Origin of the sequence: Uliginosibacterium sediminicola (assembly GCF_039631295.1) — a bacterium.
In the GTDB taxonomy this organism is placed as follows: Bacteria; Pseudomonadota; Gammaproteobacteria; order Burkholderiales; family Rhodocyclaceae; genus Viridibacterium; species Viridibacterium sediminicola.
Genome location: NZ_JBDIVE010000001.1, coordinates 223006 through 335838 on the forward strand (window position 1 = coordinate 223006; position 112833 = coordinate 335838).

At 63.9% G+C, this 112833-nt stretch carries 108 protein-coding genes and 1 riboswitch (2 of these 109 cut by a window edge); of the genes, 51 read left to right on the forward strand and 57 right to left on the reverse strand.

Annotated elements, in window-relative coordinates; all coding sequences use genetic code 11:
• The 3 genes in view from ABDB84_RS01085 to ABDB84_RS01095 are tightly spaced (at most 6 nt apart) and all read left to right on the forward strand, a layout consistent with a single transcriptional unit that may run on beyond the window.
• Positions 1 to 260: the 3' portion of an ABC transporter substrate-binding protein gene (locus ABDB84_RS01085; protein ID WP_345917816.1), read on the forward strand. It extends 790 nt beyond the left edge of the window; the window shows 260 of its 1050 coding nt (coding positions 791-1050); the start codon falls outside the window, past its left edge; its stop codon occupies positions 258 to 260.
• A gap of 2 nt (positions 261 to 262) precedes the next feature.
• Complete coding sequence (locus tag ABDB84_RS01090) at positions 263 to 2155, forward strand: CocE/NonD family hydrolase (protein ID WP_345917817.1); 1893 nt, start codon at positions 263 to 265, stop codon at positions 2153 to 2155.
• Positions 2156 to 2161: 6 nt separating this feature from the next.
• A complete protein-coding gene (locus ABDB84_RS01095) occupies positions 2162 to 3328 on the forward strand; it encodes a CapA family protein (RefSeq protein WP_345917818.1) in 1167 nt (388 codons plus the stop codon).
• Positions 3329 to 3445: 117 nt separating this feature from the next.
• On the opposite strand, the gene ABDB84_RS01100 is transcribed toward ABDB84_RS01095, so the two are convergent.
• From ABDB84_RS01100 to ABDB84_RS01115, 4 genes are all read right to left on the reverse strand, one after another.
• On the reverse strand, positions 3446 to 4084 hold the full coding sequence (locus ABDB84_RS01100; protein WP_345917819.1) for an NAD(P)H-dependent oxidoreductase: 639 nt from the start codon (positions 4082 to 4084) through the stop codon (positions 3446 to 3448).
• A gap of 128 nt (positions 4085 to 4212) precedes the next feature.
• Positions 4213 to 5523, reverse strand: coding sequence for an NAD(P)/FAD-dependent oxidoreductase (locus ABDB84_RS01105; protein WP_345917820.1), 1311 nt, complete (start codon positions 5521 to 5523; stop codon positions 4213 to 4215).
• Positions 5523 to 6110: a TetR/AcrR family transcriptional regulator gene (locus tag ABDB84_RS01110; RefSeq protein ID WP_345917821.1), complete on the reverse strand. Its 588-nt coding sequence runs from the start codon at positions 6108 to 6110 to the stop codon at positions 5523 to 5525. Before ABDB84_RS01110 ends, ABDB84_RS01105 begins: the two co-directional genes overlap by 1 nt.
• Positions 6111 to 6446: 336 nt before the next feature.
• Positions 6447 to 7301, reverse strand: a complete 855-nt coding sequence (locus ABDB84_RS01115; protein WP_345917822.1) for an SDR family oxidoreductase — start codon at positions 7299 to 7301, stop codon at positions 6447 to 6449.
• 120 nt (positions 7302 to 7421) lie between these two features.
• Here ABDB84_RS01115 and ABDB84_RS01120 point away from each other — a divergent pair, with 120 nt between their 5' ends.
• A complete protein-coding gene (locus ABDB84_RS01120) occupies positions 7422 to 7832 on the forward strand; it encodes a winged helix-turn-helix transcriptional regulator (protein ID WP_345917823.1) in 411 nt (136 codons plus the stop codon).
• Positions 7833 to 7838: 6 nt separating this feature from the next.
• Here ABDB84_RS01120 and ABDB84_RS01125 read toward each other — a convergent pair whose 3' ends face one another.
• From ABDB84_RS01125 to ABDB84_RS01135, 3 genes are all read right to left on the reverse strand, one after another.
• Positions 7839 to 8294 carry a GNAT family N-acetyltransferase gene (locus ABDB84_RS01125; protein ID WP_345917824.1) on the reverse strand — a complete coding sequence of 152 codons (456 nt, stop codon included), beginning with the start codon at positions 8292 to 8294 and terminating at the stop codon, positions 7839 to 7841.
• Positions 8295 to 8390: 96 nt separating this feature from the next.
• Positions 8391 to 8951 (reverse strand): lipid-binding SYLF domain-containing protein, encoded by a 561-nt coding sequence (locus tag ABDB84_RS01130; protein WP_345917825.1) that lies wholly within the window; start codon positions 8949 to 8951, stop codon positions 8391 to 8393.
• Positions 8952 to 9067: 116 nt separating this feature from the next.
• On the reverse strand, positions 9068 to 9709 hold the full coding sequence (locus ABDB84_RS01135) for a TetR/AcrR family transcriptional regulator (RefSeq protein ID WP_345917826.1): 642 nt from the start codon (positions 9707 to 9709) through the stop codon (positions 9068 to 9070).
• A 90-nt stretch (positions 9710 to 9799) separates the two neighbouring features.
• Between ABDB84_RS01135 and ABDB84_RS01140 the strand changes: the two genes are divergently transcribed.
• On the forward strand, positions 9800 to 10138 hold the full coding sequence (locus ABDB84_RS01140) for an Mpo1-like protein (protein WP_345917827.1): 339 nt from the start codon (positions 9800 to 9802) through the stop codon (positions 10136 to 10138).
• Positions 10139 to 10143: 5 nt separating this feature from the next.
• Here the strand turns inward: ABDB84_RS01140 and ABDB84_RS01145 are convergent, their stop codons facing one another.
• Both ABDB84_RS01145 and ABDB84_RS01150 read right to left on the reverse strand, forming a co-directional pair.
• Entirely contained in the window at positions 10144 to 10890 is a 747-nt protein-coding gene (locus ABDB84_RS01145; protein ID WP_345917828.1) for a sulfite exporter TauE/SafE family protein, read from the reverse strand.
• A gap of 14 nt (positions 10891 to 10904) precedes the next feature.
• On the reverse strand, positions 10905 to 11291 hold the full coding sequence (locus tag ABDB84_RS01150; RefSeq protein ID WP_345917829.1) for a VOC family protein: 387 nt from the start codon (positions 11289 to 11291) through the stop codon (positions 10905 to 10907).
• A gap of 31 nt (positions 11292 to 11322) precedes the next feature.
• Between ABDB84_RS01150 and ABDB84_RS01155 the strand changes: the two genes are divergently transcribed.
• Positions 11323 to 12345: a LysR family transcriptional regulator gene (locus ABDB84_RS01155; protein WP_345917830.1), complete on the forward strand. Its 1023-nt coding sequence runs from the start codon at positions 11323 to 11325 to the stop codon at positions 12343 to 12345.
• A 13-nt stretch (positions 12346 to 12358) separates the two neighbouring features.
• Here the strand turns inward: ABDB84_RS01155 and ABDB84_RS01160 are convergent, their stop codons facing one another.
• Positions 12359 to 13312 (reverse strand): diguanylate cyclase, encoded by a 954-nt coding sequence (locus tag ABDB84_RS01160; protein WP_345917831.1) that lies wholly within the window; start codon positions 13310 to 13312, stop codon positions 12359 to 12361.
• 467 nt (positions 13313 to 13779) lie between these two features.
• On the opposite strand from ABDB84_RS01160, the gene ABDB84_RS01165 reads away from it, so the two are divergent.
• A complete protein-coding gene (locus ABDB84_RS01165) occupies positions 13780 to 14310 on the forward strand; it encodes a hypothetical protein (protein WP_345917832.1) in 531 nt (176 codons plus the stop codon).
• Positions 14311 to 14462: 152 nt separating this feature from the next.
• Here ABDB84_RS01165 and ABDB84_RS01170 read toward each other — a convergent pair whose 3' ends face one another.
• The 6 genes from ABDB84_RS01170 to ABDB84_RS01195 all read right to left on the reverse strand — a co-directional run bounded on the left by ABDB84_RS01170 (position 14463) and on the right by ABDB84_RS01195 (position 20918).
• The gene (locus ABDB84_RS01170; protein ID WP_345917833.1) at positions 14463 to 15899 is read right to left on the reverse strand and encodes an MFS transporter; all 1437 of its coding nucleotides are present in this window, start codon (positions 15897 to 15899) and stop codon (positions 14463 to 14465) included.
• Positions 15900 to 16027: 128 nt separating this feature from the next.
• Positions 16028 to 16234 (reverse strand): hypothetical protein, encoded by a 207-nt coding sequence (locus ABDB84_RS01175; protein WP_345917834.1) that lies wholly within the window; start codon positions 16232 to 16234, stop codon positions 16028 to 16030.
• A 44-nt stretch (positions 16235 to 16278) separates the two neighbouring features.
• Complete coding sequence (locus ABDB84_RS01180) at positions 16279 to 16668, reverse strand: NirD/YgiW/YdeI family stress tolerance protein (RefSeq protein WP_345917835.1); 390 nt, start codon at positions 16666 to 16668, stop codon at positions 16279 to 16281.
• A 664-nt stretch (positions 16669 to 17332) separates the two neighbouring features.
• Positions 17333 to 19660: a Tex family protein gene (locus tag ABDB84_RS01185; RefSeq protein ID WP_345917836.1), complete on the reverse strand. Its 2328-nt coding sequence runs from the start codon at positions 19658 to 19660 to the stop codon at positions 17333 to 17335.
• A gap of 285 nt (positions 19661 to 19945) precedes the next feature.
• Positions 19946 to 20512 (reverse strand): DUF4865 family protein, encoded by a 567-nt coding sequence (locus tag ABDB84_RS01190; protein ID WP_345917837.1) that lies wholly within the window; start codon positions 20510 to 20512, stop codon positions 19946 to 19948.
• An 85-nt stretch (positions 20513 to 20597) separates the two neighbouring features.
• Positions 20598 to 20918, reverse strand: a complete 321-nt coding sequence (locus ABDB84_RS01195) for a carboxymuconolactone decarboxylase family protein (protein WP_345917838.1) — start codon at positions 20916 to 20918, stop codon at positions 20598 to 20600.
• Positions 20919 to 21024: 106 nt separating this feature from the next.
• Here ABDB84_RS01195 and ABDB84_RS01200 point away from each other — a divergent pair, with 106 nt between their 5' ends.
• Positions 21025 to 21900, forward strand: a complete 876-nt coding sequence (locus ABDB84_RS01200) for a LysR substrate-binding domain-containing protein (protein WP_345917839.1) — start codon at positions 21025 to 21027, stop codon at positions 21898 to 21900.
• Between the two features lie 8 nt (positions 21901 to 21908).
• Here the strand turns inward: ABDB84_RS01200 and cowN are convergent, their stop codons facing one another.
• Together cowN and ABDB84_RS01210 are read right to left on the reverse strand one after the other, a co-directional pair.
• Positions 21909 to 22205: a N(2)-fixation sustaining protein CowN gene (gene cowN, locus ABDB84_RS01205; protein WP_345917840.1), complete on the reverse strand. Its 297-nt coding sequence runs from the start codon at positions 22203 to 22205 to the stop codon at positions 21909 to 21911.
• Positions 22206 to 22256: 51 nt separating this feature from the next.
• A complete protein-coding gene (locus ABDB84_RS01210; RefSeq protein ID WP_345917841.1) occupies positions 22257 to 22973 on the reverse strand; it encodes a Crp/Fnr family transcriptional regulator in 717 nt (238 codons plus the stop codon).
• Between the two features lie 101 nt (positions 22974 to 23074).
• On the opposite strand from ABDB84_RS01210, the gene ABDB84_RS01215 reads away from it, so the two are divergent.
• The 3 genes from ABDB84_RS01215 to ABDB84_RS01225 all read left to right on the forward strand — a co-directional run bounded on the left by ABDB84_RS01215 (position 23075) and on the right by ABDB84_RS01225 (position 25048).
• Positions 23075 to 23575 (forward strand): hypothetical protein, encoded by a 501-nt coding sequence (locus ABDB84_RS01215; protein ID WP_345917842.1) that lies wholly within the window; start codon positions 23075 to 23077, stop codon positions 23573 to 23575.
• Between the two features lie 6 nt (positions 23576 to 23581).
• Positions 23582 to 24049: a PACE efflux transporter gene (locus ABDB84_RS01220; RefSeq protein ID WP_345917843.1), complete on the forward strand. Its 468-nt coding sequence runs from the start codon at positions 23582 to 23584 to the stop codon at positions 24047 to 24049.
• Positions 24050 to 24112: 63 nt separating this feature from the next.
• Complete coding sequence (locus tag ABDB84_RS01225) at positions 24113 to 25048, forward strand: DedA family protein/thiosulfate sulfurtransferase GlpE (protein ID WP_345917844.1); 936 nt, start codon at positions 24113 to 24115, stop codon at positions 25046 to 25048.
• Here ABDB84_RS01225 and ABDB84_RS01230 read toward each other — a convergent pair.
• On the reverse strand, positions 25029 to 25961 hold the full coding sequence (locus tag ABDB84_RS01230) for a LysR family transcriptional regulator (RefSeq protein WP_345917845.1): 933 nt from the start codon (positions 25959 to 25961) through the stop codon (positions 25029 to 25031). The two genes, ABDB84_RS01225 and ABDB84_RS01230, sit on opposite strands and share 20 nt — an antisense overlap.
• A 110-nt stretch (positions 25962 to 26071) precedes the next feature.
• On the opposite strand from ABDB84_RS01230, the gene ABDB84_RS01235 reads away from it, so the two are divergent.
• Positions 26072 to 27199, forward strand: coding sequence for an aldo/keto reductase (locus tag ABDB84_RS01235; protein ID WP_345917846.1), 1128 nt, complete (start codon positions 26072 to 26074; stop codon positions 27197 to 27199).
• 98 nt (positions 27200 to 27297) lie between these two features.
• Complete coding sequence (fumC, locus tag ABDB84_RS01240; RefSeq protein WP_345917847.1) at positions 27298 to 28692, forward strand: class II fumarate hydratase; 1395 nt, start codon at positions 27298 to 27300, stop codon at positions 28690 to 28692.
• Between the two features lie 9 nt (positions 28693 to 28701).
• Here fumC and ABDB84_RS01245 read toward each other — a convergent pair whose 3' ends face one another.
• The gene (locus ABDB84_RS01245; RefSeq protein ID WP_345917848.1) at positions 28702 to 29610 is read right to left on the reverse strand and encodes a LysR family transcriptional regulator; all 909 of its coding nucleotides are present in this window, start codon (positions 29608 to 29610) and stop codon (positions 28702 to 28704) included.
• A gap of 172 nt (positions 29611 to 29782) precedes the next feature.
• Between ABDB84_RS01245 and ABDB84_RS01250 the strand changes: the two genes are divergently transcribed.
• From ABDB84_RS01250 to ABDB84_RS01285, 8 genes are all read left to right on the forward strand, one after another.
• A complete protein-coding gene (locus ABDB84_RS01250) occupies positions 29783 to 30496 on the forward strand; it encodes a hydrolase (RefSeq protein WP_345917849.1) in 714 nt (237 codons plus the stop codon).
• 62 nt (positions 30497 to 30558) lie between these two features.
• Positions 30559 to 30915 carry a c-type cytochrome gene (locus ABDB84_RS01255; RefSeq protein WP_345917850.1) on the forward strand — a complete coding sequence of 119 codons (357 nt, stop codon included), beginning with the start codon at positions 30559 to 30561 and terminating at the stop codon, positions 30913 to 30915.
• A 328-nt stretch (positions 30916 to 31243) separates the two neighbouring features.
• Complete coding sequence (locus ABDB84_RS01260; protein WP_345917851.1) at positions 31244 to 32077, forward strand: helix-turn-helix transcriptional regulator; 834 nt, start codon at positions 31244 to 31246, stop codon at positions 32075 to 32077.
• Between the two features lie 100 nt (positions 32078 to 32177).
• The gene (locus tag ABDB84_RS01265) at positions 32178 to 33173 is read left to right on the forward strand and encodes an MBL fold metallo-hydrolase (protein ID WP_345917852.1); all 996 of its coding nucleotides are present in this window, start codon (positions 32178 to 32180) and stop codon (positions 33171 to 33173) included.
• A 264-nt stretch (positions 33174 to 33437) separates the two neighbouring features.
• Positions 33438 to 34598 carry a pectate lyase family protein gene (locus tag ABDB84_RS01270; protein ID WP_345917853.1) on the forward strand — a complete coding sequence of 387 codons (1161 nt, stop codon included), beginning with the start codon at positions 33438 to 33440 and terminating at the stop codon, positions 34596 to 34598.
• Positions 34599 to 34802: 204 nt separating this feature from the next.
• Positions 34803 to 35366 (forward strand): alkyl hydroperoxide reductase subunit C, encoded by a 564-nt coding sequence (gene ahpC, locus ABDB84_RS01275; RefSeq protein ID WP_345917854.1) that lies wholly within the window; start codon positions 34803 to 34805, stop codon positions 35364 to 35366.
• A gap of 234 nt (positions 35367 to 35600) precedes the next feature.
• Positions 35601 to 37190, forward strand: coding sequence for an alkyl hydroperoxide reductase subunit F (ahpF, locus tag ABDB84_RS01280; RefSeq protein ID WP_345917855.1), 1590 nt, complete (start codon positions 35601 to 35603; stop codon positions 37188 to 37190).
• Positions 37191 to 37375: 185 nt separating this feature from the next.
• Entirely contained in the window at positions 37376 to 38659 is a 1284-nt protein-coding gene (locus ABDB84_RS01285; RefSeq protein WP_345917856.1) for a haloacid dehalogenase-like hydrolase, read from the forward strand.
• A gap of 75 nt (positions 38660 to 38734) precedes the next feature.
• Here the strand turns inward: ABDB84_RS01285 and cyoE are convergent, their stop codons facing one another.
• The 7 genes from cyoE to ABDB84_RS01320 form a co-directional block, all read right to left on the reverse strand.
• Positions 38735 to 39613, reverse strand: a complete 879-nt coding sequence (cyoE, locus tag ABDB84_RS01290; protein WP_345917857.1) for a heme o synthase — start codon at positions 39611 to 39613, stop codon at positions 38735 to 38737.
• Between the two features lie 11 nt (positions 39614 to 39624).
• The gene (gene cyoD, locus ABDB84_RS01295; RefSeq protein ID WP_345917858.1) at positions 39625 to 39948 is read right to left on the reverse strand and encodes a cytochrome o ubiquinol oxidase subunit IV; all 324 of its coding nucleotides are present in this window, start codon (positions 39946 to 39948) and stop codon (positions 39625 to 39627) included.
• Positions 39948 to 40559: a cytochrome o ubiquinol oxidase subunit III gene (gene cyoC / locus ABDB84_RS01300; protein ID WP_345917859.1), complete on the reverse strand. Its 612-nt coding sequence runs from the start codon at positions 40557 to 40559 to the stop codon at positions 39948 to 39950. Before cyoC ends, cyoD begins: the two co-directional genes overlap by 1 nt.
• Before the next feature lie 14 nt (positions 40560 to 40573).
• On the reverse strand, positions 40574 to 42559 hold the full coding sequence (gene cyoB / locus ABDB84_RS01305) for a cytochrome o ubiquinol oxidase subunit I (protein WP_345917860.1): 1986 nt from the start codon (positions 42557 to 42559) through the stop codon (positions 40574 to 40576).
• A gap of 3 nt (positions 42560 to 42562) precedes the next feature.
• Positions 42563 to 43507: a ubiquinol oxidase subunit II gene (gene cyoA / locus ABDB84_RS01310; RefSeq protein ID WP_345917861.1), complete on the reverse strand. Its 945-nt coding sequence runs from the start codon at positions 43505 to 43507 to the stop codon at positions 42563 to 42565.
• A gap of 66 nt (positions 43508 to 43573) precedes the next feature.
• The gene (locus ABDB84_RS01315; protein ID WP_345917862.1) at positions 43574 to 43882 is read right to left on the reverse strand and encodes a hypothetical protein; all 309 of its coding nucleotides are present in this window, start codon (positions 43880 to 43882) and stop codon (positions 43574 to 43576) included.
• A 188-nt stretch (positions 43883 to 44070) separates the two neighbouring features.
• Positions 44071 to 44325: a hypothetical protein gene (locus tag ABDB84_RS01320; RefSeq protein WP_345917863.1), complete on the reverse strand. Its 255-nt coding sequence runs from the start codon at positions 44323 to 44325 to the stop codon at positions 44071 to 44073.
• Here ABDB84_RS01320 and ABDB84_RS01325 point away from each other — a divergent pair.
• A complete protein-coding gene (locus ABDB84_RS01325) occupies positions 44309 to 47572 on the forward strand; it encodes a pectinesterase family protein (RefSeq protein WP_345917864.1) in 3264 nt (1087 codons plus the stop codon). The genes ABDB84_RS01320 and ABDB84_RS01325 overlap by 17 nt on opposite strands.
• A 54-nt stretch (positions 47573 to 47626) precedes the next feature.
• On the opposite strand, the gene ABDB84_RS01330 is transcribed toward ABDB84_RS01325, so the two are convergent.
• Positions 47627 to 47755, reverse strand: coding sequence for a hypothetical protein (locus tag ABDB84_RS01330; protein ID WP_345917865.1), 129 nt, complete (start codon positions 47753 to 47755; stop codon positions 47627 to 47629).
• 28 nt (positions 47756 to 47783) lie between these two features.
• Between ABDB84_RS01330 and ABDB84_RS01335 the strand changes: the two genes are divergently transcribed.
• The gene (locus ABDB84_RS01335) at positions 47784 to 48017 is read left to right on the forward strand and encodes a citrate/2-methylcitrate synthase (RefSeq protein ID WP_345917866.1); all 234 of its coding nucleotides are present in this window, start codon (positions 47784 to 47786) and stop codon (positions 48015 to 48017) included.
• Here ABDB84_RS01335 and leuE read toward each other — a convergent pair whose 3' ends face one another.
• Positions 48018 to 48665 carry a leucine efflux protein LeuE gene (gene leuE, locus ABDB84_RS01340; protein WP_345917867.1) on the reverse strand — a complete coding sequence of 216 codons (648 nt, stop codon included), beginning with the start codon at positions 48663 to 48665 and terminating at the stop codon, positions 48018 to 48020.
• 55 nt (positions 48666 to 48720) lie between these two features.
• A complete protein-coding gene (locus tag ABDB84_RS01345) occupies positions 48721 to 49698 on the reverse strand; it encodes a DMT family transporter (RefSeq protein ID WP_345917868.1) in 978 nt (325 codons plus the stop codon).
• 100 nt (positions 49699 to 49798) lie between these two features.
• On the opposite strand from ABDB84_RS01345, the gene ABDB84_RS01350 reads away from it, so the two are divergent.
• Positions 49799 to 50686 carry a LysR family transcriptional regulator gene (locus ABDB84_RS01350; RefSeq protein ID WP_345917869.1) on the forward strand — a complete coding sequence of 296 codons (888 nt, stop codon included), beginning with the start codon at positions 49799 to 49801 and terminating at the stop codon, positions 50684 to 50686.
• On the opposite strand, the gene ABDB84_RS01355 is transcribed toward ABDB84_RS01350, so the two are convergent.
• Positions 50652 to 51533, reverse strand: coding sequence for a DMT family transporter (locus tag ABDB84_RS01355; RefSeq protein WP_345917870.1), 882 nt, complete (start codon positions 51531 to 51533; stop codon positions 50652 to 50654). The two genes, ABDB84_RS01350 and ABDB84_RS01355, sit on opposite strands and share 35 nt — an antisense overlap.
• Positions 51534 to 51546: 13 nt before the next feature.
• Positions 51547 to 53508: a site-specific recombinase gene (locus ABDB84_RS01360; RefSeq protein ID WP_345917871.1), complete on the reverse strand. Its 1962-nt coding sequence runs from the start codon at positions 53506 to 53508 to the stop codon at positions 51547 to 51549.
• A gap of 175 nt (positions 53509 to 53683) precedes the next feature.
• On the opposite strand from ABDB84_RS01360, the gene ABDB84_RS01365 reads away from it, so the two are divergent.
• Genes ABDB84_RS01365 through ABDB84_RS01375 form a run of 3 tightly spaced genes read left to right on the forward strand, consistent with a single transcriptional unit; the run spans position 53684 to position 56966 of the window.
• The gene (locus ABDB84_RS01365; protein ID WP_345917872.1) at positions 53684 to 54478 is read left to right on the forward strand and encodes a TIGR00266 family protein; all 795 of its coding nucleotides are present in this window, start codon (positions 53684 to 53686) and stop codon (positions 54476 to 54478) included.
• Positions 54479 to 54495: 17 nt separating this feature from the next.
• Positions 54496 to 55575, forward strand: a complete 1080-nt coding sequence (locus tag ABDB84_RS01370; protein ID WP_345917873.1) for a M48 family metallopeptidase — start codon at positions 54496 to 54498, stop codon at positions 55573 to 55575.
• A complete protein-coding gene (locus ABDB84_RS01375; protein WP_345917874.1) occupies positions 55572 to 56966 on the forward strand; it encodes a DUF4832 domain-containing protein in 1395 nt (464 codons plus the stop codon). Before ABDB84_RS01370 ends, ABDB84_RS01375 begins: the two co-directional genes overlap by 4 nt.
• Positions 56967 to 56976: 10 nt before the next feature.
• Here ABDB84_RS01375 and ABDB84_RS01380 read toward each other — a convergent pair whose 3' ends face one another.
• A complete protein-coding gene (locus ABDB84_RS01380) occupies positions 56977 to 58476 on the reverse strand; it encodes a sensor histidine kinase (protein ID WP_345917875.1) in 1500 nt (499 codons plus the stop codon).
• 195 nt (positions 58477 to 58671) lie between these two features.
• On the opposite strand from ABDB84_RS01380, the gene ABDB84_RS01385 reads away from it, so the two are divergent.
• Together ABDB84_RS01385 and ABDB84_RS01390 are read left to right on the forward strand one after the other, a co-directional pair.
• Positions 58672 to 60639 (forward strand): peptidase U32 family protein, encoded by a 1968-nt coding sequence (locus ABDB84_RS01385; protein ID WP_345917876.1) that lies wholly within the window; start codon positions 58672 to 58674, stop codon positions 60637 to 60639.
• The gene (locus ABDB84_RS01390) at positions 60632 to 62050 is read left to right on the forward strand and encodes an MFS transporter (RefSeq protein ID WP_345917877.1); all 1419 of its coding nucleotides are present in this window, start codon (positions 60632 to 60634) and stop codon (positions 62048 to 62050) included. Before ABDB84_RS01385 ends, ABDB84_RS01390 begins: the two co-directional genes overlap by 8 nt.
• Positions 62051 to 62057: 7 nt before the next feature.
• Here the strand turns inward: ABDB84_RS01390 and ABDB84_RS01395 are convergent, their stop codons facing one another.
• On the reverse strand, positions 62058 to 63176 hold the full coding sequence (locus tag ABDB84_RS01395; RefSeq protein WP_345917878.1) for a hypothetical protein: 1119 nt from the start codon (positions 63174 to 63176) through the stop codon (positions 62058 to 62060).
• Positions 63177 to 63349: 173 nt separating this feature from the next.
• On the reverse strand, positions 63350 to 64225 hold the full coding sequence (locus ABDB84_RS01400) for a DMT family transporter (protein ID WP_345917879.1): 876 nt from the start codon (positions 64223 to 64225) through the stop codon (positions 63350 to 63352).
• A 168-nt stretch (positions 64226 to 64393) separates the two neighbouring features.
• Between ABDB84_RS01400 and ABDB84_RS01405 the strand changes: the two genes are divergently transcribed.
• Positions 64394 to 66520, forward strand: coding sequence for a TonB-dependent siderophore receptor (locus ABDB84_RS01405; RefSeq protein ID WP_345917880.1), 2127 nt, complete (start codon positions 64394 to 64396; stop codon positions 66518 to 66520).
• Between the two features lies 1 nt (position 66521).
• Complete coding sequence (locus tag ABDB84_RS01410; protein ID WP_345917881.1) at positions 66522 to 67754, forward strand: PepSY-associated TM helix domain-containing protein; 1233 nt, start codon at positions 66522 to 66524, stop codon at positions 67752 to 67754.
• On the opposite strand, the gene ABDB84_RS01415 is transcribed toward ABDB84_RS01410, so the two are convergent.
• The 6 genes from ABDB84_RS01415 to ABDB84_RS01440 form a co-directional block, all read right to left on the reverse strand.
• A complete protein-coding gene (locus ABDB84_RS01415; RefSeq protein WP_345917882.1) occupies positions 67748 to 68449 on the reverse strand; it encodes a hypothetical protein in 702 nt (233 codons plus the stop codon). The two genes, ABDB84_RS01410 and ABDB84_RS01415, sit on opposite strands and share 7 nt — an antisense overlap.
• A gap of 207 nt (positions 68450 to 68656) precedes the next feature.
• Positions 68657 to 69391, reverse strand: a complete 735-nt coding sequence (locus ABDB84_RS01420) for a hypothetical protein (RefSeq protein ID WP_345917883.1) — start codon at positions 69389 to 69391, stop codon at positions 68657 to 68659.
• Positions 69391 to 70905, reverse strand: a complete 1515-nt coding sequence (locus tag ABDB84_RS01425; protein WP_345917884.1) for a helicase HerA-like domain-containing protein — start codon at positions 70903 to 70905, stop codon at positions 69391 to 69393. Before ABDB84_RS01425 ends, ABDB84_RS01420 begins: the two co-directional genes overlap by 1 nt.
• An 82-nt stretch (positions 70906 to 70987) precedes the next feature.
• A complete protein-coding gene (locus tag ABDB84_RS01430; protein ID WP_345917885.1) occupies positions 70988 to 73609 on the reverse strand; it encodes a chemotaxis protein CheW in 2622 nt (873 codons plus the stop codon).
• 170 nt (positions 73610 to 73779) lie between these two features.
• Positions 73780 to 74298 (reverse strand): GAF domain-containing protein, encoded by a 519-nt coding sequence (locus tag ABDB84_RS01435; protein ID WP_345917886.1) that lies wholly within the window; start codon positions 74296 to 74298, stop codon positions 73780 to 73782.
• Between the two features lie 258 nt (positions 74299 to 74556).
• A complete protein-coding gene (locus ABDB84_RS01440; protein WP_345917887.1) occupies positions 74557 to 75195 on the reverse strand; it encodes a hypothetical protein in 639 nt (212 codons plus the stop codon).
• Between the two features lie 122 nt (positions 75196 to 75317).
• Between ABDB84_RS01440 and ABDB84_RS01445 the strand changes: the two genes are divergently transcribed.
• The 4 genes from ABDB84_RS01445 (at position 75318) to ABDB84_RS01460 (ending at position 78268) form a co-directional block, all read left to right on the forward strand.
• On the forward strand, positions 75318 to 76043 hold the full coding sequence (locus ABDB84_RS01445; protein ID WP_345917888.1) for a YebC/PmpR family DNA-binding transcriptional regulator: 726 nt from the start codon (positions 75318 to 75320) through the stop codon (positions 76041 to 76043).
• A gap of 268 nt (positions 76044 to 76311) precedes the next feature.
• Positions 76312 to 77178, forward strand: a complete 867-nt coding sequence (locus ABDB84_RS01450) for a DMT family transporter (RefSeq protein ID WP_428715064.1) — start codon at positions 76312 to 76314, stop codon at positions 77176 to 77178.
• A gap of 30 nt (positions 77179 to 77208) precedes the next feature.
• Positions 77209 to 77763: a crossover junction endodeoxyribonuclease RuvC gene (gene ruvC / locus ABDB84_RS01455; protein ID WP_345917890.1), complete on the forward strand. Its 555-nt coding sequence runs from the start codon at positions 77209 to 77211 to the stop codon at positions 77761 to 77763.
• Between the two features lie 133 nt (positions 77764 to 77896).
• Positions 77897 to 78268, forward strand: a complete 372-nt coding sequence (locus tag ABDB84_RS01460; RefSeq protein WP_345917891.1) for a hypothetical protein — start codon at positions 77897 to 77899, stop codon at positions 78266 to 78268.
• 71 nt (positions 78269 to 78339) lie between these two features.
• Here ABDB84_RS01460 and ABDB84_RS01465 read toward each other — a convergent pair whose 3' ends face one another.
• From ABDB84_RS01465 to ABDB84_RS01485, 5 genes are all read right to left on the reverse strand, one after another.
• Positions 78340 to 79620, reverse strand: a complete 1281-nt coding sequence (locus ABDB84_RS01465; protein WP_345917892.1) for a dihydroorotase — start codon at positions 79618 to 79620, stop codon at positions 78340 to 78342.
• Positions 79621 to 79807: 187 nt separating this feature from the next.
• Complete coding sequence (locus ABDB84_RS01470; RefSeq protein ID WP_345917893.1) at positions 79808 to 80767, reverse strand: aspartate carbamoyltransferase catalytic subunit; 960 nt, start codon at positions 80765 to 80767, stop codon at positions 79808 to 79810.
• A complete protein-coding gene (gene pyrR / locus ABDB84_RS01475) occupies positions 80760 to 81263 on the reverse strand; it encodes a bifunctional pyr operon transcriptional regulator/uracil phosphoribosyltransferase PyrR (protein ID WP_345917894.1) in 504 nt (167 codons plus the stop codon). Before pyrR ends, ABDB84_RS01470 begins: the two co-directional genes overlap by 8 nt.
• On the reverse strand, positions 81250 to 81681 hold the full coding sequence (gene ruvX / locus ABDB84_RS01480; RefSeq protein WP_345917895.1) for a Holliday junction resolvase RuvX: 432 nt from the start codon (positions 81679 to 81681) through the stop codon (positions 81250 to 81252). Before ruvX ends, pyrR begins: the two co-directional genes overlap by 14 nt.
• A gap of 5 nt (positions 81682 to 81686) precedes the next feature.
• A complete protein-coding gene (locus ABDB84_RS01485) occupies positions 81687 to 82208 on the reverse strand; it encodes a YqgE/AlgH family protein (RefSeq protein ID WP_428715065.1) in 522 nt (173 codons plus the stop codon).
• Positions 82209 to 82285: 77 nt separating this feature from the next.
• Here ABDB84_RS01485 and ABDB84_RS01490 point away from each other — a divergent pair, with 77 nt between their 5' ends.
• Positions 82286 to 83776: a cryptochrome/photolyase family protein gene (locus ABDB84_RS01490; RefSeq protein WP_345917897.1), complete on the forward strand. Its 1491-nt coding sequence runs from the start codon at positions 82286 to 82288 to the stop codon at positions 83774 to 83776.
• A gap of 307 nt (positions 83777 to 84083) precedes the next feature.
• Positions 84084 to 86111 (forward strand): methyl-accepting chemotaxis protein, encoded by a 2028-nt coding sequence (locus ABDB84_RS01495; RefSeq protein ID WP_345917898.1) that lies wholly within the window; start codon positions 84084 to 84086, stop codon positions 86109 to 86111.
• Between the two features lie 12 nt (positions 86112 to 86123).
• Here the strand turns inward: ABDB84_RS01495 and ABDB84_RS01500 are convergent, their stop codons facing one another.
• Positions 86124 to 87356 (reverse strand): NnrS family protein, encoded by a 1233-nt coding sequence (locus tag ABDB84_RS01500; RefSeq protein WP_345917899.1) that lies wholly within the window; start codon positions 87354 to 87356, stop codon positions 86124 to 86126.
• 45 nt (positions 87357 to 87401) lie between these two features.
• Positions 87402 to 87704, reverse strand: a complete 303-nt coding sequence (locus ABDB84_RS01505; protein WP_345917900.1) for a high-potential iron-sulfur protein — start codon at positions 87702 to 87704, stop codon at positions 87402 to 87404.
• 257 nt (positions 87705 to 87961) lie between these two features.
• On the opposite strand from ABDB84_RS01505, the gene ABDB84_RS01510 reads away from it, so the two are divergent.
• Both ABDB84_RS01510 and ABDB84_RS01515 read left to right on the forward strand, forming a co-directional pair.
• Positions 87962 to 89878: a ribonuclease catalytic domain-containing protein gene (locus tag ABDB84_RS01510; RefSeq protein ID WP_345917901.1), complete on the forward strand. Its 1917-nt coding sequence runs from the start codon at positions 87962 to 87964 to the stop codon at positions 89876 to 89878.
• A gap of 11 nt (positions 89879 to 89889) precedes the next feature.
• Complete coding sequence (locus ABDB84_RS01515; RefSeq protein WP_345917902.1) at positions 89890 to 90840, forward strand: energy transducer TonB; 951 nt, start codon at positions 89890 to 89892, stop codon at positions 90838 to 90840.
• Positions 90841 to 90873: 33 nt separating this feature from the next.
• On the opposite strand, the gene ABDB84_RS01520 is transcribed toward ABDB84_RS01515, so the two are convergent.
• Positions 90874 to 93651, reverse strand: coding sequence for a bifunctional diguanylate cyclase/phosphodiesterase (locus ABDB84_RS01520; RefSeq protein WP_345917903.1), 2778 nt, complete (start codon positions 93649 to 93651; stop codon positions 90874 to 90876).
• A 265-nt stretch (positions 93652 to 93916) separates the two neighbouring features.
• The gene (ilvD, locus tag ABDB84_RS01525; RefSeq protein ID WP_345917904.1) at positions 93917 to 95779 is read right to left on the reverse strand and encodes a dihydroxy-acid dehydratase; all 1863 of its coding nucleotides are present in this window, start codon (positions 95777 to 95779) and stop codon (positions 93917 to 93919) included.
• 85 nt (positions 95780 to 95864) lie between these two features.
• On the opposite strand from ilvD, the gene lgt reads away from it, so the two are divergent.
• The 7 genes from lgt (at position 95865) to ABDB84_RS01560 (ending at position 103845) form a co-directional block, all read left to right on the forward strand.
• Positions 95865 to 96719, forward strand: coding sequence for a prolipoprotein diacylglyceryl transferase (gene lgt / locus ABDB84_RS01530; RefSeq protein ID WP_345917905.1), 855 nt, complete (start codon positions 95865 to 95867; stop codon positions 96717 to 96719).
• 11 nt (positions 96720 to 96730) lie between these two features.
• A riboswitch (yybP-ykoY riboswitch) is annotated at positions 96731 to 96917 on the forward strand.
• 27 nt (positions 96918 to 96944) lie between these two features.
• Positions 96945 to 97511, forward strand: coding sequence for a TMEM165/GDT1 family protein (locus tag ABDB84_RS01535; RefSeq protein WP_345917906.1), 567 nt, complete (start codon positions 96945 to 96947; stop codon positions 97509 to 97511).
• Between the two features lie 79 nt (positions 97512 to 97590).
• Positions 97591 to 98415 carry a shikimate dehydrogenase gene (aroE, locus tag ABDB84_RS01540; RefSeq protein ID WP_345917907.1) on the forward strand — a complete coding sequence of 275 codons (825 nt, stop codon included), beginning with the start codon at positions 97591 to 97593 and terminating at the stop codon, positions 98413 to 98415.
• A 59-nt stretch (positions 98416 to 98474) separates the two neighbouring features.
• Positions 98475 to 99803 (forward strand): 16S rRNA (cytosine(967)-C(5))-methyltransferase RsmB, encoded by a 1329-nt coding sequence (rsmB, locus tag ABDB84_RS01545; RefSeq protein WP_428715066.1) that lies wholly within the window; start codon positions 98475 to 98477, stop codon positions 99801 to 99803.
• Positions 99757 to 100362 (forward strand): DUF4390 domain-containing protein, encoded by a 606-nt coding sequence (locus ABDB84_RS01550; RefSeq protein WP_345917909.1) that lies wholly within the window; start codon positions 99757 to 99759, stop codon positions 100360 to 100362. The genes rsmB and ABDB84_RS01550 overlap by 47 nt, the downstream gene beginning before the upstream one ends.
• Before the next feature lie 50 nt (positions 100363 to 100412).
• On the forward strand, positions 100413 to 102530 hold the full coding sequence (locus ABDB84_RS01555) for a sensor histidine kinase (protein WP_345917910.1): 2118 nt from the start codon (positions 100413 to 100415) through the stop codon (positions 102528 to 102530).
• Between the two features lie 76 nt (positions 102531 to 102606).
• Positions 102607 to 103845, forward strand: a complete 1239-nt coding sequence (locus ABDB84_RS01560) for a sigma-54-dependent transcriptional regulator (RefSeq protein WP_345917911.1) — start codon at positions 102607 to 102609, stop codon at positions 103843 to 103845.
• A gap of 193 nt (positions 103846 to 104038) precedes the next feature.
• On the opposite strand, the gene ABDB84_RS01565 is transcribed toward ABDB84_RS01560, so the two are convergent.
• From ABDB84_RS01565 to ABDB84_RS01595, 7 genes are all read right to left on the reverse strand, one after another.
• On the reverse strand, positions 104039 to 104857 hold the full coding sequence (locus tag ABDB84_RS01565; protein ID WP_345917912.1) for a mechanosensitive ion channel family protein: 819 nt from the start codon (positions 104855 to 104857) through the stop codon (positions 104039 to 104041).
• Positions 104858 to 104967: 110 nt separating this feature from the next.
• Positions 104968 to 105471, reverse strand: a complete 504-nt coding sequence (locus tag ABDB84_RS01570) for a putative toxin-antitoxin system toxin component, PIN family (protein WP_345917913.1) — start codon at positions 105469 to 105471, stop codon at positions 104968 to 104970.
• A 9-nt stretch (positions 105472 to 105480) separates the two neighbouring features.
• The gene (locus tag ABDB84_RS01575; RefSeq protein ID WP_345917914.1) at positions 105481 to 105849 is read right to left on the reverse strand and encodes a type II toxin-antitoxin system death-on-curing family toxin; all 369 of its coding nucleotides are present in this window, start codon (positions 105847 to 105849) and stop codon (positions 105481 to 105483) included.
• Between the two features lie 21 nt (positions 105850 to 105870).
• Positions 105871 to 106095: an AbrB/MazE/SpoVT family DNA-binding domain-containing protein gene (locus ABDB84_RS01580; RefSeq protein WP_345917915.1), complete on the reverse strand. Its 225-nt coding sequence runs from the start codon at positions 106093 to 106095 to the stop codon at positions 105871 to 105873.
• An 82-nt stretch (positions 106096 to 106177) separates the two neighbouring features.
• The gene (locus ABDB84_RS01585) at positions 106178 to 106972 is read right to left on the reverse strand and encodes an MOSC domain-containing protein (RefSeq protein ID WP_345917916.1); all 795 of its coding nucleotides are present in this window, start codon (positions 106970 to 106972) and stop codon (positions 106178 to 106180) included.
• The gene (locus ABDB84_RS01590) at positions 106969 to 108795 is read right to left on the reverse strand and encodes a PHA/PHB synthase family protein (protein WP_345917917.1); all 1827 of its coding nucleotides are present in this window, start codon (positions 108793 to 108795) and stop codon (positions 106969 to 106971) included. The genes ABDB84_RS01585 and ABDB84_RS01590 overlap by 4 nt, the downstream gene beginning before the upstream one ends.
• Before the next feature lie 22 nt (positions 108796 to 108817).
• Positions 108818 to 109837, reverse strand: a complete 1020-nt coding sequence (locus tag ABDB84_RS01595) for an MBL fold metallo-hydrolase (RefSeq protein WP_345917918.1) — start codon at positions 109835 to 109837, stop codon at positions 108818 to 108820.
• A 183-nt stretch (positions 109838 to 110020) separates the two neighbouring features.
• Between ABDB84_RS01595 and ABDB84_RS01600 the strand changes: the two genes are divergently transcribed.
• The 5 genes from ABDB84_RS01600 to ABDB84_RS01620 all read left to right on the forward strand — a co-directional run.
• The gene (locus ABDB84_RS01600; protein WP_345917919.1) at positions 110021 to 110659 is read left to right on the forward strand and encodes a 2-hydroxychromene-2-carboxylate isomerase; all 639 of its coding nucleotides are present in this window, start codon (positions 110021 to 110023) and stop codon (positions 110657 to 110659) included.
• Complete coding sequence (locus tag ABDB84_RS01605; RefSeq protein ID WP_345917920.1) at positions 110659 to 111561, forward strand: alpha/beta hydrolase family protein; 903 nt, start codon at positions 110659 to 110661, stop codon at positions 111559 to 111561. Before ABDB84_RS01600 ends, ABDB84_RS01605 begins: the two co-directional genes overlap by 1 nt.
• Positions 111562 to 111594: 33 nt before the next feature.
• Positions 111595 to 111804: a DUF1289 domain-containing protein gene (locus ABDB84_RS01610; RefSeq protein WP_345917921.1), complete on the forward strand. Its 210-nt coding sequence runs from the start codon at positions 111595 to 111597 to the stop codon at positions 111802 to 111804.
• A gap of 82 nt (positions 111805 to 111886) precedes the next feature.
• Positions 111887 to 112735: an RNase adapter RapZ gene (gene rapZ, locus ABDB84_RS01615; protein ID WP_345917922.1), complete on the forward strand. Its 849-nt coding sequence runs from the start codon at positions 111887 to 111889 to the stop codon at positions 112733 to 112735.
• A gap of 7 nt (positions 112736 to 112742) precedes the next feature.
• Positions 112743 to 112833, forward strand: partial view of a NusG domain II-containing protein gene (locus tag ABDB84_RS01620; protein WP_345917923.1) — the 5' portion only. The gene runs 293 nt beyond the window's last position; only the first 91 of its 384 coding nucleotides appear in the window; its start codon is at positions 112743 to 112745; its stop codon lies beyond the right edge, outside the window.

A 112833-nucleotide genomic window follows, 5' to 3' on the forward strand; every position in this document is an offset into this window, starting at 1 on the left:
TGGTCTACCTCGCGCTCGACAGCAGCCGCGACGACAGCCCCTTTGTCACCGACAAGGACGGCAAGCCGCTGAACAAGAATCCGCTCAAGGATGTGCGCGTGCGCCACGCCCTGTCAGCACTGATCAACCGCCCGCTACTGATCCGCGCCATGCTCGACGGTGCCGGCACACCGGCTGGCCAGCTGGTGCCACCGGGCGTGGCTGGACATGATCCCGCCAGCTTGCCCACCACCGCTACCCTGACCTCATTGGCCAAGTGAGCATGAGCGTGCTCGCAGACCCACAGGCGTTCAGCGCCGAGATGCACATCGAGCGCAATGTGATGGTGCGCATGCGCGACGGCGTGCATCTGGCCACCGACATCTATCGCCCGGCCCGCGCAGGCCAAGCCCTGCCCGGCCGCTACCCGGCCCTGCTCGAACGCACGCCCTACGGCAAGCAGCGCCGCTCGCGTTCGGAGCTGGAGCCCGGCATGCAGGAAGCCATGCAGCGCGAGGAAGTCGCCCTGCACTTCGTGCGCGCCGGCTACGTGGTGATCTATCAGGACTGCCGCGGCCGCTACGATTCCGAAGGCGTGTTCACCAAGTACCTGTCCGAAGCCTACGACGGTTACGACACGGCGCTGTGGCTGGTCGAGCAGGCGTGGTCCGACGGCCGCTACGGCACCATGGGCCTCTCCTACGCGGCGCACACGCAGGCGGCGATGGCCTGCCTCAATCCGCCGGGTCTGGCGGCCATGGTGCTCGACTCGGGCGGCTTCGCCAATGCCTATCACAGCGGCATTCGCCAGGGCGGCGCCTTCGAGCTCAAACAAGCTACCTGGGCCTACAACAATGCGCGTGAGAGCGTGCTCGCCAGTGGCGACGACACGGCGCGCGCGGCGCTCGATGGCGAGGACATCCGCGCCTGGTTCCAGCGCATGCCCTGGCGCGAAGGCATCTCGCCACTGCGCTGGGTGCCCGAGTACGAGCAATACCTGCTCGAACAGTGGCGCAGTGGCAGCTTTGACGACAGCTGGCGGCAAGTCGGCCTGTACCTGGAAGGCTATTACGACAGCCTGCCCAGGATTCCGATCCTGCTGATGTCCAGCTGGTATGACGTTTACGTGCGCAGCACGCTCGATAATCATGCCGGCCTGCTCAAAGCGGGCAACCGCAGCCTGCAGCTGATCATGGGGCCCTGGCTGCACGGCAATCGCAATACCTGCCACGCCGGCGATGTGACCTTCGGCACGGCGGCCACGCTGAGCGGCAATATCGCCCCAAGCTGGCTGGACTATCGCCTGCAGTGGTTCAACCAGGCTCTCAAAACGGCCGCCCCCGCAAACCCCAGCCCGGCAGTGCGCATCTTCGCGATGGGTGGCGGCAGCGGCCGGCGCACGCCTGAAGGGCGCCTTGATCACGGTGGCCGCTGGCTGGCAGCTGAGCAGTGGCCCTTGCCAGGCACACAGTTCGTCAACTACTACCTGCATGGCGATGGCCGCCTGAGCGCGCAGCGGCCCAGCAGCGGTTCGGTCGATCTCGATTACCTGTTCAATCCCGATGATCCGGTGCCGACCATCGGCGGCGCGCTGACCAGCGGCCAGCCGATCTTCGAGGGTGGCGCATTCGATCAGCGCGAGGCGCCACAATTTTTCGGTGCCAAAGGCCACGGATTGCCATTGTCATCACGCCCCGACGTGCTGAGCTTCGAGACCGCCGAGCTGGAAGAAGATGTCTTCGTCGCCGGCCCGATCAAGCTGCGCCTGTTCATCGCCAGCGATGCGCCGGATACCGACTTCACCGCCAAGCTGATCGACGTCTATCCGCCCAGCGCCGACTACCCAACCGCTTATGCGATGAATCTCAGCGATGGCATCCTGCGCTGCCGCTACCGCAAATCCTGGGAACATCCCGAGCCCCTGCCCACTGGAGAGATTGTCGAGATCACGATCGAAGCGTTTGCCACCGCCAATCTCTTCGCGCGCGGCCATCGCATCCGCGTCGACATCTCCTCGTCGAACTTTCCCAAGTACGATGTCAATCCCAATACCGGTGCGCCTGAGGGCAGCGGCCGCGTGCGCCGCATCGCCCACAACCATGTCTATTGCGGCAGCCTGCATCCGTCGGCGATCAGCTTGCCGATTGCGCCGCTGGCCACACTGAAAGGACGCTGAGCACCGATGAGCTTCACTCTCGCACTGAGCGGCCAAGCCCTGCTGCACGGCCCCTTGCAGCCAAGGGACGATAGCGCCGTGCGCGAGCTGCTGCGCGCCGACATCGCGCTCTGCAATCTGGAAGCCAGCGTCGCCAGCGATGCCGGCTGGCCGACCAAGACCAAGACCTTGCATCTGGCCACGCCAGCGGCGCTCGATTCGCTGCGCGCGCTGGGCTTTAGCAGCCTCGCCCACGCCAATAACCACGCCTTCGATCTGGGCCCGCCGGGCATCCTCGCCACCCACGCCGCGGCCAAGGCAGCGGGTCTGTCGATTGCCGGCAGCGGTCTCTGCATCGCCGAGGCAATCAGGCCCAGTCTGTTGCCGCTGGGTGCGGGTCGCCAGGCCGCGATCTTCGCGCTGGATCTGGGTCCGCAGCCGGACATCGTGTATGCCGATACCATGCGTGCCGGCATCGCCCCGCTGCGCATGCAGCGCCGCATTGCCCTGCCGCCGGAGCGCTTGCACGCGCTGCGCGAGATCCTCGCCGAGCTGGGTGATGATCGCCGCCTCGCCGCGCGCCAAGCCGTTGGCTACAGCGCGGGCGCCGCAGAAGACGGGCTGCAAGCCTTCGGCCAACACTTCATCGACGGCCCCAGCGTAGCCGCACACTGGCAGGCCGAGCCCGATGACTTCGCGCAACTGGCCCAGAGCATGGCGGCCGCGCGCGAGGCCGGACACTTTATCGTGCTGTGCCTGCACAACCACCACTGGGAACCCGAATGGCATCTCACGCCGCAGTGGTTCCCCGCCCTGGCACGCCAGCTGATCGCCGCCGGCGCCGATGTGATCCTCGGCACTGGCGCACCGGTATTGCAGCCGGCACAGCTGATCGATGGCAAACCGGTGTTCAGCGGGCTCGGCAATTTCGCCTTCCACACCCGCCGCAGCAAGCGCTACGCCGACAACAAGGTCGATGTCTGGCGCAGCGTGGCCGTACGTTTGCATATTGATGAGCGGGATCGCTGCCGCGCCATCGACGTGCTGCCCATCGCCGTCGGCCGCCCTGCAGAAGAAGGCGGCAGCGCAGGCGCACCAACACCAACGCCGCTCGCTGGCAGCGATGCGGCCGAGATCCTGCAGCGCTTCAGCTCGAATCTGGACGACGCCGGGCGCGCACTGCTGAACCCTTGATGCAGCCGTAGCTGCGCGGCACACACAGCACGCACCACACAGCACGCACCAAAAAACAAAGCGGCGGATCGTGCCTGCTGCACGATCCGCCGTCGCCCAAAGGCTGTGCAGCCTGACTTACTTCAGCTCGATCACGAACTGGCTGCGCGGCGTGCGCACCTTTTTCAGGTTCACCAGCCAGTCGCCTTCGCTGGCGCGATAGCCCAGCGGCAAGAGGATCACCGAACGCAGGCCACGTTCGCGCAGCTTGAGGATCTCGTCGACCTTGGCCGGATCGAAGCCTTCCATCGGCGTGCTGTCGACCTCTTCCTCCGCTGCGGCAATCAGCGCCGTGCCCAGCCCGATGTAAGCCTGACGTGCGGCGTGCTGGTAGTTGGTCTCGGCATCGCGCGGCGGGTAGGCGTTCAGCAACTTCTGACGATAAGCCTCCCAGCCCTCATTGCTGAAGCCGCGCTCCTCATTGACGAGGTCAAACATGGTGTTGATGCGCTCGGTGGTGTAGTTGTCCCAGGCCGCGAAGACCAGCAGGTGGGAGCAATCGGTGATCTGCGCCTGGTTCCAGGCATGCGGCTTGATCGCCTCGCGCAGCGCCGGATTGGTGACCACCAGCAGCTGATACGGTTGCAGGCCGCTGGAGCTCGCCGTCAGGCGGACCGCTTCAACGATGCGCTCGACCTTTTCAGCCGGCACGCTGCGCGTCGGATCGAATTTCTTGGTGGCATAACGCCAGTTCAGTTGTGTGTGCAAAGATGACATTCAGGACTCACTTCCATCATTAAAAATTTGGCCTGGTCGGCGACCAGGCTAAGGTCAGGGGCGGTCTCGGCCGCTCCATCAAATGCAGCATTTCAGGGGATAGCCCCCCGCCTCGGCGCCTTGCTCCATCAATCCAGCCGGATCGATGCACGCAGGCGCGAATTGAGAAAGTCGATCCACCACAGCAGGCTGCCACGCCAGAATCCATGCAGGCGCGCCTGATGTGTGCGGTAGAGCATGACGTGGCTGAGCTGGGCCAGACGTCCTTTGAAAGTCACATCCTTGAGCAAACCGAATTTGCCCAGCGAGCCATACGCGTCGTATTCCCCCAGCGACACCAGTGCGCCGAAATCGCGATAGACGAAATCCGGCAGTGGCTTGCCGCGTGTGATGAAGGCTGGCAAATGGCGCACCAGATGCTGTGCTTGCTGATGCGCGACCTGCGCCGTGGGCGGCAAGGGCCGCGCCGCGCCGGGCAAGCTGAGGCTGGCGCAATCGCCCAGGGCGAAAATCGCCGGATCTTCGGTGGTTTGCAAAGACGGGCGGACCACCAGCTGGTTGCCGGGGCGGGTCTCCAGACCATCGATCTGGGCCAGAAAGTCCGGCGCTTTGACACCCGCCGCCCAGACCCGCAAGGAAGCCGGCAAGACGCTGCCATCGCCGAGCACAAAGCCATCGGCCGTCGCTGCACTGACGCGCGTTGCCGTTTTCACAACGACGCCCAAAGAAGCCAGACGAGCCTGCGTGGCCGCCGAGATATCCTGCGGGAAGGCCGCCAGCAAGCGCGGACCGCTCTCGATCAGGGTGATCGATATCCGCGCCTCCAGTCCGGCAGCACCGTAGGCGACGGCCGTTTGCATCAATTGCACCAGCTCTGCAGCCAGCTCAACCCCGGTCGCACCGCCCCCGACAATGGCGATCGACAAGGCAGTGTCTTGCGCCAGACACTGCAGGATGCGCAGACGGATCTCGCGATTGAAGGCATCGGCCTGCTGGCGCGAATCGATGCACATGCAGTGCTCGGCCACACCCGGCGTACCGAAATCATTGGCCTGGCTGCCCAGCGCCATGATCAGGGTGTCATACGGCAGGCGACGGGCAGGCACCAGCAAACGACCGTCTGGCGCCAGCATCGGCGCGATCAGGATCTCCCGCGTCGCACGTGACAGACCGCACATCTCGCCCGGCTGATAGGAAAAGCCCGAGTCATGTGCCTGCGCCACATAGGTCGTCTGCTGCTGCGAAATATCCCGCGTGCCCGCTGCGATGGTGTGCAGCATCGGCTTCCAGACATGGGCAAAGTCGCGGTCGAGCAAGCTGACCTGCGGCGCCTGCGCGCCCGCCTTGCGCCAGCGCCGACCGAGCAGGGTGGCGATCTCCAGACCAGCCACACCACCACCCACTACCAGCAGCTTGTGCCGCCCTTGCGTGTCTGCCATCACTTGCCATCCTCTTGAATGCCTGCATCATCGGCCTGCAACGAGGCCTCGATCTGGCTTAAATAAGCCGCCATGGCGCGAGGAATTTCGCGCATATACACCTCGGCACGTGCAGGCTCGATCTCAAAACCGACATGCATGGCGCCTGCGGCCATGGCATGCAGCATGGCGGCATAGTCGGCCGCCCGCTCGGACGACAGTGCAGGCAGGCGCAGTTGCAGTACGTGCAGGATGGTGCGCACGAAATCCGCGCCATCCTCGCGGGGAACGCGACCATTGACCAGCACCAGGAAGTCCGCGTGAGCGCGAATGTAGGCGATGTACGGGCTCAGCAGATGGAGGATCACGGCCTCGGCTGTGTACTGCTGCCATAGCGCATCCGGGGTCTGCGCCAATTGCTGAGTGATCTGTCGCATGACCAGCAGATGACGCTCGCGCAAAGCGTTGAGCACCGCCTCTCGGTCAGCGAAGAAGTGATACAGCGAACCGATCGAGCTGCGCGCACGACGTGCCAGGCTGTGCATGCTGACCGCAGCTAACCCCTCGACAGCAACCAGTTCAGCCGCCGCGTCGAGGATGGCGTCCACACGCGCCTGCCCGCGCGGCTGACTTGGCTTGCGTGTAGCACTTCGCTGCTTAACAGACGCATGCGCTCCGCCACCTTTGACACGATCATGCACCATAGGCCTCACGCCCGCTTCGACACGCGGGAAGTATAGGATTATCTAGACAAAATCGTCTAGTTTTTACCTATAATTCCGCGCTTCTAACATTGCTTAGTAGGTGAATCCACTTGTGTTCAGGCTGGCAGGACGATGAGCCTCCCGCCCGGCATATGCCGGGCGGGATCAAGGATACGGGCGCGCAGCAGCCTTTCAGCGGGTACGTGCAGATTCACCATTCAGAATGCTTTGCGTGCTGAATCAGCCCGCAACAGCCGCTTTGAGCTGCGCTTGCCATGACTGTGTCGGACGGCCAATCAAGGAGCTCAGCTGATGCGTATCGTCAAACAAGCCATCCTTGGCTGCACCGCTCTCCGATGCGGCCAGCAGTCCCGCAAAACCTTCCGGCAAGCCGGCGCCGAGCAAGGCCGCCTTGTAATCCGCTTCAGGCAGATCGCGATAGATCACCGGCTTGCCCGAAACCTGTGCGAGCTCGGCGGCGAACGCCGTCAAGGTATAGGCCTGATCTCCGGCCAGCTCGTAAATCGGCTGCACGGCAGCCTCGCTGCTCAGCACCACGGCAGCAGCCTCGGCGTAATCAGCACGTGCCGCCGAGGCGATGCGTCCCTCGCCTGCGCAGCCCAGCAGCGCGCTGTACTGGATCGCCGGCGCAACACCCGCAAGGTAATTTTCGGTGTACCAGCCATTGCGCAGGAACACGTAAGGCAGCCCCGATTCCTTGATCAGTTCTTCGGTTGCCTTGTGCTCGGCGGCCAAGGGCAGCGGCGAGCTGTCTGCACGCAGGATGCTGGTGTAGGCCAGCAGCTTGACGCCGGCCTGCTTGGCCGCGTCGATCACCGCAGCGTGCTGCGCGATGCGCTGGCCCACCGCACTGCTGGAGATCAGCAAGACCTTGCTGACGCCGGCCATGGCGCTGTGCAAGCTGGCGGGCTGATCGTAGTCAGCCTGGCGCACCTGCACGCCACGCGCGGCGAAGTCGGCCACGCTCTGCGGATTGCGCACCGCTGCGACGATCTGCGCAGCAGGCACTTTGTGCAGCAAGGATTCGATAACAAGACGGCCCAACTGGCCGGAAGCGCCGGTAACGAGAATCATGATGACAAGCCTTTCTGAAATGGAGGCGCAAGGATAAACAACAAACTTACCTTTGGTAAGTACATACCTATAAGTTAGTATTAACATGCCAACATGCTTAACGAACCCGAGACTCCAGCCATGAACGAAGCGAATCCCGCCACCACGCCCCCCCATCTGATCGCCGAAGCCATGCGGCGTGGCAATGTGTTTTCCGACAAGTGCCCTTCACGTGAGGTACTCAACCACCTCACCAGCCGCTGGGGTGTGCTGGTACTGATCGGCCTGCTCGACGGCACGCATCGCTTCAGCGCGTTGCGCCGCAAGGTCAATGGCATCAGCGAGAAGATGCTGGCGCAGACCCTGCAAAGCCTGGAGGCCGATGGTTTTGTCGAGCGCACCGCCTACCCGGTCGTGCCACCGCATGTGGAATACGCGCTGACGCCGATGGGCCGTGAAGTCGGACAGATGGTCGAGCGCCTGACCGACTGGGTCGAGCTGCATCTGCCCGCCATCGCCGCCGCGCGGGAGCGCTACAAGGCAGAAAGCTGAAGGCGCCTAAAGCGCGCGGCGCATCAGCAGCGCATCGCCATAACAGGCTGGAGCGGCCTGCGCCAGGCGGACAAAGCCCGCACGCAGCCAGAAAGTCGCCGCGCCCTGCACCGCCACCAGGCGTAGCTCGCCCAAGCCCGTCGCCTGCGCGCGCGCCAGCACCGCCTGCCACAGCGCGTCGGCAATCCCCTGCCGCCGCGCCGCCGGGTGCACCGCCAGATCGTGCACGAAGAGCTGGTCAGCAGCATCCGCAGCCGGCAGCGCCTGGTGCAGCTGCGGCGGCTCGCCCGCCCAAGGGTGAGCGAACACATAAGCGAGCAGCTCCGCGCCACGCGTCGCGACAAAGCAGCAGCCGTCTCCTGCTGCAAGATGCGAGGCCAGCGCGGCCTGCGGTTCATGGTAGTCACTGGCATAGGCCGCACATTGCACGGCGTAGATGGCAGCCAGGTCAGCGGGCTGCATGGGGCGGGTCAGGTAGGACATGCAATCGGGTACGCGAGAATCAGTGCGCCATGCTACACGCAGTGCTCGCGTACGCGGTGCGTCCGCCCGCTGCGATCAGCGCTTGATGTGGCTGATCTTGGTGCCTTCGATGCTGAGGCTGGCCATCAGGCCTTGCTGGTCAGAGACGAAGGCATAGGCGTCGTCCTTGAGCGTGGTGGTCGACAGATTCTTCGCCACGCCTTCATTGACTACCACCACCGTCGGGCCAACACCAAACTCCCAGCCCTTCGAGGCCTTGAGGTATTTGACCGCCTTGTCGCTCATCAGGAAGACCACGTAGGAATACGACTGCGCGCCGGCCTGCCAGCCCCAGGAGGCGGTGACCGAGTTGTAGTAATCGCTGATGCGGCCGCTGCTGAGCAGGACGCCCTCACCATAACCGCCGCCGAAAATCAGCCCGGCCTTGATGATCTTGGGGAACACCAGGATCGCCTTGGCCTTCTTCGACAAGGTCTCGGCCAGCGGGTTGCTCTTGTACAGCGCTTGCAGGCTCTGCTGCGCATCCTTGTCCAGATCTTCGGCGCTGGCAGCCTGCGCCGGCGCGACGCACAACATTAGCGCCGCCGTGGCGGCCGCAAGCAAGGCATGGTGAAAACTGCGACGTAGCATGTTCATGATGGAGTCCTGTTCAGATCGCGTGCCCACACGGTGCGGGCAACTCCCCCTGTTTTAGTGCTACGCCGCAGGCCAGTCTGTGCGCACACGCACAGAGCCCGCGCCTGAGACGACGCTCAGCGCGCCGCCGCCCAGGCCGGCGCGAGGGCGTCGAGCATGGCGCCAAGCTGGGTCGCCCAGGCTTCGCCGCGCAGCGAATCGAGCTGGCGTTCGAGCACCAGCATGGCAAATCCATGCACCGCCGACCAGGCCAGCAGCACCTGCGGGTCGCGCGCATCGAGCGCCTGTGCGCGGCCGCTCAGCGCCGCGACCGCCTGCGCGAGCTGCGCGAAGGCCGCCTGCGAGGCCTCGCGCAACGCAGGCTCCTGCGCATCGATGCGGGCGCTGCGGAACATCAGCTGGTAGCGCGCCGGATGCGCCAGCGCAAAGCCGACATAGGCGGCGCCGAGCGCCTTGAGTCGTGCGACGGGCTCGGTCTGCACGGCCGCCGCCGCTTGCAGGGCCTGCGTCAGCGCAGCAAAGGACTGCGCCGCATAAGCGGTGAGCAAGCCGCGCGCATCGCCGAAGTGATGCGCCGGCGCCGCATGCGAAACGCCCGCCCGGCGCGCCACCGCGCGCAAGCTGAAAGCATCGGCGCCGCCTTCCGCCAGCACTTCGCCCACGGCGCTCAGCAAGGCCTGTGGCAAAGCGCCGTGGTGATAGGACGAGGGGCGGCTCGCTGCGCTGCCCTCTGCTGCCGGATCTGCCGCTGTGTTCATGATGGCCTTCGATTAGATCTTGACACTGTCTAGAAGCATACTAGAATCAACTCAAATTAGACACTGTCAAGATAACCCCGGAGCCTCAACATGCCGATCCGCCGCAATCTGCTCAGCTGGCAATACGCTGGCTACGCCGCCAACCACCGCGACCGCGTCAATATCGTGATCCATCTGCTCACCGTGCCGCTGTTCTGGCTCGGCGCCCTGAGCGGCCTGTTGTCCCTGCTGGTGCTGCAGCCCTGGGGCATCGCCGGCGGCCTGGGGCTGATGCTGCTGGCCTTCCTGGCCCAGGGCATCGGTCACCGCCGCGAGCACAATGCACCGGTTCCCTTTGATGGCGCGGGGGATTTCTTCAGCCGCATCTTCGCCGAGCAGTTCATCAGCTTTCCGCGCTACGCCCTGCGTCTGCTACGCGGCGGACGCTGAGCGCATCAGCCCCAAGCGAACATCAAGGCCGCCGACAACAGCAGCGCCAGGCTGAACGCGCCGCGCAACATCGCCGCCGGCAGACGATAGGCCAGCGCCACGCCCCAGGAAACACTGCTGAGGCCACCGATGGCCAGCGGAATGCCGATCTGCCAGCTCACATGACCAGCCAGCGTGGCCGAGGCAAAGGCCGCGAGCGCACCGGGCACCACCATGGCCAGCGCAAAGCCCTGCGCACGCGTCTGCGAAAAACCGAAGATGCTGACCAGCGCGGGCGTGACGACCAGACCGCCGCCCACTGAAAACACGCCCGACATCACACCGCTGAGCACGCCCAGCCAGGGCAAGTGCTGCGACGCCAGCAAGGGCGAGCGCTGCGGCGTGCGCGAGAGGCTGGCGCCGGCGTACAGGTAGTACAGCGCCACCACCACCAGAAAGCTGGCAAAAGCCCACTGCAGCCACTGCGCCGGCAGCGCAATGGTCAGGCGCGCCGAGACAAAGGCGAACACCGCAGCCAGCGTGCACATCGCTGCCACCGCACGCAGGTCCAGCGGCTGGCGACGGTGGTACTTGAAGCAGGCGAGCACCACATTCGGCACGATCAGCAACAAGGCCGTGCCTTGCGCCAGATGCTGGTCCATGCCGAAGTACAGACTCAGCAGCGGGATGGCGATGATGCCGCCGCCAATGCCCAGCAAGCCGCCCGCCGCCCCCAGCGCCAGGCCGGCTGCAAGAAGAATCAGGAACTGCATGGCTGGCCTGCAGCTCAGCCTTCAAGCACGGGTTCGGAGATCTCGATCAGGTTCAGATCCGGGTCGCGCAGATAGATCGAGCGGATCTTGTGCACGGCGCCGGTCCGCAGCACCGGCCCTTCGACGATGGGCCAGCCGGCCTGCTCGATGTGTGCGATGACCGCGTCCAGCGGGATGGAGGCAATGAAACACAGGTCCAGCGCGCCGGGTACAGGCAGATGCGCCTTCGGTTCAAATTCGCTGCCCCGCACATGCAGGTTGATCTTCTGCTCGCCGAACTTCAGCGCATAGCGGCCATTGCCGAACTGCTCCAGGCGCATGCCCAGCAAGTCGGTGTAGAAGCGGATCGTCGCGTCGAGATTGGTGGTGGTGAGAACGAGGTGGTCCAGATGATCGATCATGATGACAAGTGCCTGACAAGGAAGACGTGCTGTGCAGCTTAGAACAGCCGCCGCCCATGCTGTGATCAATTCGTTCAAGCAGCCTTTCCCGGCAGGCAAGGCTGAGGCCGCCGCCTGTGCAAGAATAGGCATCCCGGCCCGCCCCGCACACGCCATGATCAACCCCGCCCACCTCGACCTGCAATCCCTGCGCCTGTTCCTGCGCATCGCGCGACTGGGCAGCCTGACCAAGGCCGCCGAGGAATCCAGCCTCACCCTGTCGGCCTTGAGCAAGCGCCTCAGCGACCTCGAAAAACTCATCGGCATGCCGCTGGTGATGCGCAAGCGGCGCGGCATCAGCCTCACCCCGGCGGGCGCCGACCTCGAACGCCACGCCCGTGCGCTGGACATCCAGGTGCGCCGCCTGGCCAGCGACATGAGCGAATACGCCAAGGGCGCCAAAGGCTGCGTGCAGGTGTGGGCCAACCCCGCTGCGGTGATCCAGTTCCTGCCCGACAGCCTGGCCCGCTTCCAGGCCGACAGCCCGCTGATCCGCATCCAGCTCAAGGAAGAACTGAGCGGCCAGATCGCCACCGCCCTGCGCAGCGGCGAAGCCGACATCGGCATCTTCGCCGCCAACATCGACCACAGCGGCCTGCACACCCAGGCCTGGCGCAGCGACCAACTGGTGGCCCTGATTCCGCGCGATCACCCGCTCGCACGCGATACGGGCGCACTGCGCTTTGCCGAGCTGCTCGACTACGATTTCGTCGGCCTCAACGCCGGCAGCGCCCTGCTGCGCCAGCTCGAAGACGCGGCCGAAGCCGCCGGCAGCGTGCTGCGCCTGCGCATCCAGGTCACCAGTTTCGAAGCGGTTGGCCGCATGGTCGAAGCCGGGCTGGGCCTCAGCGTGCTGCCCGCCGGCAGCCTGAGCCAGGGCGGGCATCGCTATCACACCCGTGCGATTGCCGAAGACTGGGCCGAGCGCCACCTGCTGATCGGCCTGCGCGAAGGCGGCCAGCTGCAACCCGAGGTCGCCCGCCTGTTCGAACACCTCACCCGCCCGGCAGCCTGAGCCGGCGCGCACTTCAGCGCGCAGGCTGCGGGCGCGGCGCCGCGTGCGTCGTGCTCATGCCCGCTGCGCGCACGCTGCACGCGCGCTGCGCCGGCAAGGCCGCCAGCTCGCCATCGCTGAGGCAGACCACGCGGTTGCGGCCCTTGCGCTTGGCTTCGTACAACGCCGCGTCAGCCGCCGCGATCAGCAACTCGTCCTCGCGCAGATCGCCACAGCTGGGGTGGATCTGCGCCAGACCAATGCTCAGGGTGATGCAGTGCTCGCCATCCGCGCAGATCGCCATGCACTCCAGCTCTTCGCGGATCGACTCGGCAATGTGCAGTGCATCCTCAACCGGCGTCATGCCCAGCAGCAGCACGAACTCATCGCCCCCGTAGCGCGCCGCGAGGTCAGATGGCCGCCGCGCATGGCGACTGATTGCCGCCGCAATGGCGCGCAGGCATTCATCACCGAACACATGCCCGTAGGTGTCATTGGCCTGCTTGAAGTAATCGGCATCGATCAGCATCAGGCTCACCGGCCCGTGCCCGCGCCGCGCGCGCGACAGCTCGTTGCGCAAACCATGGCTGAACAGCTGGCGGTTGGGCAGGCCGGTCAGGCTGTCCATATTCATCTGCCGGGTATGGCAAACCGCCAGCAAGTGGCGCCCATCCTCGACGAAGGCGCGCACCTTGAGGGAATAAAAGCGGTACTCGTTCTGACTGTGACAAGGGTAGATCTGCTCGAAGCTCTCGTCCTCGCCACTGAGCACGCGGCGAATCCCTTCCGCCGCCTCGGCCGCCATGCTGTCGCCAGATTCCGCCGCCTGATCGACCGCCTGCAGATAATCAACGCCGATCCAGTCCAGATTCGGGGAACCGTTTTCTTCGCCAAACTCGATCCAGCTCGCATTGGCGAAAATGATGACTCCCCGCTCATCGAGCACGACGATGTTCGCATCCAAGGCATCGACCAGCGTTCTGAACACCCCGCGCCCTCCCCGAGTCCGCAAACGCCCCCGGCGCCCGCGACTCCAATCATCCAGCATAGGCATGGCGATATGCTAAGCGCAATGCGCGCAGCCGGAAAAGCAGCCTTTATGCATGATCTCGCGCAAAACTCAACGTAAAACGCGCGGCCAAGTGCTCAACGCCGCAGCCTAACCCTGACAAAGGAGCCAACAGGCGCTTGGTTGAGTACAGATTCATCCTTGGCCTCAAAACAGCCGGCCAGGTTCACGCCGCCCGCTCCCCGGAATCGCTCAAACGCTCAATCACGGAGAGATTCTGGCTTTGTGGGCGAACGCGGGACTCTAGCCGTGCGCCCCGTGAGTAGAGAAGGGATTACCGGGAAAATTCTTGATCTATAGCGATTTTTAGATCGCCCTCCAAATACAATCAAGAATCACTTCTATTTAGAGGGCGTATTTGATACTTTTCAACGCCCATCAAACCCATGACAGAAGAAATAATCGACTCGCCTAATGAGGTGGCAAATTTGAAAAAAGTAATCGCGTCCTTATCAGCCATAGTCCTGGCCTCGTTAGGTGCCTACTCCGCAGCATCCGGAGCAGCGTCAACGACTGACGTCACATCGTTATCGAAAACGTTAGACGCTACGCAAAGAAACGCCCAAGCGGCGCTAAGTAAAGCAAAAGACCTCTATGAGAGCAGACGAGGCTCATTGGGAGTAAACGGGCAAGGTCGAAATTTCGTTACCAACGAAATGGAGCCTTACTTCAACAGAGGAATGACGTTCGACCAAGCAGAGGAGATGATCAAGCAGATGGGAGGCCAAGTAAGCCCACGAGGCGTGAACCCGCTAATGGGAACTTCAATATTGGCTTCTGGTGTGTATGGGCATGTGGTGCTCGAATCCTCTTTCCCGAGAAAAGCTATTTTAAGCGTGACACTCTTACCTTCGGAGCCGGGGAAATACGATGTAGTAGATAAGGTCGAAGTTGAATTAACTATTTCTGTTCTTTGATGAGTGGTGTCGTGTAATGACGCGGTCCGGCGGAGTGCTCACGCCGCCCAACGACCTGACTTTGCCTCGACGTGACGCTGCGCTAACGCAGCCATACTCGCACGGCAAGAAGCCCGCTTCGGCGGGCTTCTTTTTGATGGTCAAGACACTGCTCAGCGCTGGCCGGCCTGGGAATCGGCCGCAGCGCTCTTCGGCTTATAGCCTGAGATCTCATTGCCGGCATCGAGCGGCAAACGCAGGAACTGGAAAGCTGCGATCACGGCGAGCACGCCCATCAGCCCGAAGGCCCAGCGGAAATCGACCAGCAAGGGGGCGCTATGGCCATGCAAGGCTTGCGAAAGATGCAGGAGCAGCGCGGCGACGGCTACGCCCAGCAGCATCGCCAGCTGCTGGAACATGCTGGCCAGGGTGCTGGCCGAATTACGCTCGGCCTGGCTGATGTCGGCAAAAGCCAGGCTGGCCAGTGAAGTGAAGGCCATCGAGCGGGTGAGGCCGGCGCAGAACAGGCTGGCAAACATCAGCCAGCGTGAAGTATCGGCCTCGAAAAGAGCGCAGGCAGCGATGCTCAGGCCGCACAGCAGGCTATCGACAAACAGCACCCGACGGAAACCGAGACGCCGCAACGTACGTGTGGTGATGGCCTTCATGCCTAGATTGCCGATGAAGTACGCGAACAGAAAGCTGCTCGCCTCCAGCGCGCTGAGCCCGAAACCCAGCTGGTAGAGCAAGGGCAGCAAGAACGGCGTCGAACTGACGGCGATGCGCACCCAGGTCCCCGCCGACAGGGTCGACAACGCGAAACTCAGCCGCTCAAAGGGTTTGAGACTGAGTAAGGGCGTCGCGGTACGCGCCAGATGGCGCAAGGCAAAGTAAGCGAGGATCACGCCGATGCCGATCAGCAGCCAGGGCACAGGCCGCGTGATCTGTCCATGACCGAGCGACTCCAGCCCGGTCAGTACCAGCGCCAGCGCGCTGGCGGTGTAGATGAAGCCGGGCCAGTCCAGATTGTCACGCTGGGTGCTGCGCGTCAGCGGCAGATAACGCCAGGCGAGCAGGCTGCCGGCCAGACCGAGCGGCAGATTGAGCAGGAAATTCCAGCGCCAGCCCGCGTAGGTGGTGATGAAACCACCGAGCACCGGGCCGATGACCGGCGCCACCAGCGCGGGCCAGGTGATGAAGGTATTGGCTTCGAGCAGCTCTTGCTTGCTGGCCTGATGCAGCACGATGATGCGCCCGACCGGCACCATCATCGCCCCTCCCAGGCCTTGCAGAATGCGCGAGGCGATGAACTCAGGCAGGCTGCGCGACAGCCCGCAGATCAGCGAACCGAAGGTAAACAACAGGATCGCGCCGACAAAGACGCGACGTGCGCCAAACCGCTCGGTGAGCCAGGCTGAAAGCGGCATGAAGATAGCTACCACCAGCATGTAGGTCGTGATCCCCACGCTCATCTGCACAGGCTGCACCCCCAGACTGCTGGCCATCTGCGGCAGCGAGGTATTGAGGATGGCGCCGTCAAGCATCTGCATGAAGGCAGCAGCAGCGACAATCAGTGCGGTACGTCGGGTCAGCGGATTGAGAATACTCATGAATCAGTGGGGCAATGTGAGGGGGCGGATCTGCAAGGCGTACGCAGAGGAAAAATGCAGCGCTGCTGCCATACACAATAGTTTGCACCAACACCCGCCCCACCAGGGCGCGCTCGCGCCGCCCAGGCTCAGCGGCAAAGCCCGGCGAAAGCACGCCCGGCAGACGCCGGCATGGTCGCCAGACCAAACCGTCGGCCGAGCGCCGAGCGCACCATCCGCACCCGGCCAGCGAGGTGGTCCCCCGCCTCCTGCAGCCGCAACGAGGACGGGAACAAGGCCCCGATCAGCGCTGGCGTCTGCAGGTAAAAACTTGCAAAACACAGAATGTCGAACATGACGGGCCTCGTTTTCGCAGCTATTCACGCCGGCAGCTGCCGGCTCACTTGACGACACGCATATCGATCAGCTTGATCTTGCTGAAGCCCAGCACCTTCGGCACATACTTGCCGTAGATCTCGACCGGTGTGTTCTGATCGATGGGCGCATTGAAGCCTGCGTAGAGGAAGCCGCGCTTATGCTTATGGTCGTGATCGTCATCCACGTCCAGATAGATCGTGCCAGTACCATCGTTGAACTCGTACAGATCATGATCGAGGCGGCGCGTAATATGCCCTTTGAGTGTGACGAAGCTATCCATCAGCAAGCTGCCCTGCAACTGCTTGACGGTGCTGCGGCTCGCGTCGGGACCGACGAATTGCGCCATGCTTGCGCTGGCGGCAAAGAGGCTGCTGGCGATGAGACCTGCGGCGATGATGTGTTGGATCTTCATGATGCGCTCCTGTCTTTAGAGTGAAGTGCCGACCGTTTCGGTACAGCGTGATTGCAGTCTAAAGAAGCGATCCTGAACGCCAGCTGAATAGCAGCGCCGGCGCCGTGAGCGCCGCAGCAACACACACACAAGCCCGCGGTTAATCGCCCGGCAGCTGGCCGCCGGCTCACGCCCAGGTGGCGAAGCATGGCAGGGTGAGCTCGGTGAGCCCACCCGCTTCGCAGCAGTCAAAACAACTGGATCATTGGCGGCCCACTACGCCCGCGCCACAGTTCCCTCCCCCTCGGGGTAGGGTGCCCCGCCAGGGGCAGGAGAGGGGAAATAGCTCGCGCCCCAGAACTATCCATGACCGGGTGCGACGCCCCCACCTCGCCCGGCGCTGCGCGCCACCCTCTCCTCAAGGAGAGGGCACGGCAAAGCCCCTGCCTGCTCAAGCGGCACAAGCCTCGGCTTGACAGCGCACAGCGCCAGCGCCCGCAGTCCCCTCCCCCTCGGGGTAGGGTGCCCCGTCAGGGGCGGGAGAGGGGAAATGGCTCGCGCCCCACAAGCGCTCCATGAGCGGGTGCGACGCCCCCACCTCGCCCGGCGCTGCGCGCCACCCGCTCATCAAGGAGAGGGCACGGCAAAACCCCTGCCTGCTCAAGCGGGCAAAGCCCCGGCGTGCTCAGTTCTTCTTGGCCTTCGCAAACGCCGCCGCAAACGCGCTGTTGGCAACGGGCGCCTGGCGTGGCGCTTGCGCGGGTCGGCCCTGCGGGCGCTCATTGCGGCGCGCTGCGCCATCGGGCTTTGCTCCCTTCGCGACTTCATCGGCAAGGCGCATGGTCAGCGCGATGCGCTTGCGCGGGATATCGACTTCGACCACCTTGACCTTGACGATGTCGCCGGCTTTGACGACTTCGGCGGGGTCCTTGATGAAGCGCGTCGACATCGCGGAGACATGCACCAGACCGTCCTGATGCACGCCGATGTCGACGAAGGCGCCGAAGTTGGTGACATTAGTGACCACGCCTTCGAGCAGCATGCCGGGCGTGAGGTCCTTGAGTTCTTCGACGCCTTCGCGGAACACGGCGGTCTTGAATTCGGGGCGCGGGTCGCGGCCGGGTTTTTCGAGTTCGCGCAGGATGTCCTGCACGGTCGGCAGGCCGAAGCGCTCGTCAGTGTATTTGCGCGGATCGAGCTGCTTGAGCGTCGCCGTATCGCCAATCAAGTCGCGTGCTTTTTTCTGCACGTCGGCAAGCATGCGCTCGACGACCGGATACGCCTCGGGGTGAACCGATGAGGCGTCGAGCGGGTTGCTGCCGCCGGTAATGCGCAGGAAGCCCGCGCATTGCTCGAAAGTTTTCTCGCCCAGACGCGGCACTTTCTTCAGTGCGGCGCGGCTGGCAAAGGCGCCGTTCTCGTCGCGGTGGGCGACGATGTTCTGCGCCAGCGTGGCATTGAGGCCGGAGATGCGTGCGAGCAAGGCGGCGGATGCCGTGTTCACATCGACGCCAACGGCATTGACGCAGTCTTCAACCACCGCGTCGAGCGAGCGCGCCAGCTTGGTCTGGTTGAGGTCGTGCTGGTACTGGCCGACGCCGATGGCCTTGGGTTCGATCTTGACCAGCTCGGCGAGCGGGTCTTGCAGGCGGCGCGCAATGGACACGGCGCCGCGCAGGCTGACATCGAGATCGGGGAATTCCTTGGCGGCGAGTTCGGATGCGGAGTAGACCGAGGCACCGGCTTCGGAGACGACGATTTTGCTGACGCCCGGCGCAGCGCTGAGTGCAATCGCCTCCGCCGCAAGCTTGTCGGTCTCGCGGCTCGCGGTGCCGTTGCCGATGGCGATCAGCTGCACGCCGTGCTGGCGGATCAGGGTGGCGAGCGTGTGCAGCGCGCCGTCCCAATCGCGGCGCGGTTCGTGCGGGTAGATCGTCGAGGTGGCGAGCAGCTTGCCGGTGGCATCGACCACGGCGACCTTCACGCCGGTGCGGATGCCGGGGTCGAGCCCCATGGTCGTGCGTGCGCCGGCCGGCGCGGCGAGCAGCAGATCCTTGAGGTTGCGGGCGAAGACGCGCGTCGCTTCAAGCTCGGCGCGTTCGCGCAGCTTGCCCATCAGATCCAGCTCCAGCGACAGGCCCAGCTTGGCGTGCCAGGCCAGACGCGCGGTATCGACCAGCCACTTGTCAGCCGCACGGCCCTGATCGCGAATGCCCGCAGCATGCATGATGCGGCGCTCGCAGGGATTCGGCTCGAGCGCGCGCGAACCGTCTTCGGGGTCGCTGTCGAGCGCCAGGCGCACGCGCAGCACCTCTTCATTGCGACCACGGAACAGCGCCAATGCGCGGTGCGAGGGAATGTCGGCCAGCTTCTCGCGGTAATCGAAATAGTCGCGGAAGCGGGCAGCTTCGGCATCCGCTTCCTTGTCTTTCGCGACGTTCGACACGACGATGCCATGCGCATCGAGGTATTCGCGCAGCTCGCCGATCAGTGTGGCGTTCTCGGCAAACTGCTCCAGCAGAATCTGCCGGGCGCCATCGAGCACAGCTTTCGCGTCGGCAAAGCCGGCTTCGACGTTGAGGTACTTTTCGGCTTCTGCTTCGGGTGGCAAGGTCGGCGTCGCGAGCAGCGCTTCGGCCAGCGGCGCAATGCCCGCCTCGCGCGCGATCTGCGCCTTGGTGCGGCGCTTCTGCTTGTAGGGCAGGTAAAGGTCTTCGAGGCGCTGCTTGGTGTCGGCGTTGTCGATCTCGGCTTGCAGCGCGGGTGTCAGCTTGCCCTGCTCGGCAATGCTGGCGAGCACCGCACTGCGCCGCTCTTCGAGCTCGCGCAGGTAGCCCAGGCGTTCTTCAAGATTGCGCAGCTGGGTGTCGTCCAGCCCGCCGGTGACTTCCTTGCGGTAGCGCGAGATGAAGGGCACGCTGGCGCCGCCATCGAGCAGTTCGATGGCGGCAATGACCTGGCGGGGCTGCGCGCCGATGTCGGCGGCAATGCGATCTTGAATGGACGGGAGCATGAGCAATCAGAAGAGCGACAGAGGCCGGGACTATGCCCTAATGCAGTTTACTTAGGCAATGTGCCTGTTTGATGCGCTGGCTTTCACCGCAAAGGACGCCAAGGAAAAGCAAAGGGCCGCAAAGGAAAACGATTGTTGTGGTTTTCTTTGCGGCCCTGCTGTCTTGCTTGGCACTCTTTGCGGTGAAAATCCGCCGCCCTGAAACTGAACACTTTGTAACTGAGCTGCACTGGGGACAATGCCCACGCTGAGGCGCTGGGGCAAGTGCGCCGCCCGCACGTATCGCTAGCCTGCCGTTGCAAGGTGGCCCAGCGCGTAGTACTGCAGCGGACCTTCTACATCGGCAGGCGGGCATTCTGCCCACAGACGCAGGCGCACCAGACTCCAGCTCGTTGGCTCGTAGGCCGTGACCGCCGCCAGAGCGCCACAGTGGCCAATGTCCGAGGCGCTGCGCGCGGATTCCGTGCGCGCCAGCTCAGCCAGATCGACATAGGCAGGCAGACTCACGAGTTCACGCGTCGCCCACTTGGCCGCGCGCTGCGCAGGGCCCTGGTACTCATTGAGCACGGACCAGACACGCACGGCCGGCCAGCCGAAATCGCGCACCAGCGCAGCAAAACCCGCGCTGCTCAGAAAGCTGTTGAGGCCTTCATTGTCCTGCCACAGATAGAACGGCGCGTAGAGGTTTTCAGCTGAGCGGTAGTCCTCAGCGTCGCGACGCGCATAGAGGAATGCCTTGAACCCGAGCAGCGGAAAGCCATCCATCAAGTGGCCCTTGTCGGCGATGCGGCGCTCGATGACCCTCATGTCATAGTCCGCAGGTAAGGTGAAGCTGTATTGCATGGCAAGCATGATCCGTGACTCCCTAAATGATTGGTGCAAGAGCATTACCGCAAGACTGATCTTCGGCGCGCTTGGTCGTGTCTTTCCTTGTTGATCAGGCCGGCAAAGATTCAAGCGCGGTCAGTGCCGAGGCGGCCGTTGGCCAACCGGAATAAAACGCCAGATGGGTGATCAGTTCGGCCAGTTCGGCACGCGTGATGCCGTTGTCCAAGGCGCGTTGCAGATGAAAAGGCAGCTGTTCCAGGCGATACAGCGCAACCAGGGCCGCAACCGTGATCAGACTGCGTTCGCGCGGCGCAAGCTCGCTGCGCTGCCAGACGTCGGCAAACAGGACCTCGTCAGTCAAGCTTGCAAATTTGGGGGCGACTGCGCCAAAGATTGCAGCGGCGCTGCCGGGCTGTGCGGGGGTGGTCATCTGCGGCTCCTGTGTGAGGTGTTGACGACTTCACTGTAGCGCGCGAGGATTGTTTAGAAAATTGGATAGTTTTTGATTTACTGTTCAATAAAACAGGACGATCGCCATGCACAAAATCAGTTTCGATCTCGATGTGCTGCGCAGCTTTGTGACCGGCGTCGAGCTTGGCAGCTTCGCCCAGGCGGCTGAGCGTGTCGGACGCTCGACCTCGGCCATTAGCGCCCAACTCAAGAAGCTTGAGGAGCAAGTCGGTGTGCCGGTATTACGTAAAGCGGGACGCGGCATGGCGTTGACGCCTACCGGCGAGATCCTGCTCGGCTATGCGCGGCGCTTGCTGGCGCTCAACGACGAAGCGGCCGCCGCCGTGCGCGGTGCCGATCTGGCCGGCGTGGTGCGCATCGGCTTGCAAGAGGACTTTGCCGAGCATTTGCTGCCGAGCATTCTGGGCAGCTTCACCCGCGCCCACCCACAGGTGCAGATCGAGGCGCGTGTGACGCGCAATGCGCAGCTGCTGGAGCTGATCCGCAGCAACCAGATCGACATTGCACTGAGCTGGGATGCCGGCGCTGCAAGCGCCTATTGCGAGCAACTGGGCGTGCTGCCGATGTGCTGGATCGGCCCGGCTGAACATGCCACTGCAGCGCTAGCCAATACTCAGCCGCTGCCCCTGGTGTTGTTCGAGTCGCCCTGCCTGATGCGCAGCGCCGCGACCCAGGCCTTGGACCAGGCCGGTCAGGTCTGGCGCGTGGCCTTCAGCGGCGGCAGCCTGAACGCCTTGTGGGCCGCTGTCAGCGCGGGCCTGGGCATCACCGTGCGCACACGCGCCGGCCTGCCCGCGCATCTGCGCGTACTGCAGGATATGCCCGCGCTGCCCAGCATCGCGCTGCTGATGCATCGCGCCGAGGCGGTGCCGACACCGGCCGTTCGCGCGCTGGGCGAGATCATCGCCGAGCATCTGCGCGAACTGCCGGGCCGCGCTTAAGCGCCAGCTCAGCAGCACTCCTGCTCGATGCGGTCGAGCAGGCTCAGCGCAGTCTCGTCGGCATGCTCCTCGAACAGCTCACGGATCTGGTTGAGATTGCTGTGGATCAGGAACAAGTCGTCGGGCGCAGGGCCGCTGCCGCCGGCAGCCTTCTTCTTGAAGTATTCCCAGAAGGCGTTGGTGTAGTGCGGGTCGTCGATGTAGCGGCGCAGGTGGCTCATCACTTCGCGCGCCTTGGCGTCGCAATCGAGACCGATGAAGCTGACGTAGCGATCGGTCTTGGTGTTCTGGCAGGAGCAAGACATGAGACATCCTTGAGTTCAAAGGGATGTCGCATGCTAGCGAGCGCGGCGCGATCAGACTGTCGGCTGCACGACACTTTGTGACGCGGGACAAACTTTTGCCGCTGGCCCGGGCTCGCTGTCGCCCTCCTGCCAGCGCTGCAGCACCTCGGGACGCAGCAGGGCCAGATGTTTGCGGCCCTGCGGTGCGAGGATGCCCTCGCGCTTCATGCGGTTGATCAGGCTGGAGACAGTCTGCCGCGTAGTGCCCAGCAGCTGGGCGATTTCGCTGGCCGACAGCTCCAGCGGAATCAGCGCCGCGCCCGCCTCGTTACGCTGGCCGTGCTGGCGTGCGCTGAGCAACAGCAGGCGCGCCAGGCGGCCGGCCACGTCGCGAAAAGCGAGGTCTTCGATGATGGCGATGCTGTTGTCGAGAATCCGCCCCAGCACTGGCATCACCAGGCCCAGCATGCCCGGCTCCATGGCCATGCTGCGCGCGAATTCGCGCGTCGACATAGAGAGCAGCTCGCAGGCGCTCTCGGTCCGCAAGTAGGCGCGCGTGTGCGTGCTGAACAGTTCGCCCGCCGCGAGGTAGGCGAGGGTCAGCTCCTTGTCGTCATTGGCGACGTAGACGCGGACGCGCCCTTGGCGCAGCAACAGGATGCTGTCCTGCCGTGCTTGTGGCGTGCTGATCAGATAGCCGCGCGGCAGCAGCTGGCGGCTGAAGCGTTGCAGCAGTGCGTCGGGAAACGCAGCGGGTGGTCCGCCGCAGACCTTGGGAGCTGAGCTCATGTCGTGATTGCAACAATCCAAGCGTGAAACCACTTTGCCGCAAGTTGTGTGCCGTCGCGGCGAGCACCCCGCTTTGCTGCCGCGCACGTACAATCGCCGCCATGACTGAAAACACCAAGATGGACGCCGAAGGCGCGGCAGAGCTTGTCACCGAGGCCCGCCTGTGGCGCGACAAGGGCTGGACGGCGCAAGTAATCAAGAACGAAGACGACGACGGCTGGGCCGTTGCCATGTACCGCGAGGGTGAAGCCGAGCCCGCCCTGGTTGGCCCGTGGACCATGGGCCGCGACAAGAAAAACCCCAAGCCACTCGATGCCTTCGCCTTCAGCACCCTGGTGAAGACGGCCTCGGAAGTGATCCGCCGCGCCGAGCAGCACGAATACGCCATGCTGCACAAACGCCTGATGGTCGCCACAGAGAGCGGCAATATCGACGTGGCGCTGGACATCGTGCCCGACGATGACGACCCCTACGCCCTGCTCAGCGCCTTTGACGCCGACGGCAAGCAGCTCGCCCAGGTGCGCGTCGGGCCGGAGTTCAAGTTCAACCTGCGCAGCGCCACGGCCTGGATCGAAGACGAATTCCGCCGCCCCGGCGAGTAAGGCCCTATGCCCATCGCCAAACTTGCGGCGCTGTCGCCGCGCAAACGCCGTATCGTCCAGGCCATGCTCTACGAGAGCCTTGCCGTGATCCTCGTCACCCCCGCCGTAGCCTGGTTGTTCAATCATCCGCTGTTCTCGGCGATGACGCTGTCGGCGCTGATGTCCGGCATCGCCCTGGCCTGGAACTACAGCTTCAACACCGCCTACGAGCACTGGGAAGCGCGTCAGGCGATCAAGGGCCGCACGCTGTTGCGCCGCCTGGTGCATGGCGCCGCCTTCGAGCTGGGGCTGATGCTGTTCCTGATTCCGCTGATGGCCTACTGGCTGGACGTGAGCCTGCTCACCGCCTTCATCGCCGACATCGGCATCATGATCTTCTTTTTCTTCTACACCATCGCCTTCACCTGGCTCTTCGATCAGCTCTTCGGCCTGCCGCAATCGGCACACGCCACACGTGAAGGCGCGCGCGGCTGACCTGCGCGTCTTTACGCGCTAAGCTGCCGACTCTCAAGCCGTCACTCCGGACAGGACCGCGCCGTGCAGCAACTCATCACGCTCTTCAATCAACACGGCCCGCTGCTGGTCTTCCTGCAGGTGCTGGTGACGCAGCTCGGCGCACCGGTGCCCGCCGTGCCGACGCTAATGGTAGCCGGTGCGCTGGCGGTGGACGGGCATTTATCAGCGCTGTCGGCACTCATCCTCGCCGTACTCGGCTCGGGCATCGCCAACTTCATCTGGTATCTGGCTGGCCGACGTTATGGCATGCGCATTCTCGGACTGATGTGCCGGATCAGCATCTCGCCCGACGCCTGCGTGCGCCGCACCGAAAATGTGTTCACGCGCTGGGGTGCGTGGTCGCTGCTGGTGTCGCGCTTCGTGCCAGGCCTGTCGATGCTCTCCTCGCCGCTGGCTGGCGCCACCGGCCTGGCGGCCTGGCGCTTCATCCTGTTCGACGGGCTGGGCACTGCGCTGTGGGCCAGCGCCGCGATTGGCGGCGGCATGCTGCTGCATCATCAGGTCGAGGTGTTTCTCAAGGCACTGGCTAGCATTGGCAGCATCGCCGTGCTGGTCATCCTGGGACTGCTGGCGCTGTACATTGCCTGGCGCTGGATCGAACGCCAGCAACTGCTGCGCTTCGTGCGCAAGCATCGTATCGATGCCGAGGAGCTGTATGAGCTGATCAGCACCGACAATGCCCCCATCATTGTCGATGTACGCTCACAGACGCTACGCGCGGAAGACTCACGCCGCATCCCCGGCGCACTGGAGGCCGAACTGGCCGATGTGCGCGCGCTGCTGGGACATCTGCCACGCGAGCAGGAGATCGTCTTCTACTGCAACTGCCCCAACGAAGCCTCCGCCGCCCATGCCGCACGCCAGCTGCGCGCCCTGGGCTTCAAACGCGTACGCCCGCTCAGCGGCGGGCTGGATGCGTGGCTGAACTGGACCGCACTCACAGCGGAAGAGCCTTAGGCGTCGTCGCCTCCAACTCGCGCAAAGCCGCCTTGCAATAGTCGATAAACATGCGCAGCTTGGCTGGCATTTGCGCGCGGTTGGGGTAGTACAGACTGAAGCCGCCAAAACGTATCCAGTGATCGGCCAGCACAGGCACAAGGCGCCCGGCAGCCAGATCATCCGCAACCAACCGCTGGAAGGTATAGACAATGCCAATACCATCCAGCGCGGCCTCGCGCAGACTGCGGCTGTCACTAAGCGTGAGTGGCCCATCCACCTCAACCTCGACGATCTGCCCTTCGCGCATCAATTCCCAGCGATAGACGCTACCGCTGCCACGGAAACGAAAACGGACACAGGCGTGCTCGCTCAGTGACTCGATTGTCGCTGGCACGCCCCTGCGTTTTACGTAGTCGGGCGAAGCGACAACGCAGGACTGTTCGCTGCGCGTGAGCACCGCCGCGACCATGTCGCGCTGCACCGACTCGCCCAGGCGGATGCCTGCATCAAAGCCCTGCTCGATGATGTCGACAAAGCCATCTTCAAGCTGCACCTCGACGCGCATGCCCGGCTGCTCAGCGAGAAAACCCGCTACCACACGGCGCAGGAAGATCTCCCACACGACGTTCGGCGCATTGATGCGCAAGAGCCCCGTCGGGCCGGCACGATAGACATCGAGTACCTGCGCAGCTTCTGTCAGCTCGCCAAGTGCTGGCGCCACTCGCCCGTAAAAGCAAGTGCCCGCCTCAGTCAGCGAAACGCTGCGCGTGCTGCGATTGAAGAGCCTGACACCAAGCCGGTCTTCCAGCTGTTTGACGGCCTGGCTCACGGCCGATGGCGTGACCTCAAGCTGCGCCGCCGCTGCTGTAAAGCCGCGCTTCTGCGCCACGGTGACAAAGGCCAGCACGCCATCGAGCTGATTGAGTTTCATTTGTAAGCCCTGCTTAACACCTTGCAAACATTATGGCCATTTATCACATAAACCTACAGGACTAATCTGCAGCGACCGCAACACAAACCCTGCACAAAAAGGAAGCTGCCATGCCACACACTCAAACCCCCACACAGCCCATCTCCCAGTACTTCACCCTCGGCCGCAGCGGCCTGCGCGTCTCGCGCCTGTCGCTGGGCGTCATGACCTTCGGCACCGAATGGGGCTGGGGTTCGGACAAGGCGTCGGCACAGGCGATCTTCGATCAATACGTGGACGCTGGCGGCAATTTCCTCGACACCGCCGACGTCTACACCAATGGCACCAGCGAGACCTGGCTGGGCGAATTCGTCCGCGCGCGCAATCTGCGCGACCACCTGGTACTGGCCTCCAAGTTCACTTTCAACCTTGGCGAGCGCAACGCCAACATGGGCGGCAACGGGCGCAAGAACATCCTGCGTGCGGTGGAGGGTTCGCTCAAGCGCCTCGGCACCGACTATCTCGACATGCTCTACCTGCACGCCTGGGATCAGATCACGCCCACCGAGGAAGTGATGCGCACGCTGGACGATCTGGTGCGCGCCGGCAAACTGCGCCACATCGGCCTCTCCGACGTGCCCGCCTGGTACGCGGCACGCGCGCAAACCCTCGCAGAGTGGCGCGGCTTCGAGCCGGTGTCGGCACTGCAACTGCAGTACTCGCTGGTTGAGCGGAATATCGAACACGAATTCACGCGCATGGGCACCGAGCTGGGCATGGGCATCGTCGCCTGGAGTCCGCTGGCCAGCGGCCTGCTGTCGGGCAAGTACAAGCCGAACGAGAAGCACGAAGGCCGACTGGCGATCATGCAGGGGAGCAGCAACCCTGCCTTCCAGTACATGACGGAGCGCAACTGGGGCATCCTTGCCGAGCTGGAGAAGGTCGCCAATGAGATCGCGCGGCCGATGAACCAGGTCGCGCTCAACTGGGTCGCCAACCGCCCCGGTGTTGCCAGTGTCATAGCCGGTGCGAGTACGCCGGCACAGCTGGCCAGCAATCTCGCGGCGCTGGATTTCGCGATACCCGCCGAACTGGTGGCCCGCCTCGACGCGGTCAGTACGCCCGTCACGCCCTTCCCGTATTACTTCTTCACGAATGCAATGCAGGGCATGTTCTACGGCGGCGCAACCGTTGGCGACAAGCCGGCAGGCTATCGCGCCCCGGTATTGGTCAGCGGCAACGGTGCGGGCGTGGCGTAAATCAACCTGCCAAGCGAGTAGCTGTCACCCAAAGCGGGCGCACTGGTGCAAACTAAGCCGGTGTTGCCCGCAATTTACTCGCTATGGAGTCCTTCGCCATGACCCTGCCTGAGCAAACGAGCCGCCTTGAACGTGACTCTTTCGGCCAGATTGCCGTGCCCGCCGACGCCTTGTGGGGCGCGCAGACACAGCGCTCGCTCGAACACTTTCACATCTCGACCGAGCGCATGCCGGATGACCTGGTGGCGGCACTGGTGCGCGTCAAGCGCGCCTGTGCGCAGGTCAACGCCGAACTGGGGTTGTTGGCCCCACCGGTGGCAGATGCCATCGTGCAGGCCGCGGACGAAGTGCTGGGCGGCGCACATGCCGACGCCTTCCCACTATCGGTGTGGCAGACGGGCTCGGGCACGCAGACCAATATGAATGCCAACGAGGTATTGGCCAATCGTGCCTCCGAATTGCTGGGTGGTGTGCGTGGCGCAGAGCGCAGCGTGCATCCGAATGATCAGGTCAATCTCGGACAATCGTCGAACGACATCTTCCCGACCGCGATGCATGTGGCGGCGGTCAGCGGCTTGATCGGTTCGCTGCTGCCCGCTCTGGCGCAGCTGCGCGCCACGCTCGCCGGCAAGTCCAGCGCGTTTGCCGACATCGTGAAGATCGGCCGCACGCATTTGCAGGACGCCACACCGCTCACACTCGGGCAGGAAATTTCCGGCTGGGTGGCGCAGCTCGATCACGCTGAGCAAGCCATCATCGCCACGCTGGAGCCGCTGCTGGAACTGGCCGTCGGTGGCACTGCGGTCGGCACCGGGCTCAACACGCATGCGGAGTTTGGCGCTGGCGTTGCCGCGCGACTGGCAGCCGACACCGGCCTGCCGTTTCGCTGCGCCAAGAATCGCTTTGCCGCGCTGGCCGCGCATGACGCGATGGTCAGCGGGCATGGCGCACTGAAGACCCTCGCGGTGGCGCTGATGAAGATCGCCAACGATGTGCGCTGGCTCGCATCCGGTCCGCGCAGCGGGCTCGGTGAACTACGCATCCCGGAAAACGAGCCGGGCAGCTCGATCATGCCGGGCAAGGTCAACCCGACGCAGTGCGAGGCGCTGACCATGGTCTGCTGCCAGGTGCTGGGCAACGACGTGGCGCTGAGCGTGGGCGGCGCGATGGGCAACTTCGAGCTCAATGTGTTCAAGCCGCTGATCGCCCACAACTTCCTGCAGAGCCTGCGTTTATTGGCTGACGCCATGCGCAGCTTCGACGCGCATTGCGCGCGCGGCATCGAACCGGACCGCACACGCATCGCCAGCTTGCTGGACAACTCACTGATGCTGGTGACGGCGCTCAACCCGCACATCGGCTACGACCGCGCCGCCGCCATCGCCAAGCATGCCCATCACGAAGGCTTGTCGCTGCGCGCCGCCGCGCTGGCGCTGGGTTACGTGACGGGCGAACAGTTCGATGCCTGGGTGCGGGCGCAAGACATGGTGTGAGGCCGGCACCTACTCCGGCTGTGACGGCGCAGCGCCCAGGGTCTCGATCAGATAATCGATGAACAAGCGGATGCGTGTCGGCACCGTGCGGCTCGACGGCCGCACCACGTGCAGGCCGAATGGCGGCGGTGCCCAGGGCTGCAGCACTTCGCGCAAGCGCCCATCAGCCAGCGCTGCATCGACGATGAAATCCGGCAGCAGGATGATGCCCAGGCCCTGAATCGCGCACTGCAGCAGCGCTTCAGCATTATTGGCCGCAAACGGGCCGCTGATGGGCAGCGCGTCCGCAGCCAGGCCGAACACGGTAGCCCAGTCTTCGCGCGCACCACGCGGGCTGTATTGCAGGCATTGATGCCGCGACAGTTCTTCCGGCGCCAGCGGCACTCCCATGCGTTCGAGGTAGGCCGGCGCGGCGCAGAAACGACGCGGCACATCGGCAATGCGGCGCGCAATGAGGCTGGAATCCGACAAGGTGCCGATGCGCACCGCCAGATCGATGCCTTCGGCGACCAGATCGGTGGCGCGGTCTTCGAGCAAGAGCTGGATTTTCAGCTCCGGGTAGCGCTGCAGAAAGCCGGGCAAGAGCGGCGTGAGGCGCTGCACGCCGAAGCTCATCGGCGCCGCGATGCGCATCTGCCCGGACACATTGGCGCGGTTTGCGCGCACGCGCTCTTCCGCCTCTTCCAGCATCTGGAAGATATCCAGCACATCACGATAGAACTGCTGCCCTGCCTCGGTCAGATCAAGGCGCCGCGTGGTGCGACGGAACAGCTGGATACCCAGCTCCTGCTCCAGACCGGAAACGCGACGACTGATAGCCGCCGTACTGGCATCGAGCAATTCTGCCGCTTTGCCAAAGCCGCCGGACTCCACAACCTGAACAAAGCTTTTAAGCGCGAGAAAGTCATATTTTTGCATACGCCGTAAATATATTTTGTTTTAAGGCTTATTTGTTGCGCTGATGTAAATCTTTAATCTGGCTTCACCCGATCAACTTCTGCTGCAAACACAGCGGGATGAGAACAGTGAGCCGGAACGGCGGGACCGGCTGACACCTTGAATGAGCCGCCACCTGACAGAGGAATCCATCATGAACATCAAGCAAATCCTGAAGTTTGTTGTCCCCGCCATCGTCGCCATCTCGGGCCTGGGCAGTGCGCAGGCTGCGGAGCCTTCGCCCCGCTTGCTGACGCCGGGCAATCACACCCTGCTGCTGATCGACCATCAACCGCAAATGGCCTTTGCGACGCGCTCCATCGATATCGCCGAGCTGCGCAACAACGTCACCGGCCTGGCCAAGGCAGCCAAGATTTTCAAGGTGCCGACCATCCTCACCACGGTTGCCGCGCAATCCTTCAGCGGCCCGATCTTCCCCGAACTGCAAGCGGTCGTGCCCGAGCAGAAGCCGATTGACCGCACCACCATGAACACCTGGGAAGACCAGCGCGTTGTCGATGAAGTGAAGAAGTTTGGCCGCAAGAAAATCGTCATGGCGGCTTTGTGGACCGAAGTCTGCCTCGTTGAACCGGCGCTCTCTGCCATCGACCAGGGCTATGACGTATACATCGTTACGGATGCATCGGGCGGCGTCAGCAAGGAAGCACATGACATGGCCGTGCAACGCCTGATCCAGGCCGGTGCACACCCGATCACCTGGTTGCAATACATGCTTGAACTGCAACGCGACTGGGCACGTGGCGAGACCTATCAAGCCGTGACCGATGTGGCCAGCCAGCACGCCGGCGGCTATGGTCTTGGCATCATCTACGCCAAGGACATGTTCCACGCCAAGGAAGGCAAGTAAGCGAACACGCTGACCGACAACAAGGCGCCCTGCGGGGCGCCTTTTCACTGGAGCCTCCGATCATGCAGAAAATCATTCGCAACAGCCTGCTGCTCATCGCACTCTTGGGCAGCAATGTCTTCGCGCAAAGTGCGCCAGCCCAGGCATCCGAAGGCAAGGCGCTGTATGAGCGCATCTGCGCCGCCTGCCACGCACCGAGCAATGTCATGGTCAGCTCGCCCAAAGCGGGTGACAAGGCCGCATGGGCACGACGCCTGCAAAAGGGACTTGAACAAACCACCGCCAACGCCGTGAGCGGGATTGGCGCCATGCCGGCACGGGGGGCCTGTACGTCCTGCTCGCCAGCGCAGCTGCGCGAAGCCATCCGCTTCATGGCCGGGCTGGAGACCACCTCGGGCGCGGAGCAAAGCCCGCCATAAGGCCACCGCATAGTGACATCGAAAACTTCGAATGGCATTTGCGGCGGTGCACGGCAATACTGCAGTCATAGGCTTTCGACCCGAAGGCCACGCAACAAGGAGCATGCCATGAGCATCCAGAAAATCCCCGTTATCAATACCCTCAAGAACATTGCCATTGCGACCACGGCAGTCACTGTCGCGATGTCCCCGGCCCTGCTGCAAGCCTACATGTTCACGCACTAAGCTTGCGCCAGCGCTGCACACTGTGCAGCGCTGCGGCGTGCTATCTTGCTTTGCCTCCGGCTGTGCATAGGCACACGGAGTTTGATGACAAGGAGCACGCCGCGTGAGCGCCGCAATTTCCCGCCAGGACCAGTTGCTGAGCCATCTGTTCGAACTGGCGACATCCACTTCCCCGCTGCCCTGCGTGTGTCTGCGTGCGACGCACTCACATGCCATCAAAGCTTTCGAGCTCAGCGCGCCGATACTTGCCTTGCCGCTACGCGGTTACAAGCGTGCGCTGGATACAGACGGCTGGATCAGCATCAAGCCCGGCGAGATCTTCCTTGCCAGCGGGCCTCGCAGCGTCGATATCGAACACATTCCGGACAGCCAGAGCGGTGAATACATTGCGCTGAGCATCGCGCTCGACAAAACAGTGCTCGATGCGGCGCGCAGCCTAATCGCAGAACCGCCACGCTACGCGCGCGGACAAATCGCGTCTATTCCAATTGCCGAACTGTGTGCGCCCTTGCTCGACTGGTGCACAGCCCTGCTCCAAGGCGAGACCATGATGGCCTGTCACGCCATGCAAGGCGTTGTGATGCGCCTCTACGCGATGGGTTACACGAGTCTGCTGAGCGAACCTCCGCCAACCCTGGCGATGCGCATCCGCAATATGGTTGCCGAGAATCCGGCGCGCGCCTGGAACTCTAGCGATATCGAAAACGCGCTAGGCATGAGTGGAGCAAGCCTGCGGCGCCATCTGGCGGCCGAAGGCGAGAGCCTGCGCGAGATCATCGCCGACACCCGCCTGGCGCAGGCCTTGCAGCTGATCTACGCGACGCGCCTGCCGATCAAGAGCATTGCCCAGCGCGTCGGCTACGCCTCGGTATCAAGCTTCAGCAAGCGCTTTGCGGCACGCTACGGCATCGAACCCTCACGCATCGGCAATCAGTGAATGCGCTGATCATTTGACGTGCCGTTCTGAGCGTTTCGCGGCGTGCTGAGCGCGTAAGCTAGGTCCATGGCAATTCCCGCCGTGACACGGAGACCGACACATGAAATTCCCCATCCTTTCGCGCAGCCTGATCGGCCTGGCCCTGCTGGGCGGCCTGCTCGGCACCAGCCTGCTGACGAACACGGCGAGCGCCGCCGCACCGGCGCAGGTCAAAACCCAGGTGCCCGGTTACTACCGCTACGCACTGGGCAATCTGGAAATCACCGCGCTCTACGACGGCTACGTCGATCTCGACAGCAAGCTGCTCAAGGGCTTGCGTGCCGCCGAGGTGCAAACCCTGCTGGCACGCATGTTCGTGGCCGACATCAAGGGCGTACAAACGGCGGTGAATGCCTATCTGGTGAATACCGGCGAGCACCTCGTGCTGGTCGATGCCGGCGCAGCGAGCTGCTTCGGCCCAAGCCTGGGTAAGGTGCTCGACAATGTGCGCGCAGCAGGCTACAGCCCGGAGGCTGTCGATACCGTGCTGCTGACCCACATGCATCCGGACCACATCTGCGGCCTGCTGAGCGCTGAAGGCAAGATGGCCTTCCCGAAAGCAACGGTCTGGGCTGCGCAGGAAGATGCCGACTTCTGGCTCAGCGACAAGATTGCCGCAGCGGCGCCCGCCGGCAACCAGCCCTTCTTCAAGATGGCTCGCGATGCCGTGGCGCCCTACCAGGCCGCCGGGCAGTTCCGCAGCTTCAAGAAGGGTGAAGCCCTGATGCCCGGAATCAGTGCAGTGGCGAGCCCCGGCCACACGCCTGGCCACACCTCCTACCTGCTCGGCACGCCGTCCAAGGGGCTGTTGATCTGGGGTGACATCGTGCACAACCACGCCGTGCAGTTCGCCCACCCTGAGGTGTCGATCGAATTCGACACCGATCAGAAGCAGGCCATTGCCAGCCGCAAGGCGCTCTTCGAACAGGCCGCGAAAGCCGGCTGGGCCATTGCTGGCGCGCATCTGCCCTTCCCCGGCCTGGGCCATGTGCGCAAGGATGCCAAGGGCTACGCCTGGGTGCCGGTGGAGTTCAGCCCCTTGCGCAGTGATCGCTGAGGCGCGCACCAGGACACATCAAGCTACACGGCAAACCCGGCTCCGGCCGGGTTTGCACTTTTCTGGACAAGGCAAGCAACTATTCGGTGCATTGGTCGTGAAATTATTGGCAGAGTCTTTGCGATAAGTGCACCCCGTTCGATTGTGAGGCCTAGTCATCTGCCGTAGAGTCGGTCCCGTATCGCGAAAGGCGATGCGACTTGCCAGGTGCGAACATACGTGCCGTCGCAGGTGTAGCAGGACCAAACTATAAAAGGAGACAACATGGCTTTCACTCTGAAGGCGACGGCTGCCGTCGTCGCAACGCTTTGCGCATCCACCGTTTTTGCCGGCACCGGCGGTTTCTCGACCGCCACGGGTGGCGGTAGCGCAGCATCGATCACCATCAGCAACTACGCCGACCTGGTCACCAAGCTGACGGCGATGCAAAAAGCCAAGTCGACGACACCGACAGTCATCATCTACACCGGCAACGAAGATTCGCTGATCAAGGCTGCCCAGGCCAATGTCTGCGGCCAGTATGGCAAGGCGTCGCGCACCATCGACATCAAGCGCATCTCGAACCTCACCCTGCAAGGTGCCAACGGTTCCTCGGCGAACTTCGGCTTCAACATGGTCAGTTCCTCGAACATCATCATCCGCAACATGACCCTGGGCATGATGCCCGGCGGCCTGAGCTCGGATGGCATCACGGTCGACTCCTCGACCAATGTGTGGCTCGACCACAACACCATCTTCACGCGTAACTACAAGTGTCCGAACGCACCGGGCGATGGCCACGACGGCACCTTCGACGGCGCGCTGGACGTCAAGAAGACCTCCGACAACGTCACCATCTCGTACAACTACATCCACGACCACCACAAGGTGATGCTGGACGGTTACACGACCAATGACGTCGCGCGCAATGTGACCTATCACCACAACTACTTCGACAATGTTGGCGCCCGCCTGCCGCTGCAGCGCAATGGCTTCATCCACGCCTACAACAATCTGTACAGCCGCGTCGGTTACGAAGACACCAATGCCAGCTCGACCAGCCCCGGCACCGCGCTGAGCGCAACCGATCCGGGCTCGGGCATCAATGTTCGTCAAGGCGGCAAAGCGCTGATCGAAAACAACTGGTTTGAAAATGCAGCCAACCCGGTGACCTGCCGTTTCGACAGCAGCAACTGTGGTACCTGGGCGCTGCGCGGCAACAACATCACCAGCGCTGCGGACTTCAGCAAGTACAACATCGTCTGGTCTGACGGCGGTACAGGTTCGGTGGATGCCAAGACCTGGGCCTCGACGGCCACCATCTCTTCGCCGTCCTATATGTCTTCCTCGACCGCTCCGGTGACGGCGCAGTGCGTGAAGAACAAGCTGCCCAGCTACGCTGGCGCCGGCAAGGGCATGGCTGAACTGACCGCTGCCAAGTGCTGATTCCGGCACGCATTCGCGCCGGCTAGCCAGCGCGAAGCCCTGATGCAATCCCCGCTCTTCACGGAGCGGGGATTTTTTTCGTCCCTTGTTTGGGCCTCATAGTAATTGCCAATACGAAGCATGTGGCCAATCAATTGGCCCTATCAGGCAGAAGCCCGTACGATTCACTCACTCCCTCAACCACACCTCTCCAGGAGACGTGAAATGTCCATCATCAACACCCAAGTCCAGCCCTTCAAGACCCAAGCCTTCCACAACGGCAAGTTCATCGAAGTGACCGAGGAAAGCCTGAAGGGCAAGTGGTCGGTGCTGATCTTCATGCCGGCTGCCTTCACCTTCAACTGCCCGACCGAAGTGGAAGACGCTGCCGACAACTACGCCGAATTCCAGAAGCTGGGCACCGAGGTGTACATCGTCACCACCGACACCCACTTCTCGCACAAGGTCTGGCACGAAACCTCGCCGGCCGTGGGCAAGGCTCAGTTCCCGCTGGTGGGCGATCCGACCCACACCCTGACCAACGCGTTCGGCGTGCATATCCCCGAAGCTGGCCTGGCCCTGCGCGGCACCTTCGTGATCAATCCGGAAGGCGTGATCAAGACGGCTGAAGTGCACGACAACGCCATCGCCCGCGACGTCAAGGAAACCCTGCGCAAGCTCAAGGCTGCCCAGTACGTGGCCGCTCACCCGGGTGAAGTCTGCCCGGCCAAGTGGAACGATGGCGCCAAGACCATTGCTCCGTCGCTGGACCTGGTCGGCAAGATCTAAGTCCGCGCCATAAACCTACTGCGCGGGCGGATCTCGAAACTCCGGTGCTCAACGTACTCGCGTACGTATCCGCTCCTCGTTTCGACCTCCACCCGCTCGCTACGGTTTCTGGCACAGCCTGCCCCCGAAGAATCAGAGTGTGAATTCGAAACTTCGGGGTCTCGCTGAAAGCACCCGACTACGGATGTTTTCAACGTGACCTCATCACGATTGGTAGAACAGAAAGGAAGCACCATGCTGGACGAAGGACTCAAGCAACAACTCGCAGGCTATCTTCAACGCGTGACGCAACCCTTCGAGATCGTCGCCTCGCTGGACGATTCGGCGGCTGCGCGCGAAATGCACGAACTGCTGACCGAGATTGCCGCCATGAGCGACAAGATCGCGCTGCGCAGCGATGGCCAGGATGCGCGTCGTCCTTCCTTCTCCCTGCAGCGCGTCGGCAGCACCAGCAGCTTGCGCTTTGCGGCGATCCCGCTCGGCCACGAATTCACCTCGCTGGTGCTGGCCCTGTTGTGGACCGGCGGCCATCCGCCCAAGGTCGAGCAATCGGTGATCGAGCAGATCCAGGCCCTCGACGGCGATTTCAATTTCGAAGTCTACATGTCGCTGACCTGCCACAACTGTCCCGACGTGGTGCAGGCGCTGAGCCTGATGGCGATCTTCAACCCGAAGATCAAGACCACGGTCATCGACGGCGGCCTCTATCAGGACGAAGTGAAGGCGCGCGACATCATGGCGGTGCCCAGCGTCTATCTGAACGGTACGCACTACAACTCCGGCCGCATCACGGTCGAAGAACTGGTGGCCAAGCTCGATACCGGCGCAGCTGCACGTGACGCCGCCCAGCTCACAGCGCGCGAAGCTTATGACGTGCTGATTGTCGGCGGCGGCCCGGCCGGCGCAGCCGCAGCGGTGTATGCCGCCCGCAAGGGCATCCGCACCGGCGTTGCCGCCGAGCGCTTTGGCGGTCAGGTGAATGACACCCTGGCGATCGAGAACTTCGTCTCGGTGATGGAAACCGAGGGGCCGAAGTTCGCTGCAGCACTGGAGTCCCACGTCCGCGCTTACGACGTCGATATCATGAACCTGCAGCGCGCCAAAAAGCTGGTGCCGGCCAGCGAACCGGGCGGCCTGGTCAGCATCGAGCTGGAAAACGGTGGCGTGCTCAAGAGCCGCAGCGTGATCCTCTCCACCGGCGCACGCTGGAGAAACGTCAACGTGCCCGGCGAGCAGGAATACAAGAACAAGGGCGTTGCCTACTGCCCGCACTGTGACGGCCCGCTGTTCAAGGGCAAGCGCGTGGCGGTGATTGGCGGCGGCAACTCCGGCGTCGAAGCAGCCATCGACCTGGCCGGCATCGTCAAGCATGTGTCCCTGCTCGAATTCGGTGAGCAGCTGCGTGCCGACGCCGTGCTGGTTGCCAAGCTCAAGAGCCTGCCCAATGTGACGATCTACACCATGGCGCAGACTACCGAGCTGACCGGCGACGGCAACAAGCTCAATGGCATCCGCTTTACCGACCGCACGACGAACGAGTCGAAGCATGTCGAGCTGGAAGGCGTGTTCGTGCAGATCGGCCTGGTGCCCAACACCGAGTGGATCAAGGGCACGGTCGAGCTCTCCAAGCACGGCGAGATCGTCGTCGATGCCAAGGGCCAGACCAACCTGCCCGGCGTGTTCGCCGCCGGTGACGTGACGACCGTGCCGTACAAGCAGATCATCATCGCCACCGGTGAAGGCGCCAAGGCAGCGCTGTCCGCCTTCGACTACCTGATTCGTACCCCCGCCCCCGCAGCAGAGAGAAGCGCCGCGACAGCCTGATCGTCGCAGGCCACACAAAACGCAAGGCCGGGTTCGCCCGGCCTTGTTACATCCAGCGCCCGCAAAACAAGCAGGGATGCCGCCCCAGCAAACGTGCCGATTCTTGCTAACGGCCCGTTCGATGCTGCTGCTAGATTTCACACCGCTCTTGCATTCCTTTTCGAATAACAGAACAGGTGATCTGAATGTCGCGCAGAAACTTCATCCGCATGCTGGGCATCGGCGGTGCCGCCAGCCTGGCCCCGCTCGCCCCCGCACTCGCTGCTAGCAGCAAGACCGCCAAGCCGACTACGGCGATTGTCGACGCAGGCCGCTGGCAGGCCGACATCCTGCAGCGGATCGAGGGCATCATCCGCGGTGCCGGCAACACCAGCCGCAGCTATTCCGCGCAGCGCAAGCCCTACGTGGTGTTCGACTGGGACAACACCTCGATCATGAACGATACCGAAGAGGCCTTGTTCATGTACCAGATCAACAATCTGGCCTTTGCCATGCCGCCGGCCGATTTCGCTGCCGCCATCACGCGCGGTGTGCCGGCCGGCAACTTCCTGCCCGCCTACAACAATGCGGCAGGCCAGAGCGTCTCGCTGGCGGCTATCAGCGAAGACTTGCTCGCCGATTACACCTGGCTGTGGCAGAACTATCGCGGCATGCAGGGCAAGCTGGCGCTGGAAGAAGTCCAGAGCAACGAGGTGTTCATCGACTTTCGCGCCAAGCTCTACTACCTGTATGAAGCGATCAATGACAGCTACGGCCCGGATGTCGGCTATCCCTGGGTGATCTATCTGTTCAGCGGTTTGAGTGTCAGCCAGGTTTCGCGCCTGGCGGAAGATTCGAATGACAATGGTCTGGGCGACGCACTGCGCAAGGTGAAATACAGCAGTCCGGCAAGCCGCCCGGGCAAAGCTGGCGTGGTGTCGGTATCGCACAGCCACGGTCTGCGCCTGACGCCGGAGATCGCGCAACTGATGCACGCCCTGCGCGCGCACGGCATCGATGTCTATGTCAGCACGGCCTCGCTGGAAGACGTGGTGCGCGTATTCGCCAGCCATCCGAAATATGGCTATGCGCTGCCGCCAGAGAATGTCATCGGCCTGCGTCTGGAGATGGACGGCCAGACCTATCGCGCCGAGTACCGCAAGGACTGGCCGCTCAACTGGGGGCCGGGCAAGACTGTGGTGATCCGCCGCGAACTGGCCAGCAAGAAGGGCTATGGACCGCTGATGGTGTTTGGCGACAGCGATGGCGACTACGACATGCTGCGCGATTTCCCGGACACGGCGCTGGGGCTGATCGTCAATCGCCTCAAGAAGGGCAAGATCGGCAGCCTCTGCAAGCTGGCGACCGAGCAAGCCACGCGCAGCGACGCACGCTTCATGCTGCAAGGACGGGACGAACGCACCGGCCAGTGGCTGCCGGAATCCGGCGTACGCAAGATCGGCAGCAGCGAAACCAAGCTGCTCGCCTGAACCTGGGAGTGGCCGCGCCCGGCGCGGCCGATACGATGCACGCTTTAACTGGCCGCCTTGCGCGGCCAGTGTGCTTCACAGCACAGCGAGCACCGGTGCGTGACTGTCCAGCGCCATCATCACGCTCAGCGCGGTGATGGTGACAATCGAAAACACGAAGACCTGACGCGCCCAGACGATGTCATTGGTCGCCGCCTTGTAGCCACCCAGAGCCATCTTCAGCCACCACACACTGGTTGCGCAGGCCACCGCAAGGTAGCCGTAGCCGGTGTAACCGCCCACCACCAGCAGCATCGTCGCCATCGCAAACGCCAGGATGTAGAGCACGATCTGCCGCTTGGCCGCCGACACGCCGCGCACCACCGGCAACACCGGAATATTGGCGCGCTCGTAATCCTCGAACCGGAAGATGGCGATGGCGTAGGAGTGCGGCATCTGCCACAGACAGAACATCAGCAGCAGGATCGCTGCGCCGCTGTCGAAGCGGCCACTGGCCGCCACGTAGCCCGCCACCGGCGGCACCGCACCGGAGAGACTGCCCACCAGGGTACCGTACACCGAATTGCGCTTCATGTAGAGGCTGTACACCCCGACATAGATGATGAAACCGAACAGCACGCAGGCCGTCGTCAGCAGATTGGTGAAGGCGAGCAGGCAGGCAAAGCCGAGCAGGCCGAGCACCACGCCATGTGCCATCGCCGCCCGCACCGACATCGCGCCGGTGACGAGCACACGCTTGCGTGTGCGCGACATGCGCGAATCGATGTCACGGTCGATGCAGTTGTTGATGGCGCAGCCGGAAGCCACCACCAGGGACAGACCGAGCATGGTCGCGCACAGCAGCGCCCAGTCCGGCTTGCCCTGGCTGGCCAGCAGAAAGCCCCCCACCGTCGCGATGAGGTTGCCGAAGATGATGCCCGGCTTGGTGACGAGCAAATAACGCTTGAGCTTCAAGTCGGCTCCGCTCAACGCATCATCAACGCGTCAGCGGTGGTGATGATCCAGATCGACAGGCCGATCAGCAGCACGATGACCAGCGCCGTGAACAGGAAGGAGAACACATTGAGCTTGCCCTCCTCGGTGAAGTTCAGGTGCAGGAAGTACTTCAGGTGCACCACGATCTGCACGATCGCCAGGGTAAAGATGCCAATCAACGTGAACTGCTTGCTGAAGCTGCCGCTCATCACCAGCCAGAAAGGAATCGCGGTGAGGATCACCGACAGCACGAAACCAATCACGTAACTCTTGACGCTGCCGTGATCGGCGGCGTGTTCATGTGCCTGACTCATCACATGACTCCTTTCAGATACACAACCGTAAAGACGCAGATCCAGACGATGTCGAGGAAGTGCCAGAACAGCGACAGGCAGTTGAGGCGCACCATCGTGCGCGAGCCCAGGCCGCTGCGGAAGACTTCGAGCATCATGATCGCCATCCACACCAGACCCGCCGTCACGTGCAAGCCGTGCAGACCGACCAGGCCGAAGAAGGCCGACAGGAAAGCGCTGGTTTGCGGACCGTAACCCTCTTCAATCAGGTGGTGGAATTCATTCACCTCCATCACGATGAAGGCCGCGCCGAACAGGAAGGTCACCGCCAGCCAGCCCAGCACCGCCGACTTGTTGCCCTTGTTGCCGGCGATCAAGGCGAAGCCGTAAGTGATGGACGACAGCAGCAGTGCCGCAGTTTCCACCGCCACATAGGGCAGCTCGAAGATCTCGTGGCCGGCCGGGCCGGTGGCGATGTTGCGATACAGCACCGCATAGCCCGCGAACGCAGTCGCGAACAGGATGCAGTCGGTCATCAGATAGAGCCAGAAGCCCAGGATGGTCTGCTTGTCGGCGTCATGATGAGCATGCTCATCATAGGCGCCGTGTGCGTGTTCAACAGTAGTACTCATTTGGCGTGCATTCCTCAGGCGGCAACCGCACGTGCGCGCTGCTCGGCGGCGGCACGTTCAGTCGCTTCGATTTCGGCGGGCTGGATGTAGAAGTCGCGGTCATTGTCGTAAGCACGCGCGAGCATGCTGCCGATGATGCCGACCAGACCCAGGATGGCCATCCACCAGATGTGCCAGATCAGCGCAAAACCGAGAATCCCGGTAAAGCCACCGATGTACAGACCCGCTGCCGTGTTCTTGGGCATGTGGATCGGCTCGTACTTGGCCGGCGCTGCGTAGGCGACACCCTTTTCCTTCATGTCGGTGAAGGCGTCGATGTCATGCACCTGCGGCAGCACGGCGAAGTTGTACGAAGGCGGCGGCGAGGAGGTCGACCATTCCAGCGTATGACCATTCCAGGGGTCGCCACTCAGATCGGCGTTCTTCTTGCGCTCGATCAGGCTCACCGCCAGTTGCAGCAGCTGGCAGGCGATACCGCAGGCGATCAGCAGTGCGCCGAACAGTGCGATGTAGAGCCAGATATCCCAGGCCGGATTGTTGGTGTGGTTCAGGCGGCGCGTCATGCCCAGGAAGCCCAGCACGTAAAGCGGCATGAAGGCGAAGAAGAAGCCGACCTGCCAGAACCAGAACGCCGCCTTGCCCAGCTTCGGGTTGAGCTTGAAGCCGAAGACTTTCGGGAACCAGAAGGCAAAGCCCGCCAGGTAGCCGAACACCGCACCACCGATGATGGTGTTGTGGAAGTGGGCGATCAGGAACAGGCTGTTGTGCAGCACGAAGTCAGCGCCCGGCACGGCCATCAGCACGCCGGTCATGCCACCGATCGAGAAGGTGACCATGAAACCCAGCGTCCACAAAATCGGCGGTTCGAAACGCAGGCGACCGCGATAGATGGTGAACAGCCAGTTGAAGAGCTTCACCCCGGTTGGTACCGAGATCACCATGGTCGCGATGCCGAAGAAGGCGTTGACGTTGGCGCCGGAACCCATGGTGAAGAAGTGGTGCAGCCAGACCATGAAGCCCAGCACCGAGATCACGCCGCTGGCGACGATCATCGAGGTATGGCCGAACAGGCGCTTGCCGGTGAAGGTCGAGACGACTTCCGAGAAGATGCCGAAGGCTGGCAGCACAAGGATGTACACCTCAGGGTGACCCCAGGCCCAGAACAGGTTGAGGTACATCATGGCGTTACCGCCGGCTTCCGCAGTGAAGAAGTGGAAGTCCATGTAGCGGTCCAGGCTCAGCATGGCCAGTGCGCCAGTGAGAATCGGGAACGAGGCGACAATCAGCACATTGGCCCAGGTACAGGTCCAGGTGAAGATCGGCATCTGCATCAGCTTCATGCCCGGTGCGCGCATCTTGAGCACCGTGACGAGGAAGTTCACCGCCGTTAATGTGGTCCCTATCCCGGATATCTGCAGCGCCCAGGTGTAGTAATCGACCCCCACGTCAGGGCTGAACTGCAGGCCGGCCAGCGGCGGGTAAGCGACCCAGCCGGTGCGTGCGAAGTTACCGACACCCAGCGACAGATTCACCAGCGCCGCCGCCGCTACCAGCAGGTAGAAGGACAGCGAATTGAGGAATGGGAAGGCCACATCGCGGGCGCCGATCTGCAGCGGCACGACGATGTTCATCAGCCCGGTCATGAACGGCATGGCCATGAAGATGATCATGATCACACCGTGCGCGGTGAAGATCTGGTCGTAGTGCGAGGGCGGGAAGACGCCAGCCCCGCCATCAGTGGCCATGGCCAGCTGGGCACGCATCATCAGTGCATCGGCAAAGCCGCGCAGCAACATGACCAGGGCGACGATGATGTACATCACGCCGATCTTCTTGTGGTCGACCGTGGTCAGCCATTCACGCCACAGGTAGCCCCATTTGCCGAACTTGGTGATCAGCGCGATGATGACCAGGCCCACCAGGCCAGCGCCACCCAGAGCGCCCATCACGATGGGTTCGTGGAAGGGAATGGCGTCGAGAGTCAGTTTTCCTAACAACATCTATCAGTGCTCCTTGACGGCTGCGACCGGCTGCGTCTGACACAGGATCTTGGTCAGTTCAGCCAGTTTGATTTCTTCATCTGTCGCGGCGAGAGACGTGCGACCGGCCATGTACTTGTGCAGCACGGCGTCAAACAGGCGCGGCTCGCCAACGCTGTAGTAGATCGGCGGATTGTTCTCGCTCGGCGCTGCCAGAGCCAGATAAGCATCCGCATCAAGCGTGTTACCGCTGGCACGCGCCTTCTTCACCCAGGCATCGAATTCCGCCTCGGTGGGTGTCGCAATCGCCTGGAACTTCATGCCCGAGAAACCCGCGCCGCTGTAATTGGCGGAAATACCGTTGTAGCTGCCCGCCTCGTTGGCAATCAGGTGCAGCTTGGTCTCCATGCCGGCCATGGCGTAGATCTGGCCGCCCAGCTGGGGAATGAAGAAGGAGTTCATCGCCACATCAGAGGTGATGCGGAAGTTCACCGGCGTGTCCTTGGGGAAGGCCAGCTCGTTGACGGTGGCGATACCCAGATCGGGATAGATGAACAGCCATTTCCAGTTGAGCGCGACCACCTGCACCTTGATCGGCGGTTTGTCGGAATCGAGCGGGCGATAGGGATCGAGCTTGTGAGTAGTCTTCCAGGTCACCACAGCCAGACAGCAGACGATGATGATCGGCACGATCCACACCACCGCCTCGATCTTGTTCGAGTGCGACCATTTGGGCTGGTACTCGGCAGCCGTGTTGCTCGCGCGGTATTTCCAGGCGAACACCAGGGTCATCACGATCACGGGGATCACGACCAGCAGCATCAGTAGCGTGGCAGTGATGATCAGGGACTTTTCTTCGGCAGCCACCTGCCCCTTGGGATCAAGGATTCCTCCCTGACACCCCGCAAGCAGCAAGGCCAACGGCGCAAGTCCCCACAACAGGCGGGCAGATCTAGGGTTTTTCATCATACGACATCACTTGTTTAGAATTCGTTGAGCCGCGAACGCATGAAAGAAGGGACCGCGAACGGTCCGTCAGCGCCCACAGGCCGCCATATAAGGCGGTGGTAACTTGCCATTACAATCCAGTTTCAAGTCCGCCAGCAAGGATTTTTTGCGCTGCATCAAGTTTTTGAGGCTACGCAACGACATCGACATGCCCCGCATCAAAGGCATAAACAGAATTTTAGTGTAATCGCGCCAAGGACTTGCATCCTCTTTACGGCGCCGTGACAGAAAAAGTTCTGTGTTGCGTTTTTGGCAGTAGGTCATGAGCGCCCAGGAAGCCTGTAACGCAAAGCCTGTGCCATGCGACAAGCTCCCCACCAAGCCACGGAATCCCATTTCTGAGCGCCGCCAAACGGTGTAAATGCGACAAACACAACAGCACTCGCGAACGGGGCGCATGCCTGCCTGAATTCTGATCTGCTGCAAACCCTGCGCCCAAGGAAGCCCACAGACTTTCACCTTTCTTTGCACATCGCAGGTGCAGCAAGACAAATGTAAAGAGTTGGTTTAGGATCCGAACAAAATTAGTTTAAAAACCGCACAACATGCGGAAGACAGCCGTTCAGCCCAACAACCGGGCCACGGGAAATCGTTGTACTCGGAGGAGGCTTCATGAGATTTGCTTTAAACGGCAGAGCCGTCGTCACGGCTTTTTGCAGCGCATTGATGCTGCTGCTCGCCAGTTGCGGCGGCAATAGCAGCGACAGCAGCAGTGGCACGGTCACCAGCTCTACCAACTCATCGGCAGGCAGCACCGGCACTTTGAGTGTCGCTAACAATGTCACCGGCTGGGCCTCCCAGGGCACCAACACAACAGGCGGTGCTGGCGCGACGGCGGCCAATACCTACGTGGTACATAACCGCGCTGAACTCAACGCAGCCCTCCTCAACAAAAACAGCCCGACCTATGCCACCAATCCGACGGCCGCGCTGAGCGAGCCGAAGATCATCTACATCGTCGGCACAATCTGGGGTACCGACCTGGGCAACGGCAAGTTTGCCGACGAGGCCTATTACAAGTCGCTGGACACCAAGGGCACGGGCGCGGCCAACTGGGACTTCAATCTGTACCTGAAATGGGTTGATCCGTCCTACACGCCGACTTCTACCGAAGCAACGGCCATGGCCAAGCTGTCATCGGCACGCACCAGCATACAAAACCTGCAGAAAGCGCAGATCCAGTTCATCGTGCCGTCCAATACGACGATCCTCGGCGTGGGCTCGGATGCCAAACTGATCGACGGCTACTTCTCGATCAATGCGACCAGCAACATCATCATCCGCAATCTTGAATTCCAGGCGCCGCAGGATCTGGGCCCGGCCTACACGAACACCGTCGGCAAGGAAGAATGGAATGCGAAGTTCAAGGCGATCAGCGTCGTCACCGGCAAGCAACTGTGGATCGACCATTGCACCCTGTCGGACGGTAGCCATTTTGATAGCGCCGAAATCCGCACGATCAATGGCGTGACCAAGGAAGTCATGCGCCACGACGGTCTGCTCGACATCGAAGATAGCTCGGACTACATCACGATCTCCTACAACATCTTCAAGAACCACGACAAGACCAATATGGTTGGCGGTTCGGGCGATGGCAATGGTGCCAAGGAGCGTGACTACAACCGCATCACCTTCAGCAACAACATCTGGCAGGACTCCGTACAGCGCGCACCGCGTGCCCGTTTCGGCAAGTTCCACGTGTACAACAACTACTACACGGGCAATACCGACCAGACCAGCTACGGCACCAGCTACTACATCGGCATGGGTGCAGAATCGCGAATCCTGTCCGAGAGCAATGCTTTCGACCTGACCGGTTCGAAAGCCACGGTCAGCCAGGTCATCTCCAACCTCAACGGCTACCAGTTCAAGGACGTCGGCTCCTGGTTCAACGGCGTCGAGGCGTCGGCCGCGCTGGAAGCGGCAGCCAAGGCCGCGCTGGAAGCTCGTCTGACATCTGCACAAGCTGCAGCAAGCAGCAGCAACTTCACCGTGGGCAGCTACACCAACGAACTGGGCTGGACGCCGCCCTACAGCTATACCCGCGCCAGCTCAGCGGCCGAGCTGCGTGCCCACAACCTGGCCAACGCCGGTGCCGGCAAGCTGCCGGTGGCGGTGAGCACGGCTACGCGTCCGCAGCTGAGCGATACCACGGCTGACAATTACACCGTCGCCAAAGCCCTGGCCGGTAGCGATGCCTGGGCTCCGCAATCGGTCAGCGCCGGCCAACCCAATGCCGGCTACATCGACACCACCAGCATCACGCCGACCTATGTCGTCGCCAAGGATGGCACGGGCAGCTACACGACGATCCAGGCCGCACTGAACGCAGCCTCCCTGCTGTCAGCCAGCCGCGTGTACATCCAGGTCAAGGCCGGTACCTACAACGAACAACTGATCGTCAGCAGCAGCACGACGCCGGTCACGCTCTATAGCACGGAGAGTGATGCAAGCAAGGTCGTGGTCAGCACCGCGCTCTACCAGAACAGCCTGGTCGCCGATTACAACGCCTATGTGCCGGCCGGCACCTACACCGGCAACACGGATGCTGCCGCGCTGTACACGCTGTGCACCAAGAAGACCGGAGCTATCGGCAAGGAGTGCTCGGCAGCGATCCGCGTGCGTAACGACGGCTTCAACGCCGTCAACATCACCTTCCAGAATGCATGGGGCGATACCAACTCAGCAGGCAACGACCAGGCACTGGCCGTGATGATCGACAAGGCCGATAAGGTCGTCTTCGACAGCACGCGCCTGATCAGCAACCAGGACACGCTGTACCTGTCCAACAGCGGCAAGCGCGCCTACTTTGCCGGCGGTCTCATTGTCGGTGACGTGGACTTCATCTTCGGCCCGGGTGCAGCGGTGTTTGACGGCGTTGCCGTGCAATACACCGGCGCCCGCAAGCCCAGCGGCGGTTACAACGGCGCGCCTTCGACCCTGGCGACCCAGACCTACGGCCTGCTGTTCAACCGCAGCGTGTTCATCGCCGATGACGCGACGACCAAGGACAGCGTCTTCCTGGCTCGCCAGTGGGACGATGGCACCGGCTCGGTCGGCAAGATGATCGTGCGCAACTCTGTACTCGGCAAGCATATTGCGCTGAGCACCGGCCCCTGGAATGCCACCACGGTCAACAAGGCGGCCGTGGTCTACGGCAGCGGCGGCGAGCAATATCTGGCTGAATACCGCAACTGGGAAATGGCCGACAAGGTCGATGCCGCCAGCAGCAGCTCGGCAGGCAGCGCGACCAGCTCGTCGTCAAGTGCGGCCAGCTCCAGCAGTTCGAGCAGCTCATCGTCCAGTTCCAGCGTTGCACCGATTGCCGGCACCACGGACGTCGTCATCAGCGGAGCCAGCCCGCTGACCAATGCCTACACCACGGGCGGCCTGCCCAGCACCGCCACTACGACCTACACATCGAGCAGCAGCAGCTCAAGCAGCAGTGTGGTTGCCACCCAGGTCTATACACTGGTGGGAGCAGGCAGCCTCAGCGTAGCGAGCAGCAGCTCATCGAGCAGCGCGGCCACCACGGTCTATGGCGACAGCATGGAGTTCGCCTATACGACGGTGACGGGTGACTTCACCATCGTCGCACGCCTGCTGTCGCAGGAGGTGCCGAGCGGATCCAACACCGGCAACGTACGTACCGGTCTGATCATCCGCAACAGCCTAGACAGTGGTGCACGTTATTTCGGCATCCTGATGCGCGGCATCCCGCGCTTGCAATGGGAGCAGCGCAAGAACGACAACGAGAACATCTCGTCCTCCGCACTCAGCCCGAGCTACACCACCTCACTGGCGACACAACCTGTCTGGATTCGTCTGGCACGGGTCGGCCAGGTGATTACCGTGTCCTACTCGGTTGACGGCCTCACCTGGACCGGCACCAAGGCTCAGGACTACACCGCCAGCGGCTATACAGCCTTTGGCAGTACGGTCTATGTCGGCCTGGTTGGCGTATCAGGCAGCGCAACGGTGACCTCGACCAGCACCTTCGACAACGTCAGCATCACCGCCAACTAAGTCCCTCACAAGGACACAAAAGGCCCGCTTCGGCGGGCCTTTTCTTTAACTGCCTCAGTGATCCGGATTCCGACCCCACACCGCAAACACGCGATGCGGCGCCTGCAGGACTTCGCTCGGGAAGCGCTCGGCCAGCATCTGCGCGTGCTCGGCATCGAACTTGGCGACGGCCTCCGCTGGCAAACTGGCGGCGACACCCGCGCTGGCACGAATGCGTCCTCGCCAGCTCTCATGCGATCTGGATTTCGCCCTCGTCGCGCTGCGCCGTGCGCTGGGTCTGCCACGCGGCGCAGCGGCCAGGCTGTTCTGCATCGGGCGCGTGCCCGGCTGGCTGGCCCATGCGCTCGAACAAGCTACGCAGGGCGAGCTGATCCGGCCGCGCGCGCAATACGATGGCCCGCCGCCAAAGCGAGCGCCCGCCGCCGGCCGCATCATCAAGCGCTGATCAGGACAGACTCGCGCTCGCCAGCTTGAAGCCGAAGCCGATGAACATCGCGCCAACACCACCGGTGGCGCCCGCCGCCAGACGGCTGCGCTGGCGGAACTGAGCGGCGAGGAAGGCTCCGCCGAAAATCAGCGCCGACAGATACAGCGCGCTGAAAAACTGCACCACCAGGCCGAGGATCAGGAAGGACAGCGCGGGATGCGCATACTGCGGATCGACGAACTGGATGAAGAAGGAGATGAAGAACAGGATCGCCTTGGGATTCATCAGGCTGATCAGCAAGGCACGGCTGAAGGGGTTGCTGCTGTCCTCCAGCGGCGCTTGCACGGCAAGCTGCTGCGGGCTGCGCCAGCGCTGCACGGCGCCGCGCAGCAAGCCCAGCCCCAGCCAGGCCAGATAAGCGGCGCCGGCGTACTTGATGAGCATGAAGGCCGCCGGATTGGCGCGCAGCAAGGAGGCCGCACCGGTCGCCGACAAAAGCATCAGCACGCTGTCGCCAAAGAAAATACCGCCGGCTCCGCGATAACCCTGCAGCACGCCACGCCGCGAGGCGACCGACATCACGTACAGCGAGTTAGGGCCGGGCAACAGCACGATGAAGATGGTGCCGAGCACGAAGGTAGCGAGATCAGTGATGCCGTAGAACATGACGCATTACACAGGTGGGGCGACAGAGTGCTCATCATACCTGCCGCCCTCGCACTCAAACCTGACATGACGCAGCCACCGCCGCACGCTGGCGCCACGGCCAGGCGTCGAGCAGGCGGTTCGCCAGCTGATTGCAGAGCAGGCTGAGCAGGACCAGGGCGGCGCCCAGCAGCTCCCAGAGACCAAAGTGCTGGCCGCGCAGCACCGCCACCGTCAAGGCGGTGAGCGGCACGATATTGATAAACAACATGCCGTTCTGCGCACCGACGGCGCGGATGCCCATGTTCCAGCTCAGCACGGCGAGCACCGCACCAACCAGCACGACAAACAGCAGCGCGGGCGCCAGGGCGGGCCAGTCAGCCGGCTGCGGCAGGCGCACAAAGCCCAGGCGGTGCGCGCCCCACCAGGCCAGCAACAGAAAGATGGCGCCACCGCTGCTGCTCAGCGCCGTGTAGCGCAGCGGCGACCAGCCCGGAAAGCTGGCCATGCCCATCGAATAGAGTACCCAGCAGGCGCCGCCCAGAATCATCATCAGGATCGGCAGCAGCGCGGCATGCTCCGCCAGGCGCGCGATATGGCCATCGGTGCTCAGCAATACGACGCCCAGCAGCGCGAGGAGCAGCGCAATAAAGCTGCTCGCGGCAGGCCGCCGGCCGCTGCGCGCCCAGCCGATCAGCACTGCGATCAGGGGCTGCAAGGCCATCACGATGGCGCCGAATTCCGGCCGCGACATCGTCACGCCGTAGAACATGAACAGATTGAAACCGCCAAAGCCCAGCGCGCCGAGCGCAAACAACTGCGCGCTGCGCCCGGCCGGACGCAGCGCAGCGGTACCTTCACGCCAGGCCAGGATGAGCAGGAACAGCGGCGCGGCAATGCCGTAGCGCAGCAAGGTCATCGACAAGGCATCCATATTGGCGAGGATGAACTTCGAAATAGGGAAAGTCGCACCGAAAATCACGGTGGCAAACAGCAAGGCGCTGGTGGCGCCCAGCCGGCCCGGATGCGAGGTCTGGGAGGAGCTCTGACTCATGATCAGCCTTTCTACAGGGGAGTCAGGCCAGTGTAACGAGCTCGAACCTGCGCAAAAAGTAATACACTCCAGCAGGATTGTTTCTCAAAAAGCGCAAATCATGGAACGCCTGATCAATATGGCGAGCTTTGCCGAGGTCGTCGAAGCGGGCAGTTTTTCAGCGGCGGCCGAGCGTCTGGACAGCTCCCGCGCCGTGCTCAGCAAGCGCATTGCCGCGCTGGAAAAGGACTTCGGCGTCACCCTGCTGCATCGCACGACGCGCCGCCAGAGCCTCACCGAAGCCGGGCAAGCGCTGTACGAACACTGCCGCCGCGTGCTCGACGAGATGAACAGCGCCGAAGCGCGTTTGCACGAACTCTCCAGTACGCCGCGCGGCACCTTGCGCGTCTCGGCGCCGCACTCCTACGGCAATCGCGTGCTCGGCACGCAGATCGCGCAATTCCTGCTGCGCTACCCGCAGATCCAGGTCGAGCTGCAGCTCAGCGATCAGTTCGCCGATCTGGCCGGCACCGGCGTGGACATCGCGGTGCGCCTGACCAATACGCCCGCTCCCGGCCTAGTCGCGCGCCGCCTGCATGATCTGCGCTACGTGCTGTGCGCCTCGCCGGCCTACCTCGCCCGCCACGGCACGCCGCGCCAACCAGCCGATCTGCTCAGCCATAACTGCATCTACTATGTCGGCGACATCACGCAGAACCCCTGGCAGTTCATCGACGCCGCAGGGCAGCGCAGCGAAATCGAGATCGCCGGCCGGCTGACCGTCAATAGTGCCGAGGTGATGCGCAGCACAGCGCTGGCGGGCCTGGGCATCATCGCCTTGTCACGCTATCTGCTCGAAGACGAACTGCAGCGCGGCGACCTGGTCGAGCTGCTGCCGGACTACCGCATGCCGGACCGGCAGATCTACCTCGTGACCCTGCCCGACCGCCTGCTGCCGGCCAAGACGCGTGCCTTCATCGACTTTCTGCTGCCGGCGCGCGCAGCATGAGCACATTGCCGAGTACCGCGCAGGCGATGCCGGCGAGGGTCCAGCCGCGCCATACAAAGCCCTCGAAGCCCGCCGACAGCAGCAGCGCCAGAATCGGCACCAGCACCGCGATATAACCGGCGCGGCCGGCACCGATACGCCCCATCAGCGTGAAATAGCTGAGGAAGGCGATGATCGAACCGAAGATCGAGAGATACAGCAGCGAACCCAGATACGCTGGTCGCCAATCAAACTGCAGCGGCAAACCCAGCGCTGCGGTGATCAGCAAGGCCGAGGCACCGCCGACCAGCATCGCCAGCGCGGTGCTCGGCAGCAAGGGCAGCGCCGCATTGTGATTGCGCTGCGCCAGCAGATTGCCGACCGAGCCCAGCACGGCGGCCAGCAAGCCGAAAGCAATGCCATGCAAGCTGGCGGCATTGCGCATGCCTGCCACCTCTGGCCAGAACACCAGCACGATGCCGAGCATGCCCAGCGCCGCGCCGGCCAGAGCGCGCCGCTCGAAGCGCTTGCCGAAAACCAAGCGCATACCCAGCAGATTGAACAGCATCATGCTCGAATTGAGCACCGCCATCAGTCCGGAGCTCATCGCCGTCTCCGCCTCATACACGCAGATGTAGCTGACTCCGAACAGCAGCAGGCCTTGCAGCACCGTGTACCCGAGATCGCGCCCGCTGCCACGCCAGCGCTCGCCGCGCAGCCAGCTCAATAGCAGCAGGATGGCGCCGGCCAGCACGAAGCGGAAGCCGACCGACGCCGAGGGCGGCACGCTGCCGAGCTGGAAGGTGATGGCCAGCCAGGTCGAGCCCCAGATCAGACTGGACAGCGCATAGAGCAGCAAATTGGACAAAACCGGCACGTCCTCAGCTACGCGGTGGCCAGACAAAATCGCGCGGCCGCCGTACCAGCTGGCGCAGCAGATAGCCCAGCAAGGCACCGCCCTGATGGAAGCGCAGGCGACGCGACTTGAGCGCCACCTTCATGGCCAGCGCGAAGCTCACCGCCAGATTGGTCAGGCCGATCAGGCCCACGCCCAGCGCGAGGATCAGTGCATCATGCCAGGGCAGCTGGAAATCCAGCGCCGCCAGGCCGTAGGCCAGATTGGCCGCGCCGAAGGTGACATGGCGAATGTCCAGCGGCAGCCCGAGCATGAAGCCCAGGGTGCCCATGCAGCCAAGCATGAAGCCGAAGAACAGATTGCCGGCGAGAGCGCCGAGATTGTGTTCCACATACACCGCCAGGCGCTCCTGACGCGCTGCGCCCAGCAGATGGCGCAGCCAGCGCACGCGGCGCAGACGATCGGGCACGCGGTTGTAGATCGCCTTGTTGTCGTAGTAACCGGAAATGAGGCCGGTGAGGAACAGGCACACGCCGGCAATCGCCGCATGCGGCAAGGCCATGCTCAGCCAGGGGTGCAGATCGTGCAGCACATGCTGCGCTTTCTCGACCGGCAAGGGCGAGTGGCCGAAGCCGAACAGCCACAACCAGGCCACCAGCAAGGAGCTGATGAAGGCCAGCAACACATTGCCGGCAATGGCGATGAACTGCGAGCGGCAGACCTGGATGATGGTCTCGCCCATCTCGGCCACCGCACCACTGCCCTGCTGGCCGATGGTGGCGGCGAGGGCGGCTGCCGTCATCGCCGGCTGCTTGGTGGCGATGGTGAAACCGAGCAGATGCACCAGCACGAAACCGAGGCCGTAATTGAGGCTGAAGCCCAGCGCCTCCCAGGCCGGCGGCAGGTGCAGGGTGGCGATGAAGTTCTTGCACAGCGCCATGCCGGCGACGATCACGCCGGCACCGGCGGCGGCGCGGAACATCGCGAAGAACTCGCCGCGATTGCGCGTCACGTAATGCTCGCCGGTGCGGCTGGCGTGCTCGGTCACTTGCAGCGAGAGCAGGTCGGTGACATCGCGGATCAGCTCGCGCACGCTGCCGCGCCGGCTTTCTGCCGCCACCAGATTGCAGAAGAAACGGCTGGCCGCCGGCAGGCGCGCCGCCCCCGCTTCGGGCAGCAGCAGATCGAGCAGCACATCCATGCGCTCGATGATCTGCTGGGCGCGCATCAGGTGCCAGCTGAGTTTCACCGCCGCGCCGCCCTCGTGCGAGAGCTTGCGGATGCGCTGCAGCGCTTCACGGCACTGCGCCAGCAAGACTGCGGCGTGTGCCTGATCAGGCGCCACCGCGCCGGGCGCGGCAGGCAGGATCAGCAATTCGATCTCGCGCTGCTGCGCGAGGAAGGGCGACTCGTACTGCGCCAGCGCCGGGTAATAGCGCACCATCTCCGGCTCCAGCCCCAGCGCGGCCAGACGGCAGGCGAGCACGCGCAAGGCTTCGCCGATCTCGTGGCGCAGCTGCAGCTGACCGGCGTCAAGCGGCCCCTGATCCATGCCCAGCGCGGCCAGCAGCTCCTGCCACAGGGCATCGGGCACGGCGGCGAGCCAGCGCGCGTCGTCCTCGCGGACGAACAGCTCGTCGAACAGATCGCTGAGAAAGCGCGCATCAAGCGCCGGCGGCAAGATGCGGTTGGCGATGCGATGGCGCAGCTCGGAGAAGAAACCGGTATTGCCGAGAATGCCGCTCTCGGCAAAGAAGAAACTGTGATTGCGCGCCGCCAGCACGCTGGCCAGATAAGCGCGCAAAGCCAGCGCCAGATGCGGCCGGCTGCGCAGCACATCGATCAGCAGGCACAGGCGGTTGCGCGCATCTTCGTGATCGTTCGCCTGCACGGGCCGCAGGGCAGCGACCAGTTCAACCAGCAGCGCCGGATCGCTGCTATCAGGTGCGGCGGCGACCGCTTCGAGCAATGGGTGCAAGGCGGGCATGCGGACTCACTGGCAAGGAAGGCAGCACAGTTTAGCGCCTCCTGCGTTTTAAACCAGCCGCGGCGCTTTTCGCTACACTGCCGGCGTAAATGATTCATCATTTCGTGGCAGGCTCTGCACCACGCGGCATGCCGCAGAACAAGCCCCGACACCTCATCGACAGGAAGCAAAACACATGGCCATGGACGTCATTGATTACGAAATCTTCGGCAACGAAATGCAGTACGTCGAGATCGAACTCGACCCGGGCGAAGCCGCCATCGGCGAAGCCGGCGCAATGATGATGATGCAGGACGGTATCAATATGGACACCGTCTTCGGCGACGGCGCAGCCCAGCAAGGCGGCCTGTTCGGCAAGCTGCTCGGCGCCGGCAAGCGCCTGCTCACCGGTGAATCGCTGTTCACCACCATCTTCCACAACGAAGGCGTCGGCAAGCGTCGCGTCGCCTTTGCCGCACCCTATCCGGGCAAGATCATCGCGGTGAATCTGGCCGAGCTGGGCGGCACCCTGTTGTGCCAGAAGGATTCCTTCCTCTGTGCGGCGCGCGGCGTCTCGCTGGGCATCGCCTTCCAGCAAAAGCTCGGCGCCGGCCTGTTCGGCGGTGAAGGCTTCATCATGCAAAAGCTCGACGGTGACGGCATGGCCTTCGTGCATGCCGGCGGCACCCTGGCGGTCAAGGACCTCGCGCCCGGCGAAGTGCTGCGCGTCGATACCGGCTGCGTGGTGGCCTTCCAGCCCAGCGTTGATTTCGACATCCAGTACGTCGGCAAGATCAAGAGCGCGCTGTTCGGCGGCGAAGGCCTGTTCTTCGCCACGCTGCGCGGTCCCGGCCGCGTCTGGCTGCAATCGCTGCCGCTGTCGCGTCTGGCCAATCGCATCGTGATGGCCGCGCCGGCTGCCGGTGGCCGCAGCCGCGAGGAAGGCTCGCTGCTCGGCGGCTTCGGCAATCTGCTCGATGGCGATGACTGAGCGCACCTGAGGCCGGCATGAGCCAGATCCCCGCCCGTCTGTTCAGCCCCGGCCTGCCAGCGGCCGGGCAGGATGTCGTCCTGCTCGTCGAGGGCAAGACCCTGCGCATCCTTGAACCCTCACGCTACTTGCCCGAGCGCGGCATCCAGCTGCGCCGCGTGGGCTTCGACCTGAAGGGTCTGGAACTGGCCTGGGACGATGGCGCCGGCCGCCATGCCCTGCAGATACTCGATGCGCAGGCCGCCGCCACGCTGATCAGTGCCTTGCCGCCGACTCTGCATGAAGCCCTCGCCGCGCTCGCGCTGAGCGGCCGCAAGCAGCGCCGCGCCAGGCGTCTGGGCTGGAGCGCGCTGGCGCTGTTTTTCGCCACGCCGCTGCTGATGCTGGGGCTCTTCCTCGCCTTTGCCGACCCCATCGCCGGCTGGATTGCCGAGCGCATTCCGCTCGAACAGGAGCGCAAGCTCGGCGAGGCCAGTTTCACGCAGATGAAGGCCGAACTGCAGCTGCGCGACGACAGCGAAGGCGCGCAAAAGCTGCGCGAACTGGGTCAGCGCCTGACCCAGGGGTCGCGCTACAACTACGAATTCCACCTCGCCGACAAAACCGAGATCAATGCCTTCGCCCTGCCCGGCGGCATCATCGTCGTGCACAGTGGCCTGATCCGCGCCACCACGCGGCCCGAAGAACTGGCCGGCGTGCTGGCGCATGAAGTACAGCATGTCGAACTGCGCCACGGCCTCAAGAACATCGTCAAGCAGCTGGGGCTCACCGGGCTGTGGATGTTCGCCACCGGCGACATCGGCAGCGGTCTGGCGGGCAGCGCGGCAACGCAATTGCTGAGCCTCAAGTTCTCGCGCGATGCCGAACGCGAAGCCGACGCCCACGGCCTGGACAGCCTGCTGCGCAGCGGCATCGACCCGCGCGGCATGCCGGACTTCTTCCGCATCCTCGCCGACAAAGCCGGCGCGCCGCCGGCGATGCTGTCGACCCACCCGCAATCGGCCGAACGCGAACAGGCCCTGCGCGACAAGCTCGCCAGCTTGCCACCGGTCCCCGCCAAGCCGCTGGGCTGGCAACCCTGGCCACCGGCGTTATGAGCGCCCTGCGCGGCCTGCTGGCGCTGGGCCTCAGCATGCTGCTGATCAGCGCGCGTGCGGAAGTCGCAGCGCCCGCCTGGCAGCCGCTCGCCTATGCGCCAGCGCCCGCCGACAACCCGCTCAAGGGACTCGTGCCCTACGCCGGCGCCGCCAATCCCGACAATTTCCCGGCGAGCATGGAGTTCAGCTACTTCCCGCTGTCCGCCGTGCTGCAGGCCGAGGATCGCTACGACTGGCGAGCGCTCGAACGCTTTCTCGATGCCGCCGCCGCGCGCGGCCGCCAGGCGGTGTTCCGCTTCTATGTCGAGTATCCGGGCAAGTCCGGCAGCATCCCGCCCTTCCTGCTCGATGCGGGCCTGGCAATCACCCGCTACAGCCGCCCCAGCACGCCACCGCGCCCACCGGTGGACAACGAAACGCCCGACTACAGCAACCCGGCGCTACGCGCTGCCATGGTGAAGTTCATCCACGCACTCGGCGCACGCTATGACGGCGATGCGCGCATCGGCTTCATCACCGCCGGCCTGCTCGGCATGTGGGGCGAATGGCATGACAGCCCGCGCAACGATTTATTCGCCAGCAAGGCCGTGCAGCAGGAAATCATGGATGCCTATGCGGCGAGCTTCCGCATCACGCCCATCCTGCTGCGCTACCCGGCCGGCGCGACGCATCCGGTGTATGCCGACAATGCGCAGGCGCGCTTCGGCTATCACGACGACTCCTTCGCCTGGGGTACCCTGGGCAGCAAGGACTGGCATTTCATGAATCTCACCCGCGCGGCCGGCCAGGTCGCCCTGCAAACCTGGCAGACCCGGCCCATCGGCGGCGAGATCCGCCCTGAGGCCTGGGGCAAGGTCTTCGATGCCGAACCGGGCAACGCCGCCATCGAAGACTTCCGCGCCTGCGTAGACGCCACCCACGTCAGCTGGCTGATGGATTCGGGCATGTTCCGCGCCGGCAATCCGCCAGAACGCCGCCAGCGCGCCCTCGAGGCCGTGCGCCACATGGGCTACGAATTCCAGGTGACGCAGGTCGCGCTGCGGCCGGCCGACGCGCAGCTGGCGGTCGCGCTGCAGATCAGCAATCTGGGCGTAGCACCGTTCTACTACGCCTGGCCCATCGAAGTGGCCTTGCTCGGCGCCGACGGCCAGCTGCTCGGCCCGCGCGGCGCGGCGGGCAGCGTGCTGGCCATCCTGCCCGGCACGCCGGCTACGCGTGAGGCACAGCTCGACACGCGGACGCTCGCCGCCGGACGCTATCGCGTGCTGCTGCGCGTGGCCAATCCGCTCGCGCTGGGCAAGCCGCTGCGTTTTGCCAATCAGGCGCAGGATCAGGATCTGCCCGGCTGGCTGAGCCTGGGCAGTGTGGAGATAGGCCAGCGCGGCCGCTAAAAACGCAGCCTCAGTGCTGCGGCAAGCCGTGGTCCGGCGCACGCAGCGGCAGATGCAGGCAGACCGTAGTGCCGCAGCCGGGCTCGCTGCTGAGCCAGACATGGCCGCCCAGCAAGCCGGTGACCAGGCTATAGGTGATATGCAGGCCGAGGCCGGCACAGCCCTGCCCCAGGCGCGTGGTGAAGAAGGGGTCGAACACCCGGCTCAGATACTCGGGCGCGATGCCATGGCCGTTGTCACAGACCAGGATCTGCAGCTGCTGCGCGTCGAGCATGCTGGCGGTGATCGACAGACGCCCGCCGGGCAGATCGGCAAGGCCGTGCTGCAAGGCATTGCTGAGCAGACAGGTCAGCACCTGCTGCAGCTGCGACGGGTAGCCATCGAGCATCAGTTGCGGCGGCACATCGCATTGCAGCTCGCAGCCGGATTTGCGCAGCGACGTAGCGAGCAGCAACAAGGCGTTGTCGACCAGGGTACTGAGCTGAAAGCTGACGCGCTGCGCGTCGTCACGCTCGACGACGATGGCCTTGAAGCTGGCGATCAGGTCGACCGCACCCTGCAGGACGCCATCGAGCAAGCGCCCGGCCTCACAGGTGTTGCCGATGAAACGTTCGAGCTCACTGCGCCGCAAATTGCCGGCCTGCAGCTGGCGCTGCATGCTGTCGGCACGCTCCTTGAGGCTACTGGCGAACAGCCGCGCATTGCCGATCGGCGTATTGAGCTCATGCGCCACGCCGGCCACCAGGCGGCCCAGGCTGAGCAGCTTGCGCGCCTCGATCAGTGCGCTCTGGGTGCGCTGCAACTCCTCGATGGTGCGGGTCAGCTCGGCATTGCGCTGATCCAGCACGGCCGTGCGCTCGGAGACACGATTTTCCAACTGGGCATTGAGCGCGCCGAGCATCGCGTAGCTGTGCTGCAACTCGTCCACGCGCGCGTGTTCCTGCAAGTCCATGACATTCCGTTCGATGGCGATGGCCGCCAGATGCGTCGCCGCCTGCACCGCCTCACAGTGAAAAGGCAGCGGCTGCGAAGGCTCGGCGTAGTACAGCGCGAAAGTGCCCAGCACCTGGCCTTCGCGCCCGATGATCGGGCTGGACCAGCAAGCCAGCAGCTGATGCGGCAGGGCCAGATGGCGAAACGCCGCCCAGCGCGGATCGCTGCGCACATCTTCAGCCAGCACCGGCTGAGCGGTGTAGGCAGCGGCGCCACAGGAGCCCTCGTTGGGGCCGATACGCATGCCGTTGATGGCCGCCGTGTACTCCTCGGGCAGGCTGGGCGCCGCGCCGTGCTCCAGGCGATCACCTTTGAGCAGCAGCACCGAACAGCGCACATCCGGCGCCAGCGCCTCGACCCGGCGACACAGCAAATCCATGCTTTGATAGACGCTCTCGCCACAGGCCACGGCTTCGAGCACCTGACTCTGCAAAGCCAGCAGGTCGGCCGAGCGCAGCACCAGCTTGGCAGCGATGTCCGCACCAATGTCCGAACCCATGTCCGAACACTTTCCCATGATGGCTCCTTGCAGAATCTTACATTCGGCAATGTGCGCCAATGCCCAGAGGGCCGCAAGGCGGGTTTGTCGCAAATACGGGAATATGCCAATCGGGCAAACCCGGGCATGTACTGCAGCGTGGAACAAACGGGCCTATGAAGCCTGCCGCGCCTCCCCTATCATTGCGCCCTTGAATCCCAGCCGACGTCCGCCATGAGCCTCTCCCTCCAGCAGCTTGAACTCCTCGCCCCGGCGCGTACCGCAGAAATCGGCCGCGAAGCGGTGCTGCATGGCGCAGACGCGGTATATATCGGCGGCCCCGGTTTCGGTGCGCGCACCAATGCCGACAACCCGGTCAGCGACATCGCCGGCCTGGTCAGCTTTGCCCACCGCTACGGCGCGCGCATCCTCGTCACCCTCAACACCATCCTCCACGATGCCGAGCTGGAGCTGGCGCGCAAGCTCGCTTACGAGCTCTACGATGCGGGCGTCGACGGCCTCATCGTGCAGGACATGGGCCTGCTCGACATCGACCTGCCACCGATCCAGCTGCACGCCTCGACGCAATGCGATATCCGCACGGTCGAAAAAGCCAAGTTCCTCAGCCAGGTCGGCTTCTCGCAGATCGTGCTGGCGCGCGAGCTGACGCTGCAACAGATAGCCGCCATCCGCGCCGCGGTGGCGCCCGAAGTGGCGCTCGAATTCTTCATCCATGGCGCGCTGTGCGTGGCCTTCTCCGGCCAGTGCTACATCAGCCACGCACATGCCGGGCGCAGCGCCAATCGCGGCAGCTGTTCGCAGGACTGCCGCCTGCCCTACACGCTTGAAGACAACCAGGGCCGCGTCGTCGCCTTCGACAAGCACCTGCTGTCGATGAAGGACAACGACCAGAGCGCCAATCTTGCCGCGCTGGTCGAGGCCGGCGTGCGCAGCTTCAAGATCGAAGGCCGCTACAAGGACATGAGCTACGTGAAGAACATCACGGCTCACTATCGTTTGCTGCTCGACGAGATCCTCGAGGCGCGCCCCGAACTGGCAGCCTCGTCCGACGGTCGCTGCAGCTTCAGCTTCACGCCCGAGCCGGACAAGACTTTCAACCGCAGCGCTACCGACTACTTCGTCAATGGCCGCAAGGAAGACATCGGCGCCTTCGACGCGCCGACCCATGTCGGCCTGCCACTGGGCGTCGTCACCAAGGTTGGCGCAGACTGGTTCGAGATGAGCAGCAGCGCGCCGCTCGCCAATGGCGACGGCCTGAGCTACATGAACAAGCGCGAAGTGCGCGGCATGCAGGCCAATACCGTGCAGCCCGTCGGCGCGGGCTGGCGCGTCACCACCAACCAGAAGATCAGCGAACTGGCTGGCCTGAAGATCGGCACGCAGATCAGCCGCAATCGCGACCACCACTGGGAACAGGCGCTGCTGAAGAAGTCGGCCGAGCGCCGTATTCCGATCAGTCTGCGCTTCAGCGAAACGGCCACCGGCTTCGCACTGCAGGCCAGCGATGCGCGGGGCGTCAGCGTCAGCGTGCAGCTGGCGCAGGACAAAGTACCGGCGCAGAACGCCGAGCGTGCCGAGAGCAGCTTGCGCGAGAGTCTGGGCAAGCTGGGCAATACCATTTTCAGCGCTGGCGAGATTCGCATCGACTGCACGCAAGCCTGGTTCATCCCGGCCTCGGCGCTCAATGCGTTGCGTCGCGAAGCCATCGAAAAGCTCGAAGTGGCGCGTCTTGCCGCCCTCAAACCCTGGACGCGCGCCGCTGCCGTCGAGCCGCCGGTCGCCTACCCGGAAACTTCGCTGAGCTATCTCGCCAACGTCTACAACGATGCCGCCCGGCGCTTCTACACCCGGCATGGCGTGACCCTGATCGACGCCGCCTACGAGGCGCACCAGGAAGACGGCGAAGTCTCGGTGATGATCACCAAGCACTGCCTGCGCTTCTCCTTCAACCTCTGCCCCAAACAGGCCAAGGGCGTGCAAGGCGTGCAGGGTCAGGTCAAGGCCGAGCCGATGACCCTGGTCAATGGCAACGAGCGCATGACATTGCGATTTGACTGCAAGCCCTGCGAAATGCATGTGATCAGCAAGATGAAGAAACACATCTTCCAGAGCCCGCCGCCAAGCGCGGTGGAAGTACCGCTGACTTTCCACCGCGTCCGCCCCGACCGCAGGAATGCCTGATCCGCTCCTCCAGTTCCGCCTGTTCGGCCGCAGCTTTCCCTTGCTGCCGATCATCGTCGCCAGCGCGCTGTTCATGGAGAACATGGACTCGACGGTGATCGCCACCTCGCTGCCCGTGATCGCCCGCGACCTGCTGGAAGATCCGGTGGCGCTCAAGCTGGCGCTGACTTCTTATCTGGTCAGCCTGGCCATCTTCATCCCGATCAGTGGCTGGATGGCAGACCGCTTCGGCTCGCGCACGGTGTTCCAGTCGGCGATGGCTGTGTTCATGGCCGGCTCGATACTGTGTGCATTTTCGAGCACGCTGGGCGGCTTCGTTGCCGCGCGCTTCGTGCAAGGCATGGGCGGCGCGATGATGATTCCGGTCGGCCGTCTGGTAATCCTGCGCTCGACCGAAAAGTCCGAGCTGGTGCGCATGCTCAGCTATCTGACTATTCCCGCCCTGCTCGGCCCGGTGATCGGCCCGCCGCTGGGCGGCTTCATCAGCACCTATTTCCACTGGCGCTGGATCTTCTTCATCAATGTGCCGATCTCGATCCTCGGCCTCTACCTGGCGGCGCGCTTCGTGCCACAGGTGCGCGAGGCGCGGCTGCAGGCCTTCGACCTGCCGGGCTTCGCACTCTCCGCCTTCGGCCTCGGCCTGCTGATGACCGGCTTCGCGACCCTCGGCCGCCATCTGGTGTCCACTCCGGTTGCCGTGGCCTGCTTGCTGATCGGCGCCCTGCTGTTTGCCGGCTACCTGTGGCACGCCGCGCGCACGCCCGCACCGCTGCTGGAGCTCAAGCTGTTCCGCCAGATCAGCTTCCGTTCCGGTGTGGCAGGCGGCTTCCTGTTCCGCATCGGCATCGGCGCGATTCCCTTCCTGCTGCCGCTGATGATGCAGCTGGGGTTTGGCCTGAGCCCATTTGAGTCCGGCATGCTGACCTGTGCCACCGCTGTCGGCGCGCTGTTCATGAAGACCGCGGCCGCCAGCATCCTCAACCGCTGGGGCTTTCGCCGCGTGCTGATCGGCAATACCTTCCTGGTCGCCGCCTCGCTAGCGGTGATCGCCTCATTCACCGTGCATACGCCGCATGTGCTGATGATCGTCGCGCTGTTTCTCGGCGGCTGCCTGCGTTCGCTGCAATTTACCAGCCTCAACAGCCTGTCCTACGCCGACATCGAGCCGGCCAAGATGAGCCAGGCCACCAGCCTGGCCAGCGTGGTGCAGCAACTGGCGGCCGGCATGGGTGTGACGGTCGGCGCGGCAGCGCTGCAATCCTCACGCGCATTGCTCGGTCATGCCGACTTCCTGCCGCTGGACTTCTCGCTGGCCTTCCTCTGCGTGGCCGCCATCTCGCTCTGTTCGCTGTACTTCCTGCTACGCCTGCCGGCCAATGCCGGAGCGGCATTGACCAACGGCGAACACTGAGGGTGCGTCAGGCCGGCTGCAAAGCCGGCGCCACCTGCCAGCCATGGCGCGCGACGATCTGGTCGAGCGCGCGGTGGTAGGCGGTGTCGAAGACGTGCTCGCTCTCGATGAAGTAATCGAAGTAGCCACGCTTGCCGACGAACTGGAAAGGCTCCAGATGGATGGTCTGATCGCCGGGCGCCTGCAAGCGACCTTCGCGCACCAGACGATTGAGGAGCTCGATGCGCGCCACCTGCATGGAGTAGGAGCTGTTCATGCCGATCTCGGTTTCCATGTCGCGCTGCTCGAAGTAGTTGTCGGGCATCTCGCCGATCCAGCGCGAATTCTGCGGCCGCACCACCCAGATCGTGGCCGGCTTGCGCGCCGGCACCAGATCGCAGAGCTCGTTGAGGATGAACTGACGATGGTAGGCACCATCGATCAGCTTCATGCCGAAGTAGCTGCGCTCGTAACCATAGCTGTAGAGGTGTAGCGCGGCTTCGACGCCTTCGGCGGTGATCGGCATGTAGATCGTCTCCGGCGTCTGCTGATGCCAGCGCACGCCCAGCGCATCACGCGCCGCCGCGTTGAGGAACAACACTTCCTGGCCGCTGGGCGGGCAGAAGGCGTTGAACATCACCGCGACATCGCTATTGGCCAGGGTGTCGGCGACGAATTCGAAGTGCTCGGTCGAACGCGTCGGCACCCAGGTTTGCGCCGGCAGGAGCCGGTCGGCCCAGTCCTTGGGTTCGGAGAAGGGCGACATGAAGGACCAGCGTTCCCAGTACTCCTGCATCGCCGGGCGGAATACGCCGGGCAGGCCCTTGGCGAGCAGCCACTGGTTGCCGAAGGGCAACGATTCGGGCGCCTTGGGCATTTCGGCGAGCTGCTCGCGCAGCTTTTCGCGCAGATCGTCGCCGGCCAGATAATGCGCGGTCCAAACGATCATGCCCGAGGTACAGGTGATCGCGGCCGGCCGGATATTGCGCTCGCGCGCAGCAGCCAGAAAACCGGCGCCAAAGGCATTGCCGCCGCCCAGGCCGCCTAGTGCGAAGGCCAGATTTTCACCGCCGTTTGTGGGGATTGCGAGCTGCGAACCGCCCGCGCTGGATTCCAATTGCTGATTGATGCCTTCTGCCATGCCCATGCTGCCCTCCTGCGTGCTGCGATCCGCCCGGAGGGCAGATCGTGCAGGTCGGGCATGCCACAGCCCAACTTCCCTGCACTAAGACATAGCTTTGTGTGCAGTGCAGCATTTGTCAACGCGATTTGTCTACGCCGCGCATTGAATGAATCTATGCGCCGCGCCCGGCAAGGCTTTCAGCGGATTCGCGAGACGCCGAAAATAACCAGCGCCGCACCACAGATCTGCAAAAAGCCGAGCGGTTCGCCGAGCACCAGGGCGGCGAGCAGGATGGTCAGCACCGGGCCGAGGGTGCCCACCATCGAGGCCGGACCGGCGCCGATGCGGCGCATCGCCTCGGCGACCAGCCAGATCGGCAGCACCGTCGAGAAGATCGCCATCGCAGCGCCCAGCGCATGGACCTGCCAGGGCTGCACCAGGCTGCTCAGCGGGCGCATCAGCACGAATTGCAGCAAGCTCAGCGTGCAGGCCACCGAGGTGGCATAGGCGGTCACGCGCATCGCACCGAGACGGGCGATCAGCTCGCCGCTGAGCATCAGATAAGCGGCATAGCAAAGCGAACTGGCAAACACCAGGGCGCCACCGATCATCACACTGCTGCCGCCAACCTGAATATCGTGGCCGATGGCCAGGACAATCCCGCCATAACAGAGCAACAGCGGCCAGATCAGCTTGCGCGACAGCGGCTTACCGAGGAACAGCGCCGACATCAGCAGCACCATGGTCGGGTAGAGGAACAGGATCAGCCGCTCCAGCGCAGCCGAGATGTAGCGCAGACCGAGGAAGTCCAGATAGCTGGCGGCGTAATAGCCGAGAAAACCGAGCACCAGCAGCGCCCACCAGTCACGCGCCGAGAGCTGCATCGGCGTGCGCCGCGCCACCACCAGACCCATGACGATGAAAAACGGCAGCGCATAGCCCATGCGCAGCGCCAGCAGGGTTTCGGCGTCGACGCCCCAGGTGTAGGCCGCCTTGATGAAGATGGCTTTGAAGGCAAAGCCGAATGCGCCAAGCGTGGCGTAGAGCAAACCGGTGGAACGCGCAGCAGACACGGCAGGATTGAACGAGCTGGGCGCCTCAGTATAGCGCGCCGATGAGTACCCATTGGCACCTTGTGCCTGGTCCGGCGTGGGCGGCAATGCGCTGGAAGATTGCAAGAGCGAAGACGAGTCGTGTATTGTAAACGAGAATTATTATCGTTCGTATCTTGGAGTTAATTGATGTTATCGCCCGTCCCGCAGCGCTCGTCCATCACCCTCGCCGTGCTCGGCGCCCTGAATTTCACTGTCCCGCTGTGCGCACAGGCTGCGGATGGTACGACGACCGAGCCCGGCCTGAGCGCCGTCGTCGTGCAGGGCAGCGGGCCGCAACAAGCTACGGAAAAATCCTCCAGCTACACGGTCAAGAAGTCCAATGCGGCCACCGGTCTGGATCTGACGCCAGCCGAAACGCCGCAGTCGATCAGTGTGGTCACCCGCGCGCAGATGGATGATTTCAAGTCCAGCACCGCCAATGCGGTGCTCGACGGCGTCACCGGGGTCACCGTGCAGCGCTACGAAGAAGACCGCACCTATTACACCGCACGCGGCTTCGACATCACCAATTTCCAGGTCGATGGCCTGGGCATGCCGATGGCTTTCGGCCTGGTCGAGGGCGACATCGACACTGCGCTCTACGACCGCATCGAAGTCATTCGCGGCGCTAATGGCCTGATGTCCTCGACCGGCAATCCCTCGGCCACCGTCAACTACGTGCGCAAGCGCCCGACCCGCCAACTGCAGGCTTCCGGCAGCATCAGCTATGGCTCCTGGAGCAACAAACGGGCGACCGGCGACATCGCCGGCCCCCTGAATGAATCGGGTACGCTGCGCGGCCGTCTGGTCGCCGGCGGTGAAGATGGCGACTCCTATCTGGACCGCTACCACAAACGCAAAACCTATCTGTCGGCGATCCTCGAAGCGGATCTCGGCGAGGCCAGCGTGCTGAGCGCCGGCTACAGCTACCAGAACAATCGGCCGACCGGCACCATGTGGGGCGGCTTGCCGATGACCTGGTCGGACGGCACACAAACCAATCTGGATCGCTCGACCAGCACGGCCGCCAGCTGGGCCTACTGGACCACCAAGACCCAGTCGGCCTTCATCGAGGGCAAGCACGTGTTCGACAACGGCTGGCAAGCCAGCACTTCGCTGACGCGCCGCGAAAGCCACCAGGACAGCAATCTGTTCTACGCCTACGGTTCGCCCGATCGCAGCACCGGCCTCGGGCTCTACAGCTATCCCTCGCTGTACACCCTGGACAGCAGCCAGAACCAGCTCGACGCACGCGCCAGCGGGCCGTTCACGCTGCTCGGGCGCCAGCATGAGCTGCTGTTCGGCGCCGGCTATGCACGCGCCAACATACGCGAGTACTCGGGCTACGGGAATGACATCGGCACCGCGCTGAGCTCGATCTACAACTGGAGCGGCAATTACCCGCAACCGGATTACAGCGCATCTTCCAACAGCTCCAATTACTGGCTGCGTCAGCGCACGCTGTATGCCGCGAGCAAGCTGCAACTGGCCGACAAGCTCAAGCTGATCCTCGGCGCCAACAATACCCATGTCAGCTCGGCTGGCGACAACTACGGCATGGACTACGGCCGCGATGACAGCGCCACCAGCCCCTACACCGGCCTGCTCTACACGCTGACGCCGAGCGTTACGGCCTATTCGAGCTTCGCCTCGATCTTCACCGCGCAGAACCAGCTATCCGGCAGCGGCAGCCGACTCGCGCCGGCCACCGGTTACAGCACCGAGGGCGGTCTCAAGTACGCCAGCGCCGACGGTCGCCTGAACGCCAGCGTGGCGGTGTTCCGCGTGCGCCAGGACAATCTGGCCGAGTATGTTGAAACGGTGAATCTGCGCGACCTCTACCGCGGCATCGACACCTATGCCCAGGGCTACGAGCTGGAAGCCGCTGGCGAAGTGCTGCGCGGCGTGCAGCTGAGTGCCGGCTACACGGCGCAAAGCATTCGCGACAGCGCCGGCCAGGTGGCGCGCACCTACATGCCGGCGCATACGCTGAAAACGGCCGCCCGCTGGCAGATCAACGAAGCGCTCAAAGTGGGCGCCGGCCTGCGCTGGCAAGGCGATACGCACAATGATCTGAGCAGCAGCTCGGTGATCCGCCAGGACGACTACCTGCTGATCGATCTGATGGCGGGCTACGCGTTCAACAAGAACCTGTCGGCCGACCTCAACATCTACAACCTCACCGACAAGAAGTACCTCAACAGCGTGCGCTGGTCGCAGAACTACTACGGCGCACCGCGTAGCGCCATGGTCACGCTCAGCTGGAAGTACTGAGATGCGCGCCGCCCTGACTGTCCTGCACCGCTGGTTCGGCCTCACGGCGGCGGTCTTCCTGTTCATTTCCGGCGCGACGGGCGCGCTGATCTCCTGGGATCACGAGCTCGACGCCTGGCTCAATCCGCGCCTGTTCAAGGCGGACAGCGCGGGCGTGCCACAAGACGCGCTGCATCTGGCGCAGGAATATGAGCGGCGCCATCCTGATCTGCAGATCAGCTGGCTGCCGCTGGCCGTCGAGCCCGGCGAGGCGCTCAATATCCGCGTCGAACCGCGTCCCGACAAGGCCGGCGGCAAAGCCAAAGATCCCGGCTTCAACCAGGTCGCGCTCGATCCGGTCAGCGGCGCCGAGCAGGCTCAGCGCGACTGGGGCGTGATCTCGCTGTCACGCGAAAACCTGCTGCCCTTCCTCTACAAGCTGCACTACAGCATGCATCTGCCGGATGTCGGCGGCATCGAGACCGGCATCTGGCTGATGGGCCTGATCGCTATCGTCTGGATTGTCGATTGCGGCGTCGCGCTGTGGCTCTCCTTCCCCAAGCTGGCGAGCTGGCGCAAATCCTTCGCCTTTCGCTGGCGCCAAGGCGGCTACAAGCTCAATTTCGACCTGCACCGCTCGGGCGGCGTATGGCTGTGGCTGCTGGTGCTGATCATCGCCATCACTTCGGTGTCGATGAACCTGCAGCTGCAAGTGGTGCGCCCCCTGATCAACCAGCTCTCGCCGCTGAGTGCCTCGCCCTGGGATGGCCGCAGCTTCCGCGCCGAGGATGATCCCGCCCAGCCGCGGGTCAGCCGCGAGCAGGTGCTGGCTGCGGCGCGCGCCGAAGCCGCCCGGCGTGGCTGGCACTTGCCGGCCGGTGGCATCTTCTATTCCCCGCAGGCAGACGTCTATGGCGTGGGCTTCTATGAACCTGGCCAGGACCACGGCGATGGCGGCCTGGGCAATGCCTGGCTGCATTACGAGGGCAGCGACGGCCGCTTTGCCGGCGCCTCGGTGCCCGGCGAAGGCAGCGCGGGCGACATCTTCATGCAGGCGCAGTTTCCGCTGCATTCCGGGCGCATCGCCGGCCTGCCCGGGCGCATCCTGGTCTCGCTGCTGGGTCTGGCGATTGCCAGCTTCAGCGTCACCGGCATCGTCATCTGGGCGCGCAAGCGCCGCGCACGCCTGGCCAAAACGCATCAGCCCGCATCACGCGCCAGCGGCGTGGGCGCCGAGCTCGGCACCAGTCAGTAGGCGAGCTTGAGCCCCAGGGTGAAGGCACGCGAGCGCTCGCCACCCAGCTGCTTGGCCCAGGAACTGTCGATGAACAGCTTGTCTTCCTTGACCACCCAGCGCGCGGCCACGCCGAGCCAGGCTGCGTTGTGGTCGTTGCCATAACTCTCGGCCGCCAGATCGACCGGGCCGATGGCAGCGATGCGCTCGGCGGCCAGTGCCCAGGTGGTCGAGTTCTGCTTGCCCAGACGTGTGCGCGCCCAGCCCAGATTGGCGTGCAGCAGCCACTGTTCCAGCGGCACCGTCAGCGCACTGTTGAGCGCGGCATTGTCGTAGCGGAAGCGCTCACCCGGCGCCCGCGTGCGATCCACGCTCCACGCAACAGCCACGCCGTACTCATCGTCCGTCAATGCCTTGAGGCCGGTTTTGCCGACGATGGCGTATTCGCCACTGCTTTTGCGCCCCTCGAAATCGGCGTTGTACTGGCGCAGGAAATCGACGCCGATACCGATCTGGGTATTGAAGCCGATACCCACGCTGGGCTGGACATGCAGGCCGCTGAGCGACTCCACACCCCGCGCAGTCTGGCGATGGTAGTAGTTCTCCAGTTCGACACCGCCCTTGTCGATGAAGCCCGCGTCTTCGGTCGTCAAGGGCCGGCCGGCGTTGGCAGCAGTCGCCGTCAGCAGCAGACATGCTGCGCCAAAAATCCTCATGCGGTTGTCACTCCTGTTGTTGTTCGCGCACGCCCTGGCGATCACCCCGCGCCATCAAGCAATGCCTGGGCATAGACCTATGCCGCAAACGCGGCACGCTACGCTACGGAGCACTATTCGCGCTTGACCCGCATCATCGAATGCCGATCAGCCCCCCTCAGCATGCCGCCTGGCGCGTACAAGTGAATGCGGGCAGACCGCAGTTGCTCAGGGCAGGCGCTCGACAACGCCGGCCGGCAAGGCCGGAAGACGTGAAAAATTCACCCTCACCCGCCCGCTGCTGACCGCACGCAGCAAGCGCTTGAAGTCTTCGTCGCCAATGCCGGCCTGTATGGCATAACGCTCCAGATAGACTTTGGCGGCGGGAATGTCGCGATCACCAATGCTGAGCATGCCCAGCGTATAGGCCGCCTCTGGAATGCCGCCCTGATCGGCGCGGATCAGGTAGCGGCGCGCAAGACCACCGGCCTCGTCGAATTCGCTGAGGAAGCTGCCGAGCAGATAGTTGGCGCGCATATCGTCCGGCGACTGGCGTAGCAGGCGCGAAAACTGTTCAAAAGCCAGCTCTGCCCCCTGCTTCATCCCCATGCGCCATGCCTGGGTATTGAGCTGCGCGCTGAGGAGCAGGATTTGCGGCTCGGGATTTGCCACCTCCAGATGCGTGCGCAAGCGTTGGCTGAGCTCCGTGGCATCGCGCAAAGCGACAATCAGATCATCTTGCGAATCAAAACGCAGGGGATAGGTATTGGCATACTGCGCCAGCAAACCCACTGCGAGTGCCAGACGCTCCTGATCGATGGGTGCCGGTGCCGGCGCCACGATGCTATCGACGTCCAGCTGCGGATAGCTGGCCGCCTGCAGCAACGGCGCCGCCAGCACGCTGCCCAGGGCGAGTGCCCAGCCGCGCAGCGTGCGCATAAGAGAGTTTTGCAGCGTAGCCATCAGCGACGTCCCCCGAGAATTGAACCGAGCACACCGCGGATGATCTGCCGCCCGACTTCCGAGCCGATGGTGCGCACCACGGTCTTGGCGGCGATCTGTGCCAGGCCGTCATGGCGACCGCCGCGCGGGCCGGTGCGGCCGAACAGGATCTCACCCAGCGCGCCACCGAGCACACCGCCGCCCTCGCCGGCCGGCGTGCCGCTCTGCGCGCTGCCGCCCGCTGCGGCGGGTGCGGCGGCGCCCGGCGCCTTGAGCTTTTCGAAGGCCGATTCGCGATCAAGCGCCTGTTCATAGACGCCATACACCAGCGAGGCATTGATCGCCGCATTGCGCTCATCCGCCGCCAGCGGGCCGATGCGCGAGGCCGGCGGCAACACCAGGGCGCGCTCGACAATACCGGGCACGCCCTTGGCATCGAGGAAGGAAATCAGCGCTTCGCCGACGCCCAGCGCGGTGATCGCCGCTTCGGCGTCGAGGGCCGGATTGGCGCGCAAAGTCTCTGCCGCCACCTTGACGGCTTTCTGGTCGCGCGGCGTGAAGGCGCGCAATGCATGCTGCACGCGATTGCCGAGCTGGCCGAGCACGGCATCCGGCACATCGAGCGGATTCTGGGTGACGAAGTAAATGCCGACACCCTTGGAACGGATCAGGCGCACCACCTGCTCGATCTTTTCGAGCAGCGCCGGCGGCGCATCGTTGAACAGAAGGTGCGCTTCGTCGAAGAAGAACACCAGCTTCGGCTTCTCCAGATCGCCCGCCTCGGGCAGCTGTTCGAACAGTTCAGCAAGCAGCCACAACAGGAAGCTGGCGTAGAGCTTGGGCGCGTTGTAGAGCTTGTCGGCGGCGAGGATGTTGATCACGCCGCGACCCTCGCCATCGGTCTGCATGAGGTCGGCGATGTTGAGCATCGGCTCGCCGAAGAACTTGTCGCCGCCCTGCTGTTCCAGCGTCAGCAGGCCGCGCTGGATGGCGCCGACGCTGGCCGCCGAGACATTGCCGTATTGCGCGGTGAGCTCGCTGGCATGTTCGCCGACGAATTGCACGATGGCGCGCAGATCCTTGAGGTCGAGCAGCAGCAGGCCCTTGTCATCGGCGAGCTTGAAGGCGATCTGCAACACGCCGGCCTGCACCTCGTTGAGGCCGAGCAGACGCGCAATCAGCAGCGGGCCCATGTCGGAAATGGTGGCGCGCAGCGGGTGGCCGGCTTCGCCGAACACGTCCCACAGGGTCACCGTGTTCTGGCGCGGCGCCCAGTCGGCAATCGCTAGCTCGGCCAGGCGCTGCTGCAGCTTGTCCGAGGGCTTGCCGGCGGCGCCCAGGCCGGAGAGGTCGCCCTTCACATCGGCCATGAACACCGGCACGCCGATGTCGGCGAAGGACTCGGCGAGTTTCTGCAAAGTGACGGTCTTGCCGGTGCCGGTGGCGCCGGCAATCAGACCATGACGATTGGCAAACTGCGGCAGCAGGCTGATTTCCTGCTCACCCGCGCGGGCGAGCACAAGCGGTGCGGACATGCGTGAAGCTCCGTGATCTGGAGCCTCGTTTATACCGCGACTTGCCGCTTATGCGCACGCCGTATGCACGGCAGGGTGTATCTCAACCGGCGGCAGCGTGCTTGCGCGCAACAACCAGCATCGGTTCGGTGATCGATTTGGACAGGCGGCCATACAGGCGGTCCATGCCCAGCACCAGCAGCATGCGGTCGTCGCCCGCGCCATCGACGGCGAGGATGGAATCGGCCAGCACATAGCCGCCCGCCAGCACCGGCGGCAGCTCGGCGAGGCGGCTCTCGGTGACTTCGGGAATCTCGCCCAGGGCATCGACCAGCAAGCCGAAATGGGTCACATCATTACGCCGCAGCACCAGCACCTGGCGTGCCTCGCTGCTGCCCGAGGCCACCGGCTCGCCACCGTGCACGATGTGCTCGATCTGGAACACCGGAATCGGCATGCCCTCGTAGCGCAGATAGCCGGCCAGATCCTGCCCGGCGCCGGGCACCACGGTCAGGCCGTTGGCATCGACGGCTTCGAGCACCTGGGCCGAACGCACGCCATACCATTCCTGACCGATGCGGAAGGTGGCGATCTCGACCAGGGCTTCGCCGCCCGCGCGGTCGGAGAGAATCTTCGGGCGCGGCACTTCGGTCTGCACCGACTGCAGGCTGGTCTCGCAGAGCGGCACCAGAATCAGCGAGATCACCGCCTCCTGATAGGCATCGGCGCTGCCCTTGAATTCGCGATAGCCGGCCGAGCTGCGTGCGCCGACCGCGTAATACTCGCCATCGAGCGCGACGATGCCAGCGCGCCCCGTGCCGGCCGGCAGGCAGAGGAATTCGGCATCGATGGCGATTTGCTCGCCAGGGCGGAAATGCGTGTCCGAACAGGCGATGACGGCGCCCTGCGGATTGACGAAGACGCCGAAGGAGCCGGGCTGGATGCGGCCGGCCTCATCGCGCGGCAAGGCATCGCGCAGCATCGCGGCAAACTGCGGTTCGGAATCGAAGACGATGCCGACACCGCCGACCACGCGAGCATTGTCCGGCGAGCGAATCGCCGCGCCATAAATGTAAGTATGGCGGCCGTCGTAGAACGGCGTCGCCGCAAACGAGGACACCGCATAGCCCTGCGAATCGCCCAGCGCCATCACGCGGCGATGCCATTCCTCGCCGACCGGCTGGCCCAGCTTGCCGCGTTCGGCCGGGTTCGACACGGCGATGATGCGCCCTTCGACATCGAACACCACGAGGTTGGAATACACCGTGTACAGGCCGTTGATGTAGGCGAGGATCTCGCCAATGCGCGCCTCGGCATCGGCCGGCAAGTGCGGTTCGGCCAGCAGTTCGCGGAACACGGAAGTCAGTGCCCACCAGCGGCAGTCATTGGCACGCTCGTAGAGGTTGCGGTCCATGATGTCGATCGCCAGCGCGGCCTGGAAGCAGCTGTCCTGCAGAATCGCCGAGACCACGGTCTGGTGCAGGTTATTGATCGAGCGCTCGAACACCTCCTTGGTGCGACGCCCGGTATTGCTGATCTCCCACAGCAGGATCTTCGAGAAGCCCGGATTCTGCGCGCGCGCCGCGCCGCTCTGGCGCACATTGCCGTTCCACACCGAGCGGTTCAGATCGCTCTGGATGCGTGCCGCCTGCACCGGCACATCGCGCAAGGCGGCGCCGAACAGGCTGGGGCTCTGCATCACCGTGTCGAGCACTTCGCGGGCGAGCCCCTGCAGCATTTCGGAGGCGTCCTTGTTGAAGGCGTGCTGCACCGGCAGCATCACATGCCCGGTCCAGCCAGGCCCGAAATAGCCCTGGTAGCCCTGGGTCGAGCGCGTCACGGCGATGTATTCCTGCGGGCCGAAACGCACGATGCGGTACTCGGCATCGCGTACTGGAGCGAGCTGGGCACCGACCGGGATATGGAATTCGTCCGAGCTGGCGATCACTTGGCCCTGCTCGTCGAGCAAGGTCACCACCGACCAGTCATCACTGGGTACCAGATGGCTGAAGATGCCGGCCATCTCGTTGCCAAAGCGGAAACACAGACACAGCACGCCCAGCGCCACGCCATCGCTGCCACTGACGCGGTAGGAATACACCAGGGAACGCGACTTGCCGGGCAGCAGGTCGAGGCTGCCATAGCTCTCGACATAGGCGCGCGGCGTCTCCAGCGAAGCGCGCACAAGCGGCTCCTTGCTGTGCGTGACTTCGACCGACTGATCGAGGCGCAACAGCACGCGGCCCTCGGTATCGAGCAAAACAATGTCCGAATACACCGAATACTTGGCCACATACTCGGCAAAGCGGCTGTGCAGACTCGCGCGCAAAGCCGCCAGCTCATCGCCCACCACGCCGGCCGCGCTCTGCTTGAGGAAGCTGCGGATATCTTCGTCGGTGGCCAGAAAGCCGATGTCGGCGGTGCGCTCGTAGAGATTGCGGATCAGGATGTCGATTGCGACCTGCGCCTTGGAGCCAACCTCCAGCACGCATTTCTTGAGCGTCTCGGTGCCCAGCTGATTGAGCAGCGAAGTGGTCAGCTGGTTGAAAGCCTGGCGCGTGCCGCTCATGTCGGTACCGGTGCCGGAGAGCTGGCCCAGCAAGGTCAGGTTGTCCCACACCGACTGCAGGTTCTGCAGCATCTCGCGGTATTCCTCGACCGCGTTCATGTAGCGGATGACACCCGCCAGGCTATCGTCGAGATCGATGTTCTTGTACTTCACCATGCGCGTTGCTCCCGGAGTCTGCTCTGCGATCAGGCACCCGTCACGCTTTTGGCAGACAAGGCACCGCAGTCCCCTGCTGCTACGGCAAACCCCTAGAACACTTGAGGCCGAATGGAGCTTATACGTTTAAGTGCATTCTGCTTGCAGGAACAACCGGTCGCGGGCGCGCATCAGCCCGGCAAGCTGGCCCAATCCGTCGCCGCACTGAGGACGGCCAGCGCCGCCTCGAAGCCGCGCACATCGTCGGCGTCAAAGCGCGCCGGCAAGGGGCTGTCGAGGTCGAACACAGCTTTGAGCTGGCCATCGACCAGCACCGGCAGGACCAGCTCGGAGGCCGAGGCGGAATCGCAGGCGATGTGGCCGGGAAAGGCGTGCACATCCTCGATGCACTGCACGCTTCGGGTTCGCGCACAGGCGCCGCAGACGCCGCGACTGAAGGGAATGCGCACACAGGCAAGCTTGCCCTGGAAAGGCCCGAGCACCAGCTCCTCCCCGCGCGCCATGTAGAAACCGGCCCAGTTGAGCCCGGGCACAGTGTTGAAGATCAGCGCCGAGAACTGCGCCAGATTGGCCAGCCCGTCGCGCTCGCCCTCGAACACGGCGCGGGTCTGCGCCAGCAGCTGGGCGTAGGCCGCCTGCTTGGCCGGCGGGCTGGACATGTCCAGAAAATCCGAATGCTCAAAACTCACGTCGGTGCTGCTCCTGCTAAAAAGACTCACTGCACTCAGCAATGCAGTGGATTTAAGACATCTTCAGTGTTGGGGCGACGGATTGTTGACGCGAAGGACGCGAAGAAAGACCGAAGGTCCGCAAAGGCAAGCCAAAAATCGGTTTCCTTTGTGGACCTTTGCTTTTCCTTTGCGTCCTTTGCGTCCTTTGTGTCCTTTGCGTAACAACCCAGCGCATCAAACACGCACATCGCCCAACCGAAGCGTATTGGGCTGCAATCAAGGCTTGCACGCGGCAATGCATTGATCAAATGTCGCCTGGCAGCCCGCGGCCCGGCCGCAGCTGTACAGCCGCGCGCCGCACCCCTGCACGCAGGCGTTCCACTTGGCACTCCCCGCAGCGGCTGGCATCAGCAGGCTGCCGCGCTGGGATGGCGGGCTGCTGCAGCTAGCGAGATCCAGCTGGCGCGCCGGGCCGGGCAGCAGCGCCCAGTCGGCGGCCTTGGCGGCGAGATCCTGCTCGACCGCCTGGATGCCTGCGCTGTCCTTGAACACGCCGGAGTGGCGCAAGGTATCGACGGCCCAGCAATCGGCCTGGCGCGCCTGCGCGGCGGTGCGCTCGGCATCCGGCGCGAAGCCGAGGAACTGGCGGCCGCACTCGTGCGCGAAGACGAACAGGCGCGACGCGGGCAACAGCGCCGGCAGCGCCTGCGGGTTGTAGCGGATCAGCGGCTGGCCACTGTCGATGCGGTACTGCGCGACGGCGGCGAGATTCTCGTCGAGCACGGCGACCAGGGGACGGCCCTGGCGATCCAGGCAGCCATCCATGCGCAAAGGCCGTTCCGCCTGCTGCGCCAGCAGCGGCGTACACAGCACCCACAAGGCCAGCAGCATCAGCGGCTTCACCCCTATCCTCATCCCTCGCTTCATCACCACACCTCCGCAGATTTGTTGCAGATCATAAGCCGGCACAGGCACGCCAGCACACCAAGGCTGCGCGGTATAATCGCCGCCTTCGTTCAATTGCTCGGGACACACCTATGGCCGGTCACTCCAAATGGGCCAATATCCAGCACCGCAAAGGCCGTCAGGACGCCAAGCGCGGCAAGATCTTCACCCGCCTCATCAAGGAAATCACGGTCGCCGCACGCTTGGGCGGCGGTGACATCGCCACCAATCCGCGTCTGCGTCTGGCCATTGAAAAGGGCAAGGCAGAATCCATGCCCAAGGACAACATGGACAACGCCATCAAGCGCGGCACCGGCCAGCTCGAAGGCGTGACCTATGAAGAGGCGCGCTACGAAGGCTACGGCATCGCCGGCGCGGCGGTGATCGTCGATTGCCTCACCGATAACAAGGTACGCACGGTGGCCGATGTGCGCCACGCGTTTTCCAAGTACGGCGGCAATATGGGGACCGACGGCTGCGTGGCCTTCCAGTTCAAGCACTGTGGCAGCCTGCTGTTCGCGCCCGGCACCAATGAAGACGCGCTGATGGAAGCGGCCCTCGAAGCCGGCGCCGAAGATGTGCAGACCAATGACGACGGCTCGATCGAAGTGATCACCGGTCCCTGGGAATTCAGCAGCGTGCAGGAAGCGCTGGAGAAAGCCGGCTTCAAGGCCGAGTTCGGCGAAGTCAGCATGAAGGCGCAGAACGAGACCGTGCTCAGCGGCGACGACGCCGTCCGCATGCAGAAGCTGCTCGACGCGCTGGAATCGCTGGACGATGTACAGGACGTCTACACCTCGGCGGTGATGGACGAGTAAATCCTCGCCACCCTGCCCTGCCAAAGGCGGCGCGCTGCGCCAGAGCCGTTCAGTTAAAAGGCAAATTGCATTTTTGTGCGCCGATATTCAGACGCGAAGGGCGCGAAGAAAACGCAAAGCTTCGCAAAGGAAAATGCTTCTTTCTTCCCTTTGCGGACCTTCTGTCTTTCTCTGCGACCTTTGCGACAAAAATCCGTCGCCCCAAAATTGAACACGTCTTAACCGAACCGCATCCGGCGCGCTGCGCCGCTTTTTTACTTGCTGAAAGCTGCTCTTGCTCGAACGCCTACTCGCGCCGCTGTTCGTCTTCCTCTGGAGCACCGGCTTCATCGGCGCCAAGCTCGGCCTGCCGTACGCCGGGCCGCTGAGCTTCCTGCTCACGCGCTACGCCCTGGTGGTGGTGCTGATGCTGGCGGCGGCGCTGATTTTTCGTGCGCCCTGGCCGCGTGATCGGCGCGCGGTGCTGCATATCGCGGTAGCCGGCGTGCTGATCCAGGCGACCTATCTGGGCGGCGTCTTCATGTCGATCAAGGCGGGCTTGCCGGCAGCGCTCAGCGCGCTGGTGGTCGGCCTGCAGCCGGTGATCACCGCGCTGGCCTCCGGCTGGCTGCTCGGCGAGCGCGTCACGCGCCAGCAGTGGCTGGGCTTGCTGCTGGGTTTTTGCGGCGTGGCCCTGGTGGTGACCCACAGCCGCACGCCGGGCCTCGGCGGCAACTGGCCGATGCTGGCGCTGCTGCCGGCCATTGTCGCGCTGGCCGGCATCACCCTGGGCACGCTCTACCAGAAGCGCTTCTGCCCGAGTTTCGACCTGCGCAGTGGCGCCGTCATCCAGTTCGGCGCCAGCGCCGTGCTGACCCTGGCGGTCGCGCTGGCCATCGAGCCGATGCATATCGAGTGGAGCGGGCCGTTCATCTTCGCGCTGGGCTGGAACGTGATCATGCTGTCGGTGGTGGCGATCAGCTTGCTCAATGTGCTGATCCGCCGTGGCCGTGCGGTCAAGGTGACCAGCCTGTTCTATCTGACGCCGCCGACCACCGCCCTGCTCGCCTGGCTGATGTTCGATGAGACCCTGCAAGCTCTCGCCCTGCTCGGCATGGCACTCGCTGCCTTCGGCGTCTGGCTGTCGCGGCGTTAGGCCGTCCCCCAAGCGCGGTAAGATCGCTGCATGCAAACACTCAGCTTACCGCCCGCGCGCATCCTCGGCATCGACCCGGGCTTGCGCGTCACCGGCTTTGGCGTCATCGAACGGCTCGGCAACAAGCTTGCCTATATCGCCAGCGGCTGCATCAAGACGCCCTCGGACGCGACCCTGCCGGAACGCCTCAAAGTGATCCTCGCCGGTGTACAGGAAGTCGTCGACACCTACCAGCCGGCTGAAGCAGCGGTCGAAATCGTCTTCGTGAACGTCAATCCGCAATCGACTTTGTTACTGGGTCAGGCACGCGGCGCGGCGATTTGCGGCCTTGTTTCGCGCAATCTGCCGGTGATGGAATACACCGCGCTGCAGGTCAAACAGGCGGTGGTCGGCTACGGCAAGGCCAACAAGGAACAGGTGCAGCACATGGTCAAGCGCCTGCTGCAATTGCCCGGCGATCCGCAGGCCGACGCGGCCGACGCGCTGGCCTGCGCCATTGCCCATGCCAATGGCGGCAGCGCCGGCGGCCTGCTCGGCAACCTCGGTACGCGCAGCAAGAAACGCGGTAGCCGCATCGTCGCCTGATGCCATCGGCAATGTGTAAAAGCGCTCACAATTGCTTGCAACTGCAGGTCCTCGCCCGCATGGCTGGCCCGTTAATGTGCTCACCAGGCAACACTTTCAGCTTTGCCTGATCAAGCCCTTAGGGAGACATGCCATGAAACTCGCATTGAGCCTCACCGCCCTCACCATGATGAGCCTTGCCAATCTTGCCCAAGCCCAGGCCCCTGCTGCGCCGGTGGCTGGCGAAGTCCGCCAGGACACACGTGAGATCCGCGCAGAGCGCAAGGAAATCCGCCAGGACAAGCGCGCCATTGCCGGTGATCGCCACGAAACGCGCCGCGACGCCGCCGCCCTGCGCCAGGATCGCCGCGCTGGCGATGCAGCCGGCGCCAAGGCGGCCCGCCAGGCGCTGCATGCCGATCACCGCGAACTGCATCAGGAGCGCGTGGCGCGTCACGCAGATCGCAAGGATCTGCACCATGACCGCGTCGCACGCCGTCACGACATCGCCCGCGCCGCCAAGTAAACCCGCGCTGCAGACGTAAAAAAGGCCGCTCATCTTGCGATGAGCGGCCTTTTTGCGAACGCCAGCAGCGCTCAGTCCTTGCCGTACATCACGCGCCCTTCAACCAGGGTGTAACGCGTCACACCGGGCAGCGAGAGGCCCAGGAAGGGCGTGTTCTTGCCCTGGCTCTTCAGCGAGGCGCGGCTCACCACGCGCTCGGCCTGGGCATCGAAGATGCACACGTCGGCCCGTGCGCCAACGCCCAGATGGCCGCCCTTGGTGATGCCCATGATGCCTGCCGCATCGGCAGTGATGCGCGAGAGCGCGTCGAGCAGGGAGACGCCGGATTCCTGCGCCCACTTAAGGGTCAGCGGCAACAGCAGCTCCAGACCGGTGGCACCGACTTCGGACTCGGCAAACGGCATCTGCTTGGCATCGTCATCGACCGGCGTGTGGTCCGAGCAGACGGCGTTGATGCGGCCATCGGCGAGACCGGCGCGCAGGGCTTCGCGGTCGCGCTGGCTGCGCAGCGGCGGGTCCAGATGGCAGAGCGGATTGAAGTAGCCGATATCGACATCGCACAGATGCAGGTAGTGCGCCGCCACGTCGCAGGTGACATCGACGCCAAGCTTGCGCGCCTCGTCGATCAGCTGCAGGCCGGCCGCCGAGCTCAGGCGGGTGACGTGCAGCTTGACGCCGGTGGCTTGCGCCAGCTTCAGGTGCGTAGCCAGCGCCACCGTCTCGGCCTCGACCGGGATGCCGGTCAGGCCCATGCGCGAGGCCACATCGCCGTCGTGCGCCACGCCGCCCTGGCCGAGGAAGGGGTCCGCCGGTTGCAGCCAGACGCGGAAGCCGAAAGTGGCCGCGTACTGCATGGCGCGCAACAACACTTGCGTATCGACCAGGGGCACATTGGCCTGGCTGAAGGCCACGCAGCCGGCTTCGACCAGCTCGGCCATCTCGGTGATGCGCTGGCCCTTGAGACCGGCGGTCAGCGCGCCGACCGGATAGACGTGGGCGCGGTTGAGGCTGCGTGCGCGGAAGCACAGCATTTCGACCAGGCCCGGCTCGTCGAGCACCGGATCGGTATCCGGCGGGCAGGCCAAGCTGGTGATGCCGCCGGCCATTGCGGCTTCCATTTCGGATTCCAGCGTGGCCTTGTATTCGAAGCCGGGCTCGCGCAGGCGCGCCGCCAGATCGATGAGGCCGGGCGCGACGACGAGGCCGCTGGCGTCTATCGTGCGGTCGGCGACGAAGCCGGCCGGCGCGCTGCCGACGGCGACGATCTTGTCATCGCTGATGAACAGGTCTTGCTGGGCGTCGATCTTGTTGGCCGGATCGACGAGGCGGCCGTTCTGGATGTGAATGTTCATTTTTTTAATCCTGAAAAACGCTCACCGCAAAGGCGCAAAGGCAATGCAAAGGGCCGCGAAGGCGTGTGTTTGACCGAATCGCCATGTCTGTCTGCTCTGCTTCATACGCGTCTATTCGCTTGTCGGAAAAGTCCAGCTGCAGGCTTTGCGGCCCTTTGCGCTCTCTTTGCGCCTTTGCGGTGAAGCATCAGCCCCCTGCCAGCATGCTCATGACCGCCATGCGCACCGCGATGCCGAAGGTCACTTGCGGCAGGATCACGGCGTGCTGGCCGTCGGCGACGGCGGAATCGATTTCGACACCGCGATTCATCGGCCCCGGGTGGAGCACGATGGCATCGGGCTGGGCGACGGCAAGCTTCTCGGGGGTGAGGCCCCAGACCTTGAAGTATTCCTGGCTGGAGGGCAGCAGGGCGCCCTGCATGCGCTCGTTCTGCAAGCGCAGCATCATCACCACATCAACGCCGCGCAAGCCCTCGTACATATCGTGGAAGACGCGCACGCCGAGGCGTTCGACGCCGGTCGGCAGCAGGGTTTTGGGGCCGATCACGCGCACTTCGGGCACGCCCAGCGTGGTCAGCGCGGCGATCTCGGAACGCGCCACACGCGAGTGCAGCACGTCGCCGACCACCGCCACGGTCAGCTTGGTGAAGTCTTTCTTGTAGTGACGGATGGTGTACATGTCGAGCAGGCCTTGCGTCGGGTGCGCATGGCGGCCGTCGCCGGCATTGACCACCGAGATGTGCTCGCGCCCGGTCGCCTGCAGATGCTGGGCGATCAGGTAGGGCGCGCCGCTCGAGGCGTGACGCACGACGAACATGTCGGCGCCCATCGCACAGAGGTTGTCGACCGTGTCGAGCAGGGTTTCGCCCTTGTTGGTCGAGCTGGTCGCGACGTTCAGATTGATCACGTCGGCCGACAAGCGCTTGGCGGCAATCTCGAATGTCGTGCGGGTGCGCGTGCTGTTCTCGAAGAACACATTGAACACGCTCTTGCCACGCAGCAGCGGCACCTTCTTGACCTCGCGCTCGGCCACTTCGGTGAAGGGCTCGGCGGTGTCGAGAATCTGTTCGAGAATGCGGCGCGGCAGCCCGTCTAGGGTCAGCAGGTGCTGCAGTTCACCGTTGGCGGTGAGTTGGGGATTACGCATCGGTCATCAACCTGAAGGAAAGTTCGCCGGACTCCGCACGCGACAATTGCAGGCTCGCTCCGGCAGGCAGTGGATCGGTCAGGGTCAGCGGGCAGTAGCTCGGCGCGATGGGCAGCTCGCGCCCGCCACGGTCGGCCAGTACCGCCAGTTCAACGCGGCCGGGACGGCCGTAATCGAAGAGTTCATTGAGCGCGGCACGCGTGGTGCGGCCGGTGAACAACACATCATCGACGAGGATCACCGTGCGGCCGTCGATATCGAAGGGGATATCGCTCTTGCGCGGTCGCGCATGCAGGCCGCGCGAGTTGTAATCGTCGCGGTAGAAGGCGACATCCAGCGTGCCCAGCGGCTCGGCGAGGCCCAGCTCGGCGTGCAGGCGCTCGGCCAGCCAGACGCCGCCGGTGTGGATGCCGATCATCACGGAATCGGCGCGCAGCGCCGGGCGGATCAGCGCGACAAGCTGCGCGCACAGGTGTTCAGCGTCAGGAAGTTGCATGATGGTCCAGATAACTCTGCAGGATTCGTTGGGCGGCGACTGCATCGAGCAGCCGCTTGCGTTCGCGCCAGTCGCGGGCCAGCTTGCCGCCCGCTTCCCTGAGGATTTCCTCGGCCTCGGCCGAACTCAGGCGCTCGTCAAACAGTTCCACCGGCAAGGCATAGCGCCCGTTGAGCTGGTTGGCGAAGCGGCGGCAGCGTGGCGCCATCTCGTGCTCGCTGCCGTCCTCGGTCGAGGGTAGCCCGACCACCAGACGCGCCGGTTGCCATTCCGCAATCAACTTGCCGATTTCGGCAAAGCGCAGCTCATTGGCCTCGCCATGAATCACCTTGAGCGGCTGCGCCAGCCCGCTCTCCGTCTCGCCGACCGCGACGCCGATACGTGCGGTGCCGAAGTCGAAGCCAAGCAGGGTCGGCATCCGGCTCAGGCGTGCCCGGCGACGTCGGACAGATTGGTGAAATCGATGCCGAGCAGCTGCATCGCCGCCGTCAGGCGCTCTTCGGGCGGCACGCTGAAAATGATCTGCGACTCGGCCGGCACCGTCAGCCAGGCGTTCTGCGCCAGCTCTTCTTCAAGCTGGCCGGCGTTCCAGCCCGAGTAACCGAGGGTGATCAGCACCTCGCCCGGCTCGCCGGAGACGCCCATTGCCTGCAGGATGTCCTTGGAACTGGTCAGCGCGATCTCGTCATTGACGCGCAGGCTGGACTGCCACTCGCCCACCGGGCGATGCAGCACAAAGCCGCGATCGGTCTGCACCGGGCCGCCAAAATACACCGGCTGCTCGGCCAGCTCGCCCGCGTCGATGGGGATATCCACGCGCTCGAACAGACCCTCGATGGTCAGGTCGATAGGGCGGTTGATGACCACGCCCAGAGCGCCCTCGTCGTTATGTTCGGCAACATAGACCAGGGTGCGCGAGAAGTTGGGATCCTCCATGGCCGGCATGGCGATGAGGAAGTGATGGGTGAGGTTCACGTTTTGCACGGCTGCATTGTATCGCGCCTTGTCGCAGAATGTGCCTCATGACAAGCCCTCACTCATGCTCCGATAGCGCCGCCCTGGTCTGGTTCCGCCGCGACCTGCGCGACTTCGACCACGCCGCCCTCTACCACGCCTTGCGCGCCCATCGCCGCGTGTTCTGCGCCTTCGTGTTCGACACAGAAATCCTCGACGCCCTGCCCGGTCAGGGCGCGCCCGGCAGCCCGCGCAGCGACCGCCGCATCGACTTCATCCACGCCAGCCTGCTCGAACTCGACACCGCACTGCGCAGCGCCGGCGGCGCGCTGATCGTGCGACACGGCCGCGCAAGCCAGGAACTTCCCGCCCTGGCGCGCGAACTGGGCGTTGCCGCCGTATTCACCAACCACGACTACGAACCGGCCGCCATCGCGCGCGATGCCGCCGTCGCCACAGCGCTGGCCGACTCCGGCATCGCCTTCACGAGCTTCAAGGATCAGGTGATCTTCGAGCGTGACGAAGTGCTGACCCAGGCGGGCAAGCCCTTCGGCGTGTTCACGCCCTACAAGAACGCCTGGCTGCGCAAGCTTGGAGAAGCGGGTGGCGAGTTCTACCTGCAAAGCTACCCGGTCGAGCGCTACCGCGCGCATCTTGCCGCCAGCCCGCTGGCGAGCGGCATTCCGCCGCTGGAAGCGCTGGGCTTTGCAGCGAGCAATCTCGCCGCGCTGCGCCTGCCCACCGGCATGTCGGGCGGCGCCGCGCTGTTTGAAGCCTTTCTCGCACGCATCGATCAATACAAAGCCGCCCGCGACTTCCCCGCCGTCAAAGGCGTCTCCTATCTCTCCACGCATCTGCGCTTTGGCACCGTGAGCATCCGCCAGCTCGCACGCGCCGCCTGGCAGCGCAGCGGCGTCTTGGGCAATGAGGGCGCAGCGACCTGGCTGTCGGAACTCGTCTGGCGCGACTTCTACCAGCAGATCCTGTTCCACCACCCGCAAGTCGTCGAGCACGCCTGGAAGCCTGAATACGATGATCTGCAATGGGAAAGCGGGCTGGCCGCCGACGCGCTGTTCGACGCCTGGTGCGCGGCACGCACCGGCTACCCCATCGTCGACGCGGCGATGCGCCAGCTCAACCAGACCGGCTTCATGCACAACCGCCTGCGCATGGTTACTGCGAGCTTCCTTACCAAGGACCTGGGCATCCACTGGCTGCACGGCGAGCGCTACTTCGCCCTGCATCTGAACGATTACGACTTGTCCGCCAACAACGGCGGCTGGCAATGGGCCGCCTCCACCGGCTGCGACGCCCAGCCCTACTTCCGCATCTTCAACCCGGTCTCGCAATCCGAGAAGTTTGACGCCCAGGGCACATTCATCCGCCGCTACCTGCCCGAACTCGCGCAAGTGCCCGACAAATACATCCACGCCCCCTGGCTAATGCCTGCACTCACCCAGCAGGCCACCGGCTGTGTGATCGGCGACCACTACCCGGCACCTGTCGTTGATCACGCCACGGCACGCGAGATTACGCTGGCGCGGTTCAAGCGTGGCTGAGCGAACAAAGCACACGTTCGGCCAAGAAAAATACATGCGGCATGTAAAGTTTTTAGGCCTATTCCCGTTAGCAGGCTGATGCAAAACTTTTTTCAACCTCAAAATCACATGATTTCAGGGGTGCTTCGAGCCTCAGCCACCTTGAAAAAATGGCTTGTAGGCGATTCTGAGAGGTTGTCATATTTTCAGGTGGCTTTGAATTTTGTTTTGCATCAGCCTGTTAGGCGTCTAACAACATCCAATTCCGGCGCGACGCCCAACACCGATTGGCTGACCGCACCCCCCAGACCAACATACAGAGACACTCATGCAGACACTGCTTAAACCCGCCGTCTGGCTGATGTCGCAGCTCAAGTTCTCAGCCAAGCTTTTAGTCGTTGCAGCAGCGATTATCCTGCTGGTACTCAGCTTGATCGTGACTACATTCACACAATTTGATGCAAATCGCGAGGCAGCCAAATCAGAATTGCGAGGCATCACAGTCTTGCGCCCGGCACTTGATCTGGTTTCGGCCTTGCAAGTGCACCGCGGCACCAGCTCAGCCGCCATTGGTGGTGATGCCGCCATGAAATCAGCCCAGCCCGAGAAGGCCGAGCAGGCAGACAAACTATTTACCGCACTCCAGACGGCGCTCGCCGAGGCCGCGCTCAGCAGCGAGTTGAACAAAGCTTTCGAAGCGCTCAACACACAATGGAAATCGCTGCGCGAAAATGGCATGTCCATGCCCCAGCAGCCCAACTTCAAAGCCCACACAGACTTGATCGAGGGCACCATGCTCTTCATTTCCAATCTGGCGGAAGAGTCTGGGTTGATTCTGGACCCTGAGGCCGAAACTTACTTCTCCATCGTCCTGACTGCAGAACAAGCCCCCAGACTGACTGAGCTGCTAGGTCGTCTGCGTGGCATGGGGGCCGGTTTCCTTGCCAGCAAGCAAATGACCGATTTGCAAAAAGCCGATTTCCTGGGCTTCATGGGCGGGATGAACAGCAAGCTGCAAGACTTCCATCTCAGCCTTGCACAATCGCAACGCAACTCGCCCGAGGCGCACAAAGCCGCGCTCCAGTCGCTGCAAAGCGGCCTTGCAGAAGAGATCGATCAGGTCCGGAAACTGGCTGAACGTGAGATCGTAGAGCAGTCCTTTTCTATCCCGGCAAGCGAATACTTCGCTGCGGTCTCAAAACCCATCAAACGCATCAACGACGCCAACCACAATTTCTTGCTTCCGCTCATCGAGCAGCAGCTGGCTGCGCGCGTGAGCCACTACAACACGCTCTTCATCGCACTGAGCGCGGTAACGCTACTGGTCTGCATGATCTGTCTGTACCTGTTCGCAGGCTTTTACACGGGTCTGAATGCTTCTTTAAAGCAGCTGATCGCAACATCGAGAGTCGTGGCTAACGGTAACCTGTCGCAACGCGTGACAATTTCCAGCAAGGACGAATTTGCTGACGTTGCCCGCGAATTCAACGCCATGGCTGATGCCTTCAGCAGAACCGTCCGTGAAGTTCAGGCCTGCGCCAATGACGTTTCGCAGTCTGCGGAGTCTCTGGCCGGGACTGCGCAACACGTCGCATCCAGCTCGTCAGCGCAAAACGAGGCGGCTTCACGCATGGCCGCCGCCATGGAAGAAATGGCCGTCAGCATTGGCGAGGTCGCCGAACACGCCAATACCGCAGCAGACAAAGTCACCGAAAGTGGCGCGCTATCGAGCAGCGGTTCGCTGCACGTCGAACGGTCGACGAATGAAATCAGCTCGGTCGCCAGTATGGTCACGGAAACTGCCTTGCAAATACGCGCGCTGGGTGACGAATCCGTGCGCATTGGCAGCATGGTGAATGTCATCAAGGATATTGCCGATCAAACCAATCTGCTTGCACTCAATGCAGCCATTGAAGCTGCACGTGCAGGCGAAACCGGGCGCGGCTTCGCCGTCGTCGCGGACGAAGTTCGCAAACTGGCAGAACGCTCAGCACGCGCAACAGAAGAAATTGGCGCCGTCATCCAGTCCATTCAGCAAAATACTGCACGCGCTGTCGAGACCATGGAGGCTGGCGTAGGTCGAGTACATAAAAGCGTAGACATTACGAATATGGCCAGTGGCGCCATGCAACAGATTCACCACCACTCTGAAATCGTTCGTCATTCAGTTGCGGAAATTGCGACCGCGCTGCGTGAGCAGCGCAACACCATTAATGATGTCGCGCGCACGGTCGAAAACGTTGCTCAAATGAGCGATGAAAACCATCAGGCCGTCAGCCAAACCACCACAACCGCATCCAAGTTGCGCGCGCTCTCGCAGACCATGCTCAGTACAGTCCAACGCTTTCATGTGTAATTCCGATCACGCCTACGCTCTGTCCAGGCGATGACGACACAAGATCGGCCCATAGCGCCACAGGTAGAGCAGGAAGGCGAAGCTCCACACCAGGGCGGCGAGCCACAGGCCGCTGATGTAGGCGGCGGGCCATAGCAGCACCGGCAGCACGCGCGCCAGCACGGCCAGCACCAGGGCGCCGTAGGCGGTGGCTTCGAGCCAGTCGACGCGCAGCATGCGGCCGGTGTGGCCGAGCGCGGTGCGGGTGATCATGGCGAGGATCAGGCCGGCCATGGCGCCGACGGTGAGCACGTGCAGCACGGCGCTGTGCGCAGCCGGCCACCACGGGCTGGCGGCCAGCAGGAGCAGCGCGACGAGGATCCAGGCATGCGCCAGATGCAGGCTCCACAGCAGCGGCTTGCCGAGGCTCGCCTGCGGGCGCCAGCCCTGGCAGCGGACGATCTGCGCCAGCGCGGCCGGCAGGGCCAGCGCAGCACACAGGACGGCCGATGCGTCCAGCGCCCAGGCCAGCAAGGCGCCGCCGGTGAGAGCCAGCGCGGCGGATTCGACGCGTGCATCACGCCACACGAGCGCACGGCCGCCACTGGCGGTGAAGCCGGGCACGATGCGGCCGGCAATCACGGTTTCGAGCATGGTCACCAAGGCGACCGCCAGATGCAGGCCGAGCGGCGGCGACACCGCCAGCCAGCCGGCCACCGCGGCATGCACCAGGGCATTGGCGGCGGTGAGCAGGAGCAGCATCAGCGGCAGAAAGTAGTTGCGCCGCTGGCGCGCGCGCCACAGCGCGGGGGCAATCGCCAGCGCGGCGAGCGGCAGGAAAGCCAGATCGAGCACGGCAGCCAGCCCGTGCGGGCCGCTGAGCATCGCAACACGCGCCGCCAGCCACAGCAGCGCCAGTGCTGCCAGCGGCTTGCCGCGAGGCATGGCCTGACCGGTCCAGTTGCCGACGGCGGTGAACAGGAAGCCGACGATCACCGCCGCGGCAAAGCCGAAGATCATCTCGTGCCCGTGCCAGATCAGGGCCGGCAGCGCCGGCTCAAGACGCAGCCAGCCGGTGATCAGCAGCAGCCAGAGCGGAATCAGCGTCGCCGCCAGCGCGGCCGCCAACAGATAGAAGGGCCGCAGCCCCAGCGAGAACAAAGCCATGCCCGGTGGCGGGCCGGCTTTGCGACGACGCGGTTCCTCGATGATGATGACGGCCATGCGGCTCTCCCGGGTGGCCCACAGGCCGTGTGAAGCAGACATAAAAAAGCCTGCCAGCGGCAGGCCTTGTATTGCGTTAAAGCGCGCTCAGGCCTTCTTGACCCAAGCCATGCACCAGCCCTTGGCGGCCACGTCCTTGCCACCGAAGGCGCCACAGGGGCCGCTGGCAGCGCCGGCCTTGGCGGTGTATTGGGTGCAGTTTGCACAGGTGTTGCCGACCTTGTAGGCGGGGTATTTCTTGGCGTCGACCTTGCTGGCGTCGGCCTTGTAGCCCAGCGCGATGGCGGTCGGATCATTTTCTTCCAGCTTGGCGGCAGCGGCGGTACGCACGCTCAGTGCGCCAACAGAAGCAACGGAGACGATGGACATGAAACGGCGGCGGCTAATCATGATGAAGTCCTCTGTGTTGGGTTGAAACGGTCAAGCGTGAGGACACTATACGAAAAAACAGTGCAGACCTTGCGCCGCATCAAGTATTTTCCCGCCGCTTCTGCTTGTTACGCGTAAACACGGAGTGCCGCAGATGCTTACCTGATGCGCCTCGGCAGGGCCGCCGGCGCGCGCAAAGCGCGCCACCCCCTACGCTGAACACGCCCTCACCCATCACCTGGCCTATAATCCGCCCTCGCCGACTGAATGGGTGTTTTATGAACGTGCTGTTTGAAGAGGATGGGTCTTTCAAGACGGGGACCATCCTCAGTGACCAAGACAGCTCGCTGCAAGTGGAAACACCACATGGCAAGCGGGTCAAGCTCAAGGCAGCCAACGTGCTGCTGCGCTACAACGCGCCTTCTGCCAGCGAGCTGCTGGCGCGCGCGACGAGCGAGAGCGCGACCCACGAGACCGATTTCCTGTGGGAGATGTGCGGCGATGCTGAATTCGCGTTTGCCGACTTCGCCGCCGACTACTACGGCCACACGCCCAGCGCGGTAGAAGCCACCGCCCTGCTGCTGTCGCTGCAGGCCGCGCCGATCCACTTCCACCGCAAGGGCAAGGGGCGCTTCCGCAAGGCGCCGCCGGAGATCCTGCAAGCGGCGCTGGCGGCGCAGGAGAAGAAGCGCCTGCAGCAAGAGAGCATCGAGCGCATGAAGAACGAACTGCTGAGCGGCACCCTGCCGGCAGAGTTCGCGCCCATGCTGCGCCCGCTGCTCTACAAGCCGGACCGCAACAAGCTCGAAACCAAGGCGCTCGAAGCGGCCTGCGAGGCCTCCGGCCAATCGGCGGCGCAGCTCCTGCTCAAGGCCGGCGCCCTGCCCAGCGCCTACGACTACCTGCTCGGCCGTTTCCTGTTCGAATACTTTCCGGAAGGCAGCGGCTTTCCGAGTCTGCCGGCGCCGGAGACGCGCGACGAGCTGCCGCTGGCCGAGGTCGAAGCTTTCTCGATCGACGATGCGACTACCACCGAAATCGACGATGCGCTGTCGATCCGCCCGCGCGAGGGTGGCGGCTGGACGGTCGGCATCCACATCGCCGCGCCGGGCCTGGGCATCACGCCGGGTTCGGACTACGACAAGCTGGCGCGCAAGCGCCTGTCCACGGTCTACATGCCGGGCAACAAGATCACCATGCTGCCCGACGAGCTGGTCAGCATCTTCACGCTTGGCGCCGGTTCAGCACGGCCGGCGCTGTCGCTGTATGTCGAGGTGAATGCCGATTACTCGATGGGCGCCATGCGCTCCTGCATCGAGCGCGTGCCGGTCAGCGCCAATCTGCGCCATCACGAGATCGAAGGCCTGTTCAATGAAGAGACGCTGGCCCAGGGCGGCGCCGACTTTCCCTTCAAGCGCGAACTGACCACGCTGTGGGAATTTGCCACCGTGCTCGAAGCCGGCCGCGGCAAGCCCTCGGCCAACCAGAACGCGATGGACTTCAACTACTACGTCGATTGGGACGTGCAGACCGAAGACGGCCCCGGCCAGGTCAGCATCGAGCGCCGCAAGCGCGGCTCGCCGCTCGACAAGCTGGTCGCCGAGCTGATGATTCTGGCCAATAGCAGCTGGGGCAAACTGCTGCACGAAGCGGGCATCCCGGCGATCTACCGTGCCCAGGGTGGCGGCCGCGTGCGCATGACCACCGCTGCCGCGCCGCACGAAGGTCTCGGCGTCGATTGCTATGCCTGGTCGACCAGCCCGCTGCGCCGCTATGTCGACCTCTGCAATCAGTGGCAGCTGATCGCCCACCTGCGCGGCGAAGCGCCGCACTTCCCGCCGCGCTCGGCCGAGCTGGCGGCGGCGATGAACGACTTCGACGTCACCTACAACGCCTATGCCGACTTCCAGCGCGGCATGGAGCGCTACTGGTGCCTGCGCTGGCTGCGCCAGGCCGGCATCCGCGAAACGGCGGCCCGCGTGCTGCGCGAGAACATCGTGCGCCTCGAAGAAGTGCCCCTGGTGTTCAAAGTGCATTCGCTGCCGGCGCTGAACAGCGGCGAGCGCGTGCAGCTCTCGCTCGAACACTTTGACATGCTTGGCGTTGAACTGCGCGCACGCTACCTCGCCACCCTGCCGCCGCTGACGCAGACACCGGAGACAGACGGCGAGGACGAGGCAACGAGCCCGGCGTAAAATTCCGCCCCATGTCGCCGCGCCCGAAACCCTCGCCCAAACCTACACGCAAGCCTGCGGTGCTGGCGCTGAGCATCGCTGCACCGGCCAAATCCTACGCGGTGGCGCTGGGCGCCGGCCTGTCGGTGCTGGCGCACGCGGTCTTGCTGGCCAGCGGCTTCATCAATGTGCCGGCCGGCGGCAAACAGCAGGATCGCGGCCTGCAGATCGTGCTGGTCAACGCCAAGCACGCGCGCAGCCCGCGTGATGCGCAGGCGATTGCGCAAGCCAATATGGATGGCGGCGGCAATACCGACAGCAAGGACCTCTCCAGCTCGCCGCTACCACCCGAGCAACGCGAGCAGTTGGGCGACTCGCTCAGCGATGCCAGTCGCCGCGTACAAGAGCTGGAAGCACGCCAGCAAGCCCTGTTGGCGCAGGCCAAAAGCGCCGCCGCAATCACCCCGTCGAGCGGCAAACGCTCACCGCAAGGCGCCCAGGCCGCAGCACCCCGTGACGGCAATGCGCTGGACGACAAAAGCCGCGTGATGAGCCAGCAGGAAGCGGTGGTCGAGCAGATGCTGCGCCAGTACGCGCAGCGCCCGCGCAAGACCGTCATCGCGCCGCGCACGCGCGAGTCGCGCTTTGCCCTCTACGCCGAGAGCTGGCGCAAGACGGTGCAGGACATGGGCACGCTGAAATTCCCCAAGGATGTGAACGGCAAGCCGATCTACGGCAGCGTCATGCTGTCGGTGGAAATCAACCGTTATGGCAAGGTGCTCGAAGTCAAGGTCGAGCGCAGCTCGGGCAGCCGCCGGCTCGACGAGGCGGCGGTGCGCATCGTGCACATGGCCTCGCCCTTCAAACCGTTCCCGCCCGAAGTGGCGCGCGACACCGACATCCTCGCGCTGGTGCGCACCTTCAACTTCCAGCAAAGCTTCGGCGATGCGGTGGTCGATGTAAAAGACGCGCTGGCCAGGTAAGCGCCAGCGCCAAGCCATCGCGCAGAAACTGCGCTAAGCGTCGCCCTCCTCGGCGAGAAACGGCAGGCGCAGGCGTCGCTCGGCATCCTCGGCCGCCACCGGCCGACTCAGCAGATAACCCTGTGCCAGATCACAACCGCAGTCGCGCAGCGCCTGCAAAGTCTCCAGATCCTCGACGCCCTCGGCCACCACCTGCAGCCCCAGGCTGTGCGCCAGGCCGATGGTCGAGCGCACGATGATGGCGTCCTGCTCGTCGCTGAGCATGTCGCAGACGAAGGAGCGGTCGATCTTCAGCGCGCGCAGCGGCAGGCGCTTGAGGTAGGCCAGCGAGGAATAACCGGTACCGAAGTCGTCGATGGACAGGCTCATGCCCAGCTGCACCAGGCGTTCGACGACGACCATGGCGCGGTCCGGATCGCCGATCAGCGCGGTCTCGGTAATTTCCAGCTCCAGCAGATGCGGCGGCACCTGGAATTCCTGCAGCAGCGCCGCCATCGAATCGGGGAAGGTCACATCGAGCAGGTTGCGCGTCGACAAGTTGATCGCCACCGGCAGATCGATGCCGCGCAGATGCCAGTCATGCATCTGGCGTAGCGCCGAGCGCGCCACCCACAGCGTGAGCGGGCGGATCAGGTCACTGGTCTCGGCGAACTGGATGAACTCGCCGGGCGGAATCTGCCCCAGCTGCGGATGCCGCCAGCGCACCAGAGCCTCGCAACCGGCCCACTTGCCGGTCGACAGCTCCAGCTGGGGCTGAAAGTGCAGCACCAGCTGATTGGTGACGATGGCCGAACCCAGCTCGGTCATCATCGCCAGACGGCGCGGATTGTGCTGATCGTGTTCGGGGTCGTAGGCGCAAATGTTGCCGACCGTGCTCTTGGCCGCGTACATGGCCACATCGGCACAGCGCAGCAAGGCATTGCTCGAATCGCCGTGCTGCGGGTAGATCGCCACGCCGATGCTGCCGCCCAGCTCGATGGCGATGCCCTGCACATCGAAGGGCCGGCGCAGTGCGCGGCACAGCATGCCGGCCATGTCCATGGAGTCGTCCAGCGACTCGGTGGCGCGCAGCAGGATCGCGAACTCGTCGCCGCCCAGGCGCGCCAGCATGGCGTCGTAACCGCTGAGCGCCTCGCTCAAGCGTTCGCCGACAAACTTGATCAGCAAATCGCCCGCGTGGTGGCCCAAGGTGTCATTGACCTCCTTGAAGCGGTCCAGATCGAGCAGCATCAGGCAGACCGACTGCGCCCGCTCGCTGGCGGCGCGAATGGCGCGCCCGGCCTCGCGATGCAGATGCGCGCGATTGGGCAGCAGGGTCAGCGAATCGTGCATCGCCTGGTGTTCGAGCACCTGCACATGGCGCGCATTGACCATCGCCAGCGCGACCGTCTGGCAGACCGTGTTGAGGGTTTCCATCTCGATATCGCCGAAGCTCTTGTGCGCTTCGTGATAGAGCAAGCCGATGCTGCCCAGGCCTTCTTCGCCAAAACTCAGCGGCATCACCACCAGGGAATTGAAGCCGCAGGCAACCAGGCCACGCTTGCCGTCCTCGCTGATCCGCTCGTCGTGCAGCACATTGCCGCTGATCAGGATGCGGTGCTGGCGCATCGCCAAGCCCGCCAGGCTGCCCTTGACCGGCACGCCATACACATCGATGGATTCCAGATCATTGGCGAGCACGCCATCGACGACGATGCGGCGCATGCGCTCGCCGCCGGGCATCACCTGCAGGAAGGTGATGCAGGGCACGTCTTGCAGCATGCGCATCACGCGCACGGTTTCTTCGGCGATCAGGCGCACATCGGTCATGCCGTGCAGGCGACTGGCCAGCCGATTGACCAGCTGCAAGGCGCCATTGCGCCGCGCCAGTTGCAGCGCGGACTGCTGCCGCACGCGCTCGGCCATGCGCCGCTCGGTGACATCGCGCACGATGGCCAGCACCACATGTTCGCCATGGCTGATCATCGACGCAGCGCTGATCTCGGCATCCCACTCGACACCATCGGGACGCTTGAAACGCCACTCGAAGAACACCGGCACGCCGTCCTGCAGCGAGCGCTGGATGTCCTGCAGCTTCTCGGTCGACACGCAGCCATCGGGCTGGATCAGCGGCGACAGATCGCCACGCCGCGAATTGGCCAGGGTCTCCAGCGAGCAGCCGAACAAGGCCTGGCCACGCGGATTGCAGGAGACGATGCGCTCGCCCTTGAAGGTCAGGATGGCGTCGCCCGCGGCATTGAACAGCACGCGATAGCGCCGCTCACTGTCTTTGAGTGCATGAAAGACCAGCAGGTGCGACACCAGATCGGCCACCGAGGTGGCGAAATGCAGTTCCTCGCGTGTCCACAGGCGGGCGCTGCCGACATGCTCGACGCGCAGCAAGCCGCCAGGGCGGGCGCCGTTGCGCAGGTTTGCATCGATCACCGCGCCGATGCCATTGGGTTGGAAGTAGCCTTGCAGCAGCTCGGCGTAGCGCGCGTCATTGAGTACATCGGCCGAATCCATGCAGCGACCGGCCGCCAGCGCGCGGAAGTAGTTCGGCGCGGTCGCAACGGAGAGTTGCGGTGCCTGGGCATAGCGCAGATCGTTGGCATCGAAATGCAGGGCACATTCGGCCAGCGTCGCCGTGTCGCCAAACAGCCAGACGCCGACTCGCGCCACATCCAGGGCCTGGCTCAGGCTGTTGCTGATCTGCAGCAGGGCACCGCGCAAATCGCTGTCCCACAGAAGTTCGTTGCTGGCGAGTCGTTCAAATGCGGCGGACAGATTGCCTGGCAAGGGCTCGCTTTGTTCTAGAGACGGGAAATTCATTGTTGTTGTGTTCGCTTCCTGATTGCCTGCACACCCGGACACACTTGCTCTAGCTCCCGGGCCGCCACGCCATCCGCCGGATCAGCGTCAACAGGCCCTCTGCCACTAACGGCCTGCCGTGCGCACGGCGCAGGGTTAGCAGAGCTTGAAGGCATGTCAGCACCGCAGCCTCACGCCGGCCTTGGCGAAGCGGCGCAGCAAAATTCCACAGGCATGAAAAAGGGGCGCCGCAGCGCCCCTTGTCAAAGCCCGTCGTGCAGCTTTTTCAGCGCTGCACCTGGCTCACATCGCGCACTGCGCCGGTATCGGCGCTGGTGGTCAGCGCGGCATAGGCCTGCAGCGCGGCGGAGACCAGACGCTCACGCTTGACCGGCTTCCAGGCCTGGGCGCCGCGCGCTTCCATCGCCGTCTCGCGACGCATCAGCTCTTCATCGCTGATGGCGAGGTTGATGCTGCGATTGGGAATGTCGATCTCGATGGTGTCGCCATCTTCAATCAGGGCGATGCCGCCACCCATCGCCGCTTCCGGCGAGGCATGACCAATCGACAGGCCCGAGGTGCCGCCGGAGAAACGGCCGTCGGTGAGCAGCGCGCACTGCTTGCCGAGGCCTTGCGACTTCAGGTACGAGGTCGGGTAGAGCATCTCCTGCATGCCCGGGCCGCCCTTGGGGCCTTCGTAGCGGATGATCACGACATGGCCGGCCTGCACCTTGCCCTCGAGGATGCCCTCGACCGCGTCTTCCTGGCTCTCGAAAACAATCGCCTTGCCGGTGAACTTCCAGATCGATTCATCGACGCCAGCGGTCTTGACGATGCAACCCTTCTCGGCGATGTTGCCGAACAGCACGGCCAGGCCGCCGTCCTTGGAATAGGCGTTGCGCACATCGCGGATGCAGCCCTTGCTGCGATCCAGATCCAGCTCGGTGTAACGGCGCTCCTGGCTGAAGGCAACCTGGGTCGGCACGCCGCCGGGGGAGGCGCGGAAGAAGTCGAAGACCTTGTTGTCGTGCGCGTGCATGACGTCCCAGACATGGATCGCCTCGCCCAGGGTCTTGGTGTGCACGGTGTGCGTGTTGCGGTGGATCAGGCCGCCACGGTCCAGCTCGGCGAGAATTCCGATCACACCGCCAGCACGATGCACGTCTTCAATGTGGTACTTGTCGGTCGCCGGGGCGACCTTGCACAGACAGGGCACCTTGCGCGAAATGCGGTCGATGTCGGCCATCTTGAAATCGACGCCGGCTTCCTTGGCCGCAGCCAGCAGGTGCAGCACGGTATTGGTCGAGCCGCCCATCGCCACATCGAGACTCATGGCGTTCTCGAAAGCTTCGAAGGTGGCGATGTTGCGCGGCAGCACCGTGGCATCTTCCTGCTCGTAGTAGCGCTTGGCGAGTTCGACGATCAGGCGGCCGGCGCGCAGGAACAGCTGCTTGCGGTCGGCATGCGTGGCCACCACCGTGCCGTTGCCCGGCAGCGAGAGGCCCAGCGCTTCGGTCAGGCAGTTCATCGAATTGGCGGTGAACATGCCCGAGCAGGAGCCGCAGGTCGGGCAAGCCGAGCGCTCGATTTCGGCGACATCGGCATCCGAGACGCTCTTGTCAGCGGCCTTGACCATGGCGTCGACGAGGTCGAGCTTGATCACCTTTTGGCCGACCGGGTCGGTCATCGTGACCTTGCCGGCTTCCATCGGGCCGCCGGAGACGAAGACGACCGGGATATTGAGGCGCAGCGCCGCCATCAGCATGCCCGGGGTGATCTTGTCGCAGTTCGAGATGCACACCATGGCGTCGGCACAGTGGGCATTGACCATGTATTCGACCGAGTCGGCGATCAGCTCGCGGCTGGGCAGCGAATAAAGCATGCCGCCGTGACCCATGGCGATGCCGTCATCGACGGCGATGGTGTTGAATTCCTTGGCGATGCCGCCGGCCGCTTCGATCTCGCGTGCCACCAGCTGGCCCAGATCCTTGAGGTGCACGTGGCCGGGGACAAACTGCGTGAAGCTGTTGACCACGGCAATGATCGGCTTGCCGAAGTCGCCATCCTTCATGCCTGTGGCGCGCCACAGGGCGCGGGCGCCGGCCATGTTGCGGCCGTGGGTGGAAGTACGTGAACGGTAGTGCGGCATGGCAATCTCCGGGTCTTCATGTCGCGCGACATGATGATGTGGTTCAATTGAGCCCTCCATTTTAGCCCATGTGCCCCCTTCGCCCATGTTCGTTCACCCGCAGTTTGATCCGATTGCCGTTTCCATCGGCCCGCTCCACGTGCGCTGGTACGGTTTGATGTACCTCATCGCCTTCCTGTTGTTCGTCGCACTGGGCAAATATCGCGCACGCAAAAACCCCTTGTCCGGCTGGGCGCCGCTCGACCTGGATGACCTGTTGTTCGTTGGCGCCATCGGCGTGGTGCTCGGCGGGCGCCTGGGCTATGTGCTGTTCTACAAGTTCGGCTACTACCTGCAACACCCGCTGGAAATCTTCGCCATCTGGCAAGGCGGCATGAGCTTCCACGGCGGCTTCATCGGCGTACTGGTGGCCATGTATTTATATGGTCGGCGCACCCAGCGCAGCTTCCTGCAGGTGCTGGACTTCATCGCGCCGCTGGTGCCCACCGGCCTGGCCGCCGGGCGCATCGGCAATTTCATCAATGGCGAGCTGTGGGGCCGCGTCACGGCGCCCGACGCACCCTGGGCAATGATCTTCCCGCAAGCCCAGGCGGAAGATTTCGCTCAGGCCCAGGGCAATCCGGATCTGCTGCAGCTGATCACCCAATATGGCGGCTTGCCGCGTCACCCCTCGCAGCTCTACCAGATCGCCCTCGAAGGTCTGCTACTGTTCGCCATCCTGTGGTTCTACACGCGCAAGCCGCGTCCGCTCGGTGCTGCCTCAGCGCTGTTCCTGATCGGCTACGGCAGCTTCCGCTTCATTGCCGAATTCGCGCGCGAGCCCGACAGCTTCCTCGGCCTGCTCAGCATGGGGCTGTCGATGGGTCAGTGGCTGAGCCTGCCGATGGTTCTGGCCGGCATCGCACTGTGGATCTGGGCGCATCGACGCCGCAGCAATTAGTGCCTATAATCCGCCCCGTCATCGGGGAGTAGCCGCTGCCTTTACGGCAGCCCTGCATCAACAGACTTGGAACCGGCGCAATGCCGGGGCCATGGTGCAGGGAGTGTTTGCAGCACATGCGAACGCCTGGCGAGACCTTTGACTGCGCGCCGCCACAGGGCTGGCGAGGTGCGCAGTCATTGGTTCGCCTGGAAATCCAGTTCGCCGGCCCCGGAGTATTTCTGCATGGAAGCTTTTCTTGTCTCGACCGGTGTTGTTGCGCTCGGTGAAATGGGCGACAAAACCCAGTTGCTGGCCCTCGTCCTCGCCGCACGTTTTCGCAAACCCTGGCCCATCGTTGCCGGCATCCTCGCCGCCACCCTGATCAATCACGGCATGGCCGGCGCCGCCGGCGCCTGGCTGACCGAGGTGATCGGGCCGCAAATGCTGCGCTGGATCCTCGCCGCCTCGTTCATCGGCATGGCCTGCTGGATCATGGTGCCCGACAAGATCGATGAAGACGAACAGCCCAAGGGCCTGCGCTTTGGCGTTTTCAGTGCCACGCTGGTCGCCTTCTTTCTCGCCGAGATGGGCGACAAGACGCAGATCGCCACCATCGCCCTGGCCGCCAAGTACCAAGCCCTGGGCACCGTGGTGGCTGGCACCACGCTGGGCATGCTGATCGCCGACGTGCCGGTGGTGTTCTTGGGCGACAAGCTGACACGCCGCATCCCGATCCGCAGCATCCACCTGGTGTGCGCCGCGATCTTCATGCTGCTGGGCGTGCTGGCGCTGTTCAACGTGGGCGGCTAAAGCGCAGGCCGGGGAGCGTCGAATGCATGTCGGCGCCCCCGGCTTGAGTGATAATGCGCGATCTTTGAAGGAGCACGACATGACTGACCGCTACGCCATCATCGGCAATCCCATCGCCCAGGCCAAATCGCCGGCGCTGCAAATGGCTTTTGCCAAGCAGTGCGGTGAGAACCTGGAATACGGCGCCATCCTCGGGCCGATCGGTGGATTCGTTGAAGCGGTGCGGCAGTTCCAGCGCGAAGGCGGCCTGGGCATGAACATCACCATGCCCTTCAAGCTCGAAGCCTTTGCCCTCGCCGACGACCTGACGCCGCGTGCGCAAGCGGCCGGCGCAGTGAATATGTTCACGCTCAATACCGACGGCACCATCCTCGGTGACAACACCGATGGTTTCGGCATCACCCGCGACATCACCCACAACCTCGGTCGCAGCTTTGCCGGCCAGCGCGTGCTGGTGCTCGGCGCCGGCGGCGCGGTGCGCGGTGCGCTGCTGCCCTTCCTGGCCGAGAAGCCAGCCGAGATCTTCATCGCCAACCGCACGGCCGCCAAGGCCGTCGAGCTGGCCGAACAGTTCGGCGACCACGCCGGCACGACGCGCATCGGCGGCGGCGGCTTTGCCGACATCGCGGGCCGCTTCGATATCATCATCAACGGTTCGGCCTCCAGCATGACCGGCGAGGTGCCGCCGCTGCCCGCCGGCGTGTGGGATGCCGATTCGCTGGCCTACGACATGGCCTACAAGAAGGAGCCGACCGCCTTCGTGCTCGCCGCACAGGCCGCGGGCGTCCAGCAGACGGCCGATGGCCTGGGCATGGTGGTCGAACAAGGCGCCGAGTGCTTCTACCTGTGGCGCGGCATTCGCCCGGATACGGCACCGGTGATCGCTGCCCTGCGCGCCGCCTGATGGCCGCGCCGCAAAGCCCGCGCGGCAAAGCGCAGAGTTCTTCCGCACACAGTGGCGGCATGCGCCGCCAGCCGCGCCCGCCGGCGCTGCCACCGCTGCCCGCCGATTCGCTGGCGATGGCGCTGACCGTCGCGGCCGATGCCCTCGCCCATGTGCGCAAGGGCCACGCCCTCAACGACGGCCTGGCCGCGCTGTGGCAGCACTACCCCGATCTGCCGCCGGCTACGCGTGGCGCGGCGCAAGACCTGATCTTCGGCACCTTGCGCGACTACGGTCGCGGCGAGCGCATGCTGCGCAGCCTGTTGCAGCAGCCGCTCACCGAGCCGACCATCGACGGCTTGCTGCGCGTTGCCCTGCACCGCCTCGAAACGCGGCCCGATACCGCGCATACCCTGGTCGATCAGGCCGTCGAAGCGGCTGCGCGGATCGCCCGTGGCGGCCTCAAGTCGCTCACCAATGGCGTGCTGCGCAATGCGCTGCGCCAGTGGGATCAGCTTGTCGTGCAATGCAATGCCGACGAGGAAGCCAGCTTGCGCCATCCGCGCTGGTGGATCGCCGCCGTGCGCCGCAACCACCCCGAACATTGGCGCGAGATTCTCGCCGCCGCCAGCAGCCATCCGCCGATGAGCTTGCGCATCAATCCGCGCCGCACGACGCCGGACGCCGCCCGCAGCCAGCTTGAAGCCGCCGGCCACAGCCTGCGCGCACTGGGCAGCCACGCCTTCATGCTCGACAAGCCGATTCCGGTGGCCAGCCTGCCCGGTTATGCCGAAGGCCTGCTCTCGGTGCAGGACTGGGGCGCCCAGCAGGCAGCGCAACTGCTTGATCTGCAAGATGGCCAGCGCGTGCTCGATGCCTGCGCGGCGCCCGGCGGCAAGACCGCCCACATGCTGGAGCTGGCGGATATCCAGCTCACCGCGCTGGATGCCGACCCGCAGCGCACCCAGCGCGTCGCCGCGCAGCTGAGCCGCCTGGGCCTGTCGGCCCAGCTCAAGGCAGTCGATTGCCGCGCCACCGCCAGCTGGTGGGATGGCCAGGCTTTCGACCGCATCCTGGCCGATGTGCCCTGCTCGGCGTCGGGTGTGGTGCGTCGCCACCCGGACATCAAATGGTTGCGCGAACAAGACGATGTTGCGCGTTTTGCAACACTTCAGGCGCAAATCCTCGATGCGCTGTGGCCAACACTGGCCGTCGGCGGAAAAATGCTTTATGTGACATGTTCTGTCTTCGCCGAAGAGAACAGCCTGCAAGTGGCACGCTTCGCGGCACGGCACGCCGACTGCCAACGCCTTGCGTTCGCCGACGGTGTTCCCGAGAAGCGCTGGCTACCCGGCCCCGATCATGATGGTTTCTATTTTGCCCTGTTACAAAAGCGCCCCGCTGCTTGAACGGCTCGCCGCCTGGCTCGGCTGTCTGCTGCTGTGTCTGCTACCGCTGACACTGCAGGCTGAAACACGCCATCTGGACGTGCAGTTTGCCGAGCTGGTGCCGCTGGACAACCGCTATGTGGTCAATGCCTCGCTGACCGGCGAGCCGCCGGCGCGCATCGAGGAGCTGGTGCAAGGCGGTGTGGTGATGCCCTTCATCGTCGAATTCTCGCTGCACAAGCCGCGCTGGTACTGGTTCAACGAAGTGATTACCGAGCAGACCCTCGACATCCGCCTCGCCTACCACGCGCTGACGCGGCAATACCGCCTTAATGTTGGTGGCGTCACCCACAGCTTCGCCAGCTTCGAGCAGGCCTTCTCGGCGCTGCGCTCGCTGCGCAACTGGCCGGTCCTCGAACGTGGCCAGCTGCGCCCCGGCGAGAGCTATGAAGCCGCACTGCGCCTGCGCCTCGATACCGCGCAGCTGCCCAAGCCGTTCCAGGTCGCCTCGCTGAGCGGCCGCGATCTGAACCTGAGCACCGGCTGGACACGCTGGACCTTCATCAATCCGCTGAAATGAACGGTCCCGGCACCGTGCCGCCGCGCCCGCCCGCTCCACGAGGCCGCTGAATGCGCGCACGCGTCACGCGAAGACTGGTCGTCATCAGCGCGCTGCTCGGTGCGGTGCTGCTATTCCTGCTCGCCTCGGCCGGTTCGAACACCTCGCTGTTCGCGCGCAACTACCCGCTGCTGCTCGGCGCCAATGCGGTGGTCGCGCTGGCGCTGTTCGTGCTGGTCAGCGTGCAGCTGCGTACGCTGTGGCGCGAATACCGCCAGCGCCGCTTCGGCTCGCGGCTCAAGCTCAAGCTGATCGCCATGTTCGTGCTGCTCTCGGTGCTGCCGGGCAGCATCATCTACTTTGTGTCGGTACAGTTTGCTGTGCAATCGGTGGAGTCCTCTTACAACGCCAAGCTCGATCAGACCCTGGAATCCGGCCTGACCCTGGGCCGCAGTGCGCTCGACGCCCTGCTCGACCAGCTCGCCGAACGTGCCCGCGATGCCGCACTGGAACTCGGCGACATCGGCCAGACGCCCAGCCTGCCGGCCCTCACCCGCCTGCGTGACAACCTCGGCGTGGCCAATGCCAGCGTGCTCTCGGCCAGCGGCCGCGTGCTGGTGTCGGCGGGGGAAGATCTGCGCTCGCTGCTACCCGAGGCGCCAGAGAGCATGCAGCTGCGCCAGGCGCGGCAGACCCAGGGCTGGCGTGCGGTGGAAACCGATGGTCGCGGTGGTCTGGTGCTGCGCGCCGTGGTGCCGATTCCAAGCCGCCAGTTGTCCTCCGACAGCCTGCTGCTGCAGATCATGCAGCCGGTGCCAGAGAGCCTCGCGCACAGCGCCGAGAGCATCCAGACCCTGCATCAGGATTACCAGGAGCTGCTGCTGGCGCGCCAGGGCCTCAAGCACATCTACCTGATCACCCTGACCCTGGGCCTGCTGCTGGCGGTGTTCGCCGCCATCGCCATCGCTTTCGTGTTTGCGCGTTCGCTGTCGGCACCGCTGTCGATCCTCGCCGAGGGCACGCAAGCGGTGGCCTCGGGCGACTTCTCGCCGCGCCAGGCCTTGCCGGCGCGTGACGAGCTGGGCGTGCTGACGCAAAGCTTCAACCGCATGACGCGGCAATTGCAGGACGCCCGCGCGCTGGCCGAGAAGAACAGCGCGGCCGTCGATGCGGCCCGCGCCTATCTCGAAAGTGTGCTGACCAATCTGTCCGCCGGGGTGCTGGCCTTCTCGGCCGACGGTCGCCTGCGCGCCGCCAACCGTGGCGCGCTGAACAGCTTGCGCGACGATCTGAACAGCGTCTCCGAAGTACCGCTGAGCGACTGGACCCAGCACACCCTGTTCCGCGACGCGATCCTCACCGGCTTTGCCGAACGCGAGGGTGACTGGCACCAGCAGCTGGAAATCGACCGTGGCAATGGTGATGTGCAAACCCTGCTGCTGCACGGCTCGCGCCTGCCCGAGGGCAGCGGCGGCGGCTTCGTGGTGGTGTTCGACGACATCTCGCAGCTGATCTCGGCACAGCGCAATGCGGCCTGGGCCGAAGTGGCGCGACGTCTGGCGCACGAAATCAAGAATCCGCTGACGCCCATCCAGCTGGCCGCCGAGCGTCTGGAAATGCGCCTCACCGAACAGCTCGACGCAGCCGGACGCGACCTGCTGGCGCGTGCCACGCGGACCATCGTCAACCAGGTCGAGTCGATGAAACTGCTGGTCAACAGCTTCCGCGACTACGCCCGCATGCCGCCGCCAACCCTCGCCAGCGTGGACCTCAATGCGCTGATCCGCGAAGTGCTGGTGCTCTACGAGAGCACCGCGGCGCCGATCATTACCCAGCTCCCCGCCAATCTGCCGGCAGTGCGTGCCGACTCGGCGCAGCTGCGCCAGGTGATCCACAACCTGCTGCAGAACGCGCAGCAAGCCCTGGCCGAGCAGAACGACGGGCATCTGTACCTGCAAACGCGCCACGACGGACGCCGCGTCGAGCTGAGTTTGCGCGACAACGGCCCGGGTTTTCCGCAGGCCACGCTGACGCGCGCCTTCGAACCCTATGTCACCAGCAAGACGCGCGGCACCGGCCTGGGGCTGGCCATCGTCAAGAAGATCATCGACGAACATCGCGGCGAAATCAGCCTCGGCAATCTGCCCGAGGGCGGTGCTGAAGTGCGCATCCGTCTGCCGCTGGCTTGAACTTGTGTGTCAGCTGCAATCTGCTCGATGAAACTGTTACAGTAGTGGCGTAAACACAACACCCTTTCGGATCACTGTGGCAAAAATTCTTGTCGTCGACGATGAAGTCGGCATCCGCGAACTACTCTCAGAAATCCTGCGCGATGACGCCCACGATGTGGTGCTGGCAGCGAACGCCGCCGAGGCACGCGCAGCGCGCCAGGCCGGCAAGCCGGATCTGGTGTTGCTCGACATCTGGATGCCGGACACCGACGGCGTCACCCTGCTCAAGGAATGGGCGGCCAATGGCCAGCTGAGCATGCCGGTGGTGATGATGTCGGGCCACGGCACCATCGACACCGCCGTCGAAGCGATCCGCTTCGGCGCCGTCGACTTCCTCGAAAAACCGATTGCCCTGCAAAAGCTGCTCAGCGCCGTCAAGCGCGCCTTGCAGCGCCAGCCCACGCGCAGCCGCGCGCACATGACGCTGGCCAACTTCACCCGTTCGCCGGCCCTGCGCGATCTGCGCAAGCGCCTCGAACAGATCGCCCAGAAGTCGCGCGTGGTCCTGCTGCGCGTCGGCGCTGGCTCGCTGGCCGAGCTCTGCGCACGCACCCAGCAGACGCCCGGCGGCGCCTGGCTGGATCTGGGCAGTGTCGGCCAGCCGCTGGAGCTGCAAGCGCTCGAATCGGCGCGCGGCGGCCTGCTGTTCGTCGAAAACATCGCCCTGCTCACGCGCGCCCAGCAAAAGAATCTGGCTTTCGCACTGGAACGCCTGGAGCGTTACGAGCTGCGCCTGATCGTCGCCAGTGATCGCAGCCCGGACGCCTTGCTCGCCGAGGGCTGGGATCCGCTGCTGATCCGCCGCCTGTTTGAAATCTCGCTGGTCCCGCCATCGATGGCCGAGCTGCGTGAGGAAGTGCCGGACATGGCGCAGCAGATCCTCTCGCACTTCGTCGAAGCGGGCGACGTACCACCACGCGTGCTGTCGACCGGCGCGCTCAATGCGCTGCGCAACTGCAGCTGGCCGGGCGGCTTCTTCGAACTCAAATCGACGATCCGCTCGCTGGCGCTATCGACCCTGGAAGAAGAAATCTCGCAGGAAGAAGCGGTACGCAGCGTCTCGCAGGCGACGACCACGGCGCTCTCTCTGCCGCTCGACATGCCACTGCGCGAAGCGCGTGAAACCTTCGAACGCCTGTATTTCGAATACCACCTGCAGCTTGAAGACGGCAACATCACGCGCCTGGCCGACAAAGCCGGTCTGGAGCGCACCCATCTTTATCGCAAACTCAAACAGCTGGGCGTACCACTGAGCCGCCGCAGCGGCGACTGAGTCAGCGCAAGGCGGAAAAAAAAGCAGCCTGTGTCACGCGGACACAGGCTGCTTTTTTAATATGTGAGAAGTGAGCGGCGTTTGAATACATGCTCGCCAACTGGCCTCGCCGCCGTCGCCGGAAGCATGCCGCCGCTCACATCGTCTTTACGGCGCAGCTGCACAAAACTTGAGCGCAGCGCATCAATTCCACTCAGGCGCTGTTACGCAGAACCTGATGCGGCGCCGGGATCGGCCAGCCAGACTCGCCACCGACGGCCAGAATCACCTTGTTGGTATCGAAATACACTTGCCAGTAATCCTTGTTGTGAGTGTAGGGACGCACCACCAGCTTGGTGCCGGCCGCATTGAATTCGAGAATCTCGACATCCGGCGCCGGGCTCGCCACCACGTTCGGAATCTGCGCGACGCGCGTCTTGAGCGCCGCTATCGCGGCATGCACATCGACGCCATGTGCCAGCTGCGCCGTCAGATCAACGCGGCGATAGGCATTGCTGCTGTAGTTGATGATGTTGTCGGAGAACAGCTTGTTGTTGGCCACCACGGTGCGCACATTGTCCGGCTGGTCGATGACACTGGCAAAGATGCCGATCTCATTGACCGTGCCGGTGATGCCGGCGGCCGAAATGAAGTCGCCAACGCGGATCGGGCGGAACAGGATGAGGAACACGCCGGCTGCGAAATTGGCCAGCAGACCCGACCAGGCCATGCCGACAGCCACCCCGGCCGCCGCAATCAGTGCCGCAAAGGACGCAGTTTCAATGCCGAACAGGCTGAGCACGGCGATCACCAGCAGGATGCGCAGGGTGACGCCGATGGTTGATTCCAGATATTCAATCAGGGTCGCATCGAGGCCGCGTGCCGACATGCCGCGTCGCGACAGCGCCTTGACGGCCTTGATCACCCAGCCGCCCAGCATCCACAGCACAATGGCGCCCAGGAGGCGGGTGCCGAAGGGCACGAGGTTCTGCAAAATCAGCTGATCGAGATCCGCCAAGGCATTGAAATCCATTCTTCGCTCCTGTCATCGACTGCGGGCTCGCGGCCCGTACGACGAGCAGATTAACGCATCGCGAAAAACGATCTGTGACGATTTGTGGCATGGCGCGAAGCGCCGGAGAGCTAGGCCAGTTCGATCTCGGCGCTGGCCTGCAAAGCCTTGATGAGTTTTTCCGGGGTGATGATATTGAGGCGGTCGCGATAGATCGGCCGGCGGTTGAGCGCCAGCAGCATCTTGTCCCGCGTGATCAGCAGATGCGCCTCGCCCTCCCAGGCGAGCTGGAGGAACTTCTGATCATCGCGATCCTTGCAGCGCGGCAGCGCCGCAGCGGCCAGCATCTGTGCTTCATCAGGATCTGCCAGGCACTCCGTCACGCCCTGATATTCCGCCAGCACGCTGGCCTGCTTCTCCGGCGCAATGCCGAACTGACGGTAGGCCAACACACGTTCGAGCTCTTCGAGGCACTCGCGGCGCGTCAGCAGCACGGAATTGCGCGCACGCAGCCAGGCCAGCAGGGACAGCAGCTTGGGGTCACAGAAGTGCCAGAAAGCCATTACGACATTGGTGTCGAGCACGACACGCAAGGGGCTGCCCGCAGGCGGCAATTGAAGGGTATGGGTCGTCATGGAAAAACTTCAGCGTCGCTGGCTATGTTCACGCAACCAGTGCGCAAAAGCGGTTTCGTCGAGTTCGCCGGCGGCGAGCGCGAGCATGGCTGTCGTAGCCTCTAACTGCGTGGCATGGAGACGGTAGCCATTCATCGCCAGGAACAAACCCACACAGAGGAATGCTGCGCGCTTGTTACCATCCACGAACGGATGGTTTTTGGCGACGCCGACAGCATAAGCCGCACCGAGATCGGCAAAATCCGGCGTGCCATACAGAGAATGATTGACGGGTCTGGCAAGCGCAGAATCAAGCAAGCCCTCGTCACGCATGCCACTGGCGCCGCCATGCTCGGCAAGGCTCTCATCGTGCAGCAAGAGCAGCGCCTGCTTGTTCACCCAAACCCAAGCCATGAGTAGTTACTTGGCCAGGGTATGAAAAGTATCGCGAAACTCACGCATGAAATCTCGACCCGCTTCAAGCTGCGCAGCAAGACTGGGATCATACGGCGTCAAGGAAACACCATCCGGCGACTCCGTCACAAAAACCGTGTCGCCCTTTTCCAGTTTGAGGCGCGCCAGTACTTCCTTGGGCAGGATGACGCCGACGGAATTACCGATCTGGGTGAGTTTGAGTGCGTGCATGATGGCCTCGGGCGATGTTATTACGGATGTAATACTAGCCTGTCAGGCGCCTGGCCGCCAGCCTGGGCCTCTGCCTGCCGACTCAGTCCAGCACGCGCAGCGGCATGTCGAGGCTCAGATACCCTGCATTCTCGGCTATCAGGTTCATGCCGAACAGGACGCCGGCGGGTGTCTTGCGGAATTTCGCCAGGCTGCGCAGCGGTTCCTGGTCGAGCGATTTCTCGCCGCTATCCGGATCGACGGTGGTGAACACGCAGCGCTCACAGGGCTTTTCGACCGAGAACACGACATCCCCGATCGCAATGCGCCGCCAGCCATCTTCGGCAAAAGCTGCGCCACCGCTGATCACGATATTGGGCCGGAAGCGCGCCATCGCCATCGGGCGCCCCACCTGCGCATCGAGCACGGCCAGCGAATCGCTACTGGTCAGCAAGATCGGATAACTGTCGGCGAAGGCCACCGGCAGCTCGGGGCGGCGCTTGATGCGTCGTGTGCTTTGCTCGCCGATATAGAGCAGGCGCGCCGGCCGGCCGAGGAAACAGCTGAGCCAGGCATCGCCCTCGGCACTGCCGGCCCAGGCGCTGAAGTCGGTGCCGTGAATCCAGGCCAGGCTTGCGTCCTGCATCGCCGCGCAGGCGACACGCAGCGCATCCATGCCCGGCGCCGAAAGCTGCACATGGTCCGCTGCAGCGGCGGCGCGCAACAGCACCAGACGCGGCTCGTCGCGCCCGGTGATCATCCGCCCGTGCGGATCGGCCGCCATCCAGCGCCGGTCGAAGGCGAGGCCCAGCGGATCGACAGGCACTTCGCTCAGCGCTTCGCCGTGACAGGATTTGAGCGGATAACGGTAGAGACCGGTAATACGTATGTCACTCATCGCACACTCTTGTCCAGACGCATCTTGACGTAACTGCCCGGCGCGTCTTCGAGCACTTCAAGCTTGCCCTGCGCCGGATCACGCGGCGCCACCTGCTTGTCATCCTGCGCCAGCAACCAGGCCTGCCAATCCGGCCACCACGAACCGGCATGCTGCTCGGCGCTGGCGTACCAGTCTTCCGCCGTCGCAGCCAGCTCAGGCGCGCTCCAGTACGCGTATTTGTTGGCGACAGGCGGATTGACCACGCCGGCGATGTGGCCCGAACCGCCGAGCACGAAGCGCACCGGCCCGCTGAACAGCTGGGCGCCCAGATAGGTGGTTTTCCAGGGTGCGATGTGGTCTTCGATGGTCGAGATGAAATAGCTCGGCGCCTTGACCTTGGCAAGGTCGATTTTCGTCCCCAGCACCTCGATGCCGCCCGGCTCGCGCAATGCATTTTTCATGTACATATTACGCAGGTAGAAGCTGTGCATCTTCGCCGGCATGCGCGTCGAATCGGAATTCCAGTACAGCAGGTCGAAGGGGAACGGGTCCTTGCCGAGCAGATAGTTGTTGATGACGAAGGACCAGATTAGGTCGTTGGAACGCATCATGTTGAAGGTATTGGCCATCTCGCTGCCTTCGAGATAACCGCGCTCCTCCATCTTCTTTTCCAGATTGCGCACCTGCTCTTCGTCGATGAACACACCCAGTTCGCCGGGCGCCGAGAAGTCCAGCAAGCTGGTGAAATAGCTTGCGCTGGCGATGCGCTTGTCACGCTTGGCCGCGAGGTAGGCCATCGTCGTGCCCAGCAAGGTACCGCCCAGGCAATAGCCCGCCGCATTCAGGCTGCTCGCGCCGGTTTGCTCGAGAACCTTGTCCACCGCGCTGAGCAAACCTTCCTGCACGTAGTCATCAAAACCCTTGTCGGCCAGCCGCGCGTCCGGATTGACCCAGCTCATCACGAACACCGTGTGGCCCTGATCGACCAGCCACTTGATCAGCGAATTCTTCTCGCGCAGATCGAGCACGTAATACTTGTTGATCCACGGCGGCACGATCAGCAGCGGACGCGCGAAGACCTTGTCGGTCGTCGGCGTGTACTGCAGCAGCTGGAACAGCGCGTTTTCGAACACCACCTTGCCCGGCGTGGTCGCCACATTCTTGCCGAGGGCGAACGCGCTGGTATCGGTCATGCGGATCTTCAGCTGGCCGTCGCCTTCCTCGATGTCGCGCAGCAGATTGTTGAAGCCCTTGACCAGATTCTGCCCATGACTGCGCACCGTCTCGCGAAACACCTGCGGATTGGTCAGCACGAAGTTCGACGGCGACAAGGCATCGACATAGCTGCGCGTGAAGAAATTGACCTTCTTGCGCGTAATCTCATCGAGTCCGTCGATATTGGCCACGCTGTCGTGAATATGGCGGGCGGTGATCAGGTAGGACTGCTTGATGTAGTCGAAGAGAAAACAGTCCTGCCAGTCCTCGTCCTTGAAGCGCTTGTCATCCCGCGCCGGCGTGGCCACCGGATCGGGATGGAAACCCATGAAGCGCTGCATGCTGTTCTGCCACAGCGAGAAGTAATCCCACACCAGGCTCATCTGTACCTGCGCCAGGCGCAGCGGATCGGCAAACAGCTTGCTGGTCATGTCCATGAAGGCGCGCGCCAGCCCCAGCTCATCGCTGGGCGCCGTCATGCCACGCGAGAGCTGGCGACCGACGTGGTCGGAGAGCAAGCGTGCACTGCGCTCGGCGACCTCGGCATAGGTCTGCGCCAGTTCCGCCGGATCAGGCAGTGCCGCTGCCTCCTTGTCGCTAGTCTTGCCTTGCTGCGCTTGAGCCATGATGTCTCCTCATTTGTTGTTGTCAGGCGCGCCGCTGGAAACGCGCGACGCCTTGCTGATCGTCACACTGCTCCACCAGGCCGCGCCGCGCGAGGTGGTTGAGATGGGCAATCGTCTCGCCCAGCGCGAACATCAGCTGGTGCATGTCCAGCTCGCGCAGGAACAGGGTGCCGAGCAGATCCGTCGCGCTGCGCGGCGCTTCCAGCGCCGACAACAGCAGGGCATCGCGCTCGGCGTGATGCACTTCGAGCTGCTTGATGCGCGCATGCACACCACGGAACGGCAGACCATGCGAAGGCAGCACCAGGGTGTCGGCCGGCAGCACCGCGAAGCGCCGCACCGAGTCGAGGAAGCGCTGGATCGAGTCCTCCTGCGGCATGGTCGAGGGCACGTTCACATTGGTGGTGATGCGCGGCAGCAGCATGTCGCCGGAAATCAGCACGCCCAGTTCCGCGCAGTACAGCGAGGCGTGCTCGGGCGAATGGCCGTAGCCCATGATCACCTGCCAGCGCTGACCGGCGAGCGTCAGGACATCGCCATCGAGCATGCGCAGGAAGCTTGTCGGCAGGGCTGGCACGCCTTTGGCATAGACGTTGCCGCGCTGCATGAAGCGCTCGCAACGCTCGGCGTCGAGGCCGTGGCGGCGGAAGTGTTCCACCATCGCCGCCACCGTGCAGCCGGCCGTTTGCGTCAGCAGGGCGTGGCCGAGCAGGTATTCGGCCTGGCTCATCCACACCGGCGCAGCGTGCTGGCGGGCGAGAAAGTCGGCATTGCCGGCGTGATCAGGGTGGTAATGGGTCAGCACGATCTGCTGCAAGCGCTCGCCACTGGCCGCAAAATAGTTCTGCCACAGCGCCTGCGTTGCCGCGTCGCCCAGGCCGGTATCGACCAGCACGCAGTGCTCACCCTCGCCGAGCAGCCACAGATTTATATGATTGAGCGAGAACGGCAGCGGCATGCACAGCCAGCGCAGACCGGGCAGGATAGGCTGACAGATGCCTGCAGCCGGGCGGTTCGGGACCAGGTAATCGAGTTCGTACACAGATTTGGCGCGGCTTGGCAACAGAAGTCCCCGATGATGGCGCAATGCAGGGCCAGCCGGCAAGCCGGGCAAACCACTGTATCGAAGGGGCATGCACACCAGCCAGATTAGAAGGCCCCGCTACAATCGCCCGACATCACGGAGAGCACAGATGAAGCAGGCCGCACCCGCACGGAGCCTTTCATGAGCGAATTGGCACGCAGCTCCGACGCCACGCAACTGCTGGCGCCCATCGATTTCTACTTCGATCTCGGATCGCCCTACGCCTATCTGGGCAGCGAGCTGATCGATACGCTGGGCGCGCGCTACCGCCGCCAGGTCAATTGGCATGTGTTCCTGCTCGGCGCCGCCTTCAAACACACCGGCGCGGCGCCGCTGACCCAGCAAGCGCTCAAGGGCAGCTACGCGCTGCACGATTTCGCACGATCAGCGGGCTTTCACGACATTCCCTTTCGCCAGCCGACGCGCTTTCCGGTGTCCACGGTGCACGCGGCACGCGCCTTCTGCTGGCTCTCGGCGCAAGACCCGCTGCTGGCACGCGGCTTTGCGCACGCCATCTTCCGCGCCTACTTCACGGCCGACCGCGACATCGACAACATCGATACCGTGCTCGACATTGCCCAGTCGCAGGGTGTCGCGCGTAGCAGCCTGGCCGAGGCCCTGGGCAGCGTCGCACTGAAAGACAGCTTGCGCCTCGAAGTGGATCGCGCCATCGCGCGGGGCGTCTTCGGCGCGCCGTTTTTCATCCTCGATGGCGAAGCCTTCTGGGGCGTCGATCGCCTGCCCCAGCTGACGCGCCGGCTCGACGGCGAAGCATTTTGATGCTGCGTAGTACAGCCCGCGGCGCCTGCCGCCTGCTGCTTGGCCTATTCCTCTGCGGCAGCGCGGCGCACGCAGAGGCTGCCGAGCCACTGAGCCGCTTCGAGGAAAGCGTCGTCGACCTTCCCGTCACCCTGCATCTGCGCAACGAACGGATTGTCGAACGCAAGATGGTGCTGACTCGCTTCAAGCCGCCAGGCCCGGGGCCTTTTCCGGTTGCCATCGTCAATCACGGCCGTTCCAGCAACCGCAGCACGCCCAACCGGCAGCGCATGCCCAGCATGAGCAACTACCTGCTCAAAAAGGGCTTTGTCGTGCTGGTACCGACGCGCATCGGCTATGGCGACAGCGCCATGCTGGAGAACTCGCTCGACCCCGAGAGCAGCGGTCCCTGCACGCAGCGCGACTACCTCGGCGCACTGCGCCCGGCGGTCGAACAGATTGCCGCCACCCAGGCCTATGCCGCCACCCTGGACTACGCCGATGCGCGCCGCGTGCTGGTGGTCGGCCAGTCGGTCGGCGGCATCGCCACCGTTGCCTACGCGGCCACTCGCCCGGAAAATCTGCTCGGCTACGTCAATTTTGCCGGCGGCGCCGGGGGCGACCCGATCCTGCGGCCGGGCCGGCCCTGCCAGCCCGAGCTACTCACGGCAGCCTACGCGCAGTTCGGTCGTGAGGCTCGCCAGCCGGGCCTGTGGATCTATACCCGCAATGACCAGTATTTCGGCCCGAACGTGAGCACGGCCTGGCACCAGGCTTTCATTGCCGGCGGCGCAGCGGCACAATGGCTCCTGCTGCCTGCCTTCAACGAGGATGGCCACAGCCTGATGGCCGAGGGCGGCTTCATCTGGCACGGCTTGCTGGACGACTTCCTCGCCCAGCTCGGCCTGGCAACCAAGCCCTGAGCGCCGCACCACCGACCGGATTCCAGCTGATTCATGAGCGATTTGCCCGTATCCCCCTGCATCCGCCAATGCTGCCTCGACGAGCACAACATCTGCGTCGGCTGTTTCCGTGCGCTCGACGAGATCACCGGCTGGCAAGCCGCCGGCGTGGCGCAGCGCGAAGCAATCCTGGCGCGCTGCGCACAACGCAAGCAGGAACACGCGGCAGCTCACCAGAGCGGCATAGCAAGCGAGGACAAGTAGTTCATAATTGCTGCAGCGGCCGGCCTACTCCGGGCCCGGCGCATGCCGTATTGTTGGCGCATCCATCCATCCGCACACAAACATGCAACTCGCACTCATCAGCGGCCTCTCCGGCTCCGGCAAGAGCATTGCCCTCAATGTGCTTGAAGACGCCGGCTACTACTGCGTCGACAACCTGCCCGCCAGCTTGCTGCCACAGCTGGTTGAACAGCTCTCCCGCGAGGGTTGCCAGCGCCTGGGCGTCGCCATCGATGTACGCTCGGGCGCCAGTATCGCGGCGGTGCCGGCGATCCTCGAACAGCTGCGCCACCAGGTCGAAGATGTGCGCTTCCTGTTCCTCGATGCGCGGGACGACACGCTGATCGCACGCTTTTCCGAGACCCGCCGCCGCCATCCGCTGGCCAATGCCGACATCACCCTCGATGAAGCCATCGCTCATGAACGCGAACTGCTCTCGGCCCTGGGCGAGCTGGGCCACCACATCGACACCAGCAATCTGCTGCCCAATACGCTGCGCGCCTGGATTCGCGACACCGTGGTGCAGTCGGCGCCGCATTGCGGCCTGACCCTGCTGTTCCAGTCTTTCGGCTTCAAATACGGCATTCCGGTCGATGCTGACATGGTCTTCGACGTGCGCTGCCTGCCCAATCCGCACTACGACAAGGCGCTGCGCCCGCTGACCGGCAATGATGCGCCGGTGATCGAGTTTCTCGAACGCATTCCCGAAGTGCACAAGATGGCCGAAGACATCCAGCGCTTCGTCGGCGAATGGCTGCCGGCCTTCGTGCGCGACGGACGCAGCTATTTCACCGTGGCCATCGGCTGTACCGGCGGCCAGCATCGCTCGGTCTATCTGGCGCAGCGTCTGGCGCGCGAGTTCGCCGGCCGCACCCAGGTGCTGGTGCGGCACCGCTCGATGAAGGCGGAATAACAGCGCGATGGGCGCGCGTGACTGGCTGGCCCTGGCCAAGCCCGGCGACTACCTGGTGTTCGTGGCGCTGGCGGCGCTGACCGCGCTGAGCTGCCTGC

Excerpts from the sequence above, each read along its gene's own strand:
- ABDB84_RS01090 (WP_345917817.1), top strand. The coding sequence starts at position 263 with ATGAGCGTGCTCGCAGACCCACAGGCGTTCAGCGCCGAGATGCACATC.
- ABDB84_RS01095 (WP_345917818.1), top strand. The coding sequence starts at position 2,162 with ATGAGCTTCACTCTCGCACTGAGCGGCCAAGCCCTGCTGCACGGCCCC.
- ABDB84_RS01100 (WP_345917819.1), bottom strand. The coding sequence starts at position 4,084 with ATGTCATCTTTGCACACACAACTGAACTGGCGTTATGCCACCAAGAAA.
- ABDB84_RS01105 (WP_345917820.1), bottom strand. The coding sequence starts at position 5,523 with ATGGCAGACACGCAAGGGCGGCACAAGCTGCTGGTAGTGGGTGGTGGT.
- ABDB84_RS01115 (WP_345917822.1), bottom strand. The coding sequence starts at position 7,301 with ATGATTCTCGTTACCGGCGCTTCCGGCCAGTTGGGCCGTCTTGTTATC.
- ABDB84_RS01120 (WP_345917823.1), top strand. The coding sequence starts at position 7,422 with ATGAACGAAGCGAATCCCGCCACCACGCCCCCCCATCTGATCGCCGAA.
- ABDB84_RS01125 (WP_345917824.1), bottom strand. The coding sequence starts at position 8,294 with ATGCAGCCCGCTGACCTGGCTGCCATCTACGCCGTGCAATGTGCGGCC.
- ABDB84_RS01130 (WP_345917825.1), bottom strand. The coding sequence starts at position 8,951 with ATGAACATGCTACGTCGCAGTTTTCACCATGCCTTGCTTGCGGCCGCC.
- ABDB84_RS01135 (WP_345917826.1), bottom strand. The coding sequence starts at position 9,709 with ATGAACACAGCGGCAGATCCGGCAGCAGAGGGCAGCGCAGCGAGCCGC.
- ABDB84_RS01140 (WP_345917827.1), top strand. The coding sequence starts at position 9,800 with ATGCCGATCCGCCGCAATCTGCTCAGCTGGCAATACGCTGGCTACGCC.
- ABDB84_RS01145 (WP_345917828.1), bottom strand. The coding sequence starts at position 10,890 with ATGCAGTTCCTGATTCTTCTTGCAGCCGGCCTGGCGCTGGGGGCGGCG.
- ABDB84_RS01150 (WP_345917829.1), bottom strand. The coding sequence starts at position 11,291 with ATGATCGATCATCTGGACCACCTCGTTCTCACCACCACCAATCTCGAC.
- ABDB84_RS01165 (WP_345917832.1), top strand. The coding sequence starts at position 13,780 with ATGACAGAAGAAATAATCGACTCGCCTAATGAGGTGGCAAATTTGAAA.
- ABDB84_RS01170 (WP_345917833.1), bottom strand. The coding sequence starts at position 15,899 with ATGAGTATTCTCAATCCGCTGACCCGACGTACCGCACTGATTGTCGCT.
- ABDB84_RS01175 (WP_345917834.1), bottom strand. The coding sequence starts at position 16,234 with ATGTTCGACATTCTGTGTTTTGCAAGTTTTTACCTGCAGACGCCAGCG.
- ABDB84_RS01180 (WP_345917835.1), bottom strand. The coding sequence starts at position 16,668 with ATGAAGATCCAACACATCATCGCCGCAGGTCTCATCGCCAGCAGCCTC.
- ABDB84_RS01185 (WP_345917836.1), bottom strand. The coding sequence starts at position 19,660 with ATGCTCCCGTCCATTCAAGATCGCATTGCCGCCGACATCGGCGCGCAG.
- ABDB84_RS01190 (WP_345917837.1), bottom strand. The coding sequence starts at position 20,512 with ATGCTTGCCATGCAATACAGCTTCACCTTACCTGCGGACTATGACATG.
- ABDB84_RS01195 (WP_345917838.1), bottom strand. The coding sequence starts at position 20,918 with ATGACCACCCCCGCACAGCCCGGCAGCGCCGCTGCAATCTTTGGCGCA.
- ABDB84_RS01200 (WP_345917839.1), top strand. The coding sequence starts at position 21,025 with ATGCACAAAATCAGTTTCGATCTCGATGTGCTGCGCAGCTTTGTGACC.
- cowN (WP_345917840.1), bottom strand. The coding sequence starts at position 22,205 with ATGTCTTGCTCCTGCCAGAACACCAAGACCGATCGCTACGTCAGCTTC.
- ABDB84_RS01210 (WP_345917841.1), bottom strand. The coding sequence starts at position 22,973 with ATGAGCTCAGCTCCCAAGGTCTGCGGCGGACCACCCGCTGCGTTTCCC.
- ABDB84_RS01215 (WP_345917842.1), top strand. The coding sequence starts at position 23,075 with ATGACTGAAAACACCAAGATGGACGCCGAAGGCGCGGCAGAGCTTGTC.
- ABDB84_RS01220 (WP_345917843.1), top strand. The coding sequence starts at position 23,582 with ATGCCCATCGCCAAACTTGCGGCGCTGTCGCCGCGCAAACGCCGTATC.
- ABDB84_RS01230 (WP_345917845.1), bottom strand. The coding sequence starts at position 25,961 with ATGAAACTCAATCAGCTCGATGGCGTGCTGGCCTTTGTCACCGTGGCG.
- ABDB84_RS01235 (WP_345917846.1), top strand. The coding sequence starts at position 26,072 with ATGCCACACACTCAAACCCCCACACAGCCCATCTCCCAGTACTTCACC.
- fumC (WP_345917847.1), top strand. The coding sequence starts at position 27,298 with ATGACCCTGCCTGAGCAAACGAGCCGCCTTGAACGTGACTCTTTCGGC.
- ABDB84_RS01245 (WP_345917848.1), bottom strand. The coding sequence starts at position 29,610 with ATGCAAAAATATGACTTTCTCGCGCTTAAAAGCTTTGTTCAGGTTGTG.
- ABDB84_RS01250 (WP_345917849.1), top strand. The coding sequence starts at position 29,783 with ATGAACATCAAGCAAATCCTGAAGTTTGTTGTCCCCGCCATCGTCGCC.
- ABDB84_RS01255 (WP_345917850.1), top strand. The coding sequence starts at position 30,559 with ATGCAGAAAATCATTCGCAACAGCCTGCTGCTCATCGCACTCTTGGGC.
- ABDB84_RS01265 (WP_345917852.1), top strand. The coding sequence starts at position 32,178 with ATGAAATTCCCCATCCTTTCGCGCAGCCTGATCGGCCTGGCCCTGCTG.
- ABDB84_RS01270 (WP_345917853.1), top strand. The coding sequence starts at position 33,438 with ATGGCTTTCACTCTGAAGGCGACGGCTGCCGTCGTCGCAACGCTTTGC.
- ahpC (WP_345917854.1), top strand. The coding sequence starts at position 34,803 with ATGTCCATCATCAACACCCAAGTCCAGCCCTTCAAGACCCAAGCCTTC.
- ahpF (WP_345917855.1), top strand. The coding sequence starts at position 35,601 with ATGCTGGACGAAGGACTCAAGCAACAACTCGCAGGCTATCTTCAACGC.
- ABDB84_RS01285 (WP_345917856.1), top strand. The coding sequence starts at position 37,376 with ATGTCGCGCAGAAACTTCATCCGCATGCTGGGCATCGGCGGTGCCGCC.
- cyoD (WP_345917858.1), bottom strand. The coding sequence starts at position 39,948 with ATGAGTCAGGCACATGAACACGCCGCCGATCACGGCAGCGTCAAGAGT.
- cyoC (WP_345917859.1), bottom strand. The coding sequence starts at position 40,559 with ATGAGTACTACTGTTGAACACGCACACGGCGCCTATGATGAGCATGCT.
- cyoB (WP_345917860.1), bottom strand. The coding sequence starts at position 42,559 with ATGTTGTTAGGAAAACTGACTCTCGACGCCATTCCCTTCCACGAACCC.
- cyoA (WP_345917861.1), bottom strand. The coding sequence starts at position 43,507 with ATGATGAAAAACCCTAGATCTGCCCGCCTGTTGTGGGGACTTGCGCCG.
- ABDB84_RS01315 (WP_345917862.1), bottom strand. The coding sequence starts at position 43,882 with ATGGGATTCCGTGGCTTGGTGGGGAGCTTGTCGCATGGCACAGGCTTT.
- ABDB84_RS01335 (WP_345917866.1), top strand. The coding sequence starts at position 47,784 with ATGCGTCCTCGCCAGCTCTCATGCGATCTGGATTTCGCCCTCGTCGCG.
- leuE (WP_345917867.1), bottom strand. The coding sequence starts at position 48,665 with ATGTTCTACGGCATCACTGATCTCGCTACCTTCGTGCTCGGCACCATC.
- ABDB84_RS01345 (WP_345917868.1), bottom strand. The coding sequence starts at position 49,698 with ATGAGTCAGAGCTCCTCCCAGACCTCGCATCCGGGCCGGCTGGGCGCC.
- ABDB84_RS01350 (WP_345917869.1), top strand. The coding sequence starts at position 49,799 with ATGGAACGCCTGATCAATATGGCGAGCTTTGCCGAGGTCGTCGAAGCG.
- ABDB84_RS01360 (WP_345917871.1), bottom strand. The coding sequence starts at position 53,508 with ATGCCCGCCTTGCACCCATTGCTCGAAGCGGTCGCCGCCGCACCTGAT.
- ABDB84_RS01365 (WP_345917872.1), top strand. The coding sequence starts at position 53,684 with ATGGCCATGGACGTCATTGATTACGAAATCTTCGGCAACGAAATGCAG.
- ABDB84_RS01370 (WP_345917873.1), top strand. The coding sequence starts at position 54,496 with ATGAGCCAGATCCCCGCCCGTCTGTTCAGCCCCGGCCTGCCAGCGGCC.
- ABDB84_RS01375 (WP_345917874.1), top strand. The coding sequence starts at position 55,572 with ATGAGCGCCCTGCGCGGCCTGCTGGCGCTGGGCCTCAGCATGCTGCTG.
- ABDB84_RS01380 (WP_345917875.1), bottom strand. The coding sequence starts at position 58,476 with ATGGGAAAGTGTTCGGACATGGGTTCGGACATTGGTGCGGACATCGCT.
- ABDB84_RS01385 (WP_345917876.1), top strand. The coding sequence starts at position 58,672 with ATGAGCCTCTCCCTCCAGCAGCTTGAACTCCTCGCCCCGGCGCGTACC.
- ABDB84_RS01390 (WP_345917877.1), top strand. The coding sequence starts at position 60,632 with ATGCCTGATCCGCTCCTCCAGTTCCGCCTGTTCGGCCGCAGCTTTCCC.
- ABDB84_RS01395 (WP_345917878.1), bottom strand. The coding sequence starts at position 63,176 with ATGGGCATGGCAGAAGGCATCAATCAGCAATTGGAATCCAGCGCGGGC.
- ABDB84_RS01405 (WP_345917880.1), top strand. The coding sequence starts at position 64,394 with ATGTTATCGCCCGTCCCGCAGCGCTCGTCCATCACCCTCGCCGTGCTC.
- ABDB84_RS01410 (WP_345917881.1), top strand. The coding sequence starts at position 66,522 with ATGCGCGCCGCCCTGACTGTCCTGCACCGCTGGTTCGGCCTCACGGCG.
- ABDB84_RS01415 (WP_345917882.1), bottom strand. The coding sequence starts at position 68,449 with ATGAGGATTTTTGGCGCAGCATGTCTGCTGCTGACGGCGACTGCTGCC.
- ABDB84_RS01420 (WP_345917883.1), bottom strand. The coding sequence starts at position 69,391 with ATGGCTACGCTGCAAAACTCTCTTATGCGCACGCTGCGCGGCTGGGCA.
- ABDB84_RS01425 (WP_345917884.1), bottom strand. The coding sequence starts at position 70,905 with ATGTCCGCACCGCTTGTGCTCGCCCGCGCGGGTGAGCAGGAAATCAGC.
- ABDB84_RS01430 (WP_345917885.1), bottom strand. The coding sequence starts at position 73,609 with ATGGTGAAGTACAAGAACATCGATCTCGACGATAGCCTGGCGGGTGTC.
- ABDB84_RS01440 (WP_345917887.1), bottom strand. The coding sequence starts at position 75,195 with ATGAGGATAGGGGTGAAGCCGCTGATGCTGCTGGCCTTGTGGGTGCTG.
- ABDB84_RS01445 (WP_345917888.1), top strand. The coding sequence starts at position 75,318 with ATGGCCGGTCACTCCAAATGGGCCAATATCCAGCACCGCAAAGGCCGT.
- ruvC (WP_345917890.1), top strand. The coding sequence starts at position 77,209 with ATGCAAACACTCAGCTTACCGCCCGCGCGCATCCTCGGCATCGACCCG.
- ABDB84_RS01460 (WP_345917891.1), top strand. The coding sequence starts at position 77,897 with ATGAAACTCGCATTGAGCCTCACCGCCCTCACCATGATGAGCCTTGCC.
- ABDB84_RS01465 (WP_345917892.1), bottom strand. The coding sequence starts at position 79,620 with ATGAACATTCACATCCAGAACGGCCGCCTCGTCGATCCGGCCAACAAG.
- ABDB84_RS01470 (WP_345917893.1), bottom strand. The coding sequence starts at position 80,767 with ATGCGTAATCCCCAACTCACCGCCAACGGTGAACTGCAGCACCTGCTG.
- pyrR (WP_345917894.1), bottom strand. The coding sequence starts at position 81,263 with ATGCAACTTCCTGACGCTGAACACCTGTGCGCGCAGCTTGTCGCGCTG.
- ruvX (WP_345917895.1), bottom strand. The coding sequence starts at position 81,681 with ATGCCGACCCTGCTTGGCTTCGACTTCGGCACCGCACGTATCGGCGTC.
- ABDB84_RS01485 (WP_428715065.1), bottom strand. The coding sequence starts at position 82,208 with ATGCCGGCCATGGAGGATCCCAACTTCTCGCGCACCCTGGTCTATGTT.
- ABDB84_RS01490 (WP_345917897.1), top strand. The coding sequence starts at position 82,286 with ATGACAAGCCCTCACTCATGCTCCGATAGCGCCGCCCTGGTCTGGTTC.
- ABDB84_RS01495 (WP_345917898.1), top strand. The coding sequence starts at position 84,084 with ATGCAGACACTGCTTAAACCCGCCGTCTGGCTGATGTCGCAGCTCAAG.
- ABDB84_RS01500 (WP_345917899.1), bottom strand. The coding sequence starts at position 87,356 with ATGTCTGCTTCACACGGCCTGTGGGCCACCCGGGAGAGCCGCATGGCC.
- ABDB84_RS01505 (WP_345917900.1), bottom strand. The coding sequence starts at position 87,704 with ATGATTAGCCGCCGCCGTTTCATGTCCATCGTCTCCGTTGCTTCTGTT.
- ABDB84_RS01510 (WP_345917901.1), top strand. The coding sequence starts at position 87,962 with ATGAACGTGCTGTTTGAAGAGGATGGGTCTTTCAAGACGGGGACCATC.
- ABDB84_RS01515 (WP_345917902.1), top strand. The coding sequence starts at position 89,890 with ATGTCGCCGCGCCCGAAACCCTCGCCCAAACCTACACGCAAGCCTGCG.
- ABDB84_RS01520 (WP_345917903.1), bottom strand. The coding sequence starts at position 93,651 with ATGAATTTCCCGTCTCTAGAACAAAGCGAGCCCTTGCCAGGCAATCTG.
- ilvD (WP_345917904.1), bottom strand. The coding sequence starts at position 95,779 with ATGCCGCACTACCGTTCACGTACTTCCACCCACGGCCGCAACATGGCC.
- lgt (WP_345917905.1), top strand. The coding sequence starts at position 95,865 with ATGTTCGTTCACCCGCAGTTTGATCCGATTGCCGTTTCCATCGGCCCG.
- ABDB84_RS01535 (WP_345917906.1), top strand. The coding sequence starts at position 96,945 with ATGGAAGCTTTTCTTGTCTCGACCGGTGTTGTTGCGCTCGGTGAAATG.
- aroE (WP_345917907.1), top strand. The coding sequence starts at position 97,591 with ATGACTGACCGCTACGCCATCATCGGCAATCCCATCGCCCAGGCCAAA.
- rsmB (WP_428715066.1), top strand. The coding sequence starts at position 98,475 with ATGCGCCGCCAGCCGCGCCCGCCGGCGCTGCCACCGCTGCCCGCCGAT.
- ABDB84_RS01550 (WP_345917909.1), top strand. The coding sequence starts at position 99,757 with ATGATGGTTTCTATTTTGCCCTGTTACAAAAGCGCCCCGCTGCTTGAA.
- ABDB84_RS01555 (WP_345917910.1), top strand. The coding sequence starts at position 100,413 with ATGCGCGCACGCGTCACGCGAAGACTGGTCGTCATCAGCGCGCTGCTC.
- ABDB84_RS01565 (WP_345917912.1), bottom strand. The coding sequence starts at position 104,857 with ATGGATTTCAATGCCTTGGCGGATCTCGATCAGCTGATTTTGCAGAAC.
- ABDB84_RS01570 (WP_345917913.1), bottom strand. The coding sequence starts at position 105,471 with ATGACGACCCATACCCTTCAATTGCCGCCTGCGGGCAGCCCCTTGCGT.
- ABDB84_RS01580 (WP_345917915.1), bottom strand. The coding sequence starts at position 106,095 with ATGCACGCACTCAAACTCACCCAGATCGGTAATTCCGTCGGCGTCATC.
- ABDB84_RS01585 (WP_345917916.1), bottom strand. The coding sequence starts at position 106,972 with ATGAGTGACATACGTATTACCGGTCTCTACCGTTATCCGCTCAAATCC.
- ABDB84_RS01590 (WP_345917917.1), bottom strand. The coding sequence starts at position 108,795 with ATGGCTCAAGCGCAGCAAGGCAAGACTAGCGACAAGGAGGCAGCGGCA.
- ABDB84_RS01600 (WP_345917919.1), top strand. The coding sequence starts at position 110,021 with ATGAGCGAATTGGCACGCAGCTCCGACGCCACGCAACTGCTGGCGCCC.
- ABDB84_RS01605 (WP_345917920.1), top strand. The coding sequence starts at position 110,659 with ATGCTGCGTAGTACAGCCCGCGGCGCCTGCCGCCTGCTGCTTGGCCTA.
- ABDB84_RS01610 (WP_345917921.1), top strand. The coding sequence starts at position 111,595 with ATGAGCGATTTGCCCGTATCCCCCTGCATCCGCCAATGCTGCCTCGAC.
- rapZ (WP_345917922.1), top strand. The coding sequence starts at position 111,887 with ATGCAACTCGCACTCATCAGCGGCCTCTCCGGCTCCGGCAAGAGCATT.